The organism is Rufibacter hautae, assembly GCF_008271695.1.
Classification (GTDB): domain Bacteria; phylum Bacteroidota; class Bacteroidia; order Cytophagales; family Hymenobacteraceae; genus Nibribacter; species Nibribacter hautae.
Window position 1 is genome coordinate 748,632 of sequence record NZ_VKKY01000002.1, and the last position, 115,343, is coordinate 863,974.

The 115,343-nt window shown below is 50.7% G+C and carries 93 protein-coding genes (2 of these 93 cut by a window edge); 45 read left to right on the forward strand and 48 right to left on the reverse strand.

From position 1 onward, the window contains the following. Both FOA19_RS11975 and FOA19_RS11980 read right to left on the reverse strand, forming a co-directional pair. A protein-coding gene (locus FOA19_RS11975; protein ID WP_149091054.1) for a hypothetical protein crosses the window boundary here: on the reverse strand, nucleotides 1–460 show its beginning. Its footprint begins 467 nt before the window's first position; the window shows 460 of its 927 coding nt (coding positions 1–460); its start codon is at nucleotides 458–460; the stop codon falls past the left edge of the window. A 141-nt stretch (nucleotides 461–601) separates the two neighbouring features. Then, nucleotides 602–1,483: a DUF58 domain-containing protein gene (locus tag FOA19_RS11980; RefSeq protein WP_149091055.1), complete on the reverse strand. Its 882-nt coding sequence runs from the start codon at nucleotides 1,481–1,483 to the stop codon at nucleotides 602–604. 77 nt (nucleotides 1,484–1,560) lie between these two features. Between FOA19_RS11980 and FOA19_RS11985 the strand changes: the two genes are divergently transcribed. Next, on the forward strand, nucleotides 1,561–2,025 hold the full coding sequence (locus tag FOA19_RS11985) for a DUF4296 domain-containing protein (RefSeq protein WP_190300383.1): 465 nt from the start codon (nucleotides 1,561–1,563) through the stop codon (nucleotides 2,023–2,025). Here FOA19_RS11985 and FOA19_RS11990 read toward each other — a convergent pair. Further along, on the reverse strand, nucleotides 2,018–2,356 hold the full coding sequence (locus tag FOA19_RS11990) for a tRNA-binding protein (RefSeq protein ID WP_149091057.1): 339 nt from the start codon (nucleotides 2,354–2,356) through the stop codon (nucleotides 2,018–2,020). The two genes, FOA19_RS11985 and FOA19_RS11990, sit on opposite strands and share 8 nt — an antisense overlap. A gap of 142 nt (nucleotides 2,357–2,498) precedes the next feature. Between FOA19_RS11990 and FOA19_RS11995 the strand changes: the two genes are divergently transcribed. Beyond that, nucleotides 2,499–4,037: an FAD-dependent oxidoreductase gene (locus tag FOA19_RS11995; protein WP_149091058.1), complete on the forward strand. Its 1,539-nt coding sequence runs from the start codon at nucleotides 2,499–2,501 to the stop codon at nucleotides 4,035–4,037. 171 nt (nucleotides 4,038–4,208) lie between these two features. Here the strand turns inward: FOA19_RS11995 and FOA19_RS12000 are convergent, their stop codons facing one another. The 5 genes from FOA19_RS12000 to egtB all read right to left on the reverse strand — a co-directional run bounded on the left by FOA19_RS12000 (nucleotide 4,209) and on the right by egtB (nucleotide 10,130). After that, nucleotides 4,209–4,757 carry a DUF922 domain-containing protein gene (locus FOA19_RS12000; protein ID WP_149091059.1) on the reverse strand — a complete coding sequence of 183 codons (549 nt, stop codon included), beginning with the start codon at nucleotides 4,755–4,757 and terminating at the stop codon, nucleotides 4,209–4,211. A gap of 68 nt (nucleotides 4,758–4,825) precedes the next feature. After that, on the reverse strand, nucleotides 4,826–6,160 hold the full coding sequence (locus tag FOA19_RS12005) for an MATE family efflux transporter (RefSeq protein WP_317132033.1): 1,335 nt from the start codon (nucleotides 6,158–6,160) through the stop codon (nucleotides 4,826–4,828). Nucleotides 6,161–6,514: 354 nt separating this feature from the next. After that, a complete protein-coding gene (locus tag FOA19_RS12010; protein WP_149091060.1) occupies nucleotides 6,515–7,609 on the reverse strand; it encodes a pyridoxal phosphate-dependent aminotransferase in 1,095 nt (364 codons plus the stop codon). 211 nt (nucleotides 7,610–7,820) lie between these two features. After that, the gene (gene egtD, locus FOA19_RS12015) at nucleotides 7,821–8,822 is read right to left on the reverse strand and encodes an L-histidine N(alpha)-methyltransferase (protein ID WP_149091061.1); all 1,002 of its coding nucleotides are present in this window, start codon (nucleotides 8,820–8,822) and stop codon (nucleotides 7,821–7,823) included. 15 nt (nucleotides 8,823–8,837) lie between these two features. Beyond that, a complete protein-coding gene (gene egtB / locus FOA19_RS12020) occupies nucleotides 8,838–10,130 on the reverse strand; it encodes an ergothioneine biosynthesis protein EgtB (protein WP_149091062.1) in 1,293 nt (430 codons plus the stop codon). A 77-nt stretch (nucleotides 10,131–10,207) separates the two neighbouring features. Between egtB and FOA19_RS12025 the strand changes: the two genes are divergently transcribed. Further along, nucleotides 10,208–11,284: an o-succinylbenzoate synthase gene (locus FOA19_RS12025; RefSeq protein ID WP_149091063.1), complete on the forward strand. Its 1,077-nt coding sequence runs from the start codon at nucleotides 10,208–10,210 to the stop codon at nucleotides 11,282–11,284. Nucleotides 11,285–11,365: 81 nt separating this feature from the next. On the opposite strand, the gene FOA19_RS12030 is transcribed toward FOA19_RS12025, so the two are convergent. Together FOA19_RS12030 and topA are read right to left on the reverse strand one after the other, a co-directional pair. Continuing rightward, entirely contained in the window at nucleotides 11,366–12,055 is a 690-nt protein-coding gene (locus FOA19_RS12030) for an SIR2 family NAD-dependent protein deacylase (protein WP_149091064.1), read from the reverse strand. A gap of 150 nt (nucleotides 12,056–12,205) precedes the next feature. Next, nucleotides 12,206–14,653, reverse strand: a complete 2,448-nt coding sequence (gene topA / locus FOA19_RS12035) for a type I DNA topoisomerase (RefSeq protein ID WP_149091065.1) — start codon at nucleotides 14,651–14,653, stop codon at nucleotides 12,206–12,208. 150 nt (nucleotides 14,654–14,803) lie between these two features. Here topA and FOA19_RS12040 point away from each other — a divergent pair, with 150 nt between their 5' ends. The 12 genes from FOA19_RS12040 to recQ all read left to right on the forward strand — a co-directional run bounded on the left by FOA19_RS12040 (nucleotide 14,804) and on the right by recQ (nucleotide 31,263). Beyond that, nucleotides 14,804–15,280, forward strand: coding sequence for a SixA phosphatase family protein (locus FOA19_RS12040; RefSeq protein ID WP_149091066.1), 477 nt, complete (start codon nucleotides 14,804–14,806; stop codon nucleotides 15,278–15,280). 121 nt (nucleotides 15,281–15,401) lie between these two features. Then, nucleotides 15,402–16,151 (forward strand): ParA family protein, encoded by a 750-nt coding sequence (locus FOA19_RS12045; RefSeq protein ID WP_149091067.1) that lies wholly within the window; start codon nucleotides 15,402–15,404, stop codon nucleotides 16,149–16,151. A 393-nt stretch (nucleotides 16,152–16,544) separates the two neighbouring features. Beyond that, the gene (locus FOA19_RS12050) at nucleotides 16,545–21,722 is read left to right on the forward strand and encodes a HAMP domain-containing protein (protein ID WP_394344101.1); all 5,178 of its coding nucleotides are present in this window, start codon (nucleotides 16,545–16,547) and stop codon (nucleotides 21,720–21,722) included. Then, nucleotides 21,722–22,222 (forward strand): chemotaxis protein CheW, encoded by a 501-nt coding sequence (locus FOA19_RS12055; RefSeq protein WP_149091068.1) that lies wholly within the window; start codon nucleotides 21,722–21,724, stop codon nucleotides 22,220–22,222. The genes FOA19_RS12050 and FOA19_RS12055 overlap by 1 nt, the downstream gene beginning before the upstream one ends. 25 nt (nucleotides 22,223–22,247) lie before the next feature. Then, entirely contained in the window at nucleotides 22,248–22,628 is a 381-nt protein-coding gene (locus FOA19_RS12060) for a response regulator (RefSeq protein WP_149091069.1), read from the forward strand. Nucleotides 22,629–22,661: 33 nt separating this feature from the next. Further along, on the forward strand, nucleotides 22,662–23,795 hold the full coding sequence (locus FOA19_RS12065) for a chemotaxis protein CheB (protein ID WP_149091070.1): 1,134 nt from the start codon (nucleotides 22,662–22,664) through the stop codon (nucleotides 23,793–23,795). Beyond that, nucleotides 23,792–25,423, forward strand: coding sequence for a chemotaxis protein CheA (locus FOA19_RS12070; RefSeq protein WP_149091071.1), 1,632 nt, complete (start codon nucleotides 23,792–23,794; stop codon nucleotides 25,421–25,423). Before FOA19_RS12065 ends, FOA19_RS12070 begins: the two co-directional genes overlap by 4 nt. Before the next feature lie 35 nt (nucleotides 25,424–25,458). Beyond that, the gene (locus tag FOA19_RS12075) at nucleotides 25,459–26,082 is read left to right on the forward strand and encodes a chemotaxis protein CheC (protein WP_149091072.1); all 624 of its coding nucleotides are present in this window, start codon (nucleotides 25,459–25,461) and stop codon (nucleotides 26,080–26,082) included. 195 nt (nucleotides 26,083–26,277) lie between these two features. Continuing rightward, entirely contained in the window at nucleotides 26,278–27,561 is a 1,284-nt protein-coding gene (speE, locus tag FOA19_RS12080) for a polyamine aminopropyltransferase (protein ID WP_149091073.1), read from the forward strand. A 10-nt stretch (nucleotides 27,562–27,571) separates the two neighbouring features. After that, nucleotides 27,572–28,657: an agmatinase family protein gene (locus FOA19_RS12085; protein ID WP_394344102.1), complete on the forward strand. Its 1,086-nt coding sequence runs from the start codon at nucleotides 27,572–27,574 to the stop codon at nucleotides 28,655–28,657. A 16-nt stretch (nucleotides 28,658–28,673) separates the two neighbouring features. Further along, entirely contained in the window at nucleotides 28,674–29,006 is a 333-nt protein-coding gene (locus FOA19_RS12090; RefSeq protein WP_149091074.1) for a phage holin family protein, read from the forward strand. Nucleotides 29,007–29,130: 124 nt separating this feature from the next. Continuing rightward, the gene (recQ, locus tag FOA19_RS12095) at nucleotides 29,131–31,263 is read left to right on the forward strand and encodes a DNA helicase RecQ (RefSeq protein ID WP_149091075.1); all 2,133 of its coding nucleotides are present in this window, start codon (nucleotides 29,131–29,133) and stop codon (nucleotides 31,261–31,263) included. Between the two features lie 178 nt (nucleotides 31,264–31,441). Here the strand turns inward: recQ and FOA19_RS12100 are convergent, their stop codons facing one another. Beyond that, the gene (locus tag FOA19_RS12100; protein WP_223808866.1) at nucleotides 31,442–32,617 is read right to left on the reverse strand and encodes a S8 family serine peptidase; all 1,176 of its coding nucleotides are present in this window, start codon (nucleotides 32,615–32,617) and stop codon (nucleotides 31,442–31,444) included. 339 nt (nucleotides 32,618–32,956) lie between these two features. Between FOA19_RS12100 and FOA19_RS12105 the strand changes: the two genes are divergently transcribed. The 4 genes from FOA19_RS12105 (at nucleotide 32,957) to FOA19_RS12120 (ending at nucleotide 36,990) form a co-directional block, all read left to right on the forward strand. After that, entirely contained in the window at nucleotides 32,957–33,718 is a 762-nt protein-coding gene (locus tag FOA19_RS12105) for a LexA family transcriptional regulator (RefSeq protein WP_149091076.1), read from the forward strand. Nucleotides 33,719–33,865: 147 nt separating this feature from the next. Continuing rightward, nucleotides 33,866–34,582, forward strand: coding sequence for a pirin family protein (locus tag FOA19_RS12110; RefSeq protein WP_149091077.1), 717 nt, complete (start codon nucleotides 33,866–33,868; stop codon nucleotides 34,580–34,582). Nucleotides 34,583–34,858: 276 nt separating this feature from the next. After that, entirely contained in the window at nucleotides 34,859–36,124 is a 1,266-nt protein-coding gene (locus tag FOA19_RS12115) for a zinc dependent phospholipase C family protein (RefSeq protein WP_149091078.1), read from the forward strand. A 461-nt stretch (nucleotides 36,125–36,585) separates the two neighbouring features. Continuing rightward, the gene (locus tag FOA19_RS12120; RefSeq protein ID WP_190300384.1) at nucleotides 36,586–36,990 is read left to right on the forward strand and encodes a hypothetical protein; all 405 of its coding nucleotides are present in this window, start codon (nucleotides 36,586–36,588) and stop codon (nucleotides 36,988–36,990) included. A 114-nt stretch (nucleotides 36,991–37,104) separates the two neighbouring features. On the opposite strand, the gene rmuC is transcribed toward FOA19_RS12120, so the two are convergent. Continuing rightward, on the reverse strand, nucleotides 37,105–38,490 hold the full coding sequence (rmuC, locus tag FOA19_RS12125) for a DNA recombination protein RmuC (protein ID WP_149091079.1): 1,386 nt from the start codon (nucleotides 38,488–38,490) through the stop codon (nucleotides 37,105–37,107). A 377-nt stretch (nucleotides 38,491–38,867) separates the two neighbouring features. Here rmuC and FOA19_RS12130 point away from each other — a divergent pair, with 377 nt between their 5' ends. The 3 genes from FOA19_RS12130 to FOA19_RS12140 all read left to right on the forward strand — a co-directional run bounded on the left by FOA19_RS12130 (nucleotide 38,868) and on the right by FOA19_RS12140 (nucleotide 42,105). Next, on the forward strand, nucleotides 38,868–39,368 hold the full coding sequence (locus tag FOA19_RS12130; protein ID WP_149091080.1) for a DUF2062 domain-containing protein: 501 nt from the start codon (nucleotides 38,868–38,870) through the stop codon (nucleotides 39,366–39,368). A 222-nt stretch (nucleotides 39,369–39,590) separates the two neighbouring features. After that, complete coding sequence (locus FOA19_RS12135) at nucleotides 39,591–40,895, forward strand: cytochrome P450 (protein WP_149091081.1); 1,305 nt, start codon at nucleotides 39,591–39,593, stop codon at nucleotides 40,893–40,895. A 547-nt stretch (nucleotides 40,896–41,442) separates the two neighbouring features. Then, nucleotides 41,443–42,105, forward strand: a complete 663-nt coding sequence (locus FOA19_RS12140) for a hypothetical protein (RefSeq protein WP_149091082.1) — start codon at nucleotides 41,443–41,445, stop codon at nucleotides 42,103–42,105. Here the strand turns inward: FOA19_RS12140 and FOA19_RS12145 are convergent, their stop codons facing one another. Next, the gene (locus tag FOA19_RS12145) at nucleotides 42,106–45,021 is read right to left on the reverse strand and encodes a PD-(D/E)XK nuclease family protein (RefSeq protein WP_149091083.1); all 2,916 of its coding nucleotides are present in this window, start codon (nucleotides 45,019–45,021) and stop codon (nucleotides 42,106–42,108) included. Between the two features lie 178 nt (nucleotides 45,022–45,199). Between FOA19_RS12145 and FOA19_RS12150 the strand changes: the two genes are divergently transcribed. Both FOA19_RS12150 and FOA19_RS12155 read left to right on the forward strand, forming a co-directional pair. Next, entirely contained in the window at nucleotides 45,200–45,883 is a 684-nt protein-coding gene (locus FOA19_RS12150) for a metallophosphoesterase family protein (RefSeq protein WP_190300385.1), read from the forward strand. Nucleotides 45,884–46,027: 144 nt separating this feature from the next. Next, nucleotides 46,028–46,702 carry a metallophosphoesterase family protein gene (locus FOA19_RS12155; RefSeq protein ID WP_149091085.1) on the forward strand — a complete coding sequence of 225 codons (675 nt, stop codon included), beginning with the start codon at nucleotides 46,028–46,030 and terminating at the stop codon, nucleotides 46,700–46,702. 774 nt (nucleotides 46,703–47,476) lie between these two features. Here FOA19_RS12155 and FOA19_RS12160 read toward each other — a convergent pair. Beyond that, a complete protein-coding gene (locus FOA19_RS12160) occupies nucleotides 47,477–48,985 on the reverse strand; it encodes a malate:quinone oxidoreductase (RefSeq protein ID WP_149091086.1) in 1,509 nt (502 codons plus the stop codon). A 466-nt stretch (nucleotides 48,986–49,451) separates the two neighbouring features. Here FOA19_RS12160 and FOA19_RS12165 point away from each other — a divergent pair, with 466 nt between their 5' ends. Continuing rightward, complete coding sequence (locus tag FOA19_RS12165) at nucleotides 49,452–49,796, forward strand: hypothetical protein (RefSeq protein ID WP_149091087.1); 345 nt, start codon at nucleotides 49,452–49,454, stop codon at nucleotides 49,794–49,796. A 12-nt stretch (nucleotides 49,797–49,808) separates the two neighbouring features. On the opposite strand, the gene FOA19_RS12170 is transcribed toward FOA19_RS12165, so the two are convergent. From FOA19_RS12170 to FOA19_RS12180, 3 genes are all read right to left on the reverse strand, one after another. After that, nucleotides 49,809–50,285 carry a hypothetical protein gene (locus FOA19_RS12170; protein WP_149091088.1) on the reverse strand — a complete coding sequence of 159 codons (477 nt, stop codon included), beginning with the start codon at nucleotides 50,283–50,285 and terminating at the stop codon, nucleotides 49,809–49,811. A 70-nt stretch (nucleotides 50,286–50,355) separates the two neighbouring features. Next, nucleotides 50,356–51,036 carry a hypothetical protein gene (locus tag FOA19_RS12175; protein WP_149091089.1) on the reverse strand — a complete coding sequence of 227 codons (681 nt, stop codon included), beginning with the start codon at nucleotides 51,034–51,036 and terminating at the stop codon, nucleotides 50,356–50,358. 134 nt (nucleotides 51,037–51,170) lie between these two features. Beyond that, a complete protein-coding gene (locus FOA19_RS12180) occupies nucleotides 51,171–54,536 on the reverse strand; it encodes a UvrD-helicase domain-containing protein (protein WP_149091090.1) in 3,366 nt (1,121 codons plus the stop codon). 1,072 nt (nucleotides 54,537–55,608) lie between these two features. Here FOA19_RS12180 and dinB point away from each other — a divergent pair. The 3 genes from dinB (at nucleotide 55,609) to FOA19_RS12195 (ending at nucleotide 62,534) form a co-directional block, all read left to right on the forward strand. After that, nucleotides 55,609–56,760, forward strand: a complete 1,152-nt coding sequence (gene dinB, locus FOA19_RS12185) for a DNA polymerase IV (RefSeq protein ID WP_149091091.1) — start codon at nucleotides 55,609–55,611, stop codon at nucleotides 56,758–56,760. A 737-nt stretch (nucleotides 56,761–57,497) separates the two neighbouring features. Further along, nucleotides 57,498–60,452 carry a DNA polymerase III subunit alpha gene (locus tag FOA19_RS12190; RefSeq protein WP_149091092.1) on the forward strand — a complete coding sequence of 985 codons (2,955 nt, stop codon included), beginning with the start codon at nucleotides 57,498–57,500 and terminating at the stop codon, nucleotides 60,450–60,452. A 738-nt stretch (nucleotides 60,453–61,190) separates the two neighbouring features. After that, nucleotides 61,191–62,534, forward strand: coding sequence for a S8 family peptidase (locus FOA19_RS12195; RefSeq protein ID WP_223808867.1), 1,344 nt, complete (start codon nucleotides 61,191–61,193; stop codon nucleotides 62,532–62,534). A gap of 218 nt (nucleotides 62,535–62,752) precedes the next feature. Here the strand turns inward: FOA19_RS12195 and FOA19_RS12200 are convergent, their stop codons facing one another. After that, nucleotides 62,753–64,660: a cellulase family glycosylhydrolase gene (locus tag FOA19_RS12200; RefSeq protein ID WP_190300386.1), complete on the reverse strand. Its 1,908-nt coding sequence runs from the start codon at nucleotides 64,658–64,660 to the stop codon at nucleotides 62,753–62,755. 674 nt (nucleotides 64,661–65,334) lie between these two features. Between FOA19_RS12200 and FOA19_RS12205 the strand changes: the two genes are divergently transcribed. Then, nucleotides 65,335–66,759 (forward strand): S8 family peptidase, encoded by a 1,425-nt coding sequence (locus FOA19_RS12205; RefSeq protein WP_223808868.1) that lies wholly within the window; start codon nucleotides 65,335–65,337, stop codon nucleotides 66,757–66,759. A gap of 1,017 nt (nucleotides 66,760–67,776) precedes the next feature. Here FOA19_RS12205 and FOA19_RS12210 read toward each other — a convergent pair. Then, nucleotides 67,777–68,532 (reverse strand): class I SAM-dependent methyltransferase, encoded by a 756-nt coding sequence (locus FOA19_RS12210; RefSeq protein ID WP_223808869.1) that lies wholly within the window; start codon nucleotides 68,530–68,532, stop codon nucleotides 67,777–67,779. Between the two features lie 277 nt (nucleotides 68,533–68,809). On the opposite strand from FOA19_RS12210, the gene FOA19_RS12215 reads away from it, so the two are divergent. Then, nucleotides 68,810–69,571, forward strand: a complete 762-nt coding sequence (locus FOA19_RS12215; RefSeq protein WP_149091095.1) for a pseudouridine synthase — start codon at nucleotides 68,810–68,812, stop codon at nucleotides 69,569–69,571. A 925-nt stretch (nucleotides 69,572–70,496) separates the two neighbouring features. Here the strand turns inward: FOA19_RS12215 and FOA19_RS12220 are convergent. From FOA19_RS12220 to FOA19_RS12235, 4 genes are all read right to left on the reverse strand, one after another. After that, nucleotides 70,497–70,688, reverse strand: coding sequence for a cold-shock protein (locus FOA19_RS12220; RefSeq protein WP_149091096.1), 192 nt, complete (start codon nucleotides 70,686–70,688; stop codon nucleotides 70,497–70,499). A 463-nt stretch (nucleotides 70,689–71,151) separates the two neighbouring features. Beyond that, the gene (locus tag FOA19_RS12225; RefSeq protein ID WP_149091097.1) at nucleotides 71,152–71,343 is read right to left on the reverse strand and encodes a cold-shock protein; all 192 of its coding nucleotides are present in this window, start codon (nucleotides 71,341–71,343) and stop codon (nucleotides 71,152–71,154) included. 188 nt (nucleotides 71,344–71,531) lie between these two features. Continuing rightward, on the reverse strand, nucleotides 71,532–72,689 hold the full coding sequence (locus FOA19_RS12230) for a glycoside hydrolase family 43 protein (protein ID WP_149091098.1): 1,158 nt from the start codon (nucleotides 72,687–72,689) through the stop codon (nucleotides 71,532–71,534). 504 nt (nucleotides 72,690–73,193) lie between these two features. Beyond that, a complete protein-coding gene (locus FOA19_RS12235) occupies nucleotides 73,194–75,239 on the reverse strand; it encodes a DnaJ domain-containing protein (RefSeq protein WP_149091099.1) in 2,046 nt (681 codons plus the stop codon). Between the two features lie 523 nt (nucleotides 75,240–75,762). Between FOA19_RS12235 and FOA19_RS12240 the strand changes: the two genes are divergently transcribed. Further along, nucleotides 75,763–76,878, forward strand: a complete 1,116-nt coding sequence (locus tag FOA19_RS12240; RefSeq protein WP_190300387.1) for a sensor histidine kinase — start codon at nucleotides 75,763–75,765, stop codon at nucleotides 76,876–76,878. Between the two features lie 36 nt (nucleotides 76,879–76,914). Here the strand turns inward: FOA19_RS12240 and FOA19_RS12245 are convergent, their stop codons facing one another. Together FOA19_RS12245 and FOA19_RS12250 are read right to left on the reverse strand one after the other, a co-directional pair. Beyond that, a complete protein-coding gene (locus FOA19_RS12245; protein WP_149091101.1) occupies nucleotides 76,915–77,163 on the reverse strand; it encodes a hypothetical protein in 249 nt (82 codons plus the stop codon). A gap of 214 nt (nucleotides 77,164–77,377) precedes the next feature. Continuing rightward, complete coding sequence (locus FOA19_RS12250) at nucleotides 77,378–77,662, reverse strand: hypothetical protein (protein ID WP_149091102.1); 285 nt, start codon at nucleotides 77,660–77,662, stop codon at nucleotides 77,378–77,380. Between the two features lie 407 nt (nucleotides 77,663–78,069). On the opposite strand from FOA19_RS12250, the gene FOA19_RS12255 reads away from it, so the two are divergent. Then, nucleotides 78,070–79,092, forward strand: coding sequence for an alcohol dehydrogenase catalytic domain-containing protein (locus tag FOA19_RS12255; protein ID WP_149091103.1), 1,023 nt, complete (start codon nucleotides 78,070–78,072; stop codon nucleotides 79,090–79,092). Between the two features lie 55 nt (nucleotides 79,093–79,147). Here the strand turns inward: FOA19_RS12255 and FOA19_RS12260 are convergent, their stop codons facing one another. The 5 genes from FOA19_RS12260 to FOA19_RS12280 form a co-directional block, all read right to left on the reverse strand. Beyond that, nucleotides 79,148–79,894 (reverse strand): pseudouridine synthase, encoded by a 747-nt coding sequence (locus FOA19_RS12260; RefSeq protein WP_149091104.1) that lies wholly within the window; start codon nucleotides 79,892–79,894, stop codon nucleotides 79,148–79,150. A gap of 228 nt (nucleotides 79,895–80,122) precedes the next feature. Then, the gene (locus FOA19_RS12265) at nucleotides 80,123–81,382 is read right to left on the reverse strand and encodes a cysteine desulfurase-like protein (protein ID WP_149091105.1); all 1,260 of its coding nucleotides are present in this window, start codon (nucleotides 81,380–81,382) and stop codon (nucleotides 80,123–80,125) included. 320 nt (nucleotides 81,383–81,702) lie between these two features. Further along, the gene (locus FOA19_RS12270) at nucleotides 81,703–82,041 is read right to left on the reverse strand and encodes a hypothetical protein (protein WP_149091106.1); all 339 of its coding nucleotides are present in this window, start codon (nucleotides 82,039–82,041) and stop codon (nucleotides 81,703–81,705) included. A gap of 334 nt (nucleotides 82,042–82,375) precedes the next feature. Next, the gene (locus FOA19_RS12275) at nucleotides 82,376–83,584 is read right to left on the reverse strand and encodes a PAS domain-containing sensor histidine kinase (RefSeq protein ID WP_149091107.1); all 1,209 of its coding nucleotides are present in this window, start codon (nucleotides 83,582–83,584) and stop codon (nucleotides 82,376–82,378) included. A 605-nt stretch (nucleotides 83,585–84,189) separates the two neighbouring features. Continuing rightward, nucleotides 84,190–84,831, reverse strand: coding sequence for a vWA domain-containing protein (locus FOA19_RS12280; protein ID WP_190300388.1), 642 nt, complete (start codon nucleotides 84,829–84,831; stop codon nucleotides 84,190–84,192). A gap of 654 nt (nucleotides 84,832–85,485) precedes the next feature. Between FOA19_RS12280 and FOA19_RS23370 the strand changes: the two genes are divergently transcribed. Next, a complete protein-coding gene (locus FOA19_RS23370; protein WP_223808870.1) occupies nucleotides 85,486–85,680 on the forward strand; it encodes a hypothetical protein in 195 nt (64 codons plus the stop codon). A 115-nt stretch (nucleotides 85,681–85,795) separates the two neighbouring features. On the opposite strand, the gene mnmE is transcribed toward FOA19_RS23370, so the two are convergent. The 9 genes from mnmE to FOA19_RS12325 all read right to left on the reverse strand — a co-directional run bounded on the left by mnmE (nucleotide 85,796) and on the right by FOA19_RS12325 (nucleotide 95,017). Continuing rightward, entirely contained in the window at nucleotides 85,796–87,175 is a 1,380-nt protein-coding gene (gene mnmE / locus FOA19_RS12285) for a tRNA uridine-5-carboxymethylaminomethyl(34) synthesis GTPase MnmE (RefSeq protein ID WP_149091109.1), read from the reverse strand. A gap of 34 nt (nucleotides 87,176–87,209) precedes the next feature. After that, on the reverse strand, nucleotides 87,210–87,704 hold the full coding sequence (locus FOA19_RS12290) for a thioredoxin family protein (RefSeq protein WP_149091110.1): 495 nt from the start codon (nucleotides 87,702–87,704) through the stop codon (nucleotides 87,210–87,212). 243 nt (nucleotides 87,705–87,947) lie between these two features. After that, a complete protein-coding gene (locus tag FOA19_RS12295) occupies nucleotides 87,948–88,844 on the reverse strand; it encodes a metal ABC transporter permease (RefSeq protein WP_149091111.1) in 897 nt (298 codons plus the stop codon). Next, a complete protein-coding gene (locus FOA19_RS12300) occupies nucleotides 88,841–90,133 on the reverse strand; it encodes a metal ABC transporter permease (RefSeq protein ID WP_149091112.1) in 1,293 nt (430 codons plus the stop codon). The genes FOA19_RS12295 and FOA19_RS12300 overlap by 4 nt, the downstream gene beginning before the upstream one ends. Then, on the reverse strand, nucleotides 90,130–90,933 hold the full coding sequence (locus tag FOA19_RS12305) for a metal ABC transporter ATP-binding protein (protein ID WP_149091113.1): 804 nt from the start codon (nucleotides 90,931–90,933) through the stop codon (nucleotides 90,130–90,132). The genes FOA19_RS12300 and FOA19_RS12305 overlap by 4 nt, the downstream gene beginning before the upstream one ends. A 233-nt stretch (nucleotides 90,934–91,166) precedes the next feature. Next, nucleotides 91,167–92,063, reverse strand: coding sequence for a metal ABC transporter solute-binding protein, Zn/Mn family (locus tag FOA19_RS12310; RefSeq protein ID WP_149091114.1), 897 nt, complete (start codon nucleotides 92,061–92,063; stop codon nucleotides 91,167–91,169). Nucleotides 92,064–92,130: 67 nt separating this feature from the next. Continuing rightward, nucleotides 92,131–92,790 (reverse strand): metal-dependent transcriptional regulator, encoded by a 660-nt coding sequence (locus FOA19_RS12315; RefSeq protein ID WP_149091115.1) that lies wholly within the window; start codon nucleotides 92,788–92,790, stop codon nucleotides 92,131–92,133. A gap of 6 nt (nucleotides 92,791–92,796) precedes the next feature. Then, the gene (locus tag FOA19_RS12320; protein WP_149091116.1) at nucleotides 92,797–93,807 is read right to left on the reverse strand and encodes a 3-oxoacyl-ACP synthase III family protein; all 1,011 of its coding nucleotides are present in this window, start codon (nucleotides 93,805–93,807) and stop codon (nucleotides 92,797–92,799) included. Between the two features lie 67 nt (nucleotides 93,808–93,874). After that, entirely contained in the window at nucleotides 93,875–95,017 is a 1,143-nt protein-coding gene (locus FOA19_RS12325; RefSeq protein ID WP_149091117.1) for a glycosyltransferase family protein, read from the reverse strand. A gap of 47 nt (nucleotides 95,018–95,064) precedes the next feature. On the opposite strand from FOA19_RS12325, the gene FOA19_RS12330 reads away from it, so the two are divergent. Then, on the forward strand, nucleotides 95,065–95,883 hold the full coding sequence (locus FOA19_RS12330) for a 2,3,4,5-tetrahydropyridine-2,6-dicarboxylate N-succinyltransferase (protein WP_149091118.1): 819 nt from the start codon (nucleotides 95,065–95,067) through the stop codon (nucleotides 95,881–95,883). 192 nt (nucleotides 95,884–96,075) lie between these two features. On the opposite strand, the gene FOA19_RS12335 is transcribed toward FOA19_RS12330, so the two are convergent. Further along, nucleotides 96,076–96,966, reverse strand: coding sequence for a 3-hydroxyacyl-CoA dehydrogenase family protein (locus FOA19_RS12335; protein ID WP_149091119.1), 891 nt, complete (start codon nucleotides 96,964–96,966; stop codon nucleotides 96,076–96,078). A gap of 242 nt (nucleotides 96,967–97,208) precedes the next feature. Here FOA19_RS12335 and FOA19_RS12340 point away from each other — a divergent pair, with 242 nt between their 5' ends. Both FOA19_RS12340 and FOA19_RS12345 read left to right on the forward strand, forming a co-directional pair. Then, complete coding sequence (locus tag FOA19_RS12340) at nucleotides 97,209–97,361, forward strand: lmo0937 family membrane protein (RefSeq protein ID WP_149091120.1); 153 nt, start codon at nucleotides 97,209–97,211, stop codon at nucleotides 97,359–97,361. Between the two features lie 54 nt (nucleotides 97,362–97,415). Beyond that, nucleotides 97,416–97,565, forward strand: coding sequence for a lmo0937 family membrane protein (locus FOA19_RS12345; protein ID WP_149091121.1), 150 nt, complete (start codon nucleotides 97,416–97,418; stop codon nucleotides 97,563–97,565). 95 nt (nucleotides 97,566–97,660) lie between these two features. Here FOA19_RS12345 and FOA19_RS12350 read toward each other — a convergent pair whose 3' ends face one another. After that, on the reverse strand, nucleotides 97,661–99,289 hold the full coding sequence (locus tag FOA19_RS12350) for an ABC-F family ATP-binding cassette domain-containing protein (RefSeq protein ID WP_149091122.1): 1,629 nt from the start codon (nucleotides 99,287–99,289) through the stop codon (nucleotides 97,661–97,663). A 309-nt stretch (nucleotides 99,290–99,598) separates the two neighbouring features. Here FOA19_RS12350 and FOA19_RS12355 point away from each other — a divergent pair, with 309 nt between their 5' ends. After that, entirely contained in the window at nucleotides 99,599–100,063 is a 465-nt protein-coding gene (locus FOA19_RS12355) for a DUF4199 domain-containing protein (protein WP_149091123.1), read from the forward strand. Nucleotides 100,064–100,478: 415 nt separating this feature from the next. Then, entirely contained in the window at nucleotides 100,479–101,225 is a 747-nt protein-coding gene (locus FOA19_RS12360; RefSeq protein ID WP_149091124.1) for a hypothetical protein, read from the forward strand. Nucleotides 101,226–101,295: 70 nt separating this feature from the next. On the opposite strand, the gene FOA19_RS12365 is transcribed toward FOA19_RS12360, so the two are convergent. After that, nucleotides 101,296–101,598, reverse strand: coding sequence for a hypothetical protein (locus FOA19_RS12365; RefSeq protein ID WP_149091125.1), 303 nt, complete (start codon nucleotides 101,596–101,598; stop codon nucleotides 101,296–101,298). A 238-nt stretch (nucleotides 101,599–101,836) separates the two neighbouring features. On the opposite strand from FOA19_RS12365, the gene FOA19_RS12370 reads away from it, so the two are divergent. Continuing rightward, the gene (locus tag FOA19_RS12370; protein WP_149091126.1) at nucleotides 101,837–102,634 is read left to right on the forward strand and encodes a murein L,D-transpeptidase catalytic domain family protein; all 798 of its coding nucleotides are present in this window, start codon (nucleotides 101,837–101,839) and stop codon (nucleotides 102,632–102,634) included. An 825-nt stretch (nucleotides 102,635–103,459) separates the two neighbouring features. After that, complete coding sequence (locus FOA19_RS12380; protein WP_149091128.1) at nucleotides 103,460–104,347, forward strand: diacylglycerol/lipid kinase family protein; 888 nt, start codon at nucleotides 103,460–103,462, stop codon at nucleotides 104,345–104,347. Here FOA19_RS12380 and FOA19_RS12385 read toward each other — a convergent pair. Next, complete coding sequence (locus FOA19_RS12385) at nucleotides 104,286–105,548, reverse strand: metallophosphoesterase family protein (RefSeq protein ID WP_149091129.1); 1,263 nt, start codon at nucleotides 105,546–105,548, stop codon at nucleotides 104,286–104,288. The two genes, FOA19_RS12380 and FOA19_RS12385, sit on opposite strands and share 62 nt — an antisense overlap. A gap of 49 nt (nucleotides 105,549–105,597) precedes the next feature. Beyond that, nucleotides 105,598–106,233, reverse strand: a complete 636-nt coding sequence (locus tag FOA19_RS12390) for an LON peptidase substrate-binding domain-containing protein (RefSeq protein WP_149091130.1) — start codon at nucleotides 106,231–106,233, stop codon at nucleotides 105,598–105,600. 119 nt (nucleotides 106,234–106,352) lie between these two features. Here FOA19_RS12390 and mtgA point away from each other — a divergent pair, with 119 nt between their 5' ends. Beyond that, nucleotides 106,353–107,084: a monofunctional biosynthetic peptidoglycan transglycosylase gene (gene mtgA, locus FOA19_RS12395; RefSeq protein WP_149091131.1), complete on the forward strand. Its 732-nt coding sequence runs from the start codon at nucleotides 106,353–106,355 to the stop codon at nucleotides 107,082–107,084. A 3-nt stretch (nucleotides 107,085–107,087) separates the two neighbouring features. Next, nucleotides 107,088–107,546 carry a YybH family protein gene (locus FOA19_RS12400; protein ID WP_149091132.1) on the forward strand — a complete coding sequence of 153 codons (459 nt, stop codon included), beginning with the start codon at nucleotides 107,088–107,090 and terminating at the stop codon, nucleotides 107,544–107,546. A 136-nt stretch (nucleotides 107,547–107,682) separates the two neighbouring features. Here FOA19_RS12400 and FOA19_RS12405 read toward each other — a convergent pair whose 3' ends face one another. Beyond that, the gene (locus FOA19_RS12405) at nucleotides 107,683–108,888 is read right to left on the reverse strand and encodes an App1 family protein (protein WP_223808871.1); all 1,206 of its coding nucleotides are present in this window, start codon (nucleotides 108,886–108,888) and stop codon (nucleotides 107,683–107,685) included. Nucleotides 108,889–108,953: 65 nt separating this feature from the next. Next, on the reverse strand, nucleotides 108,954–109,820 hold the full coding sequence (locus FOA19_RS12410; protein ID WP_223808872.1) for a M48 family metallopeptidase: 867 nt from the start codon (nucleotides 109,818–109,820) through the stop codon (nucleotides 108,954–108,956). Between the two features lie 209 nt (nucleotides 109,821–110,029). Here FOA19_RS12410 and FOA19_RS12415 point away from each other — a divergent pair, with 209 nt between their 5' ends. Together FOA19_RS12415 and FOA19_RS12420 are read left to right on the forward strand one after the other, a co-directional pair. After that, the gene (locus tag FOA19_RS12415) at nucleotides 110,030–111,109 is read left to right on the forward strand and encodes a DNA topoisomerase IB (RefSeq protein ID WP_149091133.1); all 1,080 of its coding nucleotides are present in this window, start codon (nucleotides 110,030–110,032) and stop codon (nucleotides 111,107–111,109) included. A 40-nt stretch (nucleotides 111,110–111,149) separates the two neighbouring features. Beyond that, complete coding sequence (locus FOA19_RS12420) at nucleotides 111,150–111,680, forward strand: GNAT family N-acetyltransferase (protein ID WP_149091134.1); 531 nt, start codon at nucleotides 111,150–111,152, stop codon at nucleotides 111,678–111,680. 168 nt (nucleotides 111,681–111,848) lie between these two features. On the opposite strand, the gene FOA19_RS12425 is transcribed toward FOA19_RS12420, so the two are convergent. Beyond that, nucleotides 111,849–113,441 carry a hypothetical protein gene (locus FOA19_RS12425; protein WP_149091135.1) on the reverse strand — a complete coding sequence of 531 codons (1,593 nt, stop codon included), beginning with the start codon at nucleotides 113,439–113,441 and terminating at the stop codon, nucleotides 111,849–111,851. Nucleotides 113,442–113,596: 155 nt separating this feature from the next. Between FOA19_RS12425 and FOA19_RS12430 the strand changes: the two genes are divergently transcribed. After that, complete coding sequence (locus FOA19_RS12430) at nucleotides 113,597–115,186, forward strand: hypothetical protein (RefSeq protein WP_149091136.1); 1,590 nt, start codon at nucleotides 113,597–113,599, stop codon at nucleotides 115,184–115,186. Nucleotides 115,187–115,220: 34 nt separating this feature from the next. On the opposite strand, the gene FOA19_RS12435 is transcribed toward FOA19_RS12430, so the two are convergent. Then, a protein-coding gene (locus FOA19_RS12435) for an exonuclease domain-containing protein (RefSeq protein ID WP_149091137.1) crosses the window boundary here: on the reverse strand, nucleotides 115,221–115,343 show its end. 1,299 nt of this gene lie beyond the right edge of the window; only the last 123 of its 1,422 coding nucleotides appear in the window; its start codon lies off the right edge, out of view; it ends in the stop codon at nucleotides 115,221–115,223.

The window sequence follows — 115,343 nt, forward strand, 5'->3', positions numbered from 1 at the left end:
CGGGCACAGGTTGTAATTCCGTGGCAGATTTCAGGGGCAAAGGGTCAGAAACGGTGGTGACGTGCTGCTTGAGGAAAACCGAGTCTGCCGCCGTGACAATCTGCAGGGTGTCTCCGCTGTGGAACAACTGGGCGGTGACCTGCAGCGTCTGCACTGGTTTCAAGCTAAAGGTGCGCAGAACGTAGATAGTGCTGTCTGTGCTGGTGCCCTTGACGGTATAGGTAGGGTAGAATTCCTTCCGGACCAACTCAAAAGGCGCAAAGGAAAAGGAAGTATCCGGGAAAACGACCTCGGCCTGAGGCGCGTGCCGCGAGCGCAGCACATACTTCACCGATTGGCCTATCTCCACAGTGTCGCGCAGGAAAAAGCCTTCTACCTTTATGGTTGGTAGCTGGGCCCAGGAGAAGAATGGAAACAGGCAGAGCAGAAGCCAGCCCGTCTTTTTAAGTATTGGAGACAATGTCTGTATTTATGGGTTTTTAGCTAGATATTCAGCTTTTCGCCCGTTGGCAATGTTGAATGTTGATCATCGGCCTATAAAGCGTGCCTGTTTGAAGGCTATTTTTCTGAAAACTGCCCCTAAACAAAGGCCCAATATCTTTTAGGCACTCCGCTTCATGGTTTTGTTTCGGGCCCTAAACAGGTGCAGCAATTGGGGCACGTAGTCCTGGTCCACAAAAATGGGCAGGAAATCTGCCTGGTACTGGCGGCATAGTTTACTAAGTCGTTCCTGGTTTTGGGCGTAGGGGAGCAGATACCGTTCCCTGAAATCCTTGGAAGAGGTATTCACCCAGATGGTTTTGCCCGTTTCTTTGTCCTGCAGCGGAATAATGCCCAGTTTCGGGAAATCAATCTCGCGCTTGTCCATGAGCTGCAGCACAATGAGATCGTGTTTCTTGGCCAGCATGATGAGCTCACGCTCGTAGTTCAGGTCAATGAAATCTGAGATCAGGATGATGATGCTCTTGCGCTTCACCACATTCAGGCAAAGTTTGATTCCCGCCCCAATGTTGGTTTTGAGCGATTGTGGCTGCAGCAGGGCCAGGGTTTTTATGAGGCTGTAGGCGTGTTCATTGCCTTTGCCCGGTTTCAGGTAGCGCTCTTTGCCATCGCTGAAGCAGATCATGCCCAATTGGCTGCCTTGTTTCAGCGCTGACAAAGCCAGAATACCGCTGATTTCCTTCCCTATGTCCATTTTCTGCAGCCCAGGTGCGCCCAACGCGTGGGAGCCGCTCACGTCCAGCAGCAGGAACACGTTCTGCTCTTTCTCCTCGCGGTAGGTCTTCACGAAGGTGCCGTGGCCTTTGGCCGATACGTTCCAGTCAATGGAGCGCACGTCATCGCCGTACTGGTAGGCGCGCACATCATCAAACTCAAGGCCGGAACTCTTGAAGACCGATTTGAAATCGCCCTGCATCTGGGCGTCAATTGCCTTTCTGATCTGTATCTCGTACTTTCGTAGCTTCCTGACCAAGTCTCTCATAGCCTCTGAAGATTTGTGCCGCCTTAAAATTACCCAAACTTACGAACAACCGCGTGAAAAAACGTTTGTGTCTCCTTTTGCTTCCGCTTGCGCTACTGTCCTGTACCCCAGAGCCAGAAAAACCAGCCGATTTGATTTCTGAGCAGAAGATGACCCGCATCATGATTGACGTTCACCTCACCGAGGCAGCTATTGGCCGCACCATCACGCACTATGACTCTTCAAGGGTAGCATACCGTGAGGCCCACAAGCTTATCTTAAAGCGCCATGCCGTTTCAGACAGCGCCTTCAAGCACAGCTATGACTTCTATCTTTCCAACCCGGCGCAGATGGACAAGATCTACGAGGTGGTCTTGGACAGCCTTAGCCTGAGAGAGGCCAAACTAACCAGAGCGGCGGTAACCGAGCCGCCACAACCAGCCACCCCTCCGGCGCCGGCACCAGATACCTCAAAGGTCAATACCCTGCGTAAGTTCAAGCGAATACCCCTGGCAGACTCTTTGAAAGCGCGCCAGCAGCGAACCAAAAATATGATCAAATAAGCCTTTTGCCGTTAGGCACCTGGGTCTGTGGCTGGGCCAGAACTATATTTCCTTCCTCATCCTCAAAACCGGTGACCAGCACCTCAGAAAGCCAGGGACCAATCTGTTTGGTTGGGAAGTTGGTGACGCAGATCACCTGTTTCCCCACTACCTCTTCTAACGTATAGCGTGTGGTAATTTGTGCGCTGGATTTCTTTATTCCCAACTCGCCCAGGTCCACCCAAAGTTTGTAGGCCGGTTTACGGGCCTGGGGGAAAGCCTCGGCTTGTACAATGGTGCCCACCCGCAGGTCTACCGCCATGAATTGCTCCCAAGTGATGTGGTTTTCCATGATTTTTTGGCGGCTAAGTTACGGGCTGGGTCAGTCATGGACAAATACGGGATCTGCTCCGTAGAAACCTCTCCGGCAGGGCCTCGTATCCAAAGAGGCGGTGCCTCTGTGGCGGCTGCTTCTATCTAGACCTCACCAAACTATGAAAAACAACACAGGTACAACTTTATCGGTTTGGCAGCCCGGCGTGGAGATGCCGGTTACCCAATCCCTGACCACCAACGTCACCACCGATGTCTGTGTGGTAGGCGCGGGTATCTCTGGGCTGACCACGGCATATTTGCTCGCCAAAGAAGGCAAGAAAGTAGTGGTGATTGACGCCGGAGAAATCTGCGGGGGCGAAACCAGCCGTACTACTGCCCACCTTTCATGGGCGCTGGATGACCGATATTGTACCCTCATCAAGGTTTTTGGCAAGGCGCAGGCCCTGCTCGCCTACGAAAGCCACCGCGATGCTATCCATAAGATCGAAGAAATCATCAAAGACGAAAAGATCCAGTGCGATTTTGAGTACCTGCCGGGCTACCTTTTCTTGGGCGCCACCGATACTGAAGACCAACTGGACCATGAACTGGCGGCCTGCCATGAACTGGGCATCATGGATGTGGTGAAGCTGAAACAGTGCCCCCTGCCCAGCGTGAGCGAAGGTCCTTGCCTCATGTTCCCGCGGCAGGCGCAGTTCCACCCGGTGAAATACCTGTCGGTCTTGGCCCGCTACATTCTGGACCACGGCGGGGAGATCTACACCAACAGCCACGTAAAGGAATTTGATACGGGTCGGGTGCACCGCGCCATCACCGATGCCGGGTTCTCTGTCACCGCCAACCACCTGGTGGTTTGTACTAACACGCCGGTGAACGACCAAGTGACCATGCACACCAAGCAGGCACCTTACCGGACCTATGTGATCGGGGTACGGGTGCCTACCGGCAGCGTACCCAAAGCGCTTTATTGGGACGACTCTGATCCTTACCATTATGTGCGGTTAGGCTCTGTGGCCGGCGAGGAGAACCTAGATTCTGAAATCTTGATTGTAGGGGGCGAGGACCACAAAACCGGGCAAAGCAACGGTGACGAAGCCGAACGCTTCGACTGCCTGGAGGAGTGGACCCACAAAAAGTACCCCATGGTGCAGGATGTGGTGTTCCGCTGGTCAGGTCAGGTGATGGAACCCGTGGATTTCATGGGCTTCATCGGGCGCAACCCCGGTGACAGCAAGCAGGTTTACATCGCCACCGGCGACTCTGGGCACGGCATGACCCACGGCACAATTGCCGGCATCCTGATTACTGATTTGATTTTAGATCGCGTGAATCCTTGGGAGAAACTCTACGACCCAAGCCGCGTCACTTTCTCCACCGATTCTGCGAAGGAGTTCCTAAAGGAAAACCTCAACGTGGCCAGTCAGTACCTGGATTGGGTGAAACCCGGCAATAAGGAGGAGGAAACCATTGCGCCAGGCACCGGGGTTGTGGTACAGAAAGGAGTAGGTAAAGTAGCCGTCTACGCAGATGCCCAAGGAAACCGCCACGAATGTTCAGCGGTATGCACCCACCTGGGCTGTATCGTGCACTGGAACAACCTGGAGAACTCCTGGGATTGCCCTTGCCACGGCTCTCGCTTTGACCCCTACGGAAAAGTAGTGGCTGGCCCGGCACCAAGAGATCTGGAGAAATTATAGTTGTTTGTTGTCAGAGGTTAGTTGCCGGTTTTGAAAATTCGGTAGACTTACTTCCTGATAACCGATAAAAGAAGAGGAGCTTGGCAGTTTCATTGCCAAGCTCCTCTTCTTTTATCGGTAACGGTTTTACGCTTATTCTCAGAAAATGCACTACAAACCGATAGTTGACAACTACTTGTAAGCCTCCAGTTGCTTCAGTCTTAATTCCACAGAGGCAATCCATTCCAGTTGTTGGTTTTTGTCCAGGCCGTGTCGGCTTTCCCGGTCATATAAATCTTGCTCTTGGTGCCATTTTTCAAAGGCCTCGCTGGCGTATCTGTTCAAGTCTGCGGCGCCGCGGTTGCAGGCGTTGGGCAGTTCTTTAAGTCGCTTGCGCAGTTGGCGGGCGTGGAGCTCGGTTAAATCAAAGTGCAGTTGCTCATGGGCCAGCAGCATCGCCGAGTTTTTGTTGCGGGTCCAGGATTCTTTGGGGTTGAAAACAGCGTCCACTTTGAATTTAAGCTGGTTGTTTTCGCATTTCACCTTCATCTCCATGTTGGTGGAGGTGAGGGCGTGGTGTTGGTTTGTAGGCGCGGGACTGCCGGCGAAATCATCCCAGGTGAGGCGCTTCTGCACCGTCCAGGGGATGTCTGCGGTTGGGGCAATCGGTTCAGGGTTAGTATCAGGAAAAGCGGCCAAAAACAGCGTGCTGATCCAGAGCGGTAGAAAGTAAAATGACATAGCTGCTGCGGTAACACACTCCCAACCAAAAGGAGTTTCCTCCTATCACAACTAAGTTATAAATAAAATTATTGCGGACTCAATTTCCTGAACCGGAAAAATAGTAAAACCGCCGCAATGGTAAGGCCGGTTAACAGCCCCAGCCAGATGCCCACTGCTGCCAGGTTCAGCCAGAATCCTAAGGCATAACCAATAGGCAAAGCAATTAACCAGTAGGAAACCAGAGAGATCATACTAGGCACTTTCACGTCTTCCAGGCCGCGCAAGGCTCCAAGTCCCACCACTTGTACACCGTCAGACAACTGGAAAACAGCCGCAATGATGAGCAGTTTAGAGGCCAGCGCGTGTACCGCCATATCCTTCACGTATAAATGCGGAATCAGGTCCTTGCTCAGGATGATCAAAGTGGCGCTGCCTGCCATAAACAAAGCTCCCAGGATAAGGCTGCTATGACCTGCCACGTGGGCGGCGTGCAAATCGCCGGAGCCTCGTAGTTTCCCCACCCTGATGGTAGCCGCCGCCGAAATGCCACTTGCCATCATATAGGTCACCGAGGCCACGTTAAGGGCGATCTGATGCGCCGCCAGATCGCGGGCGCCTACCCAGCCAATCATCACCGCCGAAAAGCTAAAAGCCCCCATCTCAAAGATCATCTGCAAGGAAATAGGCAAGCCAATCTTGAACATGCGCGACATGTGCGTCCAGGAAATATGTTGCCGGCGCAGGTATTTGCGGTACCGTCCAAAACGGGGAGAGTAGTAAATGAAAGCCGCCATCATGAGGGCCATGAGCACCCGCGAGATGAACGTGGCCCAGGCTGCTCCGTTCAAACCCAAGGCTGGTAACCCTAGCTTCCCGTAGATGAGCACGTAGTTCAAAATCACGTTCACCACATTGGCAAAGATGGAGATGTACATAGACTGCCTGGTGAGCGATAGCCCCTCGGCAAACTGCTTGAAGGCCTGGAACACCATCAGCGGCACCATGGAAAGGAACAGGATGTTCACGTACGGGATGGCCAAGCGCACTACCTCTTCCGGTTGGTTCAAATAGGCAATAAAAGGAGAGAGGCCCCAGAACGCCAAAAACAGCAGTACGCCCATGCCGGTATTCAGCACCAAGCCATTCAAGAGAATCAAGGCGATACGGGTATGGTTTTTCCGGCCATCGGCACGGGCCACCAAAGGCGTGATGCTGTATGAGATACCCAACCCAAACACCAGCGTGATGGTGAAGATACTGTTCCCCAGCGAGGCCGCCGCCAACTGCGCCGTCCCAATCCGGCCCGCCATTATACTGTCAGCTACGGACACCAGGATGTGCCCCAATTGACTCAGGACCACTGGGTAGGCCAGCCAGAAGGTACTCTTATAATGTTCGCGGTAGTGGGGAGAGAAAATCACGGGCAAATTTGTAAAACAGGCCGCAAAGCTACGGCTATTTTCCCTATCCCTAAGGACAAATGTCCAAGACAGCGAGAAGAGCAGATCATCTAAGCTGATTACCTGAAAAAGCTTAGGAGGGAATCCTTTATGTTGTTAACCGTTTTAAGCCTTCTTTTTCAGAAAAGCCTCTAAAATGATCTCCTTAAACTAGGACGCCTTCAAAACTGAAAGGTTAACCAACTTATTTTCAATATGACCTAATTGATTTATTGGTTGGGTTTAATGAGCTAAAAGATAGGTTGTTAAGAATAAACACGGATATGCGCCTTAGCTGATCTAAAAACCACCAGATAGAAGTAATAGGGAATGGAATCAGGAGGCGAAAGCTTTCAGGCGCAATAGGGCGCTTTCCAGAACCTCCTCGGGTAAGGCGAAAGACATTCTTACTGCGGTAGGCATGCCCATCTTGGTGCCGCATAAGACCTCCAGGCCTACCTGGTCTTTGAGGGCAGCAGCCCATTCCTCCACCAATTGAAATGGTGAGGCTGGATCTTTAGGTTGAAGGCAGTCGTCTACCTGAAGGGTGAAGTAGTAGCCCGCATCTGGCACAGTGAATTTTAGCTTTGGCATTTGCTCCAGTTCCTGAATAACAAGTTGCCGCCTCGTGTCCAAATCTGTTCTGAAATGCTGCCAGATCTGGTGCCGGTGTTGGGTGGCCGCGGCGGCGCCCGCCTGTAGAAAAGGAGACACCCCTGAGATAAGTTTTAGCTGCAGTTCAGTGGCTTTGTGCAGGATGTCAAAGGGCGCTATAAGGTAACCAATCCGCCAACCAGACATGGCGAAGGACTTGGAGAATCCATTGACCACGGCTACTCTATCTCGCAGGTGCTCAAAGTGTAAAAAGCTGTTTACTCTGCCTTGGTAAGCAAGACCATCATATATTTCGTCTGAGAGCAAGTGCAGGTTCGGGAACTCCTCCAGCAGATGGGCCACCTGCTGCAACTCAGCCAGCGAATATACTTTCCCAGTAGGGTTGCCCGGATTCGTGAGGATGAGCAGTTTGGTGTCTGGGGTGATTTTCTGGCGCAGGTCCTCCAGGTTGATCGCGTAGCCTTCCTCTGGGTTGGCCGGCACCGTTACCAGTTTCCCACCGCTCTGCCTGATCAACTCCGGGAAAGCAAACCAGTAAGGGGCGAGGGCCACCACCTCGTCGCCGGGATGTAGCAGGCTTTGCAGATACAGGTGAATGGCGTGCTTGGCACCGTGCGTGATCAGAATCTGCTCGGCTGGTACTGGTGCGTTCTCATCTTCCAGGTACCGTTGGGCCAATGCGTACCGCAGTTCCGGAAGGCCTTCGTTGGGGCCATAGTACGTGTTGTGCCGGCCCACCGCCTCTTGCATGGCCATAACGGCCACAGCGGGCGTGTGGAAATGACTGACACCTAAATGCAGCGGAATGACATCCATTTTGAATATTGATTGATAATTGTTAGTTGTTGATTGCTAATTGATTGGACTTGCGATAAAGTTAGGTGTCTTAACTAAATGGTCAATTTCACATGCAAAACAGATTGAAATAATTCTCTATCCTGCATTGGTTCTATTTTAAGAAAAACAGGCCTAATACAGGATAGACAAATTATGCAAAGCCGAACAATTAACAATCAACAATCAGCAATTAAACCGGTCTCAGGAGGACATCGGCGAAGCCGTGGCTAGGGTCTGTGAACACGTCTTGCACCCTGAAGCCGCAAGCCCCGGCCATTTCCTCCACCTGCCGCAAAGAGAATTTGTAGGAGTTCTCCGTATGGATCGCTTCCCAGGCTTCAAAGGAGAAAGTCTGCCCGATGGCCTCAATATGCACCTTCTGGTTTATTTTGCTTATAAGGAAGCTGCGCATGGTGCCTTCCAACGGGTCATACTCCGCGAAATGCTGAAACTGATCCAGGTCAAAGTCTGCCTGCAGCTCTTTGTTGATGCGGTGAAGGAGGTTGAGGTTGAAGGCCGAAGTCACGCCGGCGGCATCGGCGTAGGCGCGCCGCATCTTCTCGGGGTCTTTGCGCAGGTCCAGGCCCAGCAGAAAGGCATCCTCAGGATTCAGGCTTTGGCGCAGGGTACACAGGAAGTTGCGGGCCTCCTCCAGGTCAAAGTTCCCGATGTTGGAGCCCAGGAACAACACCACTTTGCGTTGGCGCTGGTTTTGGTTCAGCCATTCCAAGCCTTGGAAATACTCGGCGGCCAGCGCTTGCACGGGCAGCTTGGGCAAGCGGTGGTGCAGGTCCTCCAGCAACAGGTTAAGCTGGTCATCGGAGATGTCCAGGGGCACGTAGGAGAAATCGGCTTTGGAGGCTACCAGTTCAGCCAGGAGCAGTTTGGTTTTGTAGGCATCGCCGGCACCAAGATCCACCAGTTGGAAAGGCGTGTGGGTGTCCATGGCGAACAGGATCTCCTTCCGTTGCTTCTCTAGGATCTGGTGCTCCAGCTTGGTGAGGTAGTACTCGGGCAACTGCATGATCTGCTGGAAAAGCTGGCTTCCTTTGGCGTCATAAAAGAATCTAGAAGAGAGCTTTTTGGGGCTTTGGCTCAAGCCTTGCATTACATCCTGCGCCAAGCCGTTGTCATCAGAAACGCGGGTGGGCAACAGGTCAATCAGGCGGGTATGGGTAGAGGTGAGGGTCATAGGAGTGAATATAGATTATCTTTTGGCCAGCCTGATGCCGGTGAATTGCCAGCGTTTGTCAGCGTGGAAGAAATTGCGGTACGTAGGTCTGATGTGGCTTTGGGGTGTAGCGCAGGAGCCACCGCGCAGCACCATCTGGTTCACCATGAACTTGCCGTTGTACTCGCCAATGGCGCCCGGCGCGGTCACAAACCCCGGATACGGAAAATAGCCGCTGTAGGTCCATTCCCAGGTATTGCCCAGGAGCTGCGCCGCTGTTTCAGCATCCTCAGGCAAGTTCGCCGGAACCGGATGGTACATGCCGCTTTCCATGAAGTTGCCCTCGTTCAAAGGGTTTGCATGAAGTTGGGCCAGGGCTTCCCACTCAAACTCGGTGAGCAACCGGTGCCCGCTCCAGTTCGCGTAAGCCAGGGCCTCGAAAAAGCTGATGTGCGTAACAGGTGCCTCCAGATCAACCTTCTCCAGGCCGTGCAAAGTAAAATGGTACCACCCGTCCTCCTGGTTCAGCCAGTACAGAGGCGCTTGCCAGCCTTGCTGCTGGCTTATTTGCCAACCCTCGTCCAGCCAAAGGGTGAAATCGGCGTAGCCGCCGGCTTCTATAAACTTCAGGTACTCGGCATTGGTCACCAGGGTACGGCGGGCCTGGAACTCGGCCAGGTAGACTTGGTGCGGTTGCAGCTCATTGTCAAAACAGAAACCCTCGCCCTGGAAGCCGATGTGGTAAAGGCCTGCCGGTACCGTGCTCCACTCGTTTTGGGGCTGTTTTTGTAAAATGGAGCCGGAAACAGTGGTTGGTTTAAGCTGATAAGAAGGAAGCAACGGATTGCAGCTCATGATGTATTTGATATCGGTGAGGAGCAGTTCCTGGTGCTGCTGCTCATGCTGCAGGCCCAGTTCCATCACAGGGGCAAGCTGCGTGTTTTGCAGATACTTCTCGTCCGTTAGTACCTTTTCCATCTCGGCATCCACGTGACGGCGGTACGCGTAAATGTCCTCCAGCGGCGGCCGAGATAAGGTGCCCCGGTCTGAGCGGGCGATGCGGCTGCCCATGCTGTTGTAGTACGAGTTGAAAAAGAAGGCGTACTGCGGATGGAAGGCCTTATAAGCCGGCAGGTTGGGGAGCAGGATAAAGGTCTCGAAGAACCAGGTGGTGTGCCCCAGGTGCCATTTAGGCGGACTCACATCGGCCATGGGTTGCATCACGGAATCTTCGGGGGTGAGGGGAGCGCAGATTTTTTCGGTCTGCTGCCGGATAGCCTGGTAACGGGCCAGCAAATCAGTGACACCGTTCTGTGTGGAGGAAGCCATGAGGAATTTCGTATTTACACCTACTAAACTAATAATAAGATGAAAGGTTGTACCTTCACCTGTGAGATAAAAAGTCTATGCCTTTTGTTTTAACTCCGTTTTCTAGGGAACTGTCCTTTAAATTTGATGCCCGCACCTCGCGGGGCGCCATGAAAACCCACCTGGCGCACTACATTAGAGTGCACCACACCAACGCGCCCGAGGTGCAGGGCTGGGGCGAATGCTCGCCTTTGCCAGGTCTCAGCCCCGACTACTCGCCCACTTTCCATAAGTTGCTGGAACGCATCTGCCAGAAGTACAACGACCTGCGCCTGGAGGTACCGGAAACGGAGGAGTCTCTTGCTTTCTGGCAAACCCTCAGCGCCTGGCCCTCCATCTGCTTCGGCGCCGAAACGGCCTGGGTGGACTACCTGCGGGGCGCCAAACGGATGCTGTATAACACCCCGTTCTCCCGGTCTGAGAAAGGCATCAGAATCAACGGGCTTATCTGGATGGGAGACCTCGCGTTTATGCGGGAGCAGATCGAAAACAAGATGGCCCAAGGCTTCACATGCCTCAAGCTGAAAATCGGGGGGCTTGATTTTGCCAAGGAACTCAAGATTCTGAAGGAGATCAGAACCATGGCGAGCCCGCAGGAGTTGGAGCTGCGCCTGGATGCCAACGGAGCTTTCTCACCCGCCAACGCCGAGGAAAAACTACGGGATTTGGCTGCCTTCCATATCCACTCACTGGAGCAGCCCATCAAAGCGGGGCAACTGGAGGAAATGAAGCTGCTTTGCGAGGTGTCGCCCATTCCCATTGCCTTGGACGAGGAACTGATTGGCATTACCGGCGAGGAAAACAAATGGAACCTGCTCAACCTGATCCGGCCGCAGTACATCATCATTAAGCCTACCTTAATTGGCGGATTGGTGAGCAGCCGCGAGTGGATACAGGTAGCTACCTCCCTGGGTATTGACTGGTGGCTAACTTCTGCGCTGGAGTCCAACATCGGGCTGAATGCTATCGCCCAATTCGCCTCTGACTTGAACAATCCTTTGCCGCAGGGCTTGGGAACTGGCCAACTGTACCACAACAACTTTGCCTCACCGCTGGAAATAAGGGGAGAAGAGCTCTGGTATAACCCGCAGAAAGCCTGGGAATTTCCAAGTTGAGTGAGTGAGTGAGTGAGTGAGTGAGTGAGTGAGTGAGTGTTTTTTTTAGCCGATTTTTTTCAAAAAAGGGCAAAACGCCGCCTATTCTCCTAGCAGTTTCTTGACCAATTTAGGCACGCCTACGGTGGCTTTCTCCTGAATGATGGTGAAATTCCTTCGGTGCGAGATAGGCGGAGTGTTGGGGTCGATGAGGTAAATGGGGGTGTCATGCGGCGCGTAGGAGATAAGCCCAGCGGCAGGATACACTTGCAGCGAGGTGCCTATGATGAGCAGGTAATCCGCGTGCATGGTTTCTTCAGCGGCCTTTTCAATGAGGGGCACCGGCTCACCAAACCAGACAATGTTGGGCCGCAGTTGAGAGCCTCTCTCGCAGAGATCACCCAGGTTCAGTTCCCAGCCAGTCATGGGGTAGATGAGGTTCTCATCTTTGGTGCTGCGGCTTTCAAAAAGTTTCCCGTGCAAGTGCAGGATATTGGAAGACCCGGCACGTTCGTGCAGGTCATCCACGTTCTGGGTAATAATTTGCACGTCGTATTTCTGCTCCAGGTCTACCAGGGCTTTGTGGGCAGCGTTGGGTTCCACGCCTAAAGCGCTTTTCCGACGCTGGTTGTAGAAGTCCAACACCAGTTTGGGGTTCTTTTGCCAACCTTCCGGCGAAGCCACTTCCATGACGTCGTGCCCTTCCCACAAACCGTTTGCGTCCCGGAAGGTAGCCAAACCGCTCTCCGCGCTGATGCCAGCCCCAGTCAATACCACAATTTTCTGTTTCATATTTTTGCCCAACGTAGAAGGTGCAACCAGCCTAAAGTACGCAAATCTTTAGAAAAGGAGAGCCCCGTTTTGGGTCTGTTTTCATCAAAACAAACCCAAAACGGGGCTCAATCACTTACGAATACTGGCTTATCGCCGATATTTCTTCCTTTACTCAGCCTTCTTTTTAGGGGCGGCTTTCTTAGTTGTGGTTCCTTTGGTGCCGGTGGCTTTCTTAGCGGCAGGCTTTTTGGCGGCAGTCTTCTTGGCAGCAGGGGCATCGGTGGCTGGGGCCGCTTTCTTCTTGAAGCCTCCGCGGGCTGGTTTGTCCGGGGTGGCCTCAGCAAGGTCCAGGCACTGCTGCAAAGTTAGTTCGGCGGGTTCCTGTCCTTTGGGGATCTTTACGTTCTTCTTGCCCACGCAGATGTAAGGTCCGAAACGTCCGTTCAATACCGTTACCTCTGGGTTCTCCGGGAACGTCTTGATCATCTTCTCGGCATCGGCTTTGCGCTTGGCTTCAATCAGGGCGATGGCCTCAGGCTCATTGACCAGCAAAGGATCCAGGTCTTTGGGCAGCGAGTAGTACTTGCTGTTGTGCTGGATGTAAGGGCCGAACCGTCCGATGGCGGCTTTCATATCCTTGCCCTCGAACTCACCCACCACCCGCGGCAGTTTGAATAATTCCAAGGCTTGCTCCAGTGTGATAGACTCCAGGAACTGACCTTTTCTCAGGCTCGCATACACAGGTTTGGCATCAGTGCCTTCCACTTCCTCACCCAACTGCACGTAGGGTCCGAAGCGGCCCAATTTGGCGATCAACTTCATGCCAGAGATTGGGTCAACCCCCAGTTCACGTGCCCCGCTCACGGTAGACCGCTCCACGTTGGCGCTGGTCTCAATGGTTTGATGGAAACTTGAGTAGAAAGTACCCAGCATCTTGTCCCACTGCTTTTTACCAGCGGCTATCTCATCAAATTCTTCCTCTACTTTGGCGGTGAAGGAATAGTCAATCACACTTTCAAAATGAGACACCAGGAAATCGGTCACCACCATGGCAATATCGGTGGGGAACAGCTTGGCTTTTTCGGCGCCGGCCATCTCGGTTTTCTTCTGGGCAGAGATCTGGTCTTTCTCCAGGGTAAGCACATTGTAGGCTCTTTCTTTTCCTTCGCGATTGTCTTTTTCCACGTACCCACGCTTTTGGATGGTGGAGATGGTAGGTGCGTAAGTTGACGGTCGCCCGATGCCCATTTCTTCCAGTTTCTTCACCAAACTCGCCTCGGTATAGCGGGGAGCAGGGCGGCTGAACCGCTCGGTGGCCTGCATGCGCTGCAGGTTCAGAGCCTGTCCTTCGGTCAACGGCGGCAACATGCCTTTCACATCATCGTCGGCCAATTCCTCATCGTCGGTAGACTCGGTGTACACCTTCAGGAACCCTTCAAAACGGATTACCTCACCTGTGGCGACCAAGCGCTCAGGCTGTCCGCTTATAGAGATGGTGGCAGTGGTTTTCTCAATCTCGGCATCGGCCATCTGCGAGGCGATGGCGCGTTTCCGAATCAGATCGTACAAGCGCTGCTCGTTGCGGTCAGAACTCACCTGCAGGGCGGCAAAGTCCGTGGGACGGATGGATTCGTGGGCCTCCTGCGCTGATTTGGATTTGGTTTTGTACTGACGCGTTTTCACGTAGTTTTCACCAAAAGAGCGCGAAATCTCCGCCGCCGCCGCGTTGATGGCCTCCTGCGATAAATTCACCGAGTCGGTACGCATGTAGGAGATCTTACCAGCCTCGTACAGGCGTTGGGCCACGGTCATGGTTTGGGCTACTGAAAAAGACAGTTTGCGGCTGGCTTCCTGCTGCAGGGTGGAGGTGGTAAAGGGTGGCGCGGGGCTACGCTTGGTTGGCTTTTTCTCAAGGCTTTCTATGCCGTATGCCGCACCAATGCAGCGCTGTAGGAAATCCTCGGCCTCGGCCTGTGTTTTGAACCGGGTGTTCAGTTCCGCCTCCATACGTTTGCCGCCGGCATCAAACTGGGCCACCACCTTGTAGGCAGAAACCGCCTTGTGACGTTCTATTTCCCTTTCACGCTCTACTACCACGCGTACGGCCACAGACTGCACGCGCCCAGCGGAAAGACCAGTTTTAATTTTTTTCCAGAGCACCGGGCTCAACTCAAAACCCACCAGACGGTCCAGCACGCGGCGGGCCTGCTGCGCGTTCACCAGGTTTGTATCTATAGAGCGCGGGTTTTCTATGGCATTGAGAATGGCGTTCTTGGTAATCTCCCGGAACACGATGCGGCGGGTCTTGGCCTCGCTCAGGTTCAGGGCCTCAGACAAGTGCCAGGAAATAGCCTCTCCCTCACGGTCCTCGTCGGATGCCAACCAAACCGTTTCGGCCTCCTTCGCTAGTTTCTTCAGCTGCGAAATCACCTCCCGCTTATCAGCGTTGACCACGTAGGTGGGCTTGAAGCCGTTCTGGATGTCAATGGCGTTATTGTCTTTGGGGAGATCGCGCACGTGCCCAAAGCTGGATTTCACAATGAAATCCTTCCCCAGGTACCCTTCAATGGTCTTGGCCTTGGCCGGCGACTCCACAATTACTAAGTTTTTTATCATATGGGAATAGAGCAGGGCAGTGCCCAAAATTTTTTCAAAGATGTAGTAATTTTTTGAGACAATCCAACCACTATCTTTATGCCGATTGTTCCCATGAGGTAAAAGAATATACCTTAGGGGGGTAAAAAAGTTTTTAAGTATACTTATCGCATGAAGAATCTCCTATTAATGCGGCATGCCACCGCGGCAGACAAAGCCGTTGAGCAATCAGACTTTGACCGTGAAATCACCCTGTATGGGCAGCGGCAGGCCGGGGAGGCTGGCCTCTGGCTCAAGAAGCAGAACCTGGTACCTGAGCTAATCCTGTGCAGTACCTCCCTCAGGACCCAGATGACGCTGGAGCACCTGCTGGAAGGGCTGGGCCAGAAGGTGCCCGTGCAAATGGAGCGCGTGATCTACTACGGCTCTGAGCATGACCTATTGGACCTAGCGCACGGCGTGGACGATGAGGTGGATACGCTGCTCTTGTTGGGGCATAACCCCACCGTCGCCTTTTTCGCGTCTACCCTGGCCCATGAGGAAGTATCATTCAGTCCGGCTTCCATTGCGCATCTGCATTTCAACGGCTATTCCTGGGAAAACTTGCGGGCGGGCACCTGCAAGCTGCAGACCCTGTACCGCGAATAATCTTTTGTTTTGGGCCTGATTTCCTGAAAAGAAGCCCTAAACAGCTTAATAGGCCTATAATTATTTGTAGTTTAGCGGCTCGCACCACACCAAGAAATATTTTTTCTTTTTTCTGTAACCTATGGCAGCAACTATCGTATCGGTCATCAACCAAAAAGGGGGGACGGGTAAAACCACCACTACTATCAACCTGGGAAGCGCCCTGCAAAAACTGGGTAAACGCGTGTTGTTAATCGATCTTGATCCCCAAGCGAATCTCTCTTATTCATTAGGGATTACCGAGCCGTCCTGCACCCTCGCGGATGTTTTCACCGGCAAGGATAAAATGGCAGACTGTATTCAGGAAAGGAATGGTCTTTTTGTGGCCCCGGGCTCCAATGAACTGGTGGACGTGGAGATCTCCCTGGTGAACCATGAGGAAAGGGAACGTTTTTTGCAGCATTTGTTAAAAGAGGTGAAAGGGTATGATTACATCCTTATTGACTGTCCGCCCTCTTTGTCGCTGCTTACGGTGAACGCCCTGGCTGCCTCCCGAGAAGTGTTGATCCCCCTGCAGATGGAGGTGCTTACGCTACAAGGGTTGGGGCAGATCCTGAACACGGTGCAGCAGATTAAAAAGACCCTGAACCCTAAACTTAAAGTAAAGGGCATTGTAGTGGTCATGTATGACAAACGCCGCAAGCTGAGCACCGAGATTGAGGATTACCTGAAAGAGAACGTGGACGAGTACATCTTCCAGCAACGCATCAGGCTGAACGTAAAACTGGCCGAGGCTCCCTCGTTCGGGCAGAGTGTGATTGATTACGATGCTTCTTCCTACGGAGCGAAAGATTATTTGGGATTGGCCAAGGAATTTGTCACTATTCCATAGGCAAGGCATTTTTAGAAGTCTTGTATTTTTTGTAAATTGCGAGGATGTCTGAGGTAGTGGGCATCAGAAAAAAATAGATCGGCAAGCTTTTTTGCCAAAGAAGATAAAAACGCTCTTCAATTCAATTATAAGATGGCTTTAGGTAAAAACTTGAAACTCAACAAGGATAAACTGATTGGGAAGACGGAGGCCGAGACAACCGCTGACACGCCTGTGGATGCTGTTGCCAGTGAGCCGGAGGTAACCCCGGTGCCAGAGCGGCCTGAGGAAACGCCAACGCAGGAACCAAACGCCACGGTGGCAGACTTTCCTTTGGCCGTGGAAAATGGCAAGTCCACAGGTACTAAAGCCCGTGCAGGAGGAAAAACATTGGAGAAAACTGACAGAACAGAAATGAATCTGGCGGATGTGGGGGCGACAGACCAAGCCCGGAAAAGCAATTCGCCGCGGCAAGCCACCCAAACCCAGGATTCAGACTATATTAATGAGCAGCTGAACCGCGTGCTCTACGCCCTTGACGCCTTCAAAAAAGGAGACGTTTCAGTGCGCCTTACCAAACAAAACAACGATATCTTTTCAGAGATAGCCGAAGCCTACAACTCCATGGTGGAGATGATTGGGGGCGTAGGAGGCGAGGTGTCGCGCATCTCCAAAGTAGCCGGGGTAGAGGGTAACCTAAAAGCCCGTGCCTCTGCTGAGAGCGCCTCTGGTTTCTGGAAAGACATGATCAACAACATTAACGGCCTGGTAGACTCCATCGCCGTTCCGGTATTGGAAGTAGGCAAGGTACTGAAGAACATCTCCCGTGGTAACCTGGATGAGACGTTCCAAATTCCCGTTTCCGGGGACTTCAAGGTCATGGCTGAAACCATCAACCGTACCATTGACAACTTGAACCTGTTTGCTGGTGAGGTAACCCGGGTGGCCCTTGAGGTAGGTACCGAAGGGAAACTGGGTGGCCAGGCCTCTGTGCCTAACGTGGCTGGTATCTGGAAAGAACTCACCGATAATGTAAACGCGATGGCTTCCAACCTGACCCTTCAGGTACGAGACATCGCGAAGGTAACCACGGCGGTGGCCCAGGGGAACCTGGACCAGAAAGTAACCGTGGACCTGAAAGGGGAAATGCTCCAGCTCAAAGAGAACATCAACCAAATGGTGGACTCTTTGAACATCTTTGGGGATGAGGTAACGCGCGTGGCCCGTGAAGTGGGTACCGAGGGTAAACTGGGTGGACAGGCGAAAGTGCCAAATGTTGGCGGGGTTTGGAAAGACCTCACTGACAACGTGAACACCATGGCCTCCAACCTTACTTCTCAGCTCCGTGACATCGCCAACGTGGCAACCGCGGTAGCAAAAGGTGACCTGACCCAAAAGATCACGGTAAACGTGAAAGGTGAGTTGGCCGAACTGAAGGACAACCTAAACCAGATGGTGGACTCCCTCAACATCTTCGCGGACGAAGTAACGCGGGTGGCGAGAGAAGTAGGAACCGAAGGTATTCTGGGTGGCCAGGCCAACGTGCCGAAAGTAGCGGGCGTTTGGAAAGAACTGACCGACAACGTGAACTCAATGGCCTCTAACCTTACCCTTCAGGTACGGGATATCGCGAACGTAGCTACTGCGGTGGCCCGTGGCGAGCTGAGCCAGAAGATTACGGTTAATGTAAACGGAGAGCTCCTTCAACTGAAAGACTCTTTAAACCAGATGGTGGACTCCTTGAACATCTTCGCGGGTGAGGTAACCCGTGTGGCGTTGGAGGTAGGTACCGAAGGTAAATTAGGTGGTCAAGCGACCGTGCCGAACGTAGGCGGGGTTTGGAAAGACCTGACTGATAATGTGAATTTCATGGCGTCTAACCTGACGCTACAAGTACGCGATATTGCCAACGTAGCCACTGCGGTAGCTAAAGGCGATTTGACCCAGAAAATCACCGTTGATGTGAAAGGCGAGCTCCTCCAACTGAAGGACAACCTGAACCAGATGGTAGACTCCCTCAATATCTTCGCGGGTGAGGTAACTCGGGTAGCAAGAGAGGTAGGAACTGAAGGTAAGTTGGGTGGCCAGGCGACCGTGCCTAATGTGGGTGGCGTTTGGAAAGACCTTACTGACAACGTGAACTACATGGCGAGCAATCTTACTTCTCAGGTACGGGACATCGCCAACGTGGCGACGGCCGTTGCGAGAGGAGATTTGAGCCAGAAGATTACCGTTGGGGTGAAAGGCGAGTTGGCCGAACTGAAGGACAACCTCAACCAGATGGTGGACTCCTTGAACATCTTCGCCGGTGAAGTAACCCGGGTGGCTTTGGAGGTAGGAACCGAAGGAAAATTGGGTGGACAAGCCTCAGTGCCAAACGTGGCCGGTACTTGGAAAGCCCTGACCGACAACGTGAACTCCATGGCCTCCAATCTGACCTTACAAGTACGTGATATTGCCAACGTGGCGACCGCGGTAGCAAGGGGAGATTTGAGCCAGAAGATCACGGTGAACGTGAAAGGCGAGCTCCTTCAGCTGAAGGACAACCTGAACCAGATGGTGGATTCGCTCAACATCTTTGCCGGGGAGGTAACCCGCGTGGCAAGAGAGGTGGGAACCGAAGGTAAGTTGGGAGGCCAGGCTGCGGTGCCAAACGTAGCAGGTACCTGGAAAGCCCTAACAGATAATGTAAATTCCATGGCGTCTAACTTGACGCTGCAAGTACGGGACATTGCCAATGTGGCGACTGCGGTAGCGCGTGGCGACTTGAGCCAGAAGATCACCGTGGATGTAAAAGGCGAACTCCTCCAACTGAAGGACAACCTGAACCAGATGGTGGACTCCCTCAACATCTTCGCCGGTGAGGTAACCAGGGTGGCCCGTGAAGTGGGTACCGAAGGTATTTTGGGTGGTCAAGCCAATGTGCCTAATGTAGGCGGGGTTTGGAAAGACCTGACTGACAACGTGAATTACATGGCCTTCAACCTGACTTCTCAGGTACGAGATATCGCTAGTGTGGCCACGGCTGTTGCAAGAGGTGACTTGAGCCAGAAAATCACGGTAGATGTGAAAGGTGAACTTCTTGAGCTGAAGAACAACCTGAACCAGATGGTGGACTCCCTGAACATCTTTGCTGACGAAGTAACCCGTGTGGCAAGAGAGGTAGGAACCGAAGGTAAACTGGGCGGTCAGGCCAACGTGCCGAAAGTACGTGGTACCTGGAAGGAGTTGACCGACAACGTGAACTCCATGGCCTCTAACCTGACGCTGCAAGTGCGGGACATTGCCAACGTAGCAACGGCCGTGGCGAAAGGAGACTTGACCCAAAAGATCACGGTAGATGTAAAAGGTGAGTTGTTGGAGCTGAAGAACATCCTCAACCAAATGGTGGACTCCTTGAATATCTTCGCGGGTGAGGTAACTAGGGTAGCCTTGGAAGTAGGTACGGAAGGTAAACTGGGTGGACAGGCAGCTGTGCCGAACGTAGCTGGTACCTGGAAGATGCTAACCGACAATGTGAACTCCATGGCGTCTAACCTTACCTCTCAGGTACGGGATATTGCCAACGTAGCGACCGCAGTGGCGAAGGGTGACCTGAGCCAGAAAATGACAGTGAATGTGAAGGGTGAAATCCTTCAACTGAAAGATATCTTGAACCAGATGGTGGACTCCCTCAACATCTTCGCGGGTGAAGTAACCCGTGTGGCGTTGGAGGTGGGTACCGAAGGTAGATTGGGCGGACAAGCCAAAGTGCCAAACGTGGCCGGGGTTTGGAAAGATCTCACAGATAATGTGAACACCATGGCCTCTAACCTGACCCTGCAAGTACGTGACATTGCAAATGTGGCGACTGCAGTGGCGAAAGGAGACTTGACCCAGAAGATCACGGTGAATGTGCGTGGTGAGTTAGCCGAACTGAAGGACAACCTGAACCAGATGGTGGACTCCCTCAACATCTTCGCCGGTGAGGTAACCCGGGTGGCGTTGGAAGTGGGTACTGAGGGTCGTCTTGGTGGCCAGGCTTCCGTGCCAAATGTTGCCGGTGTTTGGAAAGACCTCACCGATAATGTAAACGTAATGGCTTCTAACCTTACTACGCAGGTGCGGGGTATCGTGAAAGTAGTAACGGCGGTGTCTAAAGGTGACTTAACCCAGAAACTGACCTTACAAGCCAAAGGCGAATTAGCTGACCTGGCAGATACTATCAACAGCATGGTGGAAGACCTAAACCGCCTAGCGGGTGAGGTTAGCCGGGTGGCCAGAGTAGCCGGGGTAGAAGGTAAACTGACCGAGCGCGCCACTGTGCATGGTGTATCTGGTAGCTGGAAAGAACTGGTAGATACCTTGAATGACCTGTTAGAGTCCATCGTAACGCCGGTTCTGGAAGTATCCAGAGTAGTACGTTCTATCTCTGAGGGTGATTTAACACAAAAAGTAGAGATCCATACTGCCGGCGATATTCTGGCCATGTCTAACGCTTTGAACCTAGCGGTAGACAACCTGAATGCCTTGTTAGGTGAAATCAATGATTCCTCGCTCATCGTAGGATCGTCTTCTGAAGAGATGGCGGCCAAAGGATTGGAAATGAACCGGGTAACGGTAGACGTAGCTTTGGCCATGCAACAAATGGCAGAGGGCGCGCAAAACCAAGCCTTGAAAACAGACCAAGCCTTCAAACTGATTGAGGAAATCATGAAGGCCACGAAAGAGACTGCGAACAAAGCCGATGTGGTGAACCGTTCAGCGGTGATGGGTGAGGAGACTTCCCAATTAGGTCTGAAAACAGTGGCCGAGGTGGTGCGGAACATGGAAGAGATTTCTTCTTCCGCGGCCCTTACTGCCAAAACCATTGAAGTACTAAGCACCCGTAGCCAAGAAATCTCCAAATCACTGGGCGTAATCACAGACATAGCGGCTCAAACAAACTTGCTGGCCCTGAATGCAGCCATTGAGGCAGCCAGAGCAGGTGAAGCAGGACGTGGTTTCGCGGTAGTAGCTGAGGAAATTCGGAAATTGGCCGAAGGCTCACGCAAATCAGCAAGTGAGATCAGCACGCTGGTAGACGACGTGAAGAAAGATACTTCCTCTGCCGCCGCCGCGATCGCGACCATGGAAGGCCGCGTACTCAAAGGAAAGAATGCGACGTTTGAAGCATCCGGCGCCTTTAAGAACATCGCAACTTCCAGCGGTGAGACCCTCCGTAGTGCCCAGGACATCCTGGTGTCTACCGAGGTGCAGAAAACATCCATTGGAGACGTAGTGAAATACGTGGAAGAAGTGGTAGCCATTGCGGAGCAGACAGCCTCGGGTACCCAACAGGTAGCTGGAACTGCCAAGCAGTTGTCAGCCTCCATGCAAGAGTTGACTTCTTCCAGCCAGCGTCTGAATGACATTGCCGATGACCTGCAGATCAGTATTTCTGCCTTCAAGCTTGTGAATGGCAACCTTGTTTTCCCTAACCGGAATGCGCGCAAATTATCGGCGGTACCTGCTGCCCGTAAGCGCTCTTTCTCCGGAGATGACGCGAACGATGTTGATTTCGACAAAAAGTTAGGTGGTAAGAAGTCTCTTAAAAGCAGAGGTCAGGAATAATGGAATCTCAGAACATCAGAGATAAAAAGGAGAAAGTAGCAGAGGAGCGGGTGCACCTGATTGTTTTCAAATTAGGTGCAGAGGAATACGGCGTCCGGATTGACCAGGTAAAGGAAGTAACCATTACCCCGGAAATCACCCGAATGCCCAAGACCCCATCCTTTATAAAAGGAGTTTCAAACATCAGAGGTGATATTATCGCCATCATGAACCTGGAAGAGCGCTTCAGAATTGAGCGCCCTTCCGGTGAAACCCCTTCGCATTCCTATACCCTGGTGATGGAGGCCAAAGACTATACCATGGGCTTTATTGTGTATGAGGTACCGCAGTCTTTGACGTTGCCGGTTTCCAGCATAGACAAAGCGCCTTCCTTTATTCAGGACATCAACATCAATGAAAACTTTATTGAGGGGATAGGTAAGTATGAAGACCGGCTCATCATTGTGCTGGACATCTTCAAAATCCTGACCTCAGATGAAGTGCTGCAATTGAAATCATAGTGCTCACTTTTTGACCTAATTACTTATGGAAATCACGGATAAAAAAAGAATATTAATTGTAGATGATTCCTTCTACATGCGCACTATGTTGAAAAACATGCTGCTGGATGCAGGTTATGACGTGGTAGGCGAAGCCCCAGACGGGAAAACTGCTCTGCAATTGGCCAAGGAGAAAATTCCGGATCTGGTGACTCTTGATGTGATTCTGCCAGACAACACTGGCTTGGATGTATTAAAAGGCATCAAGCAGGATAATCCAGATATGAAAGTGGTCATTGTAAGTGCCGTAGGCCAAGAGGTGATCATGAATGAGGCAGCCGAATACGGAGCGCTGCATTACATCATCAAGCCATTCTCTGAAGACAAAGTCTTGGAAGCGTTGAACAATGCTTTCAAAGAAGACTAAATCATAAACTAACCTACCGCCACGACACTTCCCGTGCAGCAAACGCAACCTCCTAAAATACGAGTTCTAATTGGGGATTCATCCGTCCGCTCAAGATTGGTGCTTTCCGGCATGATTGATGCCGAGCCCCGGTTGGAGGTGGTAGATACTGCCCGTTCGCAGGAGGAGTTGCTGCACAAAGCCTTTACGTATAAACCTGACCTCATTGTAGCCCATTATGGGTTAACCATGAGCGGAAGAGTGCCTTTCTTCAAACCTGTTTATGGGGAGAAGTTCTCGCTGCTTCTCATGGTTTCCCAGCAACTAGCCGAGCAGACCTATACCTTGTCTACTAGTCTTGACATCAACGGAAAACAGGTGAAGGCCTCAGAGGCAAATCAGTTAGCAAGGAGGGAGGCAGCCAAGGAAGGGCTAATGGCCAAACTTCGTGAGCTGTTGGGAGAGAACTTCATCAGTTCTACCACGGCAGCACCTTCTAAATGGAAAGAGGCCGTGGAGGTGAAGCAAATGAATAACCGGGTATTGGTGAAGATGCCTCAACCCGCCGAACCGCCACTCTCCATGGTGGTGATTGGCGCCTCTACCGGTGGATCTGCAGCCATTGAGTACCTGATCAAAGACCTGGACATACAGCAGCCCGCCGTGGTCTTGGTGGCCGTGCACATGCCGGAAAAATTCACCAGGCGCTTGGCCCGTAGGTTGCAGAGATTCACCCATTGGCGGGTAGAGGAAGGCTATGAAGGCATGCAGCTTTCGGCAGGCACGGTGGTGATTGCCCCGGGCGGCCAAAACATGCGGGTAAAAAGCAAGTCTTTAGTTCCCAACCAGTATTTTCTTGCGTTAGAGCCTTCTGCCGCCATGGACTCACCATCCGTGGACATATTAATGTATTCTGCTGCGCAGAGTGCCCAGGCACAGGTGTTGGGAATCATCATGACCGGAATGGGGCAGGACGGTACTCTGGGCGCCAGAGAGATCAAAAACATGGGCGGTATGGTGATTGCCCAAAACGAAGAAACCTCCACCATTTTCGGGATGGCCAAATCGGCGATTGAAAGTGGGGTGGTCAGTGGAGTTTTCCCCTTAGGGCAGATAAATTCCATCATCAGCCGGTTTGTCGCGAACCGTAGTATGAGCCACGTGCTCCAACAGAAATTGGTAGGATGAAGTCGAGAGATCAGGAATATAAAGAGATATTTATAGCCGAGGCTCTCGAGTATTATGATGCGCTTAACCGGCACATCAGTGATCTGGAGAAAAGCCCCGAAGACGAACAATTACTGGCAGAGGTATTCAGGTTACTGCATAACCTCAAGGCCAACGCCAAAGCCATCGGCTACGAAACCATTGCAGACATCTCCCATAAAATGGAGACCGCTTTTGGGCTCATTCGTAACAAAGAGCTGAGTTTCAGTGACGAGGTGGTGACCGTTCTTTTTGATGGGATTGACCTGTTGGGGGAGATGATCACCAATATTGATGGTACCAAGGAAGTGGAGCCAAGCCCTGCTTTGCTCCGGAACCTGGACATCATCATTAATTCGCAGGGAGAGAATACGTCTGAGCTGTCAAAGGTTCAGAAATACTATACCTCTAAAAACCTTTCGCTCTCAGACTTGATCTATATTCAGATCAAGAAGCTGGATCACCTGTTGAACCTGGTGGGTGAGTTGATCATTGACCGGGACCGGATCTTTTCCATTAGCAAGGAACTGGACCACGATGACCTCAAAAGCGTAAGCGCGCACCTGTACCGCATTACCGAGGAACTGCAGTACAGTGTCATGGATGCCCGCCTGGTAAACGTGGGCTCTTTGTTCAACAAGTTTCCGCGCATTGTGCGCGACATTGCCGTAGCCGAGAAGAAAGAGATCAACCTGGAGATTTCAGGGTCTGACATTCAGATAGACCGGAACATCCTGCAGATCATCACCGATTCGCTTTTGCACTTGATGCGGAACGCCATATCGCACGGGATAGAAAAGGCCGAGATTAGGAAAAAGAGCAAGAAAACGCCTCAGGGCAACGTTACGCTCTCAGCGCAGAATGACCGTGATACAGTTATTTTGAAACTGACCGATGACGGAAAAGGCATTGACCAGCAGGAGGTTAGGCGCGCCATTGTGCAGCGGGGCTTCCTGTCTGCAGATGCCGCCGAGGACCTGCGGGATACCGAAGTACTCTCGTACCTTTTTGAGCCGGGTTTCTCCCTGGCGAAGGAAGTGACAGAAGTTTCTGGCCGGGGGGTAGGGTTGGACGTGGTGAAAAACGCCATCGACTCCATTGGCGGCAGAATCAAGGTGGACTCCAAGAAAGGGGAAGGAACTACCTTCACCCTGTTTTTGCCAACGTCCATTGCGGTGAAAGGCGCGTTGCTGTGCCAGGTAGAGGAGAATTTCTACGCCATCCCGCTGATGCACACAGACTCTGTGGTGGCCTTGCCTACGAGCGAGCTGCATGAAGTGGGAGAGTTATTGGTGGCAGACATCAACGGGGAGACCATTACCATCGTCTCGCTGCGGGAACTGTTCAACACCGACATCAACGCGTACAGCGTAAAGAAAAATGATTTGGATGGTGATTCGCAGAACATCATCATTGTGACGTACAACAACCGTAAGCTGGGCCTGATCGTGGACAAGCTGCTGCGGCAGCAGGATATTGTGATCAAGGCTTTAAGTAAACCGGTGAATACGATTGAGATTTACGCGGGGGTAACCCTTCTGGGATCGGGCAAGGTGTGCCTGGTACTGGATGTGGCCGCCATTACCCGCTACTTTATTGCCAGGAGGTAACAGCCAAGGGGTAACAACATTTTATAGCCTGATTCATGGAGCTTCAAGTAAATGAACTAGAGCGGGATATTATCAAAGAAATCCTGAACATAGGACTAGCCAGGGCGGCGGATTCTTTTGCGGTGATCGCGAAAGACCGGGTTTTGCTCAAAGTGCCAGACCTGCAGTTGATGGAGGCAGAAGAGCTTCTGAAGATTGTACGGGCCTATGAGAACTCGCATACCATCATTCAGTCAGATATCAAAGGGGAGCTCAACGGCTCTACCCTCATGCTGTTCTCTGAGCTGCACGTGGAGCAACTCTCCCGGGTGTGCCTGGGCGTGACCGTAAAAGGAAACGAGCCGCTCACCGAGATGCAGGAATCTTTGCTCCTGGAGGTGAGTAACATCATTACCGGGGCGTTGGTAACCCAGCTGGCCAACATCCTCAAGTCCAACATTTACGGCTCGCCGCCCGTGGCCCCTAAGCATGACATTGCGGAGTCTCTGAAAGGCATCTTCACCGATCATCCTTTGTTCCAGCCGCTGGTGTTCACCGTGATCACCCAGTTCACAAACAATACCCAGATGGTGGAACTGCCGTTGCTCCTGTTCTTTGATACCAACACCTTTATCAAGATCCTGGAGATCATCCGGTCCTATAACTTCCTCACGAAGTAGCCCATCTCTTCTTTTTCTCCGAAGCGAATGAGCCGCCCCGTGCGGCTCATTCGCTTATACAAAGGGCTTTAAACCTGTTTTGAGGCTGTTTTTAAGAAAAACGCTCCAAAACGGATACGCCAAGGACCTTTTCAATCCAGTATCTTTTTTGTTGTTTTGCGCGTCTGAACGAATAACAGACTTAGATAATTGCTTATGGATGCTTTAGGAAGACATATTCTGGTGGAGTTTTACAACTGCTCACCGGAGTTGATGAATGATGTGGTGCACATTGAAAACAGCATGGTGGCGGCCGCCGAAACCGCCGGGGCCACGGTCATCAACAGCACGTTCCACCACTTTTCTCCCTATGGCGTCTCCGGGGTGGTAGTAATCCAGGAAAGTCACCTGGCCATCCATACCTGGCCCGAATACGGCTACGCCGCCGTGGACCTTTTCACCTGCGGCGATTCCGTGGATCCCTGGGTTTCCTATAATTACTTGATTGAAGCCTTTGAAGCCAGCCACGGCTCCTCCATGGAATGCCTCCGAGGTCAGCAAAGCCTGCTCAAACGCACCGACTTCAACGTGGAGGCCCGCGACTCCGGCCAGCCGGTGGCTTCCATTCCGCGCATCACCCGCGATGTCTGGTTCACCGAGCGTGACGAGAACATTGCCTTGTCTTTAAAGCATTCCGGCACCCAACTCTATAAGAAACAGTCGCCTTACCAGAAAGTGGAGGTGTTTGAGACATTGGCTTACGGCAACATGCTTACCTTGGATGGTATGGTTATGTGTACCCAGAAAGATGAGTACGTGTACCACGAGATGATCACCCACGTGCCGGTACTGAGCCACGGCAACGTGAAACGTGCCCTAGTGATTGGCGGCGGCGACGGTGGGACCGTCCGCGAGCTCCTGCGCCATGACAGCATTGAAGAGGTGGTATTGGTGGAGATTGACGAACTGGTGATTGAGGCCTGCAAACTGCACTTACCTGAAACGGCCAGCGCTTTTGGACACCCACGTTTAAAACTGCTGGTGGAAGACGGCATCAAATACATCCAGGACTGCGCCGATGCTGCCTTTGACCTCATCATTGTAGACTCCGCAGACCCGGTGGGTCCGGGGGAGGGGCTTTTCACCGCCGAGTTTTACGGCCAGGTATACCGTTGCCTGACCTCGGAGGGCGTGATGATCACCCAAAGCGAGTCTCCTCGGTTCAATACGGAAGTATTTGTGGAGATCTATGATACCTACAAAGGCATCTTCGGGCAAGACAATGTGCACTGCTACCTGGCGGCCATTCCTACGTACCCAACTGGTACCTGGAGTTTCTCCTTCAGTTCCAAGGGCAGCGTGCATCCCAAGCGATTCAACCCGGAAGTTGCGGCATCGTTTTCCAGAGAACAGGGGCTGCGCTATTACAATGAAGACATCCATGTGGCGGCTTTCGCCTTGCCTAATTTCGTAAAAGATTTACTATCCTCTAAAGCCTAGTACTATGAGCATGAACATGCCCACCATGTGTGATTCCAAACACAAGAAGATTTCCACTTTTGACCAGAATGGCGTAGGGGAAGTTGGCAGCGGCCTTTTCGGGCTTCCTTTTACCGAAGAAGAGTCTGAGGTAGTGATTTTCCCCATTCCGTGGGAAGTGACGGTTTCTTACAATGCCGGCACCGCCGAAGGTCCGGCCGCCGTACGCGATGCCTCTCCGCAATTGGACCTGTTTGACCACGAGTTACCCAACGCCTGGCACCTGGGCATCCATATGCCGGCCGTGCCCGAGGACTGGGCGCAGGAAAGCCAGCGCCTTCGGGAGAAGACCGAAGCCTACATTGAGTTCCTGGAAAACGGCAGCAAAGGCGATGCCTCGGTGCATGAAGCCACTATTGCAGAGGTGAACCGCCGCGGCGAGGACCTGTTGCAGTGGTCTAAAAAAGAAACCCTGGCCCTACTGGAAAAAGGCAAACTGGTAGGCGTTTTGGGCGGCGATCATAGTACGCCGTTGGGTTTTATGCACGCTTTAGCCGAAAAGCACGAAGAGTACGGCATCCTGCAGGTAGATGCCCACGCGGATCTGCGCGATGCCTACGAGGGATTCACCTACTCGCACGCCTCCATCATGTTTAATGCCCTGAAACTTCCCCAGGTGAAAAAACTGGTGCAGGTGGGTATCAGGGACCTTTGCCAAGCAGAGGCAGAACTGGTGGACCAGTCCAACGGACGCATCACCACGTTCTATGACAGCAAGATCAAGAACAAGATGTACGAGGGCAACTCTTGGCGCAAGCAGTGCAAGAAGATCATCGCGCAGCTGCCGCAGAAAGTGTACATCAGCTTTGACATTGACGGACTGGACCCTAAGCTGTGCCCCGGCACCGGCACCCCGGTACCCGGCGGGTTTGAGTTTGAAGAAGCGGTCTACCTGATCAAGGCCCTGGTGAAATCCGGGAGGGAGATCATCGGGTTTGATCTTTGCGAAGTGGCTCCTGGTGAAAGCGAGTGGAACGGGAACGTTGGGGCCCGCCTGCTCTACAAACTCTGCAACTGGATGGCCGTATCTCAGAAAAGATTAGAAGCTTCTTTATAACGAACCACCTAAAACTATGGGATTTATCCTCAAGATTATCATCACTGGCATTGTGGCCTTGGTGCTGGCCCAGTTTTTCCCGGGCGTGACCATTGACGGTATCACCAGTGCCATTCTGCTGGCCCTGGTGCTGGCTATTCTGAACGCGGTAGTACGCCCGATCCTGGTATTCCTCACCATACCCATCACCTTCATGACGCTGGGGCTGTTCCTGCTGGTGATCAACGCCATCATCCTTTACCTGGCAGATTACCTGCTCACCGGGTTTGATATCAACGGCATCATTACGGCTATTCTATTTAGTTTGGTCTTGTCCATCATCACCGCCATCATAGACGCCATCTTGTAGGCAGCATCCTTTTTGCTAATCATTTTAGATAGCCCGGGAGTTTTCCGGGCTATTTCTATTTATTGACCTGGCGGCCGAAGGAAAAGAGGGGTTTTTGCCTTATTTTTGTCAAAACAGTTAGAAAATGGGAGTAAGGGAAGCACGGGAGGTTCTGAAGCAGTATTTTGGCTACGATCAGTTCAGACCGGGACAAGAGGATATCATCACCAACGTACTGGAGAAGCGGGACACGGTAGTACTCATGCCAACGGGCGGGGGGAAATCGGTGTGCTACCAGGTACCGGGGCTGGTCATGCCTGGTCTCTCCGTGGTAGTGTCTCCACTTATCGCCTTAATGAAAGACCAGGTAGAGGCGCTGCTAGGCAATGGCGTGAATGCCGGTTACCTGAACAGCTCTCAATCCGCCAAAGAACAGCAGCTTATTGAACAGCAGTGCTTCGATGGTCGCATGCAAATGCTTTATGTCTCCCCGGAGAAACTCCTTTCCGCAGGTTTCTTTTCTTTTCTGAAGCGGCTACAGATCAACCTGTTTGCTATTGACGAGGCGCACTGTATCTCGGCGTGGGGCCATGATTTCCGGCCGGAGTACCTGCAGCTGAAGAACCTGAAACTGCAGTTCCCCGAGGTGCCCATCATCGCCCTCACCGCCACGGCAGACCGCTTGACGCAGCGCGACATCCTTACGCAGCTGTATTTGCAGGACCCAAAGGTTTTCATTTCGTCCTTTGACCGGCCCAACATCTACCTGCAGGTGCAGCCGGGCCAGAAACGCATGGAAGGTATCCTTGATTTTCTGGAGGAGCGGCCTTTCCAACCGGGTATTATTTATTGCCTCAGCCGGAAAGCCACTGAGTCTCTGGCTGCCAAACTGAAGGAGAAAGGCTACAACGCCGACTACTACCACGCCGGTCTCTCGGCTAGGGACCGCGAAAATGTGCAGGAGAAATTCCTGCAGGACAACATTCAGATCATGTGCGCCACCATCGCCTTCGGGATGGGTATTGACAAGTCCAATGTGCGTTGGGTCATTCATTACAACCTGCCCAAGAACCTGGAAAGCTACTACCAGGAGATAGGCCGCGGTGGCCGTGACGGTGCCCCCGCCGAAGCCTTGTTGTTTTACAGCTTGGCCGATGTTATGACGCTGCGAGATATTGTCACGAATGGTGAGAGCAGCAAAGAGCAGGCTTTGTCGTTGGCCAAGCTGGACCGCATGCAGCAGTTCGCGGAAAGCACCAGTTGCCGGCGTAAAACCCTGATGCACTACTTCGGGGAGGAGTATTCCAAAGACTGCGGCAACTGCGATATCTGTGATAACCCGCCTACTTCTTTCAACGGCACCGAACTGGCCCAAAAGATTCTATCGGCGGTAGCCAGAACCAAAGAGACCGTGGCCTCGGCGCAAGTGGTGGATATTCTGCGCGGCTCCCGCAACCAGCTTACCTTGACCAGGGGCTATGACCAACTGAAAACCTTCGGGGCAGGGCGCGATGTGCCCTCGCAGGACTGGCAGCGCTACATCCACCAATTGATTAACCAAGGAATTCTGGAAGTGGCGTACGATGAGCATGGCGCTTTGAAGCTGACCAATGCGAGCCAGGATGTTCTTTTTAAGGGCAAAAAAGTGGAACTGGTGAAATTCCAGGCACCGCTGCCCAAAGAAGAGAAAGAGAAGCGGCAGAAGAAATCAAGAAGTGGGGTGGAGACGGCTTTGTTTGAGCACCTGCGGCAACTCCGGAAACAGTTGGCTAGCGAGCGCAACATTCCGCCGTACGTGGTCTTCACAGATAATACTTTGCAGGAGATTGTGGAGCAACGGCCCACCAACCGTCCGGCTTTCCTGGCTATTTCCGGGGTGGCCCAAGCCAAGTACGAGCAGTACGGGGAGATTTTCATCAATGCCATCCTGAGTTTCCTAGCCCAACAAGCCGAGCAGCAACATGCCCGCATGAAAGGAACCACGCACCTGGTCACCTATGAACTCTTACGCCAGGGGAAAACCCCGGAACAGATTTCAGAGCAGCGGCAAGTGCAGATCAACACGGTGTATTCGCACTTAGCCACGCTGTACCAACAGGGCTATGACGTGGATTTAAAGCCTTATTTATCTGACTGGGAATACAGCCGGGTAAAGGAAGCCATTCTGCAGACGAAACAAACGGCAGCCCTGAAGCCCATCTTTGAGTACCTGGAAGGCGAAATAGATTACCTGAAAATACGATTAGGAATAGGCCGGTTCAACAAAGAAAACAGCTGATGTAAGTCCGGCTTCTTGTTTGCTTATTGAAAGGAAATTCAATCCTGTATTCGGTAGGTTTTTCCAAAACTGGGCTATAAATAGCATTAGCAAATTACTATTAGAATAAAAGAAGAAAGGCCCGGCTTATAGCCGGGCCTTTCTTCTTTTGAGTACAGAGGTACTTACTATGAAAAAATTATTTTAAAGCAATTGGATCTGGCGTGGTATCTGGGTCGCTGGTCACCAGACCTTGCGTGTTCACCTTTCCACCAGTCAGGGCCAGGATACCGGCTACGTGCGGGGCGGCGTAAGAAGTACCGTTACCAGTGGCGTACCCACTGCCTTTCCAAGTGGTACGGATGTTAGTACCCGGGGCGGCGTATTTCACGGAAGCTCCGAAGTTGGAGGTTGGGTTAAACTTGCCGTACGAGTCCATGTTGGAAACCACAAACACGTTTGGCGCAATTACGCGGGCCGGAGAATCTGCCTTGCAGTCAATGTAGCTGTTACCAGAAGCAACCGCGATGAAGATGCCGCGGGCAGCGGTTTTTCTCACCAAGTCATCCAGCATGGTAGAAGCAGCTACGCGTAGGCTCATGTTCACCACATCGCCGGGCTTGCCGTACTGATACACGTGGTTCAAAGCCGAGTAGATGCGGGTAAGGGTACCGTAACCGGTGTTGTCAAACACGCGAAGGGCCACGATGGTCGCGTTAGCGGCTACACCCACCACGCCTTCGTTGTTGTTTTTGGCACCAATGATGCCGGCTACTCCGGTACCATGGCCATACCCGTCTTCAAAGGAAGCATCGCCGGAAATGAACGACTTGCTGCGGGTTTTGTCTACGTTCAGGTCTGGGTGGCTGGACTGCACGCCAGAGTCAATCACCCACACGGTTTTGCCGGTACCATCGCCATACCCCACGCGCGAAACGCCCCAAGGAATAGTTTGGGTAGAAGTGGTGGTGGAAGTGGTGGTGGTTGTAGAAGTGGCGGCAGTGGATTTGCCCAGCATGATGGCTTGCTCAGGCTCAATATACGCTACGTTTTGGTCCTCTTTGAGGAGGTTTATCTCTTCTTTGGAAAAAGACCCCGAAAAACCGTTCACCGCACCCTGGAAAATCTCGCGGGCCCGGCTGGCTTCAAATCCATTCCGGCCTAAAACCTTTTCGCGAAGTTGCGTAGGAGATTGGGCAGAGCCGTTCTTCAGGATCACAATGAATTTTCCGGCTACGGCTTTGGAGGTTGCCGTAGGCTCAACGGGCGCTTGCGCCGTTTCTTCCATCAATTCATCTTGCTGGCAACCAGACATTGAAAACACGGAGGCCAGTGCAAAAAAGGACACTGCTTTCTTAAACGTAGTTGAATTCATACACTTTTGGTTAGTAAAAATTACGCATAGAGATGAGCTAAGTAAAACACCTTCAATGTTGTGAATACTGATGCATTTTTTCAAATGTAGTAAATAATCCAATTAGCATCCAAAAGTGTGAATAAATAAAACCTTGATATTAAATACTTTATATATATTAATATATGACTTTGTAGAGGTATAATCTACTCTTTAGTCAGCTGTAAATTAAGTATTTGTGCTTTTTTAGCTTGATTTTACCAAAAGAATAGCTTATTAAAAAAAACAGATGCCAAAAATTTTAGTTGTTTGCTAAAGAATTAGTACTTTTACTTCATTAAACATTCAACGGACCTTCCTATGCTTAGCACGAACCTAAAATATCTTAGAAAGCAGCTTAACCTTACCCAAGTACAATTGGCGGAGAAGCTGGAGATTAAACGGTCCTTGATTGGTGCCTACGAAGAAGGGCGGGCCGAGCCTAAATTGGCCACCTTAGTGAAAATGGCGCAGGTCTTCCACTTGTCAGTAGATGAGTTGATCAATCCAGATCTGCCCAATGTCGCTAAAAACGGTTCTTCTAAGCGCAATGCCAATGTAAAGGTGCTTTCCATCACGGTGGATGCCCAGGACCGCGAGAATATTGAACTGGTGCCTTACAAAGCCAGTGCTGGTTACCTCAATGGCTACTCAGACCCGGAGTTCATGGAGGAACTTCCAAAATTCCGCTTGCCTATGATCCAGAGCCCCGGCACGTACCGGGCGTTTGAGATAAAAGGAGACTCCATGTTGCCTATTCCTTCCGGAACGGTGATTGTGGGGCGTTACGTAGAGAATTGGCAGGAGATAAAAGACGGTACCCCTTGTATCGTGGTGAGTCTGCAGGAAGGTATTGTGTTCAAGCGCATTTACCACCAGCAGAAGCAGACGGCGCTTCGCCTGCACTCAGACAACCCAAGCTACGAACCATATGACGTAGCGTTGGATGATATAGTAGAGCTGTGGGAAGCAAAGGCTTATATCAGCACCACTTTCCCCATGGCTGAGATCTCCCTGGACAAGTTGACCTCACTGGTGCTTGACCTGCAACAGGAGGTAAAGAAGCTGAAGACCACCAAGTAAATACCAAGGCTTTTTTGTAGGAGTCCGTTTAGGAGTTGTTTTTCAGAAAACAGCTCCTAAACGGACTCCTTTTTTATTTAGAAAACCCATAATAAACCTCAGGGGCTTGGGTACGTATTTACCAAAGAACATCAAGCCCCTTTTCCCATGATCAAAGTGATTCCTGCCGCAGATAGACACCACGCCTCCCACGGATGGCTGGATTCTTACTTTCTGTTTTCCTTTTCAGACTACTATGACCTGAACAACGTGCAGTGGGGACCGCTGCGGGTCTTCAACGACGATTACATCAAAGGAAACAGCGGGTTCCCAGAGCATCCGCATTCCGAGATGGAGATTGTGACCATTGTGCTGGAAGGGGAGGTAACCCATAAAGACAGCCTGGGCAACAATACGGTGATCAAGGCAGGAGAGGTGCAGCGCATGACCACGGGTACCGGGGTGCGGCATTCAGAGCACAACAGTTCAGACAAGGACCTCCACCTGTATCAACTCTGGTTTTTCCCCAACAAGAAAGGACTTGCCCCCAGCTATGAGCAAAAGTCCATTGATTTCACCGATGAGAAAAACGAGTTGGTTCCATTGGTGACCGGCCAGAAGGTGCTGGAAGACGTGGTGTACATCAACTCTAATTCCACAATCTACTACGCCAACCTTAAAGACGGCAAAGAGATTGACTTCAAAACCTTCCCCATCCGGAAGGGCCTTATCTATGTCACCACCGGGGAGTTGTTCGTGAACGGGATCCAGGTCCAGAAAAACGACCAGGTAAGGTCCTCTGATGTGGATGCCCTCAGAATCAAAGCTGCTGCCGATAGTACTTTCATCCTCATTGACTTGCCGGGCGTAGAGGCAAACTACTAGTGAGATATAATGATATATGATGACAAAGGCGCTTCCGTAAAGGGGCGCCTTTTGTTGTTTGTATACCCTTCCGGTAGATTCATCCGGGAATTACTTCGGTCCTAAATACCAAAGTTCATTCTTTGATTTCGGCCTGATTTAAGAAAAACACCTGAGAAACAGGTAAAAGAGTTCCCATAGAGGGGTAGGGCTGCGGGTTTAATCTAAATATCCGTATTTAACGTAAGAAGGTCTGCTGGCGCCTGTGTTCAGGTACCTGATTGTAGCCTCCTTCCTATGCAAGAAAACCGATACTGTTTCTTTCTTTCTTTTCTGTTTTTGCTGCTGTTCGCTAATCCAAAAGAGGGAAAAGCCTATGGCGTGTTGACGCACCAAGCCATCATTGATGTGGCCTGGGAACCCTCCTTATTGCCTATATTGAAGAAAAAGTATCCGGGTGCCACAGAAGAGCAACTGCGTACAGCACATGCCCACGCTTACGGCGGGGCCATTATCCAAGACATGGGGTATTATCCTTTCGGGAACACCTTTTTCACGGATCTAACCCATTATGTTCGCAGCGGAGATTTCATTGTTGCCCTGCTGGAGGAGGCGCATACTTTAGATGAATATGCTTTTGCGTTGGGTGCCCTGGCGCATTACTACGCCGATAATTATGGCCACCCCATCGGTACCAACCGGTCCGTGCCGCTGGTGTACCCCGAGATGAAGGCGCAATACGGCAATTCTGTCACGTATGAGGAGAACCCTGTGGCACACATTAAAATGGAGTTTGGCTTCGATGTGCTGCAGGTGGCCAGAGGCAATTACGCGCCAGAGGCCTACCATGATTTCATAGGGTTTGAAGTAAGCCAGGAGTCATTGGAACGGGCGTTCAAGAAAACTTATGGGTTGGAATTTAGCAGCCTTTTTGTCAGCCTGAAACTCACCATTGGTTCTTTCAGAAGATCGGTGAACACCTTGATCCCCAGCCTTACCAAAGCCGCCTGGAACCTGAAGGAATCAGATATTAAATCGGGTAAACCTAGCATGACGCGCCGGCAGTATCTGTACCGCATCCGGAAAACGGATTACCATAAGCAATGGGGCCGCGAGTACCAGCAACCTAATCTGTTCCAAAAGTTTTTAAGCTGGCTTTTGCGGGTACTGCCCAAAATTGGCCCTAACCGCACCTTTGCCTTCAAGCCTCCCACCCCAGAGGCCGAACAGTTTTTTATGGAGAGTTTCAATGCTACTTCTAAAAACTACGGCCTGGGTTTGCAGAACTTACCTGTAACCGCTTCATCGTTACAAAACACCGCCTTAGACACCGGAGATCGCAGTGCTTTGGGTAAATATGGGAAAGCCGACAAAACCTATGCTGAGTGGCTCAAGAAATTAGACAAGGAAGGCTTTGCCTCTCTTAAGCCCGAGCTGAAACAAAACCTCTTGACTTTTTATTCAAAAAGCGGCAATCGTCGAACTACAGACAAAAAGGAAATAGAGGAATGGGAGCAAACCCAAGAGTTATTGGCAAAACTGAAAGGCCAACAGGTGAATTAAATTCCAAACAATACCAGATAAAAGAGCCAATTACTTTAAATAATTGGCTCTTTTATATTTAAGTAAATACAATGTTAAAAAAGGATTAAACTGTCTAATTTAAAGAGTAAATTAAACTGTATTTGAGTTTTTTACGAAATTTTTAATTTAATGTTAGAAGTTTTAAATGATTAAAATGGTATGTTTATAATTCCCTTATTTATTGAAATTCAATATATGAATATGAAGTTGGAAGACATAATATATAGCCCTATAAGGGTTTGTACCCAGTAAGGCATGGGTATTTATAAGTGTAGGTTACCTGAGTGTTTTTACTTTTTAAGCGATAAACAACATTAATTAAAAGTTATTACGGATAAAAAACCGTATTTAATAAGTGATCCATAGATGCTCAATTAAAATTACAAGATCGTATAAGTTAACTTATTAGCTTTCTTAAAAAATTTTAATTGGGTAGAATTATGAAGAAGAAATGGATTTCATTCCTGATGGCTCCTGTGTTTGTAGCCGGAGTGTCCTTGGCATCCTCCTGTGATGATGACGATGACACTAACAATTCAGGAGGCACAACAGGTACTACAACCGGAACAACCTCAGGATCCACGACGGGTACCACCACCGGCACTACGACGGGCACCACAACGGGTACCACCACAGGAACCACAACTGGCACAACTACTGGTTCTACTGGAACAACAAGCACCACAGGAACCACAGGGACAACCACAGGCACCACAAGCGGTACTACTACTGGTACCACAGGTACAACTGGAACTACCACCGGTACAACTGGTACAACTACCGGTACAACTGGTACAACTGGAACTACCGCTGGTACAACTGGTACCACTACCGGTACCACCTGATCTGTAAATGCAATGCTTAACCTTGTATAACAGAAGAGGCAGCTACGAGAGTAGCTGCCTCTTCTGTTATACAAAGGATTGGTTGGGTTATTTTAATTTTTGCGCACTACCTAATTAAATCTCCTCCATATTTTCTTCTTCTATAGGCTTACCGTTAAGCAGACCTTGAGTCTCAAACAATCCATTGTTCACATTTGGGGCATTTTGGAGCCATTGGGTTTCCATGGTTTTGCTTGTGCGGGCGCCCAGCTTTTTCAGTAATTCCACTTTCTTCAGCAGGTTTCCGTTTCCTTCAGACAGCTTGTTCATAGCAGAGTGGTACTTTTGCTGGCTACGGTCCAGGTTCACGCCTATATCTTTGAGGTCTTCCAGGAAATTGGCGAATTTGTCGTAAAGCTTACCGCTTTCCTCTGCTATGCGTAGTACGTTGCGCTTTTGGTTTTCCTGTTTCCAAACGCTGGCTACGGTGCGCAGAGTGGCCAAAAGGGTAGAGGTAGTCACAAACACGATATTACGGTCTAGGGCCTCCAGGAAAAGGTCGCGGTCCTGCTGGATAGCTAGGTTGAAAGCCGGCTCAATGGGAATGTACATCAGCACGAAATCAGGCGATTGGATGCCGTGCAGGTGCTGGTAGTTTTTGCGGCCTAAATCGGTGAAGTGGGTGCGGAGCGCCTGGATGTGGCTCTTCAGGTGCAGTTGCTGCTGGATTTCGTCCTCGCAGTTACAGTATGCGTCATAAGCCACTAAACTCACCTTGGAGTCAATAATGAGGTGTTTGTTGTCGGGCAGGTCAATGATGACATCGGGGCGGAAGATCTTGGCTTCATCGTGCTGCAGCACCTGCTCGCGGCGGTAATGCACGTCACGCTCCAGACCCGATTTTTCCAGCAGGTTCTCCAGGAGGTATTCGCCCCAATTACCTTGGGCTTTCTTTTCGCCCCGCAGGGCTTTGGTGAGGTTGATGGTGTCCTGGCTCATCTGCTGGTTCAGGCTGGCCATGTAGGTGATCTGCTCTTTGAGCGAGGTGCTGTCCTTCAGGGTTTTCTCGTACGTCTCCTCCACTTTGTGCTCAAATTCTTTGATACGCTCTTTCAATGGAGACAAGACCTGCTCCAGGTTCTCGGCGGAGGCTTTCCTGAAATGCTCGGCGTTGGTCACCAGCACCTGGTTTGATACCTGGGTGAACTGCTGTATGAAGGTGTCGCGCAGGTGCGCCAGTTCGGCGCGCTCGTCAGAAAGTTTCTGTTTAAGATGATAGATGTCGTTCTCGGCCCGGGTAACCTCGGCGTGCAATTCCATGACTTTGCTATTCTCGCGGCGCAGCTGTTCCTGTAGTTTCTGCATCTCGGCCTGGGCCGCCTCTTGTTGTTTAAGGGCGAAGGCGCGGTCGGCTTCCTGGTTTTGCAGGCTTGTTTTCAGGGCAGAGAGTTTGCCCTGAACCAGAAAGTAGGTGAGGATGCCGCCAACGACAAAGGCGAGCAGGGCGAGGGTTATATCCATAGGAGTGAAGGGTACGTCAGGAGAATCAACACCTAAAGATAAGACAATAGTGCCCAAGCCTAAAATTTTTCGCAATTAGTAATAGGGTTAGCAAGCGTTTAAACTGTCTTTATAATAACAGCAGAAGATTTTATCTGTTTAAGCTGTAATAGAGTGTTTACTTCCGGGTGTTTCCGGTATTAACGAATGTACCGGTTCCTCTTTCTGCGACTAGAAGGTTTTGTGCGTATGACACGTCAAAGTTGCTTCCTCACAGGGAGAGGGAACAGGTTTCTTGAAGGAAAGCGGAATAATTTCTGCGGGAAGGGATTTTAGCACAACTTTTGCCGTTACTACCGTAAGGCAGAACACTTAACGCTAAAGTCGTAAATTATTGAATGAACGTGTTACTATTTAAAAGGGGAGGAGTAAAGCATTTTATCCGGCGCAAGCTGTGGGAACCCGTGCTCAATCTGGTGAAGCAAGGCATCACCCCACACCAGCTCGCGCTAACCCTTACCCTGGGTGCGGGGTTTGGCATGGTTCCTTTTCTTGGACTTACCACCGTTCTGTGTACGTTCTGGGCCGTCCGGCTTCGGCTGAACGTGGCTTTTACTATTCTCATTGGCTACCTCATGCAGCCCGTGCAGCTGGCGTTGTATGTGCCGTTTGTAGATCTGGGCCAGTCTATTTTCCCCATGACGCCTATCCCGTTTTCTCTGGAGAAACTCATCGCTATGTTCAAAGCTGATTGGGTAACTGCTTTGCAACAGCTTTGGCTGGCGAACCTGGTGGGTATTGTGGCCTGGCTGTTGTGCTTTATTCCCTTCGGGCTGGCCATGTATTTCTCTAGCCGCACGGTTTTGCACCGCGTGCTGCCAGTACGGCAGGTGGCGTAGCGTTAAGCGCCTGTTTTCTGTAAATAGGGCTTAAAAACCCTTTCCTCTTACTTAGAATCACCCGGCTTTCTTCAGGAAGGTTTGTGGTTTATACCCTATTTCGTTTCCGAGAGGTCTGAACAGGAACACCCCGGTTTTACGTGCGTACGCTTTACCTAGGCAAAATCTCCATCCGGCAGGAAATCTCTGGCTGGGGGTATCGTACCATCAAAACGCAAGGTCATGAGCGCTGTTCTGCACGAAAAAGTACTTGACAACTCCCTTAATCTTTTGCTGGAAGGCTTTCCGTTCATCCATAACCGGGTAAAGCGCTTCCACTCTAACATCTTCAAAACCAGGATCATGTTCCAGAACGTGATCTGCCTTCACGGCGAGGAAGCCGCCAAGGTGTTCTATGACCCAGATAAGTTCATGCGGTTCCAGGCCATTCCTAACCGAATCCAGCGGACGCTGATGGGCAAAGACGCCATCCAAACCATGGACGGCGAAGGGCACCTGCACCGCAAAGCCATGTTCATGTCTTTGATGACGCCAGACAGCCTGTATAAACTGAACCGACTTTTAACCCAACAGTGGCAGGCGGCCATTCACCGGTGGGAGCACCAGGAAGAGGTGGTGTTGTTTGAGGAAACCCAGGACCTGCTTTGTCGCGTGGCCTGCGCCTGGACCGGCGTGCCGCTGATCAACGAAGACGTGCGCAATCGGGCCAGCGATTTTGCGGCCATGGTAGATGCTTTCGGGGCGGTTGGCCCGAGGCACATGCGGGGCAGAATAGCCCGGAAAAGGGCTGAGGCCTGGATTGAAGACATTATCCAAAGAATAAGGGATGGCAAACTGAAGGTGCCGGAGAACTCACCTGCCCATGTCATTGCCTTTCACCGAGACATTGAAGACCAACTGCTGGACCCGCACATGGCGGCGGTGGAGTTGATCAACTTGTTGCGGCCCATTGTGGCCATTGCCTGGTACATTACCTTCGGTGCAGTGGCGCTGCACGAACACCCGGTAGCTCGCCGTAAAATTGCTGCTGGCGAAGAAGGGTACGTGGAGATGTTTGTGCAGGAGGTGCGCCGGTATTATCCTTTCGGGCCATCTTTAGGAAATCGGGTCAAAAACGATTTCACCTGGGGAGGTCACAAATTTAAGAAAGGCACCCTGGTGTTCCTGGATGTGTACGGCACCCTGCATGATGAGCAGATTTGGGAGAATCCGGATGAGTTCTACCCGTACCGGTTCCGATATTGGGACGGAAGCGCCTTTAACTTCATCCCGCAGGGCGGAGGCGACCACTTCACGGGCCACCGCTGCGCCGGCGAATGGGTGACCATTGAGGCCATGAAAGTGTCCATGGTTTTCCTCTCCAGGTACATGGAGTACGAGGTGCCGCCCCAGGACCTGAATTTCAGCCTGGAGCGCATGCCCACTTACCCGAACAGCAAGTTCATCATGCGCAACGTACGCGCCGTAGAACACGCCGAAGAGGGAGATGTGAACCAGCTTTCCAAATGCCCTTTCCACCACGGGTAAATTGCTCTTATAATTTCAACGGAAGAGCTCCTGTCACACCATGGCAGGAGCTCTTCGTTTTTAGGGTCATTTTTGCAAATCTGGCTCTAAACGGCCAGTACTGAAACCTGAGCTAGTGACTTCCCTGATTTCTCTAATAGTTGATTTCTGAAGGATTGATTGTCACTTCCGGATTGAGGCAGATCGCTAAAGGTGCCTTCTTTTCTATTGGAGTAGGTTACTGCACCTCCATTTTCATTTTTAGTATTTCCGACCATTATCTGATTTAGGCCTGTTTTCCAGAAGGAAGGTTAAAACTAAATTTTGGTTGGGCATAGGGTAAAGGCAGGCGTGCTTTGTCTTATTCTTACAAACCTGAGAAGTGAATCATTGCTTCTACTTATATTTTAAAATACAAGACCTAAATAGCTAAGGTAAAGAAGTTTAAAGATAGAGGTAATCTACCGAACTAAAACTTTTTTCAGGCTGAAATTTTTGGAATCAGACTACCTGCGGGTAGGGAGGAGTAGCGGAAAAGAACATACGTCTTACCATTAACAGTAACCAAATGCAATTGCAGAAAACCATTTTGTCAAAGCCGGTTCCTATGATCGGGATGCTGGGAGGATCGCTTCTGGCCATTCACTATGTTCTACACCTGGCGTACGGGTTTCAAACCGGCAAGATCCTCTGGGACGATATGAGCAGCCCATTGGGTGTCATTGACGGTTCCCTGTTCACGGCTGCCTTTGCCACCATTGATCTGACCTTGATTGCCCTGGCTATGGCCTATTACCGACAGCTAAATGGCCTCAAGTATGGCGTACTGTTCTTCGGGATTGTGGCGTTTCTGGCGGCTATAACCGGTTTTGTGGCAGTTACTTTCTGGCACATGATTCCCTACGTAATGCCCATCGCCTGCCTTGCCATGTTCATTAGCGCCATCCTACTGAGTATTGCTTGCCTGAAGCCGCGCCTGCTACCCACCTGGGTTCGGTTCGGACTCATGGCATTTGGGTTGTGCACGGCGCCTCTAGGTTTTGCGCTGCCTAAGGTGTTGGCCACGTTGCCCATGTACGCCACCTTTGAAATGCACTTCTTGCCCTCTGGCTTGCTTTGGGTAGCCATGGGCATTGCCATGTCCTTGCAGCGCCGGAAACAACTCCAGGCCATTAAAGAGTACTATGCACCTGCGTACCAGGAGCCAGCCACCAGAGTTTCCCAATCTTAACTAGCCTCGGGCACAAATGCTTTTATAAGCGCAGTATTGGCAGGTTTCCAGGTCATTCGTCTTCCGGATTGGTTCTTCTGGGTTGAGCATGTGCTGCACCAGGTCCTTTAACAGGCGCTCAGAGGTTTCCATGAAGTCGGCGGGCTCGCCTAAGGCATCCACAAACGGAAGCTCTGAGGTGAGGACCCCGGCCCCTAGGTTCCGGAACGAGATAATGCCGGCCTCAAAATCATAGCTGGCTTTGGGCAGGTTCAGGACTTTGCTCTCCAGCAAGCTGCCTTTCTGGATCTCTTTGGCTAGGATGTAGCGATAGAGCCACAGCTGCCGCACTTTGTCCAGGTGCCGGTCATGCAGGAGAGTGTTTTCCAGGTCCTCGGGGTTCACCTTGAGGTTGCGGGCTTCCACTTTGCCGGTTTTATAGTCAATCACGCGCAGGGTGTGGCCACTGAGGTCAATGCGGTCCGCTTTCCCGGCGATGCGCACGGGCACTTTCTCGCCCGAGGGCAGTTTTACGTCCAACTCGGTAAGGAGGGTTTCTTCCAGTTGCAGGATGTAGAGCGGCAGTTCCTCTGAGTCTCGCAGGCCTTCCAAGTAGCGGGTCAACAACTGCACAGCCACTTGGTACAGAATCAGGTTCATGCCTTGTTCGGGCAGATTGCCTAAAGTACCGCGCTTGAACTCCAACTGTACTTTCTTGGGCAGGCCCGCCAACATCTGGTTTACGTCGGCTACCTCAATGGGTCTTGCTTCCTCGGCGAAAGGCCGGAAATAATCCTCCAGCACCTGGTGCACAATCGTCCCGAAGGTATCGGCGCCTACCAGTTCATCTATCTCGTCTACCTCCTCCAGCTTGGCAATTCGGCTGAAATAATACTGCAGGGAGCAGTTCACGTACTGGTTCAGGTGAGAGGGGTAAAGGCCGCGCTTGAGCTGCTCTTTCAATTTGTCCAGCACCGCTCCGTCTTTCTGGATGATGATGTCCGGCTCGTATTCTTTCGTATCCAGCTGTTCCACCACAGCCGTCATTTCCCGGAAGGTAATGTTGAGGTTTCGGGGCGCCAGATCATGCTGCAGTTGTAAGATGAAGCGGCTTCTTTCCCCGGATCCATAGGTGTCTGAGGGCAGCACGTACAGCAAGTTCACGCGCTTGGCCCGCTGCAATAAACGGTAGAAGTAGTAGGAGGTAATACTCTCTTGTTCAGCGTAAGTAGGTAACCCGAAGGTGCGCAGCACGTCATACGGAAAAAGCGAGTGTTGCTTCTTGGGCTGGGGCAGTACGTTCTCATTCACGCTCAGGATGATGAGGTTCTCAAAGTCCAGGGCGCGGGTCTCCAGCATCCCCATGACCTGCGTGGGCGAAATCGGTTCACCGCTGAACGGAAGCTTGGTGTTGCCGATCTGCTCATACAGAAACTTCTTGAAACTGCGCACCGAGATCTTGTGCTCGCGGCAGTCAAACAAAGTGTCCAGCCGCTTGACGATGGTGTAGAGAATGAAAAGGTACTCGGTCTCAATAGGATTTTCAGATTCCACGCGATAAATGCGACCCAGCGCATCCACCAGTTGGTACAATGTGTCAATAAGATCAGTGCAGTCGTTCCAGGTCCGGAAGAGCGTGATGAACATGGGGTGCTCGCGGCCCAGCCGGATGATTTCTTCGGCGGTAAGCAGCACGCTGTTGCGGGCCACCATCTCGTCCAGCACGTGCTGGAAAAGGTCCAAGTCCACCTCGCGCTCCGCGATGCTGTTCAGGTACTGCTCATAGCGCCGCAGGAAGGGGTGCTGCAAGAGTTTGGTGACGGCCAGGTGATGGTAACGGTTGATTTTATACCCCGTATCGGTGGGCTGTACCACGCCCGTGAGGTGCACCTCAAAAAGCAGGTCAATAAGGTTGAACAGCGGCGTGCCCTTGAAAGACAGACCCATGGTCACGTTGTAGTCGGTGACTTCGTCTGAGATGGAGTGCAGCACCGGCAGGAGCAGGGTCTCATCGGGCATCACAATCGCGATCTCGGCGGTGGGGTCCTGCTGCCGGATCTCCCGGAGCAGCTGCCCGGCAATCTTGCCCTGCATGCTGGCGTTGGCCACCCCAATGGCGTTGATCTCCTTCGTGTCGGTCAGTAAAAGGTTCTGCTGCCAGTTCCACTCGGGCAGGGGCCATTTGGCTTTGTAGCGCTTCAGGAAATGACCGGCCCGTTTGTCAGACTCCGCGGCCATGTAGTAGTCATCAGAGTCAAAGAAAACTTCGGCTTTGCCGGCTTCCAAGAGCGTCTGGATGATCTTCTGCTCGGCTTTGGAGAGCGCGTTCAAGCCCACGAAGATGTACCGGAAACAGCCTTTCTCGCTTCTAGCAATGTCTTTGATGCGGTCAGCTACCATTCTGAAAGCCATGCCGGTATAGGCCTGCTTTTCTTTTTTTAGTTTCTCCTGCAAAGCGTGGTACGTACGTTCCAGGTTGCTCCACAATTGGAAGTACTGCTTCACGTTGGCCGTGGGCACGCTGCTGCCCGGCTTGGCGGGGTCCCAGCGCTCTAGCGCCTTGGCCTCGCTCACGTACTCAAACACTTCGTGGGCGTTCACCAGCTCCATGTCCATGCGCGAGAAATCCTCCAGCAGCGTGGCACTCCAACCCACAAACTGGTCAAAATCCAGGTGCGGGTCAAACCGCAGCATGAGGTCATACAGATCCAGTTGCAGGTGCAGCGGCTCCAAAACCTCCACGTTGGCCATGTTGCAGACAAACTCCTCCATAGAATAAATCTGCGGCGACCAGATGCCGGTAGGAGCGGCTTGGGCCAGGGCGTTCTTGAAGTAGAGCGTGGCACGGCGGGTGGGAAGCACAATGCACAAATCGCTCAGTTGATCGGTGTAGGTCTGGTAAATATGTTCAGCGGTTTGCCGCAGGAAAGATTGCATGGAGCAGGGCAGTATCAGGTCTGGATAAAGGAGCAAGTTACGACGTTTTCAGGCCGATTTTCTCAAAACAGACCAGAAACATAGTTTCAAAAAACCTGGCCAGCCAAATACCCTTCGCTGCCGGTAGATGGAAATGAAACGCACTCGTAAAAGGCAAGGGAACAAGGATGCAAAGACTATGAACCGATACGCCATTTCAGATATTCACGGATGCTCGAAGACCTTCCGGTACATGGTGGAGCAGGAACTGAAATTGAAGACCTATGACAAACTCTACCTCCTGGGCGACTACATTGACCGTGGCCCAGATTCCAAAGGCGTCATTGATTTCATTCTGGAGCTGCGGGAAGCTAACTTCCAGGTCATAACCCTCTGCGGAAACCACGAAGACTTGATGCTGGACGCCCGGAAAGATCCGGAGTACCCTGAAATGTGGTTGCTCAACGGGGGAATAGAGACGTTGAAGAGCTTTGAGACCCTGTCGCTGGAAGATATCCCAGACAAGTACTGGCAGTTCTTGGACCAACTACAGATGTACGTGGAGCTGGACGATTACCTGCTGGTACACGCCGGATTTGACTTCTCCCATGATTATCCGTTCGATGACACCTACGCCATGCTCTGGATCCGGGACTTTGAGCCAGATCTCAAGATGATGGGCGGCAGACGCATTGTGCACGGACATACCCCTACTTATTTAACCGAGATTGCCGCGTCTGTGAAGAAACCGGTTTCTGACGTCATCAATATTGACGGTGGCTGCGTTTTCACCTCCCGGCTAGGGTACCTCACGGCCCTCAACCTAGATACCCTGGAACTGCATTCCTTGAAAAACCGGGAAGACGCGGATACTTATGCCTAGGAGGGTTCCTCCGTTTAGTGGCCGTTTTTACAAAATCATGCCTGAAACGGTTCTTAAACCCATCCAAAGCTTTTCCACCCTTAGTAGCAAAGCATTACCCTGAATGAATCCGTAGAATGGACATTTACCTTAAACCTCCTGGTTATGAGCCGCTATGCCATTTCAGACATTCACGGATGCCTTAAAACCTTCCAGTATCTGGTGGAAGAGGTCATCAATCTAAAGTACCGTGATCAACTGTACCTTTTAGGCGATTACATAGACCGGGGTCCCGATTCCAAAGGCGTGCTGGACTACATCATGAAACTTCAACAAGACAGTTACCGCGTGCACGCGCTCTGCGGAAACCACGAGGACATGGCCATGAAAGCCCGCGATACTTCCATTTACCACACCTCCTGGATGTTCAACGGCGGCAAAGAAGCCCTGAAGAGTTTCCGGGCCCAAAAAATTGAGGACATCCGGCCTATGTACTGGGAGTTCATGGCCCAACTGGAACTCTACATTGAACTAGACGATTACCTGCTGGTACACGCCGGCTACAACTTCTCGGTCCCAGACCCCGCCTCTGACCGGCACACCTTACTCTGGTCCCGAAATTTTGAGGTGGACAAACGCAAACTGGGTAACCGAAAAATCGTCCACGGCCACACGCCCATCCCCCTAGACCAAATGAAAGCCTCCCTGGCAAAACCCGTCCCAGACGTGATCAACATTGACGGCGGTTGTGTCTTCAAGAGCAGAACAGGAATGGGCTACCTTACCGCCTTGAACCTGGATACCCTGGAACTGCTCACCGTCGCAAATAGGGAGGATTGAAGGCATTGTCCGCAGCCGCGGTAGTTGCTTGTGAACCCTGAGAGAAAAGGTGGTGCCTGGTCTGTACTTATTCTGCATACATTGAAATGTGTGGATTTGCAGGTGTAAACATTCACACTTTGTTCCCTATAAAGTGGGAATCTTGGGTAAGGTGGAAGGGCAGGGGCAGGTGGCAGATATGAATTGGCCTTTGAACGAATCTAAACGCGACTTTGAGGCTCTTGCCTCACGGCAGTTGCAAACTGCCGATCCTTGTGGGTCCAAGTCACAGACTTGAACCATGATATTGTTGACCCACCCCTGCCCCTCCGAGGAGGGGAATAAAAACCTGCCAAAGCTTCCCTCCTTGACAAAGGTGAGGCGGGGGCATTTGCTGTTTCATAAAGCAAAGGGTTTCGCTAAATGCACCAATTCCAGCCTTTCGGTTGAGCGCCTTGTCAGGTTCCGGTGCCGATAGGCATTGCGACTGAAGGGAGCAAAGGAAGCTGGCGCAGCGCGATGCCGGAAGGCGGGGCCTCGCGGCCGTGAGCGCTCGGAGCCCAGCTATGCAACAACAAAGTTATTGAACCCACGCAAACAGCAGCGCCACGCCAGCACAAGCGGACTAAGAGTGCACAAGGAAACTGATTATAAACAGCATCGCCACGCCAGCACAAACAGCTTTTGCAAACAAAAGAGAATAAGCAAAGAGCCGCGATACTTCACCTGGAAAGCATTTGAAACCCATAAACAAAAAAGCCTCAGAACATCTTCTGAGGCTTTCCAAATCTAAACTTATCGTTGTACCGGATGCGGCTCCTGCAACTGGAGAACCCGACCAGTATGCGCCCTTAATTCTTCGCACAGTTGCGGGTTGTCGTCCAGGGAGATTCCGAAGGAGGGAATCATTTCCTTGATCTTGTTCTGCCACTCAGGGGTGTTGGCTTTTTGTGGGAAGCACTTGTGGATGAGGTTCACCATAATAGAGACAGCCGTAGAGGCACCGGGCGAGGCACCTAGCAGCGCCGCAATAGAGCCATCGGCAGCACTCACCACCTCGGTTCCGAACTCCAGCACCCCGCCTTTTACCGGGTCTTTCTTAATCACCTGCACCCGTTGGCCGGCTACCTCCAGTTCCCAGTCTTCGGCCCGGGCGGTGGGCACGTATTCACGCAAGGCTTCCAAACGGTCTTCCGGCGACTGTCTAACCTGGTTGATAAGGTATTTGGTCAGCGGAATGTTGGTGTAGCCCGCGGCCAGCATAGGACGCAGGTTGTTCATCTTAATGGAGAATGGCAAATCAAAGAAAGAGCCTTTCTTCAGAAATTTGGTGGTGAACCCGGCGTAGGGACCGAAAAGCAGGGCTTTCTCGCCGTTGATGACGCGGGTATCCAGGTGCGGTACCGACATGGGGGGTGAACCCACAGCGGCTTTTCCGTAGACTTTGGCTTGGTGCTGGGCAATGATGTCTGGGTTCGTGCATTTAAGCCACTGACCGCTTACAGGGAAACCGCCGAAGCCTTTTCCCTCGGGGATGCCAGAGGCCAACAGCAGGGGCAATGATCCGCCACCGGCGCCGATGAAGACGAACTTGGTGCGGGCGCGGCGTTTCTGGCCGGTGTTTAGGTCTTTGATCCGGACGCGCCATTTTCCGTCTTCTTTGTGCCGGAAAGAGCGCACCTCATGGTTGCGGTAGAGTTCCACGCCGCCCATTTCCTTCAGGTGTTTGAAGAGCTGGCGGGTAAGGCAGCCGAAATTCACATCGGTGCCTACTTCCATGCGGGTGGCGGCCACTTTTTCATTCTTATTGCGGCCGTTCATGATGAGCGGCATCCAATCTCTCAGTTGCCCGAAATCCTCGGAGTACTGCATGCCTTGGAAGAGTGGCGACTTGGTCATGGCGTCATAACGCTTGCGCAGGAAGTTCACGTTTTTATCGCCCCAGACAAAGCTCATGTGCGGCACGCTGCGGATAAACATCTTGGGATCGGAGAGAATGCCGCGCTCTACCAGGTACGCCCAGAACTGGCGCGACTGCTCAAACCACTCGGCAATGACATCGGCTTTGGAGATGTCGATGGAGCCGTCGGGTTTCTCGGGGGTGTAGTTGAGTTCGCAGAAAGCGGAGTGGCCGGTGCCGGCGTTGTTCCAGGCATCGGAACTCTCGGAGGCTACTTCGTCTAGCCGCTCATATATTTCTATGGTCAAATCCGGTTGCAGTTGCTTCAGCATCACGCCCAGGGTGGCGCTCATAATGCCCGCGCCAATCAACACTACATCTGGTTCGGTTACTATTTTGTCCATGGTATTAGGTTAATTACTTCCTAGAGTACGAAGAAACCAACAGAAAGTGTTTTGCCCAAATAAGGAAGTTGTGAATTGAATATCAAAGAGGTGAGGGGTTTTACGCCTCGTGATCAGGGGCTCCTTTAATTCTTGTCTATCACCATGATAGCGCTTGTGGGCTATTGCAGGCCGGTATACTGGGGGAAAGCAGGTTCCCGCCGGGCTTTGCAGGGTAAGATTGTCTCTGATATGGGAGAGCCCAAAAGCCTGCTGAGGTGCTGCTGTGTGAGTCTTTTTCCCTCGATTAGGGTAGTGGTTTTCTAATATAGGTTTGGCTTAATATTTGCGGCGCAAGAATTGGCCGTTTTCCTGTTTCTGACCTGTTTTAGAGAAAAGAGGCTTAGAAGGGAAGAAGCTCTAAGGAGAGCTGTCCAGCGGTTATACTACTTTATATCACCTGTTCTTTCACCTAAACCTAAACAAAATGAAAAAGCTATTGATGCCGCTGCTGTTTATTTTGTGCCTCACCAGTATCTCTTTCGCCCAGGAGCAACCCGCCAAGAGAACCGAGGAGTATTGCGATGCCTTTATGTGGGAAAAGACCTTCGGGAAGCAGGTCTATCTTTCAGTAGATTTTGGCCAATCCAAAAAGAAAACCGATGAAAAGTTGCTGGACGCTGCCGGTAACCCTTTGGTTTTTAATTCACCGATTGATGCCTTGAATTATCTGAACCGGCAGGGCTGGGAACTGGTGAACGTCTACGTTCTTCGGGAAGACAGAACAGATTACCGCCATTATCTGATGAAGCGGAAAGTGAGCGCGCAGTAGGTCTTTAAATAGCTACGGTGTAGCTGCTACAAACCCTGCATTGTTGGTAGGCTCTAATGCCGCGAGCACCTTTGCTACCCCATCCTCTTCCTGCTCAGTGATAAGGATGGTTCTGAAGCCGTAACGCTGTCCTTCCAGTTCTACGCCTTTAGAATCATCTACATGCACCTCAATCTTGAAGGCAGGTGGGTACTTGGAGGACCTTTTACCTTCTGTTAATAAGGTACGGTCATGGCGCCGTTGGTTGATGATGCCGTCTAGCCAAACGCCGTGCAAGAGAAACAGCCACCTGATGTGTCCAGCCGATCTAAAGGAGGTGGTATAAACCATGACTTGGTGCTTTTCGGCTTTCAATTTCTTCATCAACTGCACAGTGCCCAGCCTGATTTTCTCCAACCCTAATAGTTTCTGAAACCAAGTCTGTTTCTCTGAAGGAAAGCGCTTGGTGCCAGGGATCAGGGTGTCATCCAGGTCAAAGGAAATGGTCATGTTGAGAAAGGGTGCTTTTGGCTTGTTTTAGAGAAAAGAGGCAGAAAATATGACTCGCTTTAACAAAGGTTTACTTTTCTGATTTACAAGGTTTATTGGGTAAATAAGGCGAATGGTTTGTAATAAATTCCTGGTAATCTTCGTCTTCTTTTCCGGAAAGCAGATCTTTTATGCCTGATGTTACCAGTTCTTCATATGGTGAATTTGCTGGCTTTAAAAGGTCAGCTACATGTTGCAGTTCTTGCTGTAATATCTGATTGTGGCGGTTTTCGTAAACATTGCTGCAGAAATAGAAGCTTGGATTTGCTGTCAATGCCAAGGTAAAGAGGTCAACCTTACCTTCTGAGTATAAACCATGTACTGTATGGATAACCTCTGCATATTGCTCAATGCAAATAGGGTATAACACCCTGACCAAGTCTACATTAAACCCCTCATCCTTTTCAATCTCTTGAGATTTCAAAATCATTAGTAACGAGTGGGCATGCTGTTCTGGGTTAGCTATCAAGGCAGGAGCTTCTTTCTGAAAAATTGCCCTCCAACTAGTGAACTCGTAGTCAGGATCAGTTTTCCTGTTCTTCATGTACATTCTTCTTGCCATTGCCTTCTTTTCTGCCTTCAATACCAACGCTAGCGTTTCTTGGTAACCAACTTGGTTAATTGGCACCGTTGAAGTGTTTTTTGGCTGACCAAATAGGAGGTTTTGGCTCATCACTAAGAGCAGGCAAATGGAGAGAAATAGAACTTTCATCACTATAATTTCTCAGCAAATTCGAATGGTTGGGTAATGTTCTTTTTGAGTCTTTGCTGATTGTTTAACAGAATTAAGTTTCCAGCCTCTTTTGTAAAAACAAGCCAAAATCTAACCCAATTCGCACCTAATCTTTACCCAGCCACCTCACCCACATACTCCCATTCCTCCACGCGTTCCTCTTCAAAGTAGTATACCACGCACGTGATTTTGGTGAACACCAACTCGCGGAAGAGGGCGGCGTAGGAGTTCAGGCTGTCTCGGTATTCTTCTTTGGCAGGCGGAAGTTTGTAGTCAATGAGCGTGACGTCGCCGGCTTCCCCGAACACGATGCGGTCTGGTTTGTAGCGGTTGGTGCGCACGTCTAGGACCTCGCGCTCATTCTCCACGGTCATAGTACGGCTGAAATAGCGCTTCATCTGCGGATGGTTGAGTACGTGCTGCACCATCTGGTTGAGGGTGGGCAGTTCGCGCTGCGAGATAATGCCCTGGTGCACCAGTTGGCGCAGGGCTTTGGGCGCTTCCTCGGCGTAGGTGATGCGGGCCAGGGCGTAATGGAGTTTTCGGTTCCAGCGGCGGTGTTCCTGCTGGGTCTCAAAATCGAAGACGTTGTTGGCGTGCTGTTTCAGTTTCAGGTTCTTGGCCCAGTCCGCCGAGGTGAATTTGTCCAGCACGTAGACGTCCTCGGTGAGGGGTTTGTGGCTCACGGCTTGTTGCGCGCCTTTGGCCAGTTGGTAGCAGTATTTCCCGTCTTGCCACAGCTGTTTCTGCTCCAGGTAGCGGTACAGCCAATAGCTCACGTTCTTCTGGTAGTTAGCTTTTTTGAAATCTTGCGCCTTGCCAATGAGGTACAGCCGGTCCACGGGACGGGTGAGGGCCACGTAAAGCATGTTCAGGTTCTCAATAAAAGTTTTCTCCAGCTTTTGGGCATACTGTTCCTTCAAAGCGGTCTGCTCCAGCTTTTTGTTCAAGGTGACCACGGCGGTGCGCAGTTTGCTGTCTCCAGCCACGGAGTCGGGCAGCGTGCCCCAGAGCAGGGAGGAGGTTTGCGGCTCCAGGCTCCAGTCACAGAACGGCACTATCACCACCGGGTAGTCCAGGCCTTTACTTTTGTGGATGCTGGTAATGGTGATGGCGTCGCGGTCTTTGGGCGTGTTGATGCTCAGATGCTCTTTGTGCAGGTCCCAGTACTGCAGGAAATTGTTGAGGTTGTTGCTGTACTTGAGCGTGTACTCCAGCACCAGGTCCAGGAACCGGAACAGGTACTCGCACTCGTTGTTCTTACCCAGTAGGTCAAAAACCCTGATGAGTTTCTCGGTGAGTTCATAGATAGACAGGTTGCCCGCATCCTTATAATCTATGTCAAAGCTCTGGCCCTGCAGAAACCGGAAGAACGGTTCAATGCTGGGGTCAGTGGCCAGCTCCGCGATCTTGCCGGTGGTCACGTTGTCGGGCATCTGCTGGTGCACCACTTTGTAGACCAGGTACAGCGCCTGCGAGCGGGCCAGGCTGTCCTGCGGCTGGTTCAAGAGTTTGAAGAACGAGATGATCAGGTTGATGACCTCGGCAAACTGCAGCGAGAGCGAGTCCTGCGAGATGATGTCGAATTTCTTCTGCTTCAGGAAATTAGCCACCAGCTTGCTGTTGCGGTTCGTGCGGCTCAGAATGGCGATGTCGCGGGGCGCGTAGCCATCGGCTTGGGCCTGCTGCACCATTTGCAATACCAACTGCAGCGTGCTTTCCTGGTAAGAGAGCAGGTCATCAGAAGTGTAGCCCTCGTAGATTTCCTCGGTGCGGATGCAGGAATCCAGGTCGTACTGCCGAGGACTGTCCTCGTCATGGGTGAACAGTACCTGCAGATGCGCTTCCCCGGTAATTTTGCCCTCCGGTGCTTCCTGCTGGAATTTATCGTCATAGATGGCCTGCAAGAGCGGGAACTGCGGATTGGCCTGGCTGATGTACCCGAACAGCTCGTTGTTGAAGGTGATGATCTCGGGGGCGCTGCGGTAATTGGTGTTCAGGTGCTCCGGCGATAACGTCCAGCGCAGGGTGTCATAGCGCGGGGCCACGTTCTCCTCAAAGCGCGAGTTGGCGTACAGGTGATGCGTCTGGTTGCGGTGCAGGTGCAGAATCTGCTCCATCTCGCCGCCGCGCCAGCCGTAGATGGCCTGCTTGGCATCGCCCACCACCATGTTGAAGTGGTCGCCGGCCAGGGCGTTCTCCACCAGCGGCAACAGGTTGTTCCACTGCAGCACCGAGGTGTCCTGGAACTCGTCAATGAGGATGTGCTGGTACCGCTCGCCCAGGCGCTCATAGATGAACGGAATAGGCTCCTGCAACACAATCTCGGTGATGCGCTTGTTGAACTCCGAGATGTGCACCAGGTTTTTGTCCAGCTTGATCTCCTGGATGCAGCGCTCCAGCTCACTCAGCACACTCAGCTTATACAGGTGTGGCAGCATGGCCGAGATAATGATGTAGTTCTGCGACTCGCGCTCCTTCAGTTCCTCAATTTGCCGGTACAATTCGGCTAGCCGATGCTTGATCTGCTCAATGCTGGCTTTGGCGCCTGCGCTGGCCTTACCGCTGGGCCACTTGTCGTCTGAGACGGTTTTGGCGGCGTTGCTGTTGGCGGTGGTGATGTCAAAGTCGCGGGTCCATTTCCGGAAGTAGGAGTAGATGCCGCGGTCACCGTAGGACAGGTCAGCGGGAGAGAGGCCACTGGTGTCAATGAGCTGCATGGCCTCCTCGGCGCAGGCTTTGATCTGCTTCTCAATGTCTTGTTTCTGGGTGTAGAGTGAGGTGCGTATCTTCTTGAAGTCCTGCAAAGTAAGTGTGCCGATGTCAAGCAGGTGTTCATAGGTCTGCTCGTTCAGCAGGTGGCGGGCAAAATCAGCGAGTTCCTCGGGCAGGTTGTTCCAGCTGCGGCCTTCCTCGGCTTTCTCCAGGGCGTACTGCTGCAGCGTCTCGGCCAAGAGCCGGTTCTCCTCGCGTAGGTTCACCTTGTTCAGCAGCAGACTCACGGCCGTGCTCAGCAGCGTCTGCGCGTCCATGTCCACCTCAAAATTGTGGGGCAACTTCAGCTCGGTGGTAAAGGCACTCACCACCCGGTTTACGAAGGAGTCAATGGTGCTCACCGCGAACTCAGAGTAATGGAACAGCAGGTGGTCAAACACCTGCGCCGCCCGTCCGCGCAACGTTTCCTCCGTCAAGTTGGGTTGGCCGTACTCGTGCTGTATCTCGTTTAATATGTTCAATAGCAGCAAGTCGCTTTTGGCTTTCTCCTTCTCCGGCAACTGCGGATCATTGAAGCCGCGCATGGCGCCCAGAATCCGGGTCTTCATCTCCTGCGCCGCGTCATTGGTGAAGGTGATGGCCAAGATGTTCTTATAATAGGAGACGTCCTCGCTCTGCAGGGCCAGTTTCAGGTATTCCTTCGTGAGGTGGTACGTCTTGCCGGAGCCGGCCGAGGAGGAGTATATTTTAAAGGATGCAGGCATGGGTAAAGTCAGGTGGAGGCCTTTGGAAGCCCTCCGCGTTTATGGGGTGTTTTGACGAAATTAGGCAAAAAATAGGAGAGGTGAGGGGAAAGATGAAGGGTTTGTCTTTTCTGTTTTTGTTTGGTTGCTTGTGTTTGCGTAGTCCGCTTGCGCGGGCAGACGTTTGTTGTGTACTATCAGTTTTCTTATGCAATTGTAGTCCGCTTTTGCTGGCGAGGGGCCGCTGTTTGCGTGGGTGCATGAGCTTTATTGTTTCATAGCTGGGCTCCGTGCGCTCACGGCCGCGAGGCCCCGCCTTCCGGCATCGCGCTGCTGTTTTAGCCTTGGCCGGTTGGCCTGCCGCTCTCGCGGCACCAGGTCTAAAACAAAGGCGCTCAACCGAAAGGCTGGAATTGGTGCATTTAGTTAAAGCCTTTGCAGCTCGCAACAGCGAATCACCCCTGTTTCTCCTTAGTCAAGGAGGCAGCTATTGAGAAGCCTTCATTCCCCTCCTCGGAGGGGTAGGTTAATTTTCCCTGGTTCAAGTCTGTGACTTGGACCTAAAATGATCTGAAGTTTGCAACTTCAGTGAGGCGAGAGCCTCAAAACTGCATTCTGGGTGCATGCCTGTAGCTCTATGGCTTCCATCAGTCGCTTTCATCTTTTCTAAGATTCTCCCCTTGAGGGAAGCAAAGGCGGATGTTTACACCTGCTGGTCCACACATTTACACATTTCCAGAATGTAGAGGCTAGGCATCGCCTTATCTCAAACATGTCCCCAGCAGCAAACAGCAGTACTTTTTGCTACCTACTTTAGTAAATTCCTGTCCTTCTTCTCTCTAACCAACATGGTTGCCGTTGTTGGTATTGTCATCAACAGCTTGCTTATCCTCTCTGAAAACCCTCCTGACTCACTCATAAGCCCCAAAAACAGTTGGTTTTAACTCCTTTCATAACAAGTTTTATGCTAACTATGTTAGTAAAAATGTGAATAAATAATTCTCATATATTTAGCTTATCTATATGTCAATCCCGTAATTGCTAAAATATTTAGTATTTGTAAGCCTTGTGGTTTTAGCTTTTCCGGAAAAGTATGTTGTTAACAGAGAACCGTACCGTTGCCCATTTAGACCTGGATACCTTTTTTGTGTCGGTGGAGCGCCTGCGCAATACCCAGCTCCAGCATAAACCGATCATCATTGGCGGCCTCTCCGACAGGGGGGTGGTGGCCAGTTGCAGTTATGAAACGCGCTTCTTCGGGGTGCACGCGGGCATGCCCATGAGAATGGCGCGGCAGCTCTGCAGTGAGGCCATCGTGCTGCGCGGCGACATGGAAGCCTACAGCCAGCATTCCCATAAAGTAACCCAGATCATCGCCGAGAAGGCACCGGTTTATGAGAAGGCCTCTATTGACGAGCATTACCTGGATGTGACCGGTATGGACAAATTCGTGGGGACCTGGAAATGGACGAACGAGCTCCGTAGCACCATTATGAAAGAAACGGGCCTGCCTATTTCCTTCGGGTTGTCGGTGAACAAGACGGTTTCCAAGATCGCGACGGGACAGGCCAAGCCTAATGGGGCGCTGCAGGTCTGTCAGGAGGAGGTGAAGCCGTTTCTGGCGCCGCTGTCCATCCGGAAAATCCCGGGCGTGGGGCAGAAGAACTATCAGCTGTTGCGCAACATGGGCATCCCTACCATTGAGGTGCTCACCATGGTGCCGGTGGAGATGATCCAGAAGGTGCTGGGCAAGGAGGGGGTGCACATCTGGGAGAAAGCCAATGGCATTGACCGCGCGCCGGTAGTACCGTACTCTGAGCAGAAGTCCATCAGCACGGAGAAGACCTTCGCCACCGATACCACCGATATTTCTTTCCTGAACAACCTGCTGGTGTCCATGACCGAGGGGCTGGCCTTTGACCTCCGGCAGCAGGGAAAACTTTCCGGCTGCATCACCGTCAAGATCCGGTACGCCAATTTTGACACGCACACCCAGCAGATCTCCATTCCCTATACCGCCTCAGACCACCTCCTCATTAAGAAGGCGAAAGAGCTGTTCCAGAAGCTCTACAACCGCCGCCTGCTCATCCGGCTGTTGGGCGTGCGCCTGAGTCACCTGGTGCAGGGCTTCCAGCAGATAGACCTTTTTGAGGATACCGCCGAGTTGGCCAGCCTCTACCAGGCCATGGACAAGATCAGGCACCGCTACGGCGACAGCGCGGTGAAGCGGGCGGTAGGGCTGTAGGGGTAATGTGCTGGGTTTAATGTGCTAATGAGGTAATGTGCTGATGTGCTAATTGGGGAAGGTTTACTTGGGAGGATAGTCTGCTTTGTAGATGATCCGACTGATGGTTGGCAGGAGCAGTTTCATGGTCATTCTGATAAAACAGCCGCTAAATGTAAGAAGTGTTGATTTATGTATTGGATCATAGTTGGCTTAAGACGATGTAGTTAAGAGTGTATAGATATAAAGAAAATTATATGGTTCAAGTCTGTGACTTGGACCTATTATGACCGGCAGTTTGCAACTGCCGTGAGGCGAGAGCCCAGGAGTAGTTCATCCTTTTTATGGAGTAACCCTGGCTAGTACAACGCTAGCGCGAGCTTCCAGCTCGTGCCTTCACATAGTTGATTTGGCCAAGGTTCAGGTATGCGTGCGGACACGAGCTGCAAACTCGCGCCAGCGGGAACTTAATAGTCTTGACTCAGTGCAGTTACCAACTTCCATGCGTGATAAGTCCCAGACCTAGCCTTGAACCATGTTTCTCTTTGAACCATGTTCTTCAGGGAATGCATCAGGCGCTGCTTTAAGGGAAGGAACCATGTAGGCGGAAGAGGCTGCTGTTTAGCGGCTGTTTTCGCGAAAGTGGGCCAGAAACGCATCGGTAGATTTTAAAGGTCTCAAGTTTAGGATGTGTCTTTAATTTAGATAAATATGTTAAGTAATCGTGCGGGGTGCTACGTGATGAGTGATACCAGAACATGTTAGCCTTTGTCCATTCTTATTATAGTCTGCGGTACGGGACGCTGTCGGTGGAGGAGTTGGCGGCGGAGGCGAAGGCGCGGGGGTATGCGGCGCTGGCGTTGACCGATATCAATTCCACCTCAGGAGTGTTTCCCTTTATCAAGGCTTGCCAGGCGCAGGGCCTCCAGCCGCTTGTGGGCATTGAGTTCCGGCGGGAGCACCAATGGCTGTACACGGGCGTCGCCAGAAACCAGGCGGGCTTTCAGGAGCTGAATGCTTTCCTGAGCCACTACCTCTTGCAGCACCAGCCGCTGCCTGAGGTGCCGCCGACTTTCTCACACGCCTTCATCATTTATCCGTTCGCGCGGGCCAGCGCGATGGGAGGGCAGCTGTCGCTCCGCGAGAATGAGTACGTGGGGGTGGCGCCCGGTGAGGTGAACCAGTTGCTTTTCTCTGAGTTGCGGCGGCAGGGCGCTCCGCTCGTCATGTATCCGCTGTTCACCTGCAAAGACGCGGAAGGCGTGGCCCTGCATCGGCACCTACGGGCCATCGACCATAACATCCTGCTGAGTCAGCTGGAGGGGCAGCACGGTGTGGCCGGGGAGGAGGCCTGCTTTAAGCCCTGCCCCGATATCCTGAAAGGGTACGCGCAGTTTCCGGAGTTGGTGCAGAATGCCGAGAAGCTGGCGCGGGAGGCGACGTTTACATTCGATTTTCAGAAAAGGAGAAACAAACTGACCTTCACGGGCACCGACGAGGATGACAGGCTGCTGTTGGAAAAACTGGCCTGGGACGGCCTCCGGAAGCGCTATGGCGCGCAGCACAAAGTAGCCAAACAACGGGTCGCGCATGAGCTGGCCATCATCCACAAACTGGGTTTCAGCTCCTATTTCCTCATCACCTGGGACGTGATCCGGTACTCCATGAGCCGGGGTTTTTACCACGTGGGGCGGGGGAGCGGGGCCAACAGTGTGGTGGCTTATTGCTTGCATATCACGGATGTTGACCCAATTGAGCTGGACCTTTACTTTGAACGCTTCCTCAACCCCAAGCGCACTTCGCCCCCGGATTTTGACATTGATTACAGCTGGGATGAACGCGACGAGGTACTGGACTACATCTTCAAGCGGTACGGCAAACAGCACACCGCCTTACTGGGTGCCATGGTCACGTTTCAGCAGAGCTCCATCTTGCGGGAACTGGGTAAGGTCTACGGATTACCTAAAACTGAGCTGGATGCGCTGGTGGCCCAGCCGCTGGCTTCTGACAACGCCAACCACATCACCAAGGAGATTTTCCGGTACGGGCAGATGCTCACTGATTTTCCCAACGTGCGCTCCATCCATGCCGGGGGCGTGCTCATCTCTGAGGAACCTATTTACAGCTACACGGCCCTGGATTTGCCGCCCAAAGGCCTGCCCACGGTGCAGTGGGACATGTATGTGGCGGAGAGCATCGGGTTTGAGAAGCTGGACATCCTGAGCCAGCGGGGCATCGGGCACATCAAGGAGTGCGTGCAGCTGGTGCAGCAGAACCGGGGCATTAAGGTAGACGCGCACGACGTGGCCCGGTTCAAGCAGGACGAGAAAGTGAAGGAACAGCTCAAGTCTGGTGACACCATCGGGTGCTTTTACATTGAGAGTCCGGCCATGCGGGGGCTTTTGACCAAGCTGCGCTGCGACAATTACCTATCACTGGTGGCAGCCAGTTCCATCATCCGGCCGGGCGTGGCCAAGAGCGGAATGATGAAGGCCTACATCCACCGGTTCCACCACCCAGACCAGATCCAGCACATCCACCCGGTGATGGGCGAGCAGCTGGGCGAGACCTACGGCGTGATGGTCTACCAGGAAGACGTGCTTAAGGTCTGCCATCACTTCGCGGGGTTGGACCTGGCAGATGCCGATGTGCTGCGCCGGGCCATGAGCGGCAAGTACCGGTCCCGCGCCGAGTTCCAGAAACTGGTGGACAAGTTCTTTGCCAACTGCCGGGAGCGGGGCTACTCTGAGGCCATCACCAAGGAGGTCTGGCGGCAGATTGAGTCCTTCGCGGGGTATTCGTTCTCCAAGGCACACTCGGCCTCCTTTGCCGTGGAGAGTTACCAAAGCCTGTTCCTGAAAACTTATTATCCGCTGGAGTTCATGGTGGCTGTGATCAACAACTTCGGGGGCTTTTACAAGACGTGGGTGTACGTGCAGCAGGCGCAGAAAGCGGGCGGGACCATTCATCTGCCCTGCGTGAACCATAGCCGGTACTATACCTCCATCGCGGGCACCGATATTTACCTGGGGCTGGTGCACGTGCAGAACCTGGAGCAGAAAGCGGCCTTTAAGATGGTAAGTGAGCGGGAGGAGAACGGACCTTACGCCTCGTTGGAGGAGTTCATCCGGCGCAGCCAGATCACGCTGGAGCAGCTGCTGATTCTGGTGCGGGTGCAGGCGCTGCGCTTCACGGGTCAGGACAAGAAGACGCTGCTCTGGGAGGCGCACCTGCACCTGGGCCACAAGGTGTCTGCGCCGGGCCAATCACTGCTGTTCCAGACATCGGTTAAGACGTTCACGCTGCCCACGCTCACCCATACGTTGGTGGAAGACGCCTACGACGAGATGGAACTGCTGGGCTTTCCGGTGACCTGCTCGTACTTTGAGCTGCTGCAGACCTCGGCGCGGGGCGATGTGCCCGCCAAAGACCTGTCTGCGTTCTTGGGGCAGAAGGTGCGCATGATCGGCGTACTGGTGACCACCAAATACGTGCGCACCGTACGCGGCGAGGTCATGCAGTTCGGTACGTTCCTGGACAGCGCCGGCGATTTCTTCGATACCGTGCATTTCCCGCCCTCGCTCAAAAGCTGGCCCTTCAAAGGCAACGGCGTGTACCTGCTCTATGGCAAAGTAGTGGAGGAGTTCGGGTTTCCCAGCATGGAAGTGGAGAAAATGGCGAAGCTACCATTCCAGAAAGATCCCCGGTACTAAGAGTCGGTACCATGTTTAGGGCCGATTTGCAGAAAACAGGCCCTAAACGCCGGCTTCGATTTTAGGGATAAGCTCCTGCCTAAGGTGGTGGGTAGATGCCCTTGGTTGGTCTTCTGAGCCACTAGCCTAAGGGTTCTTTGCTTCTAAACCGTAAACCATTGTTCGTCTGTCGCTTTCCCTTCGAAAAAATAATAGCGTTTTGAGTCCGAAATTTTCAAACGTCTCTTAAACGAAAATATGCGGCTTAAGATTTTTAAGGCAGTGATCTGCTTTCAGGTGCTTTCTATTAAAATACCCTGAAAACAGGCGAACTGAGCGAGGGTTAGGTTTGTCTTTGCAGAATCCTATACCGCCATTTACGAGCAGTTTGCACAAGTTTAAGATGAATTAACGGAAGGAAGAATTAAAAATGGGTTGCTCAATACAGGAAACTCTTGGTTAACGACTGGGCGCCTTGAATATAATTAAGTAAAGTTGATTGTAAGAGGTGTAAACAGCTTTTAGATGAGTTCGACAGAGGTAAGAAACTAAAGATATGATTGTTATATATTAAGATTTGGGTATTTGATAGAAGATTATCGGTTTTGAAGAGTTGTATTTAAGCAATCCATTAGTCTATCTTTACTTTCACTTGTAGATGATTATTCCTATCCAATCCTCATCCAATAAACAAATATGAAGAGAAATTCTTTTACCCTTGGAAGGTTCGCTTTCGCGGCAAGCCTGTGTTCAGTAACCATGTTCACCGCTTGCGACACGGAGCAACTCATTGAAAACCAGGAAGTAGCTGCGTCTAGCCAATCAGATGCCAGAATAGCCGGGGAGCAGCGCGTAGTACCCAACGAGGTGTTGGTGAAGTTCAAAGCAGGCGCTTCACAGGAGGCCAGAGCGGCCGTCTTCGCCCGTATTGGAGGCAAGGTGAAAGAGAAAATCCTGACCAAGACCATGGAACGCCTCGGCGACAAAGAAGGACTGGTACTGGTACATACGCCGCTGGCCGCCTTAGAGGCCTTGAGCAAAGTAAAAGGCGCGGACATGATTGAATACGCCGAGCCCAACTACCTCTACACCCACCAGGCGACCACGGCAGACCCATATTTCACCCAAAACAACCTTTGGGGATTGTACGGTGACGCCACCAACCCAAAGAACGTCTACGGCAGCCAGGCAGCTGAAGCCTGGGCCAAAGGGCATATCGGATCTGCCTCGGTCGTGGTGGGCATCATTGACGAGGGCGTGCAGACAAACCACCCTGACTTGCAGGGCCAGGTATGGGTGAACCCTTATGACAAAGCAGACGGCATTGACAACGACGGCAACGGCTACATTGACGATGTGAACGGCTGGGACTTCGCGGGCAACAACAAAACCGTCTATGACGGCGGCTCCGGGGGCAGCGTAGATGACCACGGCACGCACGTGGCCGGTACCATTGGGGCTAAAAATAACGGCGCCGGGGTAGTGGGCGTGAACTGGAACGTGAAGATGATCTCCTGCAAGTTCCTGGGCCAGACCGGCGGAACATCGGTAGCCGCTATCAAAGCCCTGGATTACCTCACCGACCTGAAGAACCGTCACGGCATCAACATTGTGGCCAGCAACAATTCTTGGGGCGGCGGTGGCTACTCCCAAGCCCTGTACGATGCCATCAATCGGGCCAATGCCAAAAGCATCCTTTTTGTGGCGGCAGCCGGCAACGGCGGATCAGACGGAGTAGGCGATAACAACGATGTTGTAGCCAATTATCCCTCCAACTACAACCTGCCGAACGTCATCGCGGTGGCGGCTATCACTTCTTCGGGAGCGCGGGCTCCTTTCTCCAATTACGGAGCCACTACGGTAGACATTGGGGCGCCGGGTGCCGCCATTTTCTCCACCACGGCCTACAATACGTACTCAGGCTACAGCGGCACGTCGATGGCTACGCCGCACGTGACCGGAGCTGCGGCATTGTACGCGGCTTCTCACCCAGGCTCTACTGCTACGGCTATCAAGAATGCCATCCTGGGCAGCGCTACCCCAACGGCATCGCTGGCGGGGAAATGCGTGACCGGCGGTCGCCTGAACATGAGTAATTTCTAAATCTAACCTGTTTCTGTAAAAACAGGCCCTAAACGCAAAAGGCCGTCCTGATACTTTTCAGGACGGCCTTTTGCGTTTAGGGCGATAGAGCAGGTGCTTCGTTTATAGCACTGGTGATGGTAAAAATTACTTAAAGCATAGAAGCCTAAATAGCGTCATGGAAGCGAGTTATAGAGGTAGACCTTAAAGCAACCTTGTGTCCACTAGTTAAAACTGCCTCACCGCTGCAGCATGATTTTTCGGGTAGTGGACTGGCCGTTGGGTTGGATCACTTTCAAGAAATACGCCCCGGCCGGGAAGGCGATGGTAGAAAGCTTTAGCCGCTGGGTGAAAGCCGCCCGTTGGACCACTGTACCCACGCTGTTGCTGAGCTCCGCGGTGAGTTTGCCGGGCAAGGTGGTTTCCAGGAGCAGATACCCGGCGGCCGGATTGGGGTACACTTTCAGGTCTGCGTTTTTGATGCCGGGGGAGATGCCCGTCACGGCTCCGGTGAAAACCGAGGTCTCATACACTTTGGCGGTATCCTGGTTGGAGATGTAGAGGTTATCGAACCAGAGCTTGGCCTGGCCTAAGGCGCCGTGCTCGGCGGTAATTTCCAAGCGGTCCACGCTAGTCCAGTCAAACTTGCCTTCGGGGTTAAACCAGGCACCGTCCCAGGAGCCTTTCTCGGTGAAGGAACTCAGGGGGATGCGAACGTGGTGCCAACGGCCATCGAACGGAACCTGATCGGGCGTGATGGTGACGCCTGATCGCCAGGGATGGTCCTCAGGGCCTGCTTTGGTGTCCAGGAAGCGCAGGTCAAAGCTCAGGGCGGGGGCAGTGCCCCGGAACAGGAAATCCACAGCGTACCCTTCCTGTTTCAGTTTGGAGAGGTCCTTATCGGGTTTGAAGTCAAACCCGATGCTGCTGTACTGCTCGGCCCCGGTCCAGGCCAGGCTGTAGCGGCCGTTGTTGGGTTTCTGGTCGGCGTAAAAATCCAGGGGACCGGTGCCGTAGCTGGCGTTCACAATCCGGGGCCCTATATAATCAGAATACACCGCGAACCCGGCGGCCTCGGGTTGTTTGACGTAAGGCGTCTGCGCCGGCACGGTAAACCCAAGGGCATGTAGCAGCGGAACGTTCAGATCATGCTCGAAAAGATCATTCCCGCCCGGGTTGAACAGCCCGAAACCGTAGTGGTAGTCCCAACTGGTCCAGGCAATGCCTTTTTCCTCCAGGTAGCGGCGCACCTCGTTGTACCAGAACGCGCGGTCGGCAGGACGGCTGTAATCCATGAGCACCCCGAACTCGCCGCAGTACACCGGCACCTGGCGGCTCTGCTTGAACTGCGCGGCAATGTCAATGAGCTGTTTTACTTTAGCCACGGTGCCATCCTGCGCATAGTTGTTGTACGCGCTTTCCATCCAGGAGCCCCGCAGGCTATAGGGCAGGGGAGGCATGTCTTGGGCGCGGTACGGAAACGGCATATTGGCCAGGGGCAAGAGGGAAGGTGCCACCCAGGTGGCACCCTGGTGGGTGAACAGGAACGGATCGTAGAAGTGGAAGGTGTAAATGAGTTTGTTGTCTGGGTACACCGGCATCTGAGCCAGGTTCTGGTAGTTGTTGAAATTGGTGGCGCCCACAATAATGGTATGACGGGTATCCTGCCGGCGGATGGCCTGGATAATGCGGCCCTGAATGGCGTTCCATTGCGCGTCTGAAATGCCGTGAGGCTCGTTCAGGATCTCGTAATAAATGCGTTCTGACCGGTCTTTATAATGCTGCGCCATTTGGGGCCAGACTTTCTCTAGAATTGTTTCTACCTGGGGCTGGGTATCGGCGATGGGGTCAAAGGAGTGGTTGTCCAGGATAAGGTGCAGGTTCAGTTCCTCGGCCCAGGTCACCGCCTCATCCAGGAAGGAGAAGAAAAGCGGATTAATGGTGTAGGCTGGGGCGCCGTTGGTCATGGCGTGCAGGTTAATGGGCAACCGGATGACATCACAACCCAGGCTCTTAATCTGCGCAAAGTCCTGCCGGGTATAGCGGGAAAACTGCACCTCCCGGGCACTATTGGCCTGGAACCAACCCGTTAGGTTCACCCCTTTCTTAAAAGGCGCCTCTTGGGCCAGAAGGGGTGAGGCTGCCATACAAAACAACAGAAGAAGCATTGCCAGATGCCAAACGGATTGCTGGCCAGGTTTCCGGTTTTTCGGAGTTCGTGTCATCTCTTTCGGTATAGGTGTTTTCTCTAGTATTAATTTCTCTATAAAAGGTGCAGGCGTGACCTGATAAAGATAAAGGTATTTAATAAGCAATTTACTTCAGCGTGTTGAATTCTGACGGAGCTGCTTTAAGATGCTGAAGCAAAAGAAGGTAAGGGTTGCTGTTTCTGCTTTTGGTTCAACCAAACCTTTTGCTTTCAGCCTAGCCATGAGGTTCATTCCAGAACCATATATGTGATCTTACTTCTTGCATTTACTGTTTTAGGGCCATTAATGTGAAAAGTGCCTTAATTCAGAAAGTGACTTGTCCTAGAGAAAGGAGGAGCAAGGTACTGGGTCATCCTTTGGAGAGTAAGAAAATTTTTGGGTGTAATCAGGAATATAGAAAATGTATATAGTTACGGATGACTAGAAATCTGCCCAAACGATGAAAATGATCTTCAATAAAAATAAGAAACCAAGCGAGTTTTAATTGCAAAGTGCAAATTTGGTATAAAATAATTTATGTTAAGTGAAAGCAGGATTTTTCCTCTGTATTGTCTTTTTTATTTAGTCAATTAGACCATGATTTTTAGCCACCCAAACCTAAACTAACAAACATGAAGAAAAAGTACCTTGCCTTTGGAAAATCTGCCGTTGCGGCAGCCATGTTGTCGGCGACGTTGTTGACGGCCTGTAACACAGACCAGTTAACGGAAGATCAGGAACTGTCGGCTACTGCCCAAGCCGATGCGGGAATTGCCGGAGGACAGCAGATTGTCCCCAATGAGGTGCTTGTAAAATTCAGAGCCGGAGCCGCCTCTGAGGCCCGGGCCGCTGTGCTGGAGCGCATCAGCGGTAAGGTAAAAGAGAAGATCCTGACCAAAACCATGGCTCGGTTCGGGGACAAAGAAGGCGTAGTGCTGGTGCATACCCCCATGGCCGCACTGGAGGCCTTGAGCAAAATCAAAGGAGAGGGCGCAGTGGAATTCGCGGAGCCTAACTTCCTCTACACCCATCAGGCGGCTTCTTCAGACCCGTACTACACCAACGGCTCCTTATGGGGCATGTACGGCGATGCCACCGCCCCGGCTAACCAGTATGGCAGCCAGGCCGGTGAAGCCTGGGCCGTCGGTCACACCGGTTCTGCCTCGGTCGTAGTGGGCATCATTGACGAAGGCGTACAGACGGACCATCCAGACCTGCAGGGTCAAATCTGGACCAACCCCTTTGATCCGGTGAACGGCGTAGACGATGACGGCAACGGCTACATTGACGATGTGAACGGCTGGGACTTTGACGCCAATGACAACTCTGTCTATGACGGCGGTACCCGTGGTGCCTATGACGACCACGCCACGCACGTGGCCGGTACCATCGGCGCTAAAAACGACGGGAAAGGCGTAGTAGGTGTGAACTGGAACGTGACCATGATCTCGTTGAAGTTCCTGGGCCGCAGAGGCGGTACCACCGCGAACGCCATCAAAGCCGTTGACTACTTAACTGACCTGAAAACCCGCCACAACATGAACATTGTGGCCAGCAATAATTCCTGGGGCGGCGGTGGATTCTCCCAAGCCCTAAGCGATGCGGTAGTACGCGCAGCCCAAGCCCAGATTCTGTTCGTGGCCGCCGCCGGTAACGGAGGTTCTGATGGCGTAGGTGATAACAACGATGCCGTAGGAAGCTACCCCTCTAACTACAACACCGCATCTGCGGCAGGGTATGACAATGTAATCGCGGTAGCGGCCATTACCTCCACGGGCGGAAGATCTTCTTTCTCCAATTATGGCGCCACTACGGTAGACATCGGGGCCCCAGGTTCCGGCATCTATTCTTCCACTGCTTATAACACCTATTCATCCTATAACGGTACGTCTATGGCTACGCCACACGTCACCGGAGGAGTGGCCCTGTACGCGGCTTCGCACCCAGGTTCCACTGCCCAAACCATCAAAGATGCCATCCTGAGCAGCGCGGTTCCCACCTCGTCTCTAGCTGGCAAATGCACTACCGGCGGTCGCCTTAATGTGAGCGGATTTTAGAGAGTCGTTTGTTTAAATGGAGGGCCGTCCTGCTGAAAAGCAGGACGGCTTTTTTATGTTTTAGCTTTTTTGTTCCTTGGTCTGCTAAGGAGTTTTTGACATCTCCTTCTAATCTCTCTCCCTGGTTCAAGTTTTCAACTTGGACCTACGATGGTCTGCAGTTTGAAACTGCAGTGAGGCGCTAGCTTCAAAAACACCTTCTGAGCAGTTACTTTCTACTCCCTTCCTTACTAAGCTTCTAGTTGCAGCCGGGGTCTGCGGGCGTTTGTCACTTTTCTCCTTGATGAGAAAAGTAACCAAAAGAATCAAGAAGCCTCAAACTCGCTGACGCTCGGACAGTGAGGCTTCAGTTAAGGTACCACCTGGCCAAAGCTATCTGTTCTATAGCTGACGCAGGTCACTGCCATTCGAACAGTTCTTCCGTGCGACAGGCCGAGCCTCGGCCTCACTGTAGGCCTTCGCCCCAGCCCGCCGCAGGAAACTGCTGGTCTTGGAATTCGTCTGAATTATGCCACCTGATTGAGTGATTCAATCTGGAAATATTTGATCATGTAGAGACAAGGCATGCCTTGTCTCTACATGATCCTCCGCAATGAACGGCAGCTACTGCCAGGGGCACCCACAAGAGGTGCCCCTACATTATCCTAATCGTTCTCTCGGCAACCTAAGCCGCCGTTGTTGGTGTTATCGCCAACAATCCAAACTACGACTCAACTACCTTCATATGCATTGCTTGATTCCCCTCCTAGGAGGGGTAGGGGTGGGTTCCTCCTTTAAGTCTGTTTTCTCAAACAGAAGCCAAAAATCAACAAAATCAAATTCCGGCAAAAGGCTAGCACATGAGCCTGTATTGATGGAGACAAGTTCCTAAAATTACCCTAAATACCCAGTCAGGTAGTGATTGTCCTTACACCTTTAAGGAATCGAAATATTGAAAACTTTTTGTACCAGTGTGAGCCATTCTAATGCTACTTCTGGAGTACCAGAGGGAAATGCCAAGGTATGGGAGGGACGCGTTTACTTCGCCTTCTCGTACAGCAAGAAATGCTGAATGGGCAAAAAGTCCTCCCGCCGGGAGAGAGTGAACCCGTTGGCGGATAGTTCTTTGTAGGCCTGGGCCACGCTCATCTTGTGCAAGGCTTTAATGGGCACCGACGGGTCCTCAGCGCGGTACTCCAGCAGGAGGAGCTTGCCGGTAGGTTTCAGGGATCGGTGCAGGGCCTGAAGCATCTCGCGAGGGTATTCCAGTTCATGGTACACATCCACCATTATGGCCAGGTCCACCGAAGCCTCAGGTAGGTTAGGAGATTGTGCGCTGCCTTTGACCACCGTCACATTGTTTAGGACCAATTCCTTTTTGCGGGCCTCCAATCCTGTCACGAATGCCTCCTGCACTTCTACGGCGTACACGGTTCCCTGCGGAACCTTCGGCGCGATCCGGAACGTGTAGTAGCCCGTGCCGGCGCCTACATCGGCGACCACGCTGTTAGGTTGGAGTTGTAATTTGGAGATGGCGAGCGCCACGTTTTCTTCTTCCTGCCGGGTATCGCGCTCCAGCCATTCCCCACCGCTCGCCGACATAACGTGAGCGATCTCGCGGCCCAGGTACACCTTGCCGGTTCCATCGGGGTGCGGGGTTTTGGACGCGTACACAGCGGCACTTTTCGCCTGGCTTTTCACCGGTTGGGCATCGCAGGCGGTGAAAAGCAGGGGCAACACCGCCCAAAGCAGGGAAGTGGCTGAAAGAAGCGGACGTAGAGCTAACTTTTTCACGGGCAGGAATGGTATGTTTTTTTATATACCCTGTAAACGGAGGTTTGTTCTAAGAATCCAGGCAATTTCAGGAGGGCTCATATCTTTGCCTTCCCCGGCTTATCCATCTTCCTGGGCATGTAAGTGTAGCAGGTACCTGGGTGGAGTGTTTCCTTTGTTTCGCCCGGCCGGGGAGCCTGCAAATTAAATCACCTCAGGTCAATAGTTTAGGTCGTTTCCTGTACCTTTGTGGTCTCTTGACAATAGCAATTGTGCCCAATCCATCGGTTCTTTACGCATGAAATCCCTTACCTCTTCTCTACAGTATTTCGTGGTGCAGAAAGGGAGGCTATCTAACAAAGAAGCCATCCAGGCCATCATCTCCGGTAGGGTGCTGGTGAATGGGGCGAAAGGCCAGTTCCAGCAGGCGCTATCCCCCGAAGACGAGGTGCAGTTTGACGGGCAGGTGCTCAAAGAACCCCAAACCTTTACGTACCTGGCCTACTACAAACCCCGCGGTGTGGAATCTACGCTCAACCCCGCCATTGAAAACAACCTGGCGCAGGCCCTGAACCTGAACGTGCGGGTGTTCCCGGTGGGCCGGCTGGACAAAGAATCTGAAGGACTCATGCTGCTCACGGATGACGGGGCCCTCTACAACCGCATCAGCCACTCTGAAAGCCACCAAGAAAAGGAATACATAGTAACGGTAGACAAGCCCTTAACTCCCGAAGCGCTGGAACAACTGGCCTCCGGGGTGGTGGTTATGGGCCAGAAGACACGTCCTGCCCAGGTACAGCCGCTAGGAGAAAAGACGTTTTCCATTGTGCTCACGCAGGGCCTTAACCGGCAGATTCGGCGCATGTGCTATAAGCTGGGATATGCCGTGGAGAGGTTGGCGCGGGTGCGGATGGTAAATGTGGTAGTAGGAGAGTTGCAGCCGGGGGAGTGGAGGGAATTGAACCTTAAGCAAGTAGCTGAATGTGATTATAGATATAAGCAAAGTTTTACCAAAAGCTTAAAATTACCTCTATTGTCTCCAGCTATCTCGTACAAATAGCCACATAGGATATTTAGTGAAATTAAAGAGCAAAAACCAGCAGTCTAAATCTCGATGTTCCAAAAAGAACAAAGAAATTTAGATCAAGCTTATTCATTCATACAGAAATGTTTCAGGGTCTGTGGGAAAAGATTCCGGTTGATGAACCAAATTCATTTGATTCCTATACTTCTGTAATTTATCGTACTGTTCAGGGCTTTGAAGTAGAAGTTTCTTTCTCTTGTTTCGATAAGTTACTAAAACCATGTCATCTTTCTTAAGTGATTGCACCATCATGTACAAACCAAAGAAATATGGTAGAAGAGGCACCAAGAACAGGGTTGAGATTCTGGTTGTGTCTACAAATAAAAGTATGACTAATGTATAGAGAAGGGCAAATAGCTGCAAACTAACTCCAACTACTAAAATAATTACCCAGTTGTTTAGCACTCTAGTACGTTTTACTTGAAGACTTGTGATTTGGTTAAATGGGATAGTCTCGTAGTTGAACCTATTCCTTAGCAGATGTAGACCTTTTGGTGACACACGAAAGTCTCCAGATAATTCTTCATTTTTGCCCATAAAAAACAGGTATAAATTTGTTTCTAATGCATCTTGATTCTACCATTTTACTTTTAAGGTACGTTTATTAGTGGAGTCCCAATACACAAACCAATTGGATCTTAAAACATTAGCTATGAGGATTTGGAATATACATTTCATCATTCTAAACCTATGATGATGCAGAATGTAATATCCCAAGCATACAGAAACAAGTTTCTGTATGCTTGGATCTAGATTAAGTTACGAATAAAAATTTTTCTACTTTAGAATTGTTCATGTTTTGCACAGGTAAATCAAAATCATACTTTACTTAAACTTTTCAGCATAAAAAAGCCTCTCCATTTGGAGAGGCTTTTCATTACACTAGGTTTATGACAAATGACTATGCCAATTGTACATTGGTGGCGTTAAGTCCTTTTTTACCTTCTTTAAGCTCGTAGGTTACTTCGTCGTTCTCTCTGATCTCGTCAATCAGTCCGGATACGTGGACGAAGTACTCTTGAGATGTTTGTGCGTCTTTAATGAAACCGAAGCCTTTTTCGGTGTTAAAGAATTTTACTGTTCCTTGATTCATATAGTTGTTCATTGTACTCTAAAGACACCCCCCCAAGGGTATTCGTTCATTCCTGGTAGAAGATAACGGGAATACTTTCCAGAACTTGGTTTAACGCCTGTCAAGGCCCTTTTCTGGCATCATTCCAATCCTGCCTTTCAGGGTCTGTACTTGCAAGATCTTTCTAATCATCAAAAACGGGTAGGGGAAGCCAGTCTGCCGAGGCGGTTCTTACCTAGGCAGATCTCCTTTCAAAAGCATTACGCTGGGGTGTGCTGTTTAGGGCCTGGTTTCTGAAAACAGGATCTAAACGGACGCGGGTTTCCACAGAGCTTTCTTACTCCTGCCAAGGTGCAAAGGACAGGTTGTGAGGGACCGCCTCACACCAGGGGCTTGCCCTGCTGGATCTCCTTGGGTGTACTTGCAAAAGCCCCTTCCGCAGAAGAGGCCCTTGGGATACCTGTATAGTAGTTTTAGGGAATACCTACGCCAGTTTGACGTTGGTGGCGTTAAAGCCTTTGCGGCCTTCCTGAAGCTCATAGACCACTTCATCATCCTCGCTGATTTGGTCAATGAGGCCAGACACGTGCACGAAGTATTCCTTGTTAGATTGGGTGTCTGTAATAAAGCCGAAGCCCTTATCTGAATTGTAGAATTTTACCGTTCCGTGGTTCATATGGTTGTTGTAAATACCTAGTCGACAATCCTATACGTGGATTAACTACTTAGGTAAACAAGGAAAACCAGAAACTTTTACAAACCCCGTTGAGAGGCGCTCAAGGCCTAAAAAGCCCGAAAATAATTAAAATCCTGGCCCTGGTTCAGGTGAAAATCAATGTCTTAGAGCCAGGATTCTGAGCTGCATTACTTCTTACCTAGAGGCATGGGCTTAGGCGAGGTGCTGGGGCCTTCTACCACCAGTCTGCCGTCCTTTTGGATCTTCATGGGGTCAATGAACACCACCCGTTCATCGCCGGTGGCTTTGGTACGGCCATGGTACACGCAGAACATCTGCTTACCGTCTGGCGAAAACGCTACGCTGTTATGGCCCGTGCCGGTCACCAGTCCGCCTTTGGGTGTGTTCTTCTGCAATACCGGGTTGTTCTCGGCCTTCTTAAAAGGTCCCAGCGGACTTTTAGACGTGGCGTAGCCCACTGCGTAATGCTCGCCCCCAAAGTGATTGGCGGAGTACATCATGTAATAAGTATCGCCCTGCTTGAACGTGTAGGAGCCCTCGGTCCAGCGGCGGTTCACTTCTTTGGCCGTCACCGAGCGGCTTTCCCACTCAGACTGCGGATCGTTCATTTTCACCGGCGGCCTCAGCAGCAGCTCCGGCTCGCCAATCACACCACTGAAATCGGGTTTCAGCTCCACCCCGTAGATCCAACTTTCCTCAATCTCGGGGAATAGGCCCGTTTTCTTCGCCCAGGTAGCCACCTCACTCTCCACGGGGTGTTTGTAGCAGCAGCGCGAGTAATACAGATACATTTTCCCGCTGGGATCTATGTACAGGTTGGCATCAATGATGGGGTAGCCCGGATCAAAGATAGGTTTGTCGCTGAGGTGCTTGAAGGGACCGGTGGGTTTATCGGCCACGGCTACGCCGATCCGGAAGTTCTCTTCTTCATTCGTGGGGTTGTGGCGCCAGTCGGCAGAGTAGAAAAGGTAGTACTTGTCTTTGACGCGGTACACCTCAGGCGCCCAGAAGTTCTTCTCGTCCCAGGAGCCCGGGATGTTGCCCCTAAACACCTGCCCCTCGGGTTTCCAGTTCACCAGGTCCTTGGAAGAATATGTCCCGAAACCATCTTTGGCCCCGCCGCCCGTACCGTACATGTAATACGTCTGGGTAGGCGCATCATACAGCACATACGGGTCGCCAATGGCCACTGGCATGGGGTTCTTGTACATGCCCGGCTTCACCGCTGCTGGGGCAGTGGCCTGGGCCTGGCCTTGCGCAGAAAGATCTAAATGAGCTACCAGCAAACCGAAGGATATAGCTAAAACACTTTTTGTCCAGTACATACGCAATGAGGTTGGTTCTTGTAAGATTAAAGCTACTAAAAAGAAAGCAGCCCGGAAAGAAGCCAGCCTTACAAACCATTTTAAGCCCCATTTTAGAAAACCTCATACAAAGTAGCAGGTTGAAAGAAACAGGTGTTCTCTTAATGTCACAAATTTTGAGAGGAGATCAGGTTTGTCTTGCCTTTTTAATAATTTGCTTGGTGTCTTTCCTCCTGATAGGTAATTATCATACGCTGGCGCGAGCGTCCCGCTCGTGTCCGCACGCATTCCAGATTGTCATCTTGCTGGTGGCGTTATTTGCCTAAAGATTGATCTGCAGGTGTAGGCACGAGCGGGACGCTCGCGCCAGCGAATTTTACATGGGTAATCCCTTTTGAGTTTCCTTGCACCTTATCCAGCACTTTGGTTAATGAGCAAGGAAACTAGAAGAGGCACCAGCTATCAGCAGCCCGGAGGATTGAAAAGACTTAGCAGATTGAATTAACTATGAGTAAAAAGCGATGGTTAAAAGATGCTTTTCAACTTAGACAACTTCAGAATCTTATCTTTCACCATGAAGTGGGCCTTGGTGAGTTGGCGGCCTGTTTCGTCATAGATCTCTACGCGGTGGTCGCCGGCCACAAAGGTGGTGTCCCGGTCGCTGCCCCATCCCGAAAGGTACAAGTATTCATCATCGGGGCTGTAGCTAAGGGTGGCAGCAAAGGAGTAGCCGGTAGGAGAGGACTTCGGGTTGAAATACAGTTGCCCGTTGGGTTTCACGTATTTTACCAGCACGTTCAGCTTGCCAGGTTTGTCGGCGAGCACGGCAATCTTCATCCGGCTGAAGATGTACTTGATGTCCGCCCGTTCAAAGGAATCGCGGTAGACTTTGGGTGTCGCCGAGTTGAAGAAGTCCATGCGCTCTACCAAAAACGGCTGCAGGTGGGCCAAGTGCGTGTACCGGCTTTTGACGGCCAACAGTTCTTTTTGCAGCTCAGTTACCCTTTGTACCTGGGTGGCTTTCTCCTTCTCTAGGTCTTGAATTTTGCTTTGGGCAGTGCGCTTCTGCGCGGTTTCCTGTTCCAGTTCTTTGGTTTTGCGCTGCAGGTCCTGCTGGCTTGTGGCTGTGGTTTTCTTTTGGTCTTCTAATTCTTTTTGCAGCGCCTGCTTCTGCGCATTGGCGGTTTGCAGCGCTTGAGTTCTGGCCTGCAACTCAGTTTGGTCTTTTGCAGCTTGTCCCTCCAGTTTCTGGATGGTGGCGTGCAATTTGGTTTCCTCTTGGGCCAAGGCTTTTAGTTTTGCCTGCAGTTCCTGTAGCTTTTGAGAAAGGTGCGTGTGTTCTTCGGCTTTAGCCTTAAGCAGTGCTCCTAGACGGAGGGCCTCCTGCTCCAACTCCTGAATTTTAATTTGATGGGCCTGTTTAGCCTTTAGCTCTCCTTCCAGCTCCTGGGTTTTGCGGTGTAATTGCTCTTGTTGCTGGGCAACTTGCTCTGAAAGGTTTTGAAGCTTGGCTTGTAACTCCTGCTTCAGGGCTTTTTCCTGCTGCAGGTTTTTGGTTTTGTCCTGGAGAACCTGTTTCAACTGCTCGGCGGCCAGTTCCAAATCATGTACCTGGTTCTGCAAGGCTTGTTTTTGGGTGGTGATTTCCAAAATTTGGTTCTGCTGGTACCGGGCCTTCTCGTTCTTTTCGCCTTTTGCCGCTGGCACGGCGGTGGGTTCCGGTTTTCTGTCTTCCAGTTCCTGCAGATGCAGTTGCAGGGTTTTACGGTGCTGTAGGACCAGTTCTAACTCGCGGCTTTTGCCTTGCAGTTCAGCCTGTACCTGCTGGGTCTGTTTTTCCAGTTCCTGCATCCGGGCTTTCTGCTTGGCCGCTTCCTGGGTGAGGGCCGTAAATTGCTTTTCCCGGGCTTGCGCCTGGGCGGCTTCCAATACCAGTTCCTGTAGTCGCTTCTCCAGTTTTATTTTCACCTGGTTCTCACGAGCCAGCTCCTGTGCGTTGGTGGCAATCTGCTTCTGAGCATTCTGCAGCTCATGCTCCAGGGCCTGTAAACTGCGCTGGAGCTCCAGTTCGCGGCTACGGTCAGGGGCTTTCTCCACTACGGTAGCCGGACGCTTGCTCAGGGAGGCGGTTTGCTGCTCCAGTTCCTTTACTTTGCTTTGCAGATTACTGCGCTCGTTCTTCACCTCAAACAAGGCTTTCACAAAATGCTCTAACTCCTGGTGCAGTGATTTCTTCTCGGCCTGCAGGGTGGCCATCTGTTCGTTTTGGTCCCGTAATTTCAATTCAAGCCTTGAAACCTGGTACTCCAGGTTTACCAGGTTGCTGGGAATGGGAGGCGCATTGTTGGTGATGGCCGGTCTGAAGCGTCGGGTGTCATAGTTCCGCTTTTTCTCCTGGTCAGACAAGGTTTCATATGCCTCTTTTACCTCCTTGAAATATTCCTCGAAAAAGGTTTCTCCCTGGTTCAGATCGGGGTGGATTTTCTTGGATAGTTTGCGGTATGCATCCTTGATCTCCAGGGGAGACGCCGATTCCTTTATCCCAAGCAGTTGGTAGTAGTTCTTCTGCATATAAAATTTTTATCTGTTCTATTCTTTATTGCTTACCTTCTGCTCTCTTACCTTTTAGCCCTCAAGTGCGCAAAAGCCTTCTTTTCTGAAATATGGATTTACTTGCCTTCTAATATAGCTATATTTATACTTAATCAAAAAATATTTTTAATAAGTATTGAATTGTTACTTTTTCTTCTTCATAGGTTTTCCTTCAATTGTATTCCTTCCACCTGATTGACTTTTCTGTAAATGGGAGTTACATGCACCTATCTGTTTTCACTCTGATTTCTTATAAGCGACCTGAAAACAGCCTAACCTCGATTGTAAAAGGTAAGTTTCTCCATACAAAATCTCTGCGCCTTATCATTAGAGGAGAATGGAATATGGGAATAGTGTACTTTCCGGTTGGCTGGTTAAGTCGCATAAAGGAATGCAGCCAAATCCAGTAAGGCATCCGGATGATTGCTTATCTAAACTTTTCCCCCGTTTTATTGGTAGATTGGAGGGCATTGACGTGAGGCGTACCTTTCATTACATCACCATGGAAACCAAGAATACCTCTCCAGGCTTATACCAAACGCTGTTAGAACAAACCGGTCAGGCCTTTTTCGCCTATGAGGTAGACAAAGAATCTTTCGTGTATCAAAGTCCCGAGTTCCAGGCTTCTTTTAAGGTTCCGGCGGACAATACAAGTCCTCAGGCCATGCTTAACTTGGTGCATATAGAAGACCAGCAATTTGTGCAGGACTGGTTTGCTCAATTGCAGGTACAGGGAAAATCCTCAACCATTGAGTTCAGGGTGTTGTTTCAAGGTGAACAGGAACAATGGGTTTGCCTGACTGCCTCGCTGGTAGAGGAGGCCTCTGGTACATTGTTGCTTGGCCACATGGAGGATATTACCGCTGCCAGAAGGTACAATGATCATCTTAAGCGGTATTCCAACAAGAAGAACAGCGTGCTCAACATTCTGGCGCATGACCTAGCCGGACCTTTGGGCATGATTCAGAATCTTTCCGGCCTGTTGGCAGACCAATTGAAGACAAATCAGGACGAGGATACCCAGCACATGCTGCACCTGATTGAACGCATCAGCAAACAGGGTTCTGATATGCTTCGGGAGTTCATGAACCAGGAGTTTTTGGAATCATCGCACACGCAGGTGGTAACCCGCCGGGTGAACCTGGTGGAGAAGATGCGGGAGGCGATGATTGAGTATGAAATTATAGGGAGCGAGCTGTTGCCCGTGACCGTGAGTTTTATCGCTAGCGCCGACGAGATTTTTGTGGAGATTGACGATCTCAAGTTTATGCAGGTCATCACGAACCTTATTTCCAACGCCCTAAAATTCACCCCTGATGGCGGTTCCATCACGGTGACCGTGGACGAGGAATCCGAGGAAGTGTTGGTGAAGGTAGCGGATACTGGAATTGGTATCCCCGAGAAGTTGCAGGACAGCCTTTTTGAAAAATTTACCCCAGCCAGAAGACCCGGCCTGAAGGGAGAACATTCCGTGGGACTGGGCATGTCCATCGTGAAGACCATTGTGGAATGGCACCGCGGGGTTATCACCTTTGAAAGTACCGAAGGCAAAGGCACCACTTTTTATATTCGGCTACCGAAAAAGCACCTAGGCAAGCCTACCCAGCCAAGAGCTTAGTTTTCTAGTAAATGTATTTAGGTTAATTTATCGAAGCTATGCCCGGTCGTAGCGGCGCGCGCGGGCTACTCCGGTTTTGGTGAGGTACAGTAAGGGAGGATCAGACAAGGAACTGATGGCGACCAGGCCTTCCTCCGAAAGTTCTCTGCTAAGAGCCAAAACACAATTCAGGGGTAATTGGGTATCATCTGCGATCACTCCTGATTGGGTAGGGTGATCATGAGGCTCCGGGAGCTTCCCCACTTTGGCCAGTATAGCCCGGAGAATTGAATCTTTTTTCTCCATACAACCACTCAATTATTAAAGCTTCACCGGTAAATTATTAGCCACTTGACAACCGCTTACGCATTGTCTTTCCTTCTGGAAAGGCGTTGCCTTTTAGAAGTTGCATTAAGCATAACAACTCCTTATGCCCGCGTTTACTGCACTTGCTTTAAGGCTATTTTCAAGAAAACAGGCAGAATTCAAAGAGGCAAAAGCAATGCAGAAAAATTATTGCTTATTCAGCCGCGGGTTCATCATACTCCAGCTGTTCTACAAGGGCTTTTACCTGAGGAGCAGGTGTGCCTTGGGTAGCTAAAATGAAGTAAGAATTTCTAGTATCTTCCTCAATAGAAAACGCCACCAGATTGCTTTCCTTTCCCTCCAAATCCTCTTCGGGGAAGTAATAGGTTATGTTTATCCCGAACAAACTAAACCCCTTTGAGGTGAGTTTTGGGGCATAATGGTCCAGAATAACTTCTAGTACTTCCTTGGAAACCTGTTCCTTAGCATATCTTTCCATGCTCATTGTACTACAAAATGCGTGCTACAATTTATTTACCAGCAATATTGTATTTTGTTTAGACAAAAACAATACTGTTTGAACCTGGTGTAAGAGATTTATGTTGGTCACTTTCATTCTTTTTTTCAGATATAAAAGGTGTAACCTCAAGAGAAAAAGAATGAAGCCGCAGAGACAAAATCCATCGGCTTATTTCCAGGTAAAACTTTCTAGCAATTATTGCCCCAATTTTTTCAACTGCTGATTTTAGATGCTTTTAAGTGTGGAAAAGGATAGCTTTTACAAATATTATGAAGGTTGACTTGAGTGTTTTGTTTTCTATTCACGCTAACTAACCTAACCTAAGCACAAGGGCCGCGTTGTGGTAGTATAAAAATTTCATTCACTTCATTCTATCCAATTTATTTATGCTCTTACGCCAGGTTTACCGCATGCCCAACGCTGGGTCTATCCATGATCTTTCTTTGCAGACAGAGCAATTGGGCCGCCCCAAAGCCCACGAAGTGTGCATTCAGGTAAAAGCCATCGGACTCAACTTCGCCGATATCTTTGCCATGCAGGGCCTGTACAGCGCTACTCCGGAAGGCTCCTTCATACCTGGTCTTGAGTTCTCGGGGGTGGTGGTAGCGGTTGGGTCAGCCGTGGAGGAATGGCAGGTAGGGGACCGGGTGATGGGCGCTACAAAGTTTGGGGGGTATGTCTCGCATCTCAACATCCACCACCGGTATGTCATTGCCTTGCCCCCGAGCTGGAGCTTTGAGGAAGGGGCTGGGTTCCTGGTACAAGGACTCACCGCCTACTATGCGCTTACCCAATTAGGCAATCTCCAGCCGGGAATGACGGTGCTCATCCACAGTGCGGCAGGTGGCGTAGGGATTCTGGCCAACCGCATCTGTAAAAAGTTGGGGGCTTATACCATTGGCAGTGTGGGGAAGAAAAATAAGATTGACTTTCTGCAGGAGGAAGAAGCCTACGATGCCGTAATCCTTCGGGGTAAGGATTTCAAAAGAAAGCTGGAAGAAGCTCTTGGCGGACGCCCCTTGCAGTTGATCATGGAATGCATTGGCGGTAAGATTCTGCGGCAGGGTTGGGAAACAATGGCTCCCATGGGCCGGATGGTGGTGTACGGCAATGCCAGCTTCTCCAGCCACGGCGCTAAACCCAACTACCCCAAACTCATCTGGAAGTACCTCCAACGCCCCCAGATTGATCCCTTGAAACTTCCAACCTTGAACAAATCACTGATGGGCTTTAACCTCATCTATCTTTACGAGCAGACGGATATGATGCTCCAATTACTCCAAGATTTGCAAAAACTAGCTCTAAAACCCCAGCACATTGGCCACACATTTGAATTCAACCAAATGCACCAAGCCATCAAGCTCTTCCAAATCGGGCAAACCATAGGTAAAGTGGTAGTCAGGGTTTAGGGCTTTAACAGTACCACAGAGGCTTAAGGGCCTGGTCTTATGGAAAAATGGAACCCTACGCGTTCCTAGCCGACTCAGATAAGGGCAGTTCCTGCTGCTGCTGTACTATCTCTAGCCAGGAGAACTCCTGGCAAAGTCGGCGCATGTTCTCTGGCAGGGAGGCTTTTATTTCCACTAATTCTTTGGTGAATGGATGCTCAAAAGTTAGGGAGGCGGCATGTAGCAACAAGGCAGGACTTTGCAATTGCTCCAGAAACATGCGGTTATGGCGCCAGTCACCGTGCTTCTTATCGCCGATGATGTAGTGCCGGAGGTGGGCAAAGTGTTTTCTGATCTGGTGCATGCGCCCGGTTTCCGGCTTGATCTTAACCAAACTATACCTGGCAGTTTGGTAAGGGCCTACGGGAATGGGCAGCTCCACGGTAGCCAGCCTGGTGTAGTGGGTGATGGCGTCCTGGGCTTCTTTGTGCTGGTGGTCTTTGTCGGGGCGGATGGGGCTGTCAATGGTACCCGCCTCCGGGGCGTACCCGCGCACAATGGCGAAATACGTTTTATCGGGCTGGCGCTCGGCAAAGGCCTTCACCAAAGGGGCCGTTGCTTCCGGGGATTTGGCGAAAAGCAGCACGCCGGAGGTTCCCCGGTCCAGGCGATGCACGGCGTGTAAGCGGCACCCCAGTTGGTCGCGCAGCAACTGCAGGGCGAACTCCTTTTTCTCCTCGGCAATGCGGGTGCGGTGCACCAGTAAGCCATTGGGCTTGTTGATGGCCACATAGTGCGCATCCTCAAATATGATCTCCAGCACCTTTTTCTTTCTTATTGAAGCCGCAAATTACGGAGATTATTCCACTCTCGGCAGAAGATCAAACCAGCAATGGCTTTGTAATTTCTGTTTAGGTAATCTTCAGCGCATAGATAAAAAGTTGGCTAGGCCCAAGAGAAGGACATCTCCAAAGCCTAGCCAGCTTCTGGCAAGAATTAACAATTGGGTCAATTAGGATCGTTTTTACAAAGTTAGCCAGAAAACAAAAGCTTAAACCTGAGAAGGCTGTAACTTCTTCACATGTGTGGAGATAAATTCCTGCAAAGCTTTTTCAAACAGCTGAATTTCCTCTAAGGTATTGTAAGGCGCCAACCCAATCCGGACCCAGCCGCCCATAGGGTTTACTTTCAGCTTATCGGCGAGGGTGGAGGCGTAGAAGTGACCATCAGCGATGCACATGTTGTAGTTCTGGGCAAACCAGGTGGTGACTTCGCGCGCTGGCACGTTCTCCACGGTAAAGGCAAAGGTAGGAGTTTTAGGGGTGCCTTCCGGAGCCCGGTAAAGGCGTACTTCCGGTACATTCATCAGGAAGGTTTCTACCCTGTGGGCCAGCTCATCTTCATGGGCGGCAATGCGCTGCATACCGGAGGTGAGTTGTTCTCTTCTGGTGGAGCCTTCCCCCAGGTTTTGGATGAACTGGATCGCACCCAGCAACCCGGCAATGCCTTCGTGGTTCTGGGTACCCGTTTCCAACTTATCGGGAATTTCCTGGGGAGCCGGAGCCAGCTTGTACACGGGCAGTTTCTCAAACAAGGACTCCGCGATTACCGCAATGCCCAGGTGAGGACCGAAGAATTTGTATGCCGAGCACAGCAGCACATCGCAACCCAGTTTTTTAAAGTCCATGGCCAGGTGCGGAACGGCGTGCACCGCATCAATGATGACCAACGCATTCACCTCTTTGGCCCGGGCGATAATGGCATTTACATCGGTCACGGTGCCGGTAACGTTGGAGGACAGTCCCACGGCTACCACTTTGGTCTTCTCCGTAATGATCTTGTGCAGGTTCCCCAGTTCCAGGGTGTAGGTATTGGGGTTGGCGGGTATAAACGTAACGGTCGCACCTCTATCTTTTGCCAGCGTCACCCAAGGATCTACGTTGGCGCGGTGATCCAGCTCGGTGACTACCACTTCGTCAGAACTGGAGAGGAACGGACCCAGGCTTCGGGCGATGGAAAACGCGAGCGAGGTCATGTTCTGCCCAAATGCGACTTCTGTAGGGGAACAGTTCAGTAGATCAGCGATGGCGTTCCTGCCTTCCAACAGGAGATTGTCGGTCCGGATACTGGTAAGGAACGCGCCGTGGAGGTTGGCCATGCCTTGGGTGATATAATCCACCATGCCATCTACCGCCTGCTGGGCCATCTGGGTGCCGCCCGGCCCATCGAAAAAAATAAAGGGCTTTTTATTTTCTACTGGCCTCAAGGCCGGAAATGCTTCGCGTAACTTCTGTACTGAAAACTCACTCATTAGCTGTTTGTTTTTGGTGTAGATTTTACGTTAGGGCTGTTTTCTTAGAAATGGCCTTAAAACAAATTGCGTAAGTTATGACATTTTCAGCTAATAGATGCAGGGATGTTTTCTTGCCTTTGAAGCATCAGAATAGAATGAGAAATCAACTTTCCTAAAAAGTTAAAGCTCTAAAATCCGTTAGGTAGCTATAACCGTTCCCTGAAAGCTCTTTAGGGCAAAACTATATAGCCAATAAGGTCAAATTAGGGTGGGACGGAGGGCAAGAGCACCGTTATTGCGCTTCCTTGGCACTGAGAAACAACCGCTAAGATTTGACCTTAGAAGTAGGCCAGTTCCTCTGTGGTTTGGTAGGGCGCCTTCTTGTTCAGGTTCAGTCGCAAGACGGTCTCCAATTCGTCTGAAGGGTGTACACTGACACTCGTCAACACAATGGTGGATTTTTGGCCGAGGCTGGTAAAGATATAGTTGCTCTTGAGGAGGTAACCATCTTTGTCCCTGAAGTAGAAACAGGTTTTGTCGCAGCCTAGATAGTTGATATTGATGAGGTATTGCCCGAAGTGGGAATGATCATCTATAAAAGAGGTGGCACAGATGTACTCCCAGGGCGCGAACGCCTCACCTGTGACCAGTTTCAACAGGTTCTGGTTTTTCATCATGTGCTGCAGGTTTACCAGCTTTAAATTTTGAGTTAATCTAAGGAATTGTCCTAAGGGTATAGAATTCTGCATAGTACTGATTTGGTAATTGGTGATGAAATAAAAGATGCATTAATGTTTAGTTGAATGTAGGTAAAGTATGCGTTATTAAATTTTATAAGTGATTAAGGAATAGTTAATTATTAAAGAGATAGTAAAGTGTGTTTTCAAATAGAAGGAGGATTAGTTTTTGGCCACTTTCATCAAAAACACTTGTAAAATGTAATGAGTAAAAAGCGCCGAAGCTGTGACGATGGTGACCCAGGAACTATCCTGAATCTAGAATTTTTGACCTTTAAGGCAGATTGATCTGGAAGCAGGTGCCTTGCCCCACCTGACTATCTACCTCAATGCGGCCCCCTAACGAATCAAGGTGCGTTTTGATGAGGAACAAGCCCATGCCGCGTCCTTCAGTATGCGTGTGGAAGCGCTTGTAAAGTTTGAAGACATTGTTGCGGTTCTTTTCCATGTCAAACCCCGAGCCGTTGTCTGAGAAGGAAATGGCCGCCTCGGTTTTGGACTTACGGTAACAATGGATGTTTACCTCCAATTTGCGCTCCTCGGCTCTGTATTTCACAGAGTTAGATAGGAGGTTTAGGATGATGCTGTAAAAATAAGCCTTATTGGCCTGGACCGTCAATCCGTCGGTGATATCCAGGTTGATGGTGGCGCCGGCGCTTCTTAACTGGTCCTCCAAAGAAGACATGGCCTGCAATATCACCTCTTTGACATTTACCTGCTCACGCTCCACATTACCCCTCCGGTCTCTGATGGTCAGGATCGTATTCATATCCCGCAGGACATTGTCCATCCGGTACAGGCTCAGCCGCAGGTAAGACAAAGACCGGTCAAAGGAAGCTGAGTTCCGGTCAGTGGTGGCCAACAGATTTGCCAGTCCCATGGCGTTCGCCACCGGGGTGCGCAGGTTATGGGACACGATGTAGGTGAACTGTTGGAGATCGGCGTTTTTCCTTATCAGGTCCTTGGTCAGTTGAGAAAGCTGCAGCTTGGTCTCTTTGCAACCCGTTTCCTCCTGGGTATCGGAAAGCTGCGGGACTATCTGCTGTTTTAGAACCTCTTTCATGAAAACTGGCTTAAAACGCTGCTCTGTTTTCTGAGATTTTTGCTCTTTGAATTTAAAGTCTGTGATGTCCCGGCCCACGCAGAACAGGGTACCCTCTTCCTCAGACCAGGCCACGGACCAAAGAACCCACACCTCCTGGCCATCCTTATGGATCATTCGGTTCTCGAATTTCTGCCTTGTCCCGGAAGAGGCAGCCCAAAAGGCTTGCTGGGTTTGGGTCTTATCATCTGGGTGAACCAGATCAGTATAATGCATGCCCTCCATCTCCCATGAGCGATACCCCAGCATGTCTACACAAGCCTCGCTGGCATATTGGTAGAACCTGTTGTTATCTAACGTGCAGAAAAGATCCAGCGACAGTTCTGTCATCTTCTCCCAGTTGATTCTGTTGCTTATGGTTAAGATTTGGGATTCTATCATTGTTACTTATTGATATAAAATTGAATCTGGTATGATTTTCTTTAATGAAAGTAAGGAAAAAATTATACAATGCAATAGGGTATATGATATTTATTATGAAAAAATAGACATAATAGTGATACTAAAGACGCAAATTGAACAGGATACCATCGTTAATATGATCCTTTTGATACGTATGAAGCGTTTTAGGGCAGTTTGTTGAAGAGTAGTAAGAGCAGGGATGTCTGTAAAATATTTTGGAATAGGATGGGTTATATGGAGGAGTTGAGTAAAGACAAGACTCAAAACCTTGGTTTAATTTTGACACTAAGGAAGAGTCTGATCAATAATTGGCCCTGATAAATAATAATAGGCCCTTCTTCAATATATAGAATGCTCTATTTAGAAGTGACGGAGCTCAAAAATTATTAAGAGTGAATATTAACAGTTATAGATTGCCCTAATACTCAAAATCCCTCCATGAACAAACATGGAGGGATTTTGAATATTGCAAATAAAATTAAAAGCTGCTTTAAGGTAGTAGCGTTAGTTAACTCACAGTTTAATGGAGTTGATCCTGATAATTCTTTTACCTGTTACTTATCAGCGCATGGACATGGTTCTGCTTAAAATACCCTTGTTTGGTTGTCTCCTTGCTGATCTCCTTGTTCATCGTCTTCATCAGATGAATCAGCGAACAGGTTGTCAGTCTTAACATCTTGTCGTTCTTTTTCCAAGGACCGGTAATACGAGGAAGCATTACTCATCCTTCTGTACATTTTTTGTGTGCCGTCAGAGGAAGCCTGAAAATTGAGAGAATTTCCTCTGGCAATACCTAACCTCTCAGAAACTGTAAAGGCGTCTTGATTGGCAGCTAAAAAGAGGAATTCCCATTTGTACACGTTCCGCTGATGGGTGATCATCTCATTAATTTGTTCCGGGGTATAGTGGTTACTGGCATTTTCGTGTCCATCGGTCAAAATTACAAATAGCACCTTATTAGGCCTTTCGGATTCTGGGAGAGCCGCTAACCGGACACCTATTTCTCTAATAGTTAATCCCACAGCATCTAAAAGCGCGGTACTTCCTCTAGGGACAAAGGTGGAATGGTTGAAGGGAGGAATGTCGTGTAAGGGTTTTGCTTTATGCACCAACTCAAACTCGTTGTCAAACAACACTACGCTCATCACCGCCTCGCCGGGTGTATCTTGTTGCGTTTTTAGAAAGGTATTAAATCCTCCGATTGCGTCATCTAGTATACTGGTCATGGACCCCGACCGGTCCAAGACACAAACTATCTCTGTAGAGTCTTTCATAATCATGTATATTTTAAGTAGTTAACGAAGTAAGTAGAAGCTTTGTAAACTAACGTATGATGCAGAGAGGAGTTAAATTAGTTGGAAGAGAGTGGTTTTTGTATTGCCTTAGATACTTTTCATTTAATGGTTCATACTTCTACTCTCATAAGAATATGGCTAGGAAAAATCCTTACTACAGGAGATTGGGGTGCTATAATTCATTAAATTTTAGAGCGAATAATTTGAAATATTCAACTATGTCTGCTCAAGAAAAGCAACAATGACACCCTTTATTCATCAGTTTAGAGGACCTTATAAGAACCCTGACATTGTAGTTAAGTAGCTTGGAAGTATTCTAGCTAAAAGAAAAACAATGAGCGGGCTATAAAACAAGTAACCTGGAGAGAATGAAAAATGAGTTGCTTTCTTATGGTGAGTTGGCCGTTAACTATTGTAAAGACTGCTTGTGGTTAAAGGGTTAGGAAGGAAGAAGGTGACAAGTTGAAGCATCTAAATAAGGATCTTCAAGTGCAGTGAATCAAATTATTATACATAAGTGTACAAAGCGTGATACTTGAAGTTTGTTCATCCTAAGGGTATATCACATAGGAAAGCAGTAGTATTTTGGAGACAATTATATGTATTGGTATTAACTTAAATAGGCAGGATATGAGTACTAGATCAGCAGACCAACAAAAGAAACAGCGTCAAAAAGAATTCAAGGAAAGGAAAGAAAATGAAGAGCGCCTAAAAGCTGAAGCTAAAAACGCCAAAAAAGGTAAGCCTGGCAATGATGAGGAAGAGGACAAGCCAAGCTGAATAGTAGGAAATGGTGGGAGTTGCTTTAATGATAAACCTTTCCCAATAAGACAGCAGTGGTTAGGCCTTGTGTTATTTAGCCGCATTTACCCGAAAAGGTAAATGCAGCTAAAGCCTACTTCCCGATGCAGAATTTAGTAAAAATATTGTCCAAAAGGTCATCAGTGGTTATCTCACCGGTGATCTGGCCAAGGTAATAAAGGCAGCGCCTGATGTCCGCAGCGAGCCAGTCTCCGGTGAGGCCGCTGTCCAAGCCTTGCAGGACTTCTATCAAGGTATCTGAGGTTTGCTGCAGACTTTGGTAGTGGCGGAGGTTGGTCACAATGGTGCGATCTCCAGTGATGGCTTCGTTTGCGTTTACTTGCTCCAGGAGTTCTTTTTTGAGGTCCTCCAGACCCTCTTTCTTGCCTGCCGATAAGTACACCAGATTTTCAAAAGAGCCAAAGCTTCCCAACTGCTCAGGAGTAGCTAAATCCTTTTTATTTCCCAGCAGAAGGTAAGGAACCGCTGGTAAGTTAAGCGCATCTAATTCTTCCTGCAGCTGAGCAGGAGTAGTGGAGGTTACATCAAATAAGTAGAGAACCAGAGCAGCCTTCTGTAATTGCTCTTTGGTGCGGGCAACCCCAATGGCTTCCACAGTATCCAAGGTTTCGCGCAGACCAGCGGTATCAATGAACCGGAAGCGAATGCCACCAATCATGGCCTCATCTTCAATGACGTCGCGGGTGGTGCCGGGAATCTCAGATACGATGGCTTTTTCCTCGTTCAGAAGCGCGTTGAGCAGCGTGGATTTACCAGCATTTGGTTTGCCGGCGATGACCGTGGGAACTCCGTTCTTGAGCACGTTCCCCATTTCAAAAGACTGCAGCAGATCCGTAATCAGGCGCTGTAGGGAAGAGATTAGGCGCCGGAGGGCACTGCGGTCGGCGAACTCCACGTCCTCTTCACTGAAATCCAGTTCCAGCTCAATCATGGAAGCAAAATGAATGAGTTGCGCCCGTAGGGCCTTAATCTCCTGCGAGAAGCCTCCGCGCATTTGCTTCATGGCTACCTGGTGCGTCAGCGCCGAATCAGAGGCGATGAGATCGGCCACGGCCTCGGCCTGGGCCAGGTCGAACTGCCCGTTCAGGAAAGCACGCTTGGTGAACTCGCCGGCCTCGGCCAGACGAGCGCCCTGGCGCAGAAATAGCTTCAGAAGCTGCTCGGTGATGTACGGCGATCCATGGCAGGAGACTTCCACCACGTCTTCTTTGGTGTAGGAATTCGGGCCTTTGAACAGAGTTACCACCACCTCATCCAGAATCTTCTCGGCATCTCTGATGGTCCCAAAATGTAGCGTATGCGAGGCTTGCTTTTGCAGGTTCTTTCCTTTGAAAACGCTCTGCACAATGGAAATCGCCTCGGGGCCGGAGAGCCGTATCACGGCAATGGCGCCGTGCCCCGCAGCGGTGGACAGGGCCACAATGGTATCTTTGGAAAGGATGGAAGGTATCAAAGCAATGTACTCCTTAGGGTTTGCCGTTTAGCGGCTATTTTTCCGAAAGATACGCTAAAGCGCGCAGAAAATCTTTGGCCGGTATAAAACCGGGAACCCGCTCCATCACCTGTTGCTTCTCGTTCAGGAAAACCGTGGAAGGATAACTCATCTGTCCTTGCAGAAGGGACAATGCCAGTTCATGTGCTCGGTACTTCTCCAAGTATTTGTAGGTTCTGCCCTGCAAAGTAATGGCTTGGCGCTGCTCGGCGTTGAGTTTCACTACATAGTAATCCTGGTTCAGTTTCTTCACCACCTCAGGGTTCTGGTACACCTGCTTGTCCATTTTCTTGCACCAGCCGCACCAATCGGTGTATACATCCACCAAAATCTTCTTGGGCTTGGTTTTGCTTTTCACGAGGGCCTGCTCCAACGTGAGCCACTCCAGCTTTTCTGAGGGAGCAGCTACGATAAATTCAGCCGGTTTAAGGGAGGAAGTAGGAGAGAAGAAGGAGGCGAACGCGGTTATGATAATAAAAAGGAAGTGCATGTAACTTAAATTTCGCTTCTGCTTAAGGGTCAGTTGGTTTGAAGTCGCTTCTAATACGAAAAGAACCGTTATCTATTGTGGTATCCGGAGGAAAGTAGAAAAGCGCTTCTCTTCTCGAGTGCCCTTTAGACTTTCAAAAAGGGAGTCGCTGTTTAAAGCTTATTATAGAAAAATGAGCCCGAAACCCTTTAAATCCTAAAGCCAAATTCACCAATATCTAACCGGATTGACATTTAGAGATTTTTAAACGGCGTTAGCCTTCATAACTGCTATCGGCTGCCGGCGCTTGGCCAATAGACCGTGGCTGGGAGAGAAGACAAAGGCGAGCAGAAACTGTAGTCCAATGATGACAGAGATAGCCCCTGCCACAGAGCCGTTCAACCACAAGGCCAGGTAAAAACCAGCCGCCGAAGCGATGGTTCCGGCCAAGGCTGAGAGGACCAACATCTTCTTCAGGTCATCGGTGAGCAAATAAGCGGTAGCCGGTGGACCTACCATGAGCGCCACCACCAGAATAGCCCCCACAGATTCAAAGGCCGCTACTGTGGTCAGGGAAACCGCGCCCATAAGGAGGTAGTACCAAAGCGTGGTGGAGAGCCCGATGGCCGTAGCGAAAGCCGGATCAAAGGAGGTGAGGTATAACTGTTTGTAGAAAACGGTGATAAACAACAGCAGCAGCACCAAAACTCCGCCTATAATCCAGACGGTTCGCGGACCCATGTTCAAACCGCTTTCGGTGAGCCAGATGTCTAAAGGAACATAGGCAATCTCGCCGTAAAGCACACAATCCTGGTCCAGGTCCACTTTGCCGGCGTACACCGAGATGAGGATAATACCCAGTGCAAACAACGTAGTGAAGGTGACTCCAATGGAGGCATCGGCTTGGACGCGGGCTTTTTTGTGGAAGAACTCAATCAGGAAGGTGCAGGCAACACCCAGCAGGGCCGCCCCAATCAACATGGTCCAGACCTCGCGAGAGCCACTGAACAGAAAAGCCAGCACAATGCCCGGCAGCACCGCGTGCGAAATAGCATCGCCCACCATAGCCATGCGGCGCAAAATCAGAAAGCAACCCAGCAAACTGCAGCAAATGGCTACCAGCGCCCCGGTTAAAATAATCCAGAAAGCATCTATGTTCATGACTGTTGCGGAATAGTGGTATGGTGCGGATCTGAGGTAGGGTAGTCCAGCAGCTCTTCTAACCGTTTCTCCAGCTCCGGGGTAAGCACGTGTTCAATGGACTCCGCATCCTCGTGGACGTGGTCTGAGGCTACTTGCAGGTACTCTGTGAGGTACAACTCCCATAGGCGGTGTAGCCGGACAATGCGTTGAGCTTCTTTTTTGCCGGGTGACGTAAGTGCCCAGCCGTCATGGCTTTCCTGCACCAGACCTTGGCGGCGAAGCACCTTCAGCCCATTCTTCATCCGGAGCAAGGGTTGGCGGCGGCGTTCCAAAATCTGCTGTTTGGAGTAACTGTGTTCGTATTCGCCTTTGGCCTCGCCCAAATGGAACAGCGTTTTAAGGATGTTCTCGCGGGTCATCTGCCGGCGCAAGCGGCGCTGCATCAGGTAACGGGCCAAAAGTCCCTTTTTCGGGGCCAGGATAAACGAGAAGATTGCCAGTAAGGACAACAGCATCACAATCCAGGGGCCGGTAGGCATGGCAGGAGCCGTAAAGGAGACATAGGCCCCAGCCGCGCCGCAGAAGGCACTCATTGCGGCGGCAATCACCACCATCGCCCCAAGCCGGTCTGTCCAGAAGCGTGCAGCAGCAGCAGGTGTGATGAGCATAGCCGACATCAGCACCACGCCCACTGATTGGATTCCTACCACCACCGCCAAAACCGTGAGGGTCGTAAGCAAGAGCTCCAAGCCGCGCACGGGCAACCCGATGGTGCGGGCATAAGCCAGGTCAAAACTGATTAACTTGAATTCTTTGTACAGCAGCAGCACGCTCAACAGCAGCAGCACCGCCACTGCCCCGAAGGTGATGAGGTCCTGGCCCACCAAAGCCGCCGCGCTCCCGAAAAGAAATTTATCCAGCCCACTTTGGTTTTCATTGTTGGAGTGCTGAATGGAGGTGAGCAGCAGAATGCCAATCCCGAAGAAAACGGACAAGACTAAGCCAATGGCGGTGTCTTCTTTTATGCGGCTATTTGCGGTGACCAGGTCAATGATGATAAGAGACAGCCACCCGGTCAGGAAGGAGCCTAACAGCAGGATCAAGGGGTTTTTCTCACCGGTCAGGATAAAGGCCAGGCAAACGCCCGGCAAAACGGCGTGCGCCACGGCGTCACCTACCAGCGCCCTTTTCCGAAGCACGGTAAAGCAGCCTACCACCGCTGAACTGGCCGCCAGCAGAACAGAGCCGATAGTCACAAACCGCACGTTGGCGTCTGACATGCTCAGGAAATCCCACAGGGTATTCATTTGCGGGTTGGTTTGGTTTCTCTGATGGGGAATTGTTTCTTCTGCAGCAACTCGCTTACGCGGCTAAGCTCGGTTAATCGGCCGCCGTACGTTTTCTCCAGAAGGGGAGGCGTAAGCGTCTCCTCGGTAGGGCCCGAGGCTACCAGGCGCATGTTGAGCAGAATGATCCAGTCAAAGTAGTCCTGCGCCGATTGCAGGTCATGGTGCACCACCACCACCGTTTTGCCGTTGTCGCGCATCAGGCGCAGCAGTTCAATGATGGCGGTTTCGGTGGCGATGTCTACCCCCGCGAACGGCTCGTCCATAAGGTACAAATCCGCGTCCTGGGCCAAGGCGCGGGAAAGGAAAACCCGTTGTTGCTGTCCGCCGGAAAGTTGGGAGATCTGCCGGTTGGCGAAATCCTGCATGCCTACTTTCTCCAGCGCTTCCATGGCCAGTTTCTTCTCTCGGGACCCAGGCCTTCTGAAAAGCCCCAGTTGCCCGTAGGTCCCCATCATGGCCACATCCAGTGCCGAAGCCGGGAAATCCCAATCCACCGACTCGCGCTGCGGCACGTAGCTCACCCGCTTGCGGACCTCTTCCAAGGGCTTGCCAAACAGCTCCACAAAGCCGCTGTTCAATGGAAGCAAGCCCATGATGGCCTTGATGAGCGTGGACTTACCAGCCCCGTTCGGGCCAATGATGCCCACCAGCGCCTGTTGCGGTAAGGTCAGGTCTACGTCCCACAGCACGGGTTTCCGCTGATAGCTCACCGTTAAATCATGCACTTCTAAAACCGGATTCGTGACGTGTTGTATCATGGGTTACTCCTGAAATACGCTTCTACCTTCTAAAACTTTGTTCTGGTGTTTCTAAGCTGATTTTATGAAAACAGGCCTAAAATAGGATTGCTAACCCTTATTCAAATGACCAGCTTAAAAGTTTAATGTCCTTTACCGCTGCTTTATATTGATGCTACAAACTAGTAAGTTCTTCAAACATCACTTTTCTAAACAGACTATAACCAATAAGTAAAACAGCAACTTATGGTATTTTACTTCAATGCCTTTACAATCTTGGACACGTTGGCTTTCACCATCCCCTCGTAAGTGCCGGCCGGGCCGTTGGGCTCACCCAAGGCATCGGAGTACAGGGTTCCGCCCAGTTGTATCTCATGCCCTTTCTGACGGCAGCCTTCCATCACGGCTTCTATGGCTTTCTGCGAGACAGAACTCTCCACAAAAACCGCTTTCACTTTCTGGTCTACAATGAAATTGACCAACGAGGAGACATCCTGCAAGCCAAACTCTGAAACTGTGGAGATCCCCTGCAAACCCTGCACCTTGATGTTGTAGGCTCTTCCAAAATACCCGAAGGCATCGTGGGCGGTAATGAGGATCCGTTGCCGTTCTGGGATGGAGGCAATCTGCGCCTTTGTCCAGAGATGGAGGCTGTCTAACCTAGCGCGGTACTGCTTGGTGTTGGCTTGATACTGAGCGGCGTTCCGTGGGTCCTGCTGCTGGAGTTTCTGGGAAACGTGTTCCACTAACTGGCCCCAGAGGGCCACGTCAAACCAGATGTGCGGGTCATGGCTGTCCTGGAACTGGGGCGATTTCCGGAGGCGCTCCTCGGGGAGACCTTCGGCGGCCGCCCAAACCACCTTTTGGCGGGCCAGTTTGTCCAGCACTTCGCCCATCTTTCCTTCCAGGTGCAGGCCGTTGTAAATGATGACGTCTGCCTCGCGTAAGGTCTGCAGATCGCCTAGGGCCGCTTTGTACAAGTGCGGATCAACGCCTGCGCCCATTAAAGACGTCACCACGGCCCGGTCGCCTACCAGGTTGGCCACCGCATTGCGGAGAATGCTGGTGGTGGTGACAATGTAGAGTTTGCCCTGCTGGTGCGCCTGAGCCCCGGGAGTATCCTCGGGGGCACAGGCCGCACAAAGCAGCATTAAGAAAAGCGCACAACGAAACCAACGTTTAAGGCCTGTTTTCATAAAATCAGCGCGTAAACGCACCTCACGGATTGATGACGAAAATCTTCTCCAGCACATCTGAAGAAAGAATCACTGACTTACTTTTATTGATACTGATCTCTAACGAGTTATCGTAGGGTATTTTGTCCACTACTTGCAGCTGCGTTCCAATCTGAATGCCCACCCGGTTGAGGTACTGCAGGAAAGCGGGCTGCGAGTCTTTCACCCGGCACACCACGCCTTTTTGCTCTATGGCCAAAGAAGCCAGCACCCGCTGCTCTTCCTCGCGCAGTTCCCCCGCCTCCGTAGGGATAGGGTCGCCGTGCGGATCAATGCGCGGATGACCCAGGAACTCATCCAAACGCTGAATAAGCAGCTCAGATTTCACGTGTTCCATCTGCTCGGCCACCTCATGTACTTCGTCCCAGGTGAAGTGGAGTTTCTGCACCAGGAACACCTCCCAGAGGCGGTGTTTCCGGATGATCTTTAACGCCACCCTTTGTCCTTCGGCTGTGAGCTGCACCCCGTGGTATTTCACGTAGTGCACCAGGTCTTTAGCGCTGAGCTTCCGCAGCATGTCACTCACTGAGGCGGGTTTGGTCTGCAGCGTCTCAGAAAGGCCGGTGGTGCTTACCGCGTTGGTGCCGCCTCCAGAGAGTTTGTAGATGGCTTTGATGTAGTTTTCTTCCGCGGTACTGTGCATGACGGTCTACCAGCGAATCAGGGCAGAAGCCCAGGTGAAACCACTGCCAAACGCCGCCAGGCAGATCAAATCTCCCTCTTTTACCCTTCCTTCTTCAAAAGCCTCGGAAAACGCAATGGGCACGGAAGCCGCAGTGGTGTTGCCGTACTTCTGGATGTTACTGAAAATCTTATTGTCTGGCAGTTTCATTTTTTGCTGGATGAACTGCGTGATGCGCAGGTTAGCCTGGTGAGGCACCACCAGATCCAAATCATCGGCAGTGACACCGTTGTGGGTAAGGGCTTCGTTGATCACCTCGGGGAAGCGGGTAACGGCGTGTTTGAAGACGGTGCTTCCGTTCATCACTGGCCAGATGTCGCCGCTATCAATGGTCTGGTAAGTGAGGCGCTCCGCATCGTTGCTTGATGGTCCTTTGGTCATCAGTTCCTCCGCAAATTCGCCCTGAGCGTGTAAATGGGTAGATAAGATGCCCCGATCTAAGCTATCTGAGGGTGTCAAAACAGCAGCTCCGGCTCCATCGCCGAAAATCACTGAAACGGACCGGCCTTTGTCTGAGAAGTCAAGCCCCGAAGAGTGGATCTCTGAACCCACTACCAGCACGTTGTCATACATGCCGGTTTTGATGAACTGATCCGCTAAAGACAAGGCATAGATAAAACCGGAGCATTGGTTCCGGACATCGTAGCAAGGAATATCTGAAATGCCTAACTCGCGCTGCAACAGCACTCCGGAGCCAGGGAAAAAATAATCGGGGCTCAAGGTCGCGAACACAATCATGTCCAAGTCTTTGGCCTCTAAGCCGGCTTTCTCCAAGGCTTTGCGAGCCGCGTTGGCAGCCATGTTGGCGGTGGTGTCTTTGCCAGGTTCAAAATAACGTCGTTCATGGATACCGGTCCGCTCCACAATCCAGGCGTCTGAGGTATCCATCAGTTTCTCCAGATCAGCGTTCTTCACTACCTTTTCGGGTACATAGTGGCCAAGGCCAGCAATGCGGGAGTTTCTTAGTTCTTTCGTCATAGTTGGTCAAATATACGTATATGGAAATTAAAGTTTAGGTTTGCCTAAATAAATTTTTAAACCTGTTTTAAAGGCTTAACAGCTTGATCACCACCCCCTGTAGGGTAGATTCTTCTTCCATCCAGAATACCTGTTCAGGAATTCCATTTTGGTAGTACGGTTTTTCCAATAGTGCCTCTATCTTCTTGGGAGTGATGGCGCGCGCGAAGGGCAACACCACCCCGGCCTCATGGTCCTGAAGGATTTTTTGCCACAGCGGGTTTGATTCCATGATGACTACCAAGCCATTGCCTATGTACTCAAATAGCTTGGTAGGTACGCAGGTAAAGGTGCTGGGGTGCGGCCGGTAGGGCAACAATCCTATGTGGTGCAGTTTTTCCTGGGCTAAAATTTCATTGTGCGGCACCAAGGTATTACCTCCCAGGAGGGTCACAAAGCAAAGTGGCGCCACCCGGGCTTTTACTTCTTCCAGGAAAGCCGCATCAGCGGCGTAACCTATGATGGTGAGTTCTGCGGAGGGCACCCACTGCCGGAGATTTTGGGTGAAGGTGATGGCTTCCATGACCCCATATAGCCGGGAGATGGTGCCAGAGTACAAGAGGCGCAAGGGTTTCTCCTCCTGCAGGATCACAGGAAGTGACCTGGGTACGGAAGTTTCCTGGGTAGGAGGAAGGTACTTATTTTGCAGAACGGTGTACCGGTGGCCTATAAACGGCAACTCCAGCCTGTAGGCTTCCTCGGCTAAAAAGAAGTGACTGATAGAAGGTGCTATGGCGTGCTCTAGGCTTCTAACGGCATGGCCCAAGATTTTACCTAAAACTCCCGGATACACCTTTTGGGTGAGAAGATTAAGAAAGTAATTCTCCTGCACATCATACACCAGTTGGCAGGAATGCAGGCGACAGTATAACCACCCTAGGGGCAGAAGTTCGTGGGTGCCCACGACTAATAGTGCGGGTTTTACCTTTTTTAATAATCTCCAGTACTTCAGTTGAGCCCCCAGACGACCAAATGAAATCCGTTTAAAATCAAATACCGGATGGAAGGTGATTTTATCAGATTGAGCGTAAGAGGGTAAGGGAGCATTGTAACCGGCTACGTGCACTTCCACTTGAGGGAGTTTGGCAAGGCTTTGGCCGATTTTCTCGTATAAACGAGTGTCAGAGACTGGCTTTAAGAGGGAGGCCAGTAGAATTCGTTTTCGGATCATCGCCACAATTTAATAATTTTGATCTCTTATTCTTTCACAAAGACAAAATGAACGATTTACGAGAAGCAATAGAAACTGCCTGGAATGACCGGTCGTTGTTGGGGCAAAAAGCTACCCAAGAGGCCATCAGATGCGTGATCCATCAACTGGACCGCGGCGAGCTGCGGGTGGCCGAGCCAACCGACACTGAGAAATGGCAGGTGAATGAGTGGGTGAAAAAAGCCGTGCTCATGTACTTCCCCATCCAGCAGATGGAAACCATTGAGGCCGGTCCTTTCGAGTTCCATGACAAAATTCCGTTGAAAAGCGGCTTTGCCCAATTAGGCATCCGGGTGGTTCCTCATGCTTTGGCCCGTTATGGTGCCTATATTTCCAAAGGCGTAATCCTGATGCCTTCATATACCAACATTGGGGCGTACGTAGACGAGGGAACCATGGTAGATACCTGGGCTACCGTAGGGTCTTGCGCGCAGGTTGGCAAGCACGTACACCTGAGCGGCGGTGTTGGCCTTGGCGGGGTGTTGGAGCCGGTACAGGCTGCCCCCGTGATTATTGAGGATGGGGCCTTCATCGGGTCACGCAGTATCCTGGTGGAAGGTTGCCACATTGGCAAGGAAGCCGTAATTGGTGCTAACGTGTGCATCACTGGTTCATCTAAAATCATTGACGTGACCGGCGCAGAGCCGAAAGAGTACAAAGGCTACGTGCCACCTCGCTCTGTGGTGATTCCGGGTTCTTACACGAAAGAATTTCCGGCCGGGTCTTTTCAGGTGCCTTGCGCCCTGATCATTGGGCAGCGTAAAGAAAGCACTGACCTGAAAACTTCACTGAATGATGCGCTCCGCGAGAACGCAGTGGCTGTTTAAGGCTTGTTTTTACAAAATGATCATAAAACAGAAGAGGCCGGCAATTTGCCGGCCTCTTCTGTTTTATATGGATTGTGATTGCCTTGGCTTCTGCTTTATAAGGAATTTAAATAAGGAATTTAAATCTGAAGCCGTTTAGAGGCAATTTCTTTCAAAACAACCCAAAAGCAGCATCAATTGATTTTGTAAATATTATCGCTTCTTGAAAGTATCGGCCACAACCAGGTCCTTCGTGCCATGAGTGTAGCTGTAGAAACCTTGTCCGCTTTTCACGCCTTTGTGCCCGGCCTGAACCATGTTCACCAATAATGGACAAGGTGCGTATTTGGGGTTCCCGAAGCCGTCATGCAGCACCCGTAGAATGGAAAGGCATACATCTAACCCAATAAAGTCGGCGAGTTGCAGGGGACCCATGGGGTGCGCCATGCCCAGTTTCATGATGGTGTCAATTTCTTCCACGCCGGCTACTCCCTCAAACAAAGAATAGATCGCTTCATTGATCATGGGCATTAAAATGCGATTGGCCACAAAGCCTGGGTAGTCGTTCGCCTCCGCCGGGATTTTACCTAATAGCTTGGAGAGATCCAGGATCTGGTTTGTGACCCCATCGCTGGTGGAATAGCCTCTGATCACTTCCACCAATTTCATCACCGGCACCGGGTTCATGAAGTGCATGCCAATCACCTTGTCAGGGCGCTGCGTCACGGAGGCTATTTTGGTGATGGAGATAGAAGAGGTATTGCTGGCCAGGATGCAGGAAGGCTTGGTGAAGGCCTCCAACTGCCGGAAAAGGTCCAGTTTGATGTCTACGTTCTCCGTAGCGGCCTCTATCACCAGGTCGGCGTCTTTCACACCTTCTTCCAGGCTGGTGAAGGTGGCAATGCGCTGTAAGGTCTCCGCCTTCTGCTCCTCAGTCGCGGTGCCTTTGGCCACCATGCGGTCCAGGTTTTTAGAAATGGTCCCCAAGGCTTTGGCCAAAGAATCAGGGGAAATATCAATAAGAGAAACCGAGAAATTATTCTGTGCGAAAACGTGGGCGATGCCGTTGCCCATGGTACCAGACCCAATGACGGCTATGTTCATAGAATGAGCGTTAGTTAGTGAATTATGGGTGCAAAGCTATGATAATTCTCTGCCGGCGCAAGAAATGGCTTAATTATGGCCTAAACACATTTTAACGAACTTGTGCATAAGTAATTATATCTTTTTAAAAGACTATATAAATCTTTTCAAATATTCTTGCGTACAAGCAGAAAAATCGATATCGGGACGATATTTGAAAAACGTTCTAAAACAATTAAACAAAACCAAACACAACTAAAACTATGGGAAATCTATTGTATATCATCGCAGTAGTGCTGGTAATTATCTGGCTGATCGGATTCTTAGGATTCGGAGATCAAGTAGGCGGTATCATCCACATCTTATTGGTGATCGCCGTTATCGCTGTGATTCTGCGACTAATACGCCGAGCATAAACAACACCTTTTCACCGGCACTTACAGAAATTTTGATCAGCTTAAGTTAACATTATGGGAAACTTGCTCTATATCATTGCTTTGGTGCTGGTAATCTTATGGCTCATCGGGTTCTTAGGATTTGGTGACCAGGTTGGCGGAATCATCCACGTGTTGTTGGTGATTGCCATCGTGGCTGTCTTGCTAAGATTGATACGCGGGTAGGGCCCTGGCATTACCGAAAACAGAAAGGGCGATCCATTTGGATCGCCCTTTCTGTTTTATGGTTGATTTAGAAAACCGGCTCTAAAACGAGAACCTTACACCAGGGTGCTTACGCCGTACATCTGGGCGCGCAGGGCTTTGATGTCATCGTTGGTGAGGTACTCATCATAGCTCATCCGTTTGTCAATGATGCCTTTGGGCGTCAACTCAATGATGCGGTTGGCAATGGTGTCCACGAACTGTAAGTCATGGGAGCTGAATAGGAGCGACCCTTGGAATTCTTTCAGGCCGTTGTTCAATGCCGTGATGGATTCCAGGTCCAAGTGGTTGGTGGGCTCATCCAATACCAGCATGTTCCCGCTCTGCAGCATCATTCTGGACAGCATGCAACGTACTTTCTCTCCTCCAGACAATACACTCGCTTTCTTCAGTGACTCTTCGCCGGAGAACAGCATTCGGCCCAGGAAGCCCCGGATAAAGCTCTCGTCTTTCTCCGCGGAGAACTGGCGCAGCCAGTCCACCAGGTTCAGGTCCACATTGAAGAACTCTGAGTTGTCTTTAGGGAAGTAAGCCGCGCTTATGGTGGTTCCCCATTTGTATTCGCCTTTGTCCGGAGTGGCTTCGCCCATCACAATCTTGAAGAAGGTGGTAGCGGCCAAATCGTTCCGAGAGATGATGGCGATCTTGTCTTTCTTGTCTACCGTGAAGGTCACATCCTTGAACAACAGTTCCCCATCATTGCTTTTGGTGAGGTTGTCAAGCTGCAGCAATTGGTTACCCGCCTCGCGCTCTTGCTTGAACTGGATGTAAGGATACTTCCGGCTAGACGGTTTAATGTCTTCCAGCGTCAGTTTCTCCAACAGTTTGGCGCGGGAAGTAGCCTGCTTTGATTTGGAGGCGTTTGCGCTAAAACGGGCAATAAACGCCTGCAATTCTTTCCGCTTGTCCTCGGTCTTGCGATTGGCATCGGTACGCTGCTTGGAAGCCAATTGGCTGGACTCATACCAGAAAGAGTAGTTACCGGCGTACAGCTGAATTTTGCCATAGTCGATATCGGCGATGTGCGTACACACGGCATCCAGGAAGTGGCGGTCGTGGGACACCACAATTACGGTGTTCTGGAAATTGTCAAGGAAATTTTCAAGCCACATGATGGACTCGGCGTCCAAGTGGTTGGTAGGCTCATCCAGCAGAAGAATGTCTGGGTTCCCAAACAGTGCCTGCGCCAATAACACCCTGATCTTCTCGTTACCGCCCAAGTCTTTCATGAGCGTGTAGTGCAAGTCGGGCTGAATGCCCAAGCCGCTGAGCAACTCGCCGGCTTCGTACTCGGCGTTCCAGCCTTCCATATCCGCAAACTCGGCTTCCAGTTCAGAGGCGCGCATACCGTCTTCCTCAGAGAAATCCTCTTTGGCGTAGATGGCATCTTTCTCGTTCATGATATCCCACAGGCGTTTGTGGCCCATGATCACCGTCTGGAGCACCGGATACTCATCGTACTCGTAATGGTTCTGCTTCAGGATAGCCAGACGCATTTTGGCCGGAATATCTACCGTGCCGGTGTTGGGGTCTATCTCCCCGGATAATATTTTAAGGAAAGTTGACTTACCGGCTCCGTTGGCACCAATGAGGCCGTAACAGTTGCCGGGAGAGAACTTAATAGTGACGTCTTCAAAAAGGGTGCGTTTGCCGTAGCCAAGACTAACGTTGCTGGTGCTGATCATGCTGCTCTTTAATATATATAGCGTTTCTGGGGCGAAGTTACCAAAAGAACTGAAAAGCTCCTTATTAGTAGTGTGAATCCGGTTTTTTGGTCCATTCGCTTATCTACAGACAATCAAAGCCTTAATTCAGTTCAGCCAAAACAAGAATGCCGTTCTGGGGTTATAGAAAGGGTAGCACTTATAAAAAATGGAGGTTTTGGACAACACCTCCAAGACGAAATAAGTATATAATAAACCATATCTACATTTTAGAGCACTGGGTGAGAGCCTGTTCTCTGTTAAACTGAACTTAAACAAAATAAAACTACAATGGAACAACGTCGGACATCGGTACAGAAGACAGGTACCTACTTTGGAGTAATGACGGGAATTGCGGCAATTATCTATATGATCTTGCTAAGGCTGGTAGGCCTTTTAGAGAATGTATCCTTGCATTTCTTAACGGGCATAATCCTGGTTATTGGAATTTGCCTGGCCATCAGAAGCTTCAAAATAGCAAAAGAGGGCAAGATTGGGTATTTAGAAGGCATAGGAGTGGGCTTTTTTGTAGGCCTGGTTTCCTCGGTGCTGTTCACCATATTCCAGGTCTTAACTGACAAGGTCTTTAACTTAGCAGTGTCTTATCCTTACGCGGCAGATGAGTCTTACGGCAATGAGCAGGCCATCTGGCTCATGGCCATCGTGTGGATTTTGCTTGGCGTGGTGATTGGTGCTTTTGTAGGGTATATAGCCATGCAGTTCTTTAAACGCCCAGACCATAAACTTACCTCTTAAGTGAAACGCACGATTTAGGATAAACCCTGACCCTGAAATGGTCAGGGTTTTTTGTTTATACAAAGGTGGTATAGAGGAGAAACAATACTTTTTTAAGAACACGCGTGAGTTTTGATTAAAGCCTTGTAAAAGGGTAATATGGGTTAAACCCAATTAGAATTGTTGTTAGGATATGGGTAAATGAGCCAAATAAAGCATATTCTCCATTTTGATGCTTTAAATATCAAAAAATAGCTATATATTAAATTTTAGGCTAATGTATTAAAGACAGGTGTTCAATTTGGTTTTATTACTTAAATGCAATAACAAAATATTAAAATTCCCATAACTAAGGTTTCTGTGGCGCGTTAAAGGACATATATAACAACACAAAGAGATCTTGATAAAAATTCTACCTAAAGCGTCAAAAAACACCATGAAAAAGTTAATCCTATCCGCAGTATTATTTGGAGCTGTCTTCACCGCACAGGCCCAAACCAATTTAACAGGAACAGCCGCCACTTCACGTGCGGTACTCTCTATGAGTGCTCAGGAAATGAGCCGCCAGATGTACAATGAACTGGAGTTGAACGAAGGTCAGTACATCAAACTGAAAGCGCTGAACCAAGCAAGATTTGACAAGTTCAGTGAAATTGAGAAAATGTACGGCAGTGACGCCCAGATGCGTGATGCCAAAATCAAAGAAGTAAATGAGCAACTAGATCAGGAATTTGCGCAGGTTTTAACTCCTAAGCAATTCACTTCTTACCTTGAAATGGATGGCCGCGCGATGGCAGCCCCTGCTTCAACTGAGATGGGCGCTACCAGCACCAATGTTTCTGCCGGCTCTACTGCTACCACACCAACCACCGGAACCGTTGGAACATCTACCAACACTACCCAGGGTGGAACTACCGCCACCGAAGTGAAGGTAAAAGATGACAAAGTGAAAATGGAAAGCGGCTCAGACAAAGTGAAGCTGGAAGACAACAAAATGAAAGCTGAAACTGCCAACGGTGAAATGAAAGTAAAAGGTGATACCGAAAAGCTGAAAACTGATAAAGTAAAATATAAGTCAAGTCCGTCTGAAACCAAGATCATTACTCCTGAGGGAAAATCCAAAGTGGAGGATGACAAGATAAAAATCAAGACTGAGACTACTAAAAAGAAAGTGAAAAACTAAAAGTTGACGCTTGCTTGGAAAGCCGTTCTCCCGCTGAGGAGAATGGCTTTCTTTTTTTATAGGTATCTGTTTACTCTGTGAAAAGGTTGACCTCCCGCACGGTTCCTAAGGCATCCATACGAATCGCTAAGGCCTCTTTCTTCGTTTCCTTTTCTGCGATTGGCGTGCATTTAGGTCCAGGGGAGATATAGTAAATATAGATCTTCTGGCTTCTTTCCATCAGTTCCTCAGAATCTGGCTTCCCAAACAGTTTTCTGATGCTGGTCTCTTTTAACCCGACGAGTTTAAGCCTGATGTCTTCTACCTGTCCCTTCATCTTCTCGCGTTCTCCTTTGCAGCCGTTCAAATCAGCTTTCCAGGCAACTGAATCCATTTTCAGGTTGTCTGTCGGGGAGGAACAGGAAAAGAAGGTTAGGGCAAAAAAATAACAAAGTAGGGGAGTGATCGTTTTTTTTGAGGAAAAAGTATTTATCTTCATAAGGTGTTGAATTTGTGTGGGAAGCATCAGAAATATAGCTTTAAACAGAATTGTTTATGCCTCATTTTCGCCAATTTGGAACAAAAGTAGGAAGGAATGGGGTTAATAAATCGGAACACGTAAAGAAATAAGAATGAACAAAGTAATCCCGGTTTTCGCTTTCGTCTCGCTATTGTCTTTCGTTTCTCCTGTTAATAGTTCTGCCACTTCTACTGTGGTGGTTGCTGCTCCTTCTTCCAAATCAGTGGAAGTTTCTAGTACAGTGGCTTTTGACGACTTTCTGGAGAATCTCTATGACGAAGCAGACCTCAAAAAGGCAGGATTGAACATAGAAGTATTCAAAAAGGCCGCCACCGGTTTTTATAACCTCAAAAAGAATAACAAGCTAAGCCGCACCAAGGATGTGCTGACGGTGGTGGACTTCAACAAGCCTAGCACTGCCAAGCGACTGTGGGTGGTGGACCTGAATAAAAAGAAAGTGCTTTACCATAGCCTGGTAGCGCACGGCATGGGATCTGGCAACGATAAAGCAGTGAAGTTCTCCAACACCGTGAACTCGCATATGAGCAGCCTTGGCTTTTACGTAACCGAGAACACCTACATTGGAAAGCATGGCCTGTCGCTTAAACTGAATGGCCTGGATCAGGGGTTCAACACCAAAGCCAAAGAGAGAGCTGTGGTGATCCATGGGGCTGACTATGTGAGCGAGGCTTTTGTACGGCAACACGGTCGTTTGGGCCGGAGCCACGGATGCCCTGCTTTGCCAAAGGAAATCACTCCTGAGGTGATCCAGGTGATCAAAGGCGGCACCCTGCTCTACATTGATGGACCTTCTTCCAACTACACCTCGGCCTACTTGGATACTGACTCTGCCATCAAGCACTTTGAGAATGAGATCCTTGCTAAACAGGCTAAATTGTTGAGCAGATAATCATAATAATATATTACCTAAAAGCAGCAGAAGCCGACCTGAATGGGTCGGCTTCTGCTGCTTTTAGGCGTTCTGATTTATATCAGGCCGTATCTTTGGTGCCTTTGATGAGGCTTATTCCGGTAAAGAAAAAGATAAGTCCTACCACAAAAGGTACCAGGGAGGATATCTGATTCATAGAATCACCATGGGCCAAAAAGGCATATGCCCCATAAATGACGCCCACAATCCCTAGGATTGTAAGAATAGCGCCGAATGTTCTTTTTAGATTCATTGTAGTTTGTTCTTAGTGTATTTATACGCCTGCTGGGGCTACAGGGATTCTTACGTATGTACAATCAAAAATGATATAGTATTCTACCTATATCAAGAAGAAACAGGTGCAGGCTTGTCCGTAGTTGGCGCAACCAAGTAGCAGTTAAGCCGTTCTTTTAACCATATCCGCGTTTTAGCGGTTTTTTTACAAAAACAGGCGGAAAGTTTAACAGGCTAAGAAAACTACAAATATGAGAGGTTCCATTCGGTTTATGATCGGGTTGCTTATTCCGGCGTTTTCATCTTTGACATATTGGTGTAACCAGCTGTACAAGCTGGCCACCTGCAAGCCACAGCACCTTAAATTACAAGGAGGCGGATCTGTGAATCTTAATTTTGCCAGAACCATCCCATTCCGGAGAATAGGTACGCCCGCATTGAAGAAGCCATAAGGGACTTTCTTCAATGGCCAACCTAGAGTTTTGGTTCAATAAATATTAATCAGTTTACAGCACTCTTTTATAAGATTAGCCCCTAAACGACGGGGGTAACCATAAAGTTAAAACCGGTATGACAAAGATACTTTTCGTAATCAACCCAATCTCAGGGGACATTGATAAAGAGGATTTAATGGAGGACCTGAAGGCCTTCGGCCGGCAGCACGATCTTACCGTAGATATTTTCAAAACCACAGGCGAGGAGGACGAGAAAAAGCTTAAAGAAATGCTCGCTTCCTATAAGCCTGAAATTGCCTGCGCAGTAGGAGGGGACGGAACCGTGAGCCTTACTGCAAAATCCATCATCAATTCAGAAGTGGCTTTGGCTATTATTCCCATGGGCTCAGGTAACGGATTGTCCAAGGACTTGGGCATTCCCCAGAACATAGACGAGGCACTCCAACTCTTGGTTGACCACCAGAAGATGGCCATAGATACCCTGGATGTGAACGGGCACCTGTCCATCCACATCTGTGACATGGGCTTCAATGCGTTGGTGGTGAAAAGATTTTGCGGCGGCGAAACCCGCGGACCTGGTGCCTACGCCTGGATTGCCATGCAGGAGTTTATGGCCTATGAACCCAAAAAGTACACCATTAAGACAGACGGAAAAACCATTTTTGACGGGGAGGCTTTCATGATCACCGTTACCAACGCCCGGGCCTTCGGTAGCAATGCCGCCATCAATCCCACGGGTGTGATCAACGACGGGGAATTCGAAATCTGTATTCTGGAGCCTTTCCCTAAATCGTCCAGCCTGGGAATCCTCTACCGCCTGTACACCGATACCATTGATGATTCTGTTTACACTCACCGGTTCAGCTGTAGCTCGGCCAGTATCATCAACCACGCAGAAGAGGTGTCGCAGATTGACGGTGAACCCGAGGATTTAGGGAAGACTATTTCGTTCCGGGCGCAGCCTCAGAATCTGCATGTGCTGTTGCCGCCTCAGGCAGTTTAGGGGCCGTTTCTGCCTGAAAGATGCATTTCTGGAAAACCAACTGCGGCTCTTCCCCGGCATTTAGGGCTGGTTCTATCACGCGGAGCCAAACCGTGCCGTCAGTGTATTGGTCCAGCACCATAAAGCCTTTGCTCTCGTGGGCGAAAGAAGCTTTACCGCCTTTCGCCACGAAGTTGGTCTTACTGCCAGATCCGCTCACGGCATAATGGTTTCCTTTCACCTGGAAGTACTGCAGGTTGTGGTCATGGCCCGCCACGTAGAAAATGGAGTTGTGCTGATGCAGAACCCGCAGGATTCTGCGCCTGAATTTCCGGAAAGGTGGGTAAGACATGTCTTCATGCATGCCCATGTACTTGCGGTAAATCCGGAAGATGGAGCCGGCCAGGGGTAGCGGAATAAGGGCGCGTTTGTTGATGAAGGTGAGCGGAAAGAGATGCTGCTTCACCGTGAATTTACCGCCGTGCAAAGCGTTGCTATAAAGCGGGTGGTGCGCAGCCAACACAATGAATTTACCCTGATGTTCCTTTAGCAAAGCATCCAAAGCTGGATAGAAGTCCCTGGAGATTTTATAAGGCTGTCCTGGGCTTTTCTCCAACGGGCGATGCCCCAATTGCACCCACCACTGCGTGTTGATGATCAAAATAAGAAGCTGGTTATTGATCTCCCAGGTAACCGGGCCCAAAGTACCGCCCTGGGGAAGGTAAGCAGTCTCATCCTGCAACCGCTCCGTGATGTATTTCTCCTGGCGCAGCACATACGAATAGCCATCCGGCCGGCCTTTGTGCCAGTCATGGTTGCCGCTGAGGTAAATCACCTTGCCCTCATACTCCTTGAACAAGTCTAACTGATGGTCTAACCTCTGAACCGCTTGGGCGCGTTTGAAGCTGTCCTCGGGCGGCAAGCCGATGGGGTAAATGTTGTCACCCAAAAAAACTATAGTACTATCTTTGCCTGCCTCCCTGACCCAGTGATCTACGGCTTTCAGAAGAGGATCATCCTGGAGGGAACCATTGGCGCCTACGTCTCCCACCAAAGCGATGGAATGGGTTCTTTGGTCTACCGGCGGCGGCGAGGTGGTGCGCCAGCCAATCTCAGACAAGGCGTAGAAGGGTTTTTTCCTATACTTCCGCTCCTGCAGGTAAGCCCAGGTAAACCAAACGGTCAGGGCCAGGAGAACGGAAAGGGCAACCAGATAGAGCATTGTGTAAGGGATATGCCTGAATAGCACTATCTCTTACTCTTATTTTAGGCTAAAAGTTGGGCGGAATGAGGTGTTTGAAGTGCCCGTTGAGTTTTACCCGCTCTTTCAGGCGCTCGGTCTCCAGTACTACAGGCAAAATGCGGGTGAGGTGGTCCAGGATAATCTCCAGCCGTTCGCTTTCCTTGGTGCATTGCAAAAGCTCGTATTCCTGCTCGGTGGTAAAACCTAGGTGGTGCGCCACGTCATACGACTGGAAATTGTCTTTCAAATTGAGCATGAGCGATTGGATGCCCAGCGCACTGTAGAGTTGCTTCAGGAGCTCCACGATCTGAATTCGTTGGAAAGGTTGCTCGTCCTGGATGAGAGGCACGTCTTCAATCTCGCCGCCAGAGTACAGCCTGCCTGGCACTTGCCGCTGAAACTCCTTTATTTTGAACACGCCCAAGCCTTTGGTTTTGATGTCCATCTCGCCGCTCAGGTACTTTTTCTCCAGGCTCAGGATCTTGATCTCGGTGCCGTATTCTCCCAGCCCTTTCTCCAGGTACACGGGTATCCCGAAGGTAGTATCTTTGGCCTGGCACTCAATGATCAGCTGCCGGTATCTTGGTTCAAAGATATGGAGGTTCAGTTTTTCCCCGGGGAAGACGACAATATTTAAAGGAAAGAGCGGAAGAAATCTACCCATGGACAAAAGCGCGTGATGTAACGTAAACGCTTCTAATTTAAGAAGGCTTTCTACATGCTGCCACTATTTCTCTATTTTTGTGGAAGTAGATTTTTTAAGCAGGCAGCTTAGGTTGAGTTATGGCTAAAAAGCAGATATCCGTTCCATTTACCTGGGCAGACGCCCGATGGCTTTTCCTGAAGCTCTGTATCACCCTTTTCCTGGTTTCGGTGCTGTGGGTGCTCACCTATCGGTGGATTGATCCGCCGGCTACGCTGCACATGCTTTTGAAACGCTCCGAGCCTAGTCCTAAAACCCAGAAGATAGACCAAATTCAGCACCAGTTTGTGGATTTGGAAGACATGTCCGTGAACTTGCCTTTGGCTGTCATCGCCGCCGAGGACCAGTTGTTCATCACCCACAACGGGTTCGATTTTAAAGCCATCAAGCAAGCGTTTCAGAGGAACATGTCCAGCAAGAAAACAATTGGCGGCAGCACCATCAGCCAGCAGGTAGCCAAAAACGTGTTTCTGTGGCACGGGCGCAGCTATCTCCGGAAAGGGGTGGAAATGTACTTCACCTTCATGATTGAGCTCTTGTGGGGCAAAGAACGCATTATGGAAGTGTACCTGAACATTGCCGAGATGGGTGACCATGTATTTGGCGTGCAGGCCGCGAGTAAAAAGTATTTCAAGTGCGCGCCCAAAGACGTGACCCGGCAACAAGCAGCCCTGCTGGCGGCCATTCTTCCAAACCCCATCCGGTACTCCGCTGCCCGGCCTTCTGGATACACCCTCCGGCGCCGCCGGAACATCGTCCGGAACATGAGTCGCCTGGGCGGAAGCAACTACATCAAACTCTGGCTAAAATAAAGCATGATTAAAAATTCTACTCTCTTTAACACAGCGGGGCTGTGGCTTCTGCTTTTAGTACTAGGCACAAGCTGTACTGTTTCCCAGAAATCAGCCGACCAAGACAGAGAAGCCATTGAGGGCGTGATGCGCCAACAGAGCGAGGCCTGGAACAAAGGCGATCTGGTAGGCTACATGCAAACCTACTGGCACTCAGATTCGCTGGTCTTCATCGGGAAGAACGGACCTACGTATGGTTGGGAGAAGACGCTGCAGAACTACCAGAAAGGCTATCCTAGCCAAGAGGCCATGGGGAAACTTACCTTCACCCTACTCAAAAAAGACAGATTAAGTCGAGACGCTTACTTTGTGGTTGGCAAATGGCACCTAGCTAGAACCGTGGGTGTTCTGCAAGGCCATTTCTCGCTCGTTTTCCGAAAAATAGCTGGTAAATGGAAGATTGTGGCAGACCATTCTAGCTAAGTCTAAGATCGATTTTCAGACAAGAATCCCCAAAAGCCTAAAAAGCGGCAGCTCCGTTTTAAGTCCAGTTTAGATAAATCGGGTTTAAAACGGAACTGCCGCTTTCAGTTTGAATTCTTTACTCAGAACTCAGGACTCAGGACTCAGAACTAAGCTTTTTCGTGTCTTTACTGATGGGCGCTGGAGCTTGTTGAGTAGGCGTACCGGCCGTATCGCTTTTATCAATCTCTTTCTGCTCTTCCACTTTCTTGATTTCTTCATAGAAGATAAGCCCTGAATCAGCCGCGTGTTTAGCGGCGGCGGCGGTGTCTTTCACCAGCAGCATCTCCACAGTACCTTTTAACTCCTCTGAAATGGTGTTTACTATTTTAGCCCGATCTTCCAGTTCCACATCCCTAATATAAACGCAGATGATGCGGCCGGGAAACTGCTTGATCACCTCGTGGTAAATAGGGGCGTCCTGCTGGCCGCTGTCCCCGATGAGTACGAAGTTCAGGTGCGGATAGGTGAGCAGGATGTTCTGGATTTCTTTGAACTTATGGCTCATGTGATCCGCTCCGAAGAACTTGTTCTGCATCAACCCAAAATCACGGAGCAGGAGGGGGCCGGCCGGAATGTCGTTGATGTCCAGAAAGTCATGGAGCAGGTCATACATGTTCCAGGGGCTGCTGCTCACGTAAAAGAACGGGTTGTTGCGCTTGCCGTTTCGGCCTAGTTGCAGGGAACGGTAGAAGGCAGAAACCCCCGCGAACGGCAGCCTGGTACGCGCATTGTTCATGAACGTGTGCTGCGACATTTTGATAATATCGGTGGCCGAGGAAAGCACAATGGTATCGTCAATGTCTGAGATGATGCCGTACTCGGCATCCGGGGGCGGAACCAGCACGTGGGCTTCTGATTTGATGCCCGGCTCAAAAGAAGAGATATCCGCCTTGATCAGTTCTACTTCCATCTCGTGCCAGATATCGTCTAGCTGCAGCGGGGTCTTGGGTTCCAGGTTGATGGTGAAATACCCTTCTTTATCGGTCAACACGGTGTGTTCCTGATCCTGGAAAGTAATGCGCAGTTGGGCATTACGGACTTCATCTGTCTCAAACCGGCGGTACATGTTCACCAGGTTCTTCAAGAGCGTGTCATTATCTGCGGCGGAGGTGATGCCTTGGTTTGAGATGACGCGGCCTTTGAGGTACAGACGGTTCACGGTGCCGTAACTGCGGTAAGAAACTATCTGCAAAGGCTTGTAGAGGCCAAACCGGTTCCTGATCCGCTGCATGAAAAAGTCAAACTGGTCATCAGCGTTCTCTATGACTTTGCCCATGGTTTGTTTGAAATCCTTTGCCATTCAATAGGGGTTTTTGCGTTGTTTTTTCGTTTTTACGCAGAAACTGGCCTTAGGTATATATACGGTTACAGTCCCAGGTTGCGCTTGAACTCTTGGTACCCTGTGTTGGAGGCTGTGGAGGTTTTGCAGCCCTGTTCCTGCGCCCTGGTCTGGATCTCCCTGATACGGTTAGCCGGAGCAGGGTGGGTGCTGATGAACTCCGGCGGAACGCCCTTGCTTTCAAGCGACTGCATTTTCTGGAAGAACCCCGCTGCCCCGTCGCACGCGTAAAAATCAGTGGCACCCAGGTAGCGCACCGAGTACTCGTCTGCCTCACGCTCATAGTCGCGGCTGAATTTGAGACCTACCAATTGGCCGCCTACTTGGGTAAAAATCCGCTCTAGGTTGCCGCTCTCATTTCCCAGGATAAGCTTGGTGAGCACGGAGATGCCGTATTGCTTCTGCAGTTGCTTGATGGAGTGCCGCTGGTCTGCGTGGGCAATCTCGTGGCCCAGCACGCCCGCTAATTGGTCTTCGTTGTCCAGGTACTTGATAAGCCCGGTGAAAACGTAGATGTGGCCGCCCGGCGTGGCGAAGGCATTCTGCACCTCAGGGTCATTGATGATTTTCACGTCCCAGGGAAATTCTTCCCGGTAGCTTACCTCACCAGACTCCAAGAGTCGCTCTACAATGGCATCTAGGTGCGCGTAAGCCGCCCGGGTTCTGGTATTAGAGGAGTTACGGTTCAATAACTGGCCTTTGCTGCCATAGGCCGAGTCTACCTGCTGGGAAACCTGCAAACCTAACTGCAGATCATTGTCAATGGGAAAGAACACCGCATCGCCGTTTTTATCGCCGCCGCAACTGGTGAACAGCACGGAAGACAGAAGAAAGAAAGCCATTACCAGCCCTGTGTAGGCAGAAGGAGACGCAGTGTGAAATCTTGGTTTCATGGAGTTGTTTATGTATGATTTTCCGTTTTACGAGAACTTTTGCAAAATGACAACCTCCGCTTTCTAGGTAAGGAAAGAACCCAACTTTGCGGCCGCTATGGAGGCGATTTATTTTGAGGCTGTTCTGGTGAAATAAGGCTCAAAACAGCGGTTATAACCTTTATGCCTGTATTGGGTTAAAGGAGATAAACCTTGCTTTTACCTTAGACATGGAAAAACAGTTAACTCCCCAGGCCATCTACGCCGATGCCGTTGTATCTGCTGAACAAGCCGGCCTTCGCTATTTCCCAGACACCAAAGCCGGGATTACCCGCGAGATCAAGGGAAAAGAGGTGACCTATTTCACTGCCAAAGGCGAGCTGATCACCGATGAGAAAATCCTTGGCCGCATCCAGAAACTGGTGATTCCGCCGGCCTGGACCCAGGTGTGGATTTCTCCGCAGCCCAACGGCCACATTCAGGCCACCGGCCGCGATGAAAAAGGCCGGAAGCAGTACGTGTACCATCCGCAGTGGCAGCAGGCCCGCAGCCTGAACAAATTCGGGCGGATGATTGCCTTCGGGAACGCGTTGCCCCTCATCCGGAAACAGGTAGAAAAAGACCTCAAACTCAAGAAGCTGGAGAAGCGCAAGATTCTGGCCATTGTGGTGGAACTGCTGGACAATTCCTTTATCCGGATCGGGAACCGCACGTATGCCAAAGAGAACAAATCGTACGGGCTAACCACCCTGCGGGACCGGCACGTGAAAGTAGAGGGCGACCATCTGCGCCTGGAGTTTGTGGGCAAAAAAGGCGTGAAGCACGAGATCAGCATCAAAGACCGGCGCCTGGCCCGGCTGGTGAAACAATGCCAGGACATCCCGGGGTATGACCTTTTCCAGTACTACGATGAAGAGGGCAACCGGCAACCGGTAGAGTCAGGGGACGTGAACGAGTACCTGCGCAGCCTTAGTGCCGAGGAGTTTACCGCCAAGGATTTCAGGACCTGGGGCGGCACGGTGCTCATGGTGGAATGCCTGGAACACCTGCTGGACGAGAACCCCGAAATCACCAAAGAGAAATCAGTCAAAGAGGCGGCCAAAATGGTGGCAGTAGAATTGGGTAACACTCCCACGGTTTGCAGCAAGTACTACATTCACCCCGAGGTGGTAAACCTATTCAAGCAAGACAAACTGATTGACTACCTCAGAAAGCATGACGCCAAGAAGCGGAAAGAGAACCCGTACCTATCCAGAACCGAAGAGTTTGTGATTAAAATGTTGAAAGCGATAAAGTTAGAGGCAAAATAAGTTTTTATGAATATATTTCCGGTGGAAAAGCGCCGAAGCCATGTACATAGAAACAGAAAGACTTCTCATTCAGCCGCTGACCCTTGCGCAGTTGAAGCTGTATGCCGCCAATAATGGGTCCCTGGAGAAACTACTAGGCCTCAGGTACACACCCAAAGAGATTGAACCTGATCTCGCCGATGCCTTGGACACCTATTTCCTACGCCTGTTGCCGCTTCACCAGGACAAGTACTACTTCTATACCTTGTGGGCCATTGTGCTGAAGAAGGAGCAAACCATGGCCGGCGACCTGTGCTTCAAAGGAGAGCCTGATGAAACCGGCGAAGTAGAGATTGGCTATGGCACCTACCCAGAATACCAACAGCAGGGAATCATGCGTGAAGCCATTGACGGACTACTCAACTGGTGCGCCCAACGTCCAGACATTTCCTCCATCATTGCCGAAACCGAAACCGGGAACACCGCCTCAGAGAAGATTTTGGAGCGCAATGGCTTTCACAAAGACTGCCAAAGCAGAGACAACACCTGGTGGAAACGCGAAGTGAAAGAATTGGTGGATTTGAAAATTTGAAGGTGTGCAGATTTGGAGATGAGAAGATGTGGAGATTTGAAGGTAAGGATATTCAGAGAATTGTGAATAAATATCAATAACAACATTCACATCGAAAGCCGATACCCACAATCTGTAAATTGCCACATCCTCACATTTTCCAATCTACACATCTCCTCATCTTCAAATCTACAACCCTTCCCGGTCGAAGGCAGTAATGCTGACGTCACGTGTCTTCTTTACTTTCGTTTCTTTTCCCTTCTCTACCTCAATGCCTTGTTTGGTGTCGTAGACGCGCGTCTTGCGACCCCAGCCCCGCACAAAGGAATCGTCTTTCACGTCATCTTCGCCCATACCGCCGTAGATGTTCACTTTAATGCCGCTTTTTCCCTTACCCGTGAGGATAAACTCATCTTCGTCGGCTAAGCCGTGGAGGGAAATGGATTTTGTGTCCGTTTTTTTGAAAATGCGGTCAAACACCAACAGGTTTCTTTCCTTTTCATCACCGGCAATTTGGGAGATAAGGACCCTTGTATCGCCGTTGTCTAGCCGCTGCACAATGAACTTCTCTTTTTTGTCGGTGCCCGGCACCAGTACGTGCTTGGAAAGGTGACGGTACATATCACGGGCGATGGCCGGCAACTGTTCCCGTCTGGAGACAAGTTTGCGCTTGATCTCTTCGCCGGTAAGTTGGTAGGCTTGGGTAGGCATGAGCTCTACCGATGCATTGATGACACTGTCGGTCAATTGGTTCTGCAACTGCAACGCCAATTGTTCCCATTGCTCAAGCGTTACCTCGTTAAGGCAGCGCTCATCTATAAAACGGGCATTCTGCAGGTATCCTTTGGTGAAAGCCACCTTGGGGTGGAAAGTCTTCATCTTTTTAAGCGGTGCCCAAGGGCGGCTGAACAGCCAAGGCACCAGCCCATCATCAAACTTAAAGAAGGCTTGGTCACGGTCTTTGGGCACCGGGGAGTAGGTGGTCACGTTGCTGGTGTCATATACGGCCCATTGCCACTGGCCTTCGTGGCGGTCCCAATCGCCAATGAAAACATCAAACAGCCGCGCTTTGGCAAAGGACAACTGGTCTGGTTGGTGCGAGTGCTGGGAAAATCTTTTCTCCAAAAATTCTTTGGAGTCTACCAGGTTTTTGGCCTTGCCCAAGTAACCGGTGATGGCTGCCTTTCCCTCGTACTTTTCCTCCAACAGGAACACGCGGTCCTGGAACTCCGCTGAGCTTTTACCTAAGCCTTTCTCGTCTTTGGGAATGTACACGTAGCGGGGATGGCTGTGCGGGACTTGGGCGCCACCCGCCAGGCCAGATACTACCAAAGCGCCATACGGGTGGGCTGCCGAGGTTTGGTCTCTGAGCAGGTTGGTGACGAAGGTTTTTTGAAGGCCTTTTGGCAAGATATCTTTCGGGTCTTTGTCCACGGAGCGGAGGGCGTACTGTTTTCCCGCCTCATTCTCTAGGGTAAGGCTCGTAGTCTGAAAACCACCTCCCAATTTCTCAGGACTCAACCCACCGTGCATTTTAGAAATATCGAAAACAGGCAGGGTTACCGGTTGGGCCCACACCTTGCGGTAATGTTTGCCCCACAAGAACGTATGCAGAAAACCACGCTGGTAATGTTTGCCCGCCACCACCGTTGCCGAGTCCCATTTCGCATTCCGTTCCTGCTCCACAGGGCCCACCAAGGCTGATTCCTGGAAATAATTTTTCCGGGCGCAGCCGTAACTCATCAAAATCACGGAGAAAGAAAGGGTCAGTAGTTTCCGCATAGCCTAATATTAATTCTTTGCCATACAGAAACTGTACCATAAAGGTTTTCTTTCTCACCTTTCTTTGAATAGAGGCTCATTTTACATTTTGAGCCCTCATCCAGCAGGGCAGTTGTAAAACATAGAACCTTTGTTTTAGGTATAAATACGCACCTATGGTACAGAATTTAACTAAACAAAAGGGAATCAGTTATTTAAGATGCTGCTGCCTTTGGCTTCTCACGTTTTTGTTTTTCCCAACCGCCCAGGCAGCACCAACTTCTGCGGATTCCACCGTGATGGTGGCGGCTGGCAAGCATTACCTCAGAAGTGGGTTCCATAGGTTTTGGTGGGGCAAGCATTACCGCAAAGTGTGGGCTGAGCCAGTAGCCGCTCCCTACTTCTGGATAAGCCAGTTTCAGGGTGGGGTAATGCCTTTGAAGGAAGGAGGGAGTTTCCAGACGAAGAACCTGCGCCTCGTGGATTCCGCCGGCCGTGAATACGTGCTGCGCTCGGTAGACAAAGACCCATCAAAGGCCTTGCCCAAAAACCTGCAGAAGACGTTTATAGCCAAGCTCATGCGCGATCAGACCAGCGTGATCCATCCTTATGGAGCCTTCATTGTGCCGGCGCTGGCCCAAGCCGCTGGCGTGTATCATACTAATCCAAGGTTGGTGTACATCGCGGATGACCCTGCCTTAGGTGAATTCAGGAAAGATTTTGCCCACATGCTGGCCTTGTTAGAAGAGCGACCGGATGGCAATTGGGAGAACCAGCAGAGTTTCGGGAAACCGCAGAACATCTTAAGCTCCAGAAACGCTTTTCAGGAACTGATCAAAAGTTCGGACTACCAGGTGGACCGCCAACGGTATCTTCTGTCCAGGTTGTTTGATATGTGGCTCAGCGATTGGAGCCGGCGCGAGGACCAGTGGCGCTGGTCAGTATTCAAGAAAGGCGAAGTAACAGAACTGGCTCCTATTCCGCGTGACCGGGACCATGCTTTCTTTAAATTCAATGACGGGGCTTTAACAAAGTTGGTAAGCGTTATTAAGCCCAATTACCAAAGTTTCGATAAAACCATAAAGGAGCGGAATGTGAAAGGGCTCATCAGAAGCTCCTCGCAGATGGATGGTTTCTTCCTGGGCTATTTAACCCAAGACGATTTCCAAAAAGCGGCCCTGAAGCTGCAGGAAAACCTGACGGATCAAGTGATTGAAAAGGCGCTGCAAGGTTGGTCTCCGCAAATCAGGGAATTGTCTTCCCAGGAGTTTGGCGCCAAATTGAAATCGCGGCGGGATGACCTGCCTAAAGCCGCTGCTACCTTTTACCGAATCTTGAACCAAGAAGTGTTGCTGCCCGGCACCGATGCTCCAGATTCGTTCCAGTTGAATTTCAGGGAAGACGGCAGTTTGCTGGTGCAGCACTTTGCCGTGCATAAAAACAAAAAGCGAACCCTTATCCATGAAAAGGTTTTCCTGCCATCAGAGACTAAGAAGCTTTCCATCTTTGGCCTTGGAGACGAAGATACGTTTGTGCTGCAGGGCAAAGGGAATAACAAGATAATGGTGCAGCTGTACGGCGGGGAAGGAACCGATGGGCTCTCTGCCAACCCTTCTTTTCAGCTCAGCGGCCAGAAGATCCTCTTGTTTGATGAGGAAGACGGCAACGATTACCCGAAGACCAAAGGCGTGGAGCGCGAGGAGTACACCCCAGCCGCGCAGGAGTTCAACGGAACCGGATGGCTACTGAGGCACCGTCTGCATTAAGGTTCGTTTAGGAACTGTTTTCAAGAAAACAGGCTTAAATCGCGGCGTTAACATCTTCTGAAAACACCAGAACTTTGTCCTGATGTTTCGTGCGCATGTAGCCTCTGATGATCTGCTGCGTGTCTTTGTTGTCATTGTAGTACTTGATCACGCCTTT

Coding starts and splice junctions, on each gene's coding strand:
- FOA19_RS11980 (WP_149091055.1), bottom strand. CDS start 1,483: ATGAGAGACTTGGTCAGGAAGCTACGAAAGTACGAGATACAGATCAGA.
- FOA19_RS11990 (WP_149091057.1), bottom strand. CDS start 2,356: ATGGAAAACCACATCACTTGGGAGCAATTCATGGCGGTAGACCTGCGG.
- FOA19_RS11995 (WP_149091058.1), top strand. CDS start 2,499: ATGAAAAACAACACAGGTACAACTTTATCGGTTTGGCAGCCCGGCGTG.
- FOA19_RS12000 (WP_149091059.1), bottom strand. CDS start 4,757: ATGTCATTTTACTTTCTACCGCTCTGGATCAGCACGCTGTTTTTGGCC.
- FOA19_RS12010 (WP_149091060.1), bottom strand. CDS start 7,609: ATGGATGTCATTCCGCTGCATTTAGGTGTCAGTCATTTCCACACGCCC.
- egtD (WP_149091061.1), bottom strand. CDS start 8,822: ATGACCCTCACCTCTACCCATACCCGCCTGATTGACCTGTTGCCCACC.
- egtB (WP_149091062.1), bottom strand. CDS start 10,130: ATGGCTTCCTCCACACAGAACGGTGTCACTGATTTGCTGGCCCGTTAC.
- FOA19_RS12025 (WP_149091063.1), top strand. CDS start 10,208: ATGCCTTTTGTTTTAACTCCGTTTTCTAGGGAACTGTCCTTTAAATTT.
- FOA19_RS12030 (WP_149091064.1), bottom strand. CDS start 12,055: ATGAAACAGAAAATTGTGGTATTGACTGGGGCTGGCATCAGCGCGGAG.
- topA (WP_149091065.1), bottom strand. CDS start 14,653: ATGATAAAAAACTTAGTAATTGTGGAGTCGCCGGCCAAGGCCAAGACC.
- FOA19_RS12040 (WP_149091066.1), top strand. CDS start 14,804: ATGAAGAATCTCCTATTAATGCGGCATGCCACCGCGGCAGACAAAGCC.
- FOA19_RS12045 (WP_149091067.1), top strand. CDS start 15,402: ATGGCAGCAACTATCGTATCGGTCATCAACCAAAAAGGGGGGACGGGT.
- FOA19_RS12050 (WP_394344101.1), top strand. CDS start 16,545: ATGAATCTGGCGGATGTGGGGGCGACAGACCAAGCCCGGAAAAGCAAT.
- FOA19_RS12055 (WP_149091068.1), top strand. CDS start 21,722: ATGGAATCTCAGAACATCAGAGATAAAAAGGAGAAAGTAGCAGAGGAG.
- FOA19_RS12060 (WP_149091069.1), top strand. CDS start 22,248: ATGGAAATCACGGATAAAAAAAGAATATTAATTGTAGATGATTCCTTC.
- FOA19_RS12070 (WP_149091071.1), top strand. CDS start 23,792: ATGAAGTCGAGAGATCAGGAATATAAAGAGATATTTATAGCCGAGGCT.
- FOA19_RS12075 (WP_149091072.1), top strand. CDS start 25,459: ATGGAGCTTCAAGTAAATGAACTAGAGCGGGATATTATCAAAGAAATC.
- speE (WP_149091073.1), top strand. CDS start 26,278: ATGGATGCTTTAGGAAGACATATTCTGGTGGAGTTTTACAACTGCTCA.
- FOA19_RS12085 (WP_394344102.1), top strand. CDS start 27,572: ATGAACATGCCCACCATGTGTGATTCCAAACACAAGAAGATTTCCACT.
- FOA19_RS12090 (WP_149091074.1), top strand. CDS start 28,674: ATGGGATTTATCCTCAAGATTATCATCACTGGCATTGTGGCCTTGGTG.
- recQ (WP_149091075.1), top strand. CDS start 29,131: ATGGGAGTAAGGGAAGCACGGGAGGTTCTGAAGCAGTATTTTGGCTAC.
- FOA19_RS12100 (WP_223808866.1), bottom strand. CDS start 32,617: ATGAATTCAACTACGTTTAAGAAAGCAGTGTCCTTTTTTGCACTGGCC.
- FOA19_RS12105 (WP_149091076.1), top strand. CDS start 32,957: ATGCTTAGCACGAACCTAAAATATCTTAGAAAGCAGCTTAACCTTACC.
- FOA19_RS12110 (WP_149091077.1), top strand. CDS start 33,866: ATGATCAAAGTGATTCCTGCCGCAGATAGACACCACGCCTCCCACGGA.
- FOA19_RS12115 (WP_149091078.1), top strand. CDS start 34,859: ATGCAAGAAAACCGATACTGTTTCTTTCTTTCTTTTCTGTTTTTGCTG.
- FOA19_RS12120 (WP_190300384.1), top strand. CDS start 36,586: ATGAAGAAGAAATGGATTTCATTCCTGATGGCTCCTGTGTTTGTAGCC.
- rmuC (WP_149091079.1), bottom strand. CDS start 38,490: ATGGATATAACCCTCGCCCTGCTCGCCTTTGTCGTTGGCGGCATCCTC.
- FOA19_RS12130 (WP_149091080.1), top strand. CDS start 38,868: ATGAACGTGTTACTATTTAAAAGGGGAGGAGTAAAGCATTTTATCCGG.
- FOA19_RS12135 (WP_149091081.1), top strand. CDS start 39,591: ATGAGCGCTGTTCTGCACGAAAAAGTACTTGACAACTCCCTTAATCTT.
- FOA19_RS12140 (WP_149091082.1), top strand. CDS start 41,443: ATGCAATTGCAGAAAACCATTTTGTCAAAGCCGGTTCCTATGATCGGG.
- FOA19_RS12145 (WP_149091083.1), bottom strand. CDS start 45,021: ATGCAATCTTTCCTGCGGCAAACCGCTGAACATATTTACCAGACCTAC.
- FOA19_RS12150 (WP_190300385.1), top strand. CDS start 45,200: ATGAACCGATACGCCATTTCAGATATTCACGGATGCTCGAAGACCTTC.
- FOA19_RS12155 (WP_149091085.1), top strand. CDS start 46,028: ATGAGCCGCTATGCCATTTCAGACATTCACGGATGCCTTAAAACCTTC.
- FOA19_RS12160 (WP_149091086.1), bottom strand. CDS start 48,985: ATGGACAAAATAGTAACCGAACCAGATGTAGTGTTGATTGGCGCGGGC.
- FOA19_RS12165 (WP_149091087.1), top strand. CDS start 49,452: ATGAAAAAGCTATTGATGCCGCTGCTGTTTATTTTGTGCCTCACCAGT.
- FOA19_RS12170 (WP_149091088.1), bottom strand. CDS start 50,285: ATGACCATTTCCTTTGACCTGGATGACACCCTGATCCCTGGCACCAAG.
- FOA19_RS12175 (WP_149091089.1), bottom strand. CDS start 51,036: ATGAAAGTTCTATTTCTCTCCATTTGCCTGCTCTTAGTGATGAGCCAA.
- FOA19_RS12180 (WP_149091090.1), bottom strand. CDS start 54,536: ATGCCTGCATCCTTTAAAATATACTCCTCCTCGGCCGGCTCCGGCAAG.
- dinB (WP_149091091.1), top strand. CDS start 55,609: ATGTTGTTAACAGAGAACCGTACCGTTGCCCATTTAGACCTGGATACC.
- FOA19_RS12190 (WP_149091092.1), top strand. CDS start 57,498: ATGTTAGCCTTTGTCCATTCTTATTATAGTCTGCGGTACGGGACGCTG.
- FOA19_RS12195 (WP_223808867.1), top strand. CDS start 61,191: ATGTTCACCGCTTGCGACACGGAGCAACTCATTGAAAACCAGGAAGTA.
- FOA19_RS12200 (WP_190300386.1), bottom strand. CDS start 64,660: ATGGCAGCCTCACCCCTTCTGGCCCAAGAGGCGCCTTTTAAGAAAGGG.
- FOA19_RS12205 (WP_223808868.1), top strand. CDS start 65,335: ATGAAGAAAAAGTACCTTGCCTTTGGAAAATCTGCCGTTGCGGCAGCC.
- FOA19_RS12215 (WP_149091095.1), top strand. CDS start 68,810: ATGAAATCCCTTACCTCTTCTCTACAGTATTTCGTGGTGCAGAAAGGG.
- FOA19_RS12220 (WP_149091096.1), bottom strand. CDS start 70,688: ATGAATCAAGGAACAGTAAAATTCTTTAACACCGAAAAAGGCTTCGGT.
- FOA19_RS12225 (WP_149091097.1), bottom strand. CDS start 71,343: ATGAACCACGGAACGGTAAAATTCTACAATTCAGATAAGGGCTTCGGC.
- FOA19_RS12230 (WP_149091098.1), bottom strand. CDS start 72,689: ATGTACTGGACAAAAAGTGTTTTAGCTATATCCTTCGGTTTGCTGGTA.
- FOA19_RS12235 (WP_149091099.1), bottom strand. CDS start 75,239: ATGCAGAAGAACTACTACCAACTGCTTGGGATAAAGGAATCGGCGTCT.
- FOA19_RS12240 (WP_190300387.1), top strand. CDS start 75,763: ATGGAAACCAAGAATACCTCTCCAGGCTTATACCAAACGCTGTTAGAA.
- FOA19_RS12245 (WP_149091101.1), bottom strand. CDS start 77,163: ATGGAGAAAAAAGATTCAATTCTCCGGGCTATACTGGCCAAAGTGGGG.
- FOA19_RS12250 (WP_149091102.1), bottom strand. CDS start 77,662: ATGGAAAGATATGCTAAGGAACAGGTTTCCAAGGAAGTACTAGAAGTT.
- FOA19_RS12255 (WP_149091103.1), top strand. CDS start 78,070: ATGCTCTTACGCCAGGTTTACCGCATGCCCAACGCTGGGTCTATCCAT.
- FOA19_RS12265 (WP_149091105.1), bottom strand. CDS start 81,382: ATGAGTGAGTTTTCAGTACAGAAGTTACGCGAAGCATTTCCGGCCTTG.
- FOA19_RS12270 (WP_149091106.1), bottom strand. CDS start 82,041: ATGATGAAAAACCAGAACCTGTTGAAACTGGTCACAGGTGAGGCGTTC.
- FOA19_RS12275 (WP_149091107.1), bottom strand. CDS start 83,584: ATGATAGAATCCCAAATCTTAACCATAAGCAACAGAATCAACTGGGAG.
- FOA19_RS12280 (WP_190300388.1), bottom strand. CDS start 84,831: ATGACCAGTATACTAGATGACGCAATCGGAGGATTTAATACCTTTCTA.
- FOA19_RS12290 (WP_149091110.1), bottom strand. CDS start 87,704: ATGCACTTCCTTTTTATTATCATAACCGCGTTCGCCTCCTTCTTCTCT.
- FOA19_RS12295 (WP_149091111.1), bottom strand. CDS start 88,844: ATGAACATAGATGCTTTCTGGATTATTTTAACCGGGGCGCTGGTAGCC.
- FOA19_RS12300 (WP_149091112.1), bottom strand. CDS start 90,133: ATGAATACCCTGTGGGATTTCCTGAGCATGTCAGACGCCAACGTGCGG.
- FOA19_RS12305 (WP_149091113.1), bottom strand. CDS start 90,933: ATGATACAACACGTCACGAATCCGGTTTTAGAAGTGCATGATTTAACG.
- FOA19_RS12310 (WP_149091114.1), bottom strand. CDS start 92,063: ATGCTGCTTTGTGCGGCCTGTGCCCCCGAGGATACTCCCGGGGCTCAG.
- FOA19_RS12315 (WP_149091115.1), bottom strand. CDS start 92,790: ATGCACAGTACCGCGGAAGAAAACTACATCAAAGCCATCTACAAACTC.
- FOA19_RS12320 (WP_149091116.1), bottom strand. CDS start 93,807: ATGACGAAAGAACTAAGAAACTCCCGCATTGCTGGCCTTGGCCACTAT.
- FOA19_RS12325 (WP_149091117.1), bottom strand. CDS start 95,017: ATGATCCGAAAACGAATTCTACTGGCCTCCCTCTTAAAGCCAGTCTCT.
- FOA19_RS12330 (WP_149091118.1), top strand. CDS start 95,065: ATGAACGATTTACGAGAAGCAATAGAAACTGCCTGGAATGACCGGTCG.
- FOA19_RS12335 (WP_149091119.1), bottom strand. CDS start 96,966: ATGAACATAGCCGTCATTGGGTCTGGTACCATGGGCAACGGCATCGCC.
- FOA19_RS12340 (WP_149091120.1), top strand. CDS start 97,209: ATGGGAAATCTATTGTATATCATCGCAGTAGTGCTGGTAATTATCTGG.
- FOA19_RS12345 (WP_149091121.1), top strand. CDS start 97,416: ATGGGAAACTTGCTCTATATCATTGCTTTGGTGCTGGTAATCTTATGG.
- FOA19_RS12350 (WP_149091122.1), bottom strand. CDS start 99,289: ATGATCAGCACCAGCAACGTTAGTCTTGGCTACGGCAAACGCACCCTT.
- FOA19_RS12355 (WP_149091123.1), top strand. CDS start 99,599: ATGGAACAACGTCGGACATCGGTACAGAAGACAGGTACCTACTTTGGA.
- FOA19_RS12360 (WP_149091124.1), top strand. CDS start 100,479: ATGAAAAAGTTAATCCTATCCGCAGTATTATTTGGAGCTGTCTTCACC.
- FOA19_RS12365 (WP_149091125.1), bottom strand. CDS start 101,598: ATGGATTCAGTTGCCTGGAAAGCTGATTTGAACGGCTGCAAAGGAGAA.
- FOA19_RS12370 (WP_149091126.1), top strand. CDS start 101,837: ATGAACAAAGTAATCCCGGTTTTCGCTTTCGTCTCGCTATTGTCTTTC.
- FOA19_RS12380 (WP_149091128.1), top strand. CDS start 103,460: ATGACAAAGATACTTTTCGTAATCAACCCAATCTCAGGGGACATTGAT.
- FOA19_RS12385 (WP_149091129.1), bottom strand. CDS start 105,548: ATGCTCTATCTGGTTGCCCTTTCCGTTCTCCTGGCCCTGACCGTTTGG.
- FOA19_RS12390 (WP_149091130.1), bottom strand. CDS start 106,233: ATGGGTAGATTTCTTCCGCTCTTTCCTTTAAATATTGTCGTCTTCCCC.
- mtgA (WP_149091131.1), top strand. CDS start 106,353: ATGGCTAAAAAGCAGATATCCGTTCCATTTACCTGGGCAGACGCCCGA.
- FOA19_RS12400 (WP_149091132.1), top strand. CDS start 107,088: ATGATTAAAAATTCTACTCTCTTTAACACAGCGGGGCTGTGGCTTCTG.
- FOA19_RS12405 (WP_223808871.1), bottom strand. CDS start 108,888: ATGGCAAAGGATTTCAAACAAACCATGGGCAAAGTCATAGAGAACGCT.
- FOA19_RS12410 (WP_223808872.1), bottom strand. CDS start 109,820: ATGAAACCAAGATTTCACACTGCGTCTCCTTCTGCCTACACAGGGCTG.
- FOA19_RS12415 (WP_149091133.1), top strand. CDS start 110,030: ATGGAAAAACAGTTAACTCCCCAGGCCATCTACGCCGATGCCGTTGTA.
- FOA19_RS12420 (WP_149091134.1), top strand. CDS start 111,150: ATGTACATAGAAACAGAAAGACTTCTCATTCAGCCGCTGACCCTTGCG.
- FOA19_RS12425 (WP_149091135.1), bottom strand. CDS start 113,441: ATGCGGAAACTACTGACCCTTTCTTTCTCCGTGATTTTGATGAGTTAC.
- FOA19_RS12430 (WP_149091136.1), top strand. CDS start 113,597: ATGGTACAGAATTTAACTAAACAAAAGGGAATCAGTTATTTAAGATGC.